The 115,343-nt window shown below is 38.3% G+C and carries 115 protein-coding genes, 2 tRNA genes and 1 pseudogene (2 of these 118 cut by a window edge); 61 read left to right on the forward strand and 57 right to left on the reverse strand.

What is annotated here, in order from left to right; all coding sequences use genetic code 11:
• Together ttcA and MKX14_RS00225 are read left to right on the forward strand one after the other, a co-directional pair.
• Window positions 1–621, forward strand: the 3' portion of a protein-coding gene (ttcA, locus tag MKX14_RS00220) for a tRNA 2-thiocytidine(32) synthetase TtcA (RefSeq protein WP_002118895.1). It extends 285 nt beyond the left edge of the window; the window shows 621 of its 906 coding nt (coding positions 286–906); the start codon falls outside the window, past its left edge; it ends in the stop codon at window positions 619–621.
• 204 nt (window positions 622–825) lie between these two features.
• Entirely contained in the window at window positions 826–1,209 is a 384-nt protein-coding gene (locus MKX14_RS00225) for an SCP2 sterol-binding domain-containing protein (RefSeq protein ID WP_002118641.1), read from the forward strand.
• A 90-nt stretch (window positions 1,210–1,299) separates the two neighbouring features.
• Here MKX14_RS00225 and yfhD read toward each other — a convergent pair whose 3' ends face one another.
• Window positions 1,300–2,412: a transglycosylase SLT domain-containing protein gene (gene yfhD, locus MKX14_RS00230; protein ID WP_240281486.1), complete on the reverse strand. Its 1,113-nt coding sequence runs from the start codon at window positions 2,410–2,412 to the stop codon at window positions 1,300–1,302.
• A 371-nt stretch (window positions 2,413–2,783) separates the two neighbouring features.
• On the opposite strand from yfhD, the gene greB reads away from it, so the two are divergent.
• The 3 genes from greB to plpA all read left to right on the forward strand — a co-directional run bounded on the left by greB (window position 2,784) and on the right by plpA (window position 4,766).
• Window positions 2,784–3,278 (forward strand): transcription elongation factor GreB, encoded by a 495-nt coding sequence (gene greB, locus MKX14_RS00235; RefSeq protein ID WP_002118865.1) that lies wholly within the window; start codon window positions 2,784–2,786, stop codon window positions 3,276–3,278.
• An 89-nt stretch (window positions 3,279–3,367) separates the two neighbouring features.
• Window positions 3,368–3,457, forward strand: a tRNA-Ser gene (locus tag MKX14_RS00240).
• A 436-nt stretch (window positions 3,458–3,893) separates the two neighbouring features.
• A complete protein-coding gene (plpA, locus tag MKX14_RS00245; RefSeq protein ID WP_046813551.1) occupies window positions 3,894–4,766 on the forward strand; it encodes a MetQ/NlpA family ABC transporter substrate-binding protein in 873 nt (290 codons plus the stop codon).
• 78 nt (window positions 4,767–4,844) lie between these two features.
• On the opposite strand, the gene MKX14_RS00250 is transcribed toward plpA, so the two are convergent.
• From MKX14_RS00250 to MKX14_RS00265, 4 genes are all read right to left on the reverse strand, one after another.
• Complete coding sequence (locus MKX14_RS00250) at window positions 4,845–5,975, reverse strand: DUF389 domain-containing protein (RefSeq protein ID WP_108011565.1); 1,131 nt, start codon at window positions 5,973–5,975, stop codon at window positions 4,845–4,847.
• 184 nt (window positions 5,976–6,159) lie between these two features.
• Entirely contained in the window at window positions 6,160–6,903 is a 744-nt protein-coding gene (locus MKX14_RS00255) for a TSUP family transporter (RefSeq protein ID WP_046813553.1), read from the reverse strand.
• Window positions 6,904–6,946: 43 nt separating this feature from the next.
• A complete protein-coding gene (locus MKX14_RS00260; protein ID WP_108011562.1) occupies window positions 6,947–8,011 on the reverse strand; it encodes a hypothetical protein in 1,065 nt (354 codons plus the stop codon).
• Between the two features lie 67 nt (window positions 8,012–8,078).
• Window positions 8,079–8,897: an alpha/beta fold hydrolase gene (locus MKX14_RS00265; RefSeq protein WP_240281487.1), complete on the reverse strand. Its 819-nt coding sequence runs from the start codon at window positions 8,895–8,897 to the stop codon at window positions 8,079–8,081.
• 330 nt (window positions 8,898–9,227) lie between these two features.
• Here MKX14_RS00265 and MKX14_RS00270 point away from each other — a divergent pair, with 330 nt between their 5' ends.
• Complete coding sequence (locus MKX14_RS00270; RefSeq protein WP_240282002.1) at window positions 9,228–9,971, forward strand: hypothetical protein; 744 nt, start codon at window positions 9,228–9,230, stop codon at window positions 9,969–9,971.
• A 165-nt stretch (window positions 9,972–10,136) separates the two neighbouring features.
• A complete protein-coding gene (locus MKX14_RS00275) occupies window positions 10,137–10,562 on the forward strand; it encodes a hypothetical protein (RefSeq protein ID WP_046813556.1) in 426 nt (141 codons plus the stop codon).
• Between the two features lie 191 nt (window positions 10,563–10,753).
• On the opposite strand, the gene MKX14_RS00280 is transcribed toward MKX14_RS00275, so the two are convergent.
• Together MKX14_RS00280 and MKX14_RS00285 are read right to left on the reverse strand one after the other, a co-directional pair.
• The gene (locus MKX14_RS00280; protein WP_052942555.1) at window positions 10,754–10,897 is read right to left on the reverse strand and encodes a phosphoglycerate mutase family protein; all 144 of its coding nucleotides are present in this window, start codon (window positions 10,895–10,897) and stop codon (window positions 10,754–10,756) included.
• A gap of 6 nt (window positions 10,898–10,903) precedes the next feature.
• Window positions 10,904–11,725: an ROK family protein gene (locus tag MKX14_RS00285; RefSeq protein ID WP_240281488.1), complete on the reverse strand. Its 822-nt coding sequence runs from the start codon at window positions 11,723–11,725 to the stop codon at window positions 10,904–10,906.
• Window positions 11,726–12,494: 769 nt separating this feature from the next.
• Between MKX14_RS00285 and MKX14_RS00290 the strand changes: the two genes are divergently transcribed.
• Window positions 12,495–13,055 carry a TetR/AcrR family transcriptional regulator gene (locus tag MKX14_RS00290; RefSeq protein ID WP_240281489.1) on the forward strand — a complete coding sequence of 187 codons (561 nt, stop codon included), beginning with the start codon at window positions 12,495–12,497 and terminating at the stop codon, window positions 13,053–13,055.
• 222 nt (window positions 13,056–13,277) lie between these two features.
• Here the strand turns inward: MKX14_RS00290 and MKX14_RS00295 are convergent, their stop codons facing one another.
• From MKX14_RS00295 to glxK, 4 genes are all read right to left on the reverse strand, one after another.
• Window positions 13,278–13,889: a hypothetical protein gene (locus MKX14_RS00295; RefSeq protein ID WP_240281490.1), complete on the reverse strand. Its 612-nt coding sequence runs from the start codon at window positions 13,887–13,889 to the stop codon at window positions 13,278–13,280.
• A gap of 2 nt (window positions 13,890–13,891) precedes the next feature.
• Window positions 13,892–14,227 carry a hypothetical protein gene (locus MKX14_RS00300; RefSeq protein WP_146162157.1) on the reverse strand — a complete coding sequence of 112 codons (336 nt, stop codon included), beginning with the start codon at window positions 14,225–14,227 and terminating at the stop codon, window positions 13,892–13,894.
• A gap of 178 nt (window positions 14,228–14,405) precedes the next feature.
• The gene (gene drgA / locus MKX14_RS00305; RefSeq protein WP_108011548.1) at window positions 14,406–15,011 is read right to left on the reverse strand and encodes a nitroreductase family protein; all 606 of its coding nucleotides are present in this window, start codon (window positions 15,009–15,011) and stop codon (window positions 14,406–14,408) included.
• A gap of 51 nt (window positions 15,012–15,062) precedes the next feature.
• Window positions 15,063–16,205: a glycerate kinase gene (glxK, locus tag MKX14_RS00310; protein ID WP_240281491.1), complete on the reverse strand. Its 1,143-nt coding sequence runs from the start codon at window positions 16,203–16,205 to the stop codon at window positions 15,063–15,065.
• Between the two features lie 399 nt (window positions 16,206–16,604).
• Here glxK and ydeP point away from each other — a divergent pair, with 399 nt between their 5' ends.
• From ydeP to epmA, 5 genes are all read left to right on the forward strand, one after another.
• Window positions 16,605–19,013, forward strand: a complete 2,409-nt coding sequence (ydeP, locus tag MKX14_RS00315; protein WP_240281492.1) for an FdhF/YdeP family oxidoreductase — start codon at window positions 16,605–16,607, stop codon at window positions 19,011–19,013.
• A 78-nt stretch (window positions 19,014–19,091) separates the two neighbouring features.
• On the forward strand, window positions 19,092–19,883 hold the full coding sequence (gene fdhD / locus MKX14_RS00320; protein ID WP_240281493.1) for a formate dehydrogenase accessory sulfurtransferase FdhD: 792 nt from the start codon (window positions 19,092–19,094) through the stop codon (window positions 19,881–19,883).
• A gap of 119 nt (window positions 19,884–20,002) precedes the next feature.
• A complete protein-coding gene (locus tag MKX14_RS00325; protein WP_240281494.1) occupies window positions 20,003–20,395 on the forward strand; it encodes a YkvA family protein in 393 nt (130 codons plus the stop codon).
• A 104-nt stretch (window positions 20,396–20,499) separates the two neighbouring features.
• Complete coding sequence (gene pdxB, locus MKX14_RS00330; RefSeq protein ID WP_240281495.1) at window positions 20,500–21,567, forward strand: 4-phosphoerythronate dehydrogenase; 1,068 nt, start codon at window positions 20,500–20,502, stop codon at window positions 21,565–21,567.
• Window positions 21,564–22,538, forward strand: a complete 975-nt coding sequence (gene epmA, locus MKX14_RS00335) for an EF-P lysine aminoacylase EpmA (protein ID WP_039759715.1) — start codon at window positions 21,564–21,566, stop codon at window positions 22,536–22,538. Before pdxB ends, epmA begins: the two co-directional genes overlap by 4 nt.
• Before the next feature lie 59 nt (window positions 22,539–22,597).
• Here the strand turns inward: epmA and MKX14_RS00340 are convergent, their stop codons facing one another.
• Window positions 22,598–23,569 carry a Tim44 domain-containing protein gene (locus MKX14_RS00340; protein ID WP_002118912.1) on the reverse strand — a complete coding sequence of 324 codons (972 nt, stop codon included), beginning with the start codon at window positions 23,567–23,569 and terminating at the stop codon, window positions 22,598–22,600.
• 82 nt (window positions 23,570–23,651) lie between these two features.
• Window positions 23,652–25,040, reverse strand: a complete 1,389-nt coding sequence (gene radA / locus MKX14_RS00345) for a DNA repair protein RadA (RefSeq protein WP_005073053.1) — start codon at window positions 25,038–25,040, stop codon at window positions 23,652–23,654.
• Window positions 25,041–25,381: 341 nt separating this feature from the next.
• Here radA and MKX14_RS00350 point away from each other — a divergent pair, with 341 nt between their 5' ends.
• The 6 genes from MKX14_RS00350 to MKX14_RS00375 all read left to right on the forward strand — a co-directional run bounded on the left by MKX14_RS00350 (window position 25,382) and on the right by MKX14_RS00375 (window position 31,786).
• A complete protein-coding gene (locus tag MKX14_RS00350) occupies window positions 25,382–26,875 on the forward strand; it encodes an alanine/glycine:cation symporter family protein (RefSeq protein ID WP_108011524.1) in 1,494 nt (497 codons plus the stop codon).
• Window positions 26,876–27,186: 311 nt separating this feature from the next.
• Entirely contained in the window at window positions 27,187–28,593 is a 1,407-nt protein-coding gene (locus tag MKX14_RS00355; RefSeq protein ID WP_240281496.1) for an amino acid permease, read from the forward strand.
• A gap of 140 nt (window positions 28,594–28,733) precedes the next feature.
• Window positions 28,734–28,955: an LPS translocon maturation chaperone LptM gene (gene lptM, locus MKX14_RS00360; RefSeq protein WP_016140224.1), complete on the forward strand. Its 222-nt coding sequence runs from the start codon at window positions 28,734–28,736 to the stop codon at window positions 28,953–28,955.
• A gap of 22 nt (window positions 28,956–28,977) precedes the next feature.
• The gene (gene lysA / locus MKX14_RS00365) at window positions 28,978–30,228 is read left to right on the forward strand and encodes a diaminopimelate decarboxylase (protein WP_240281497.1); all 1,251 of its coding nucleotides are present in this window, start codon (window positions 28,978–28,980) and stop codon (window positions 30,226–30,228) included.
• A gap of 5 nt (window positions 30,229–30,233) precedes the next feature.
• Window positions 30,234–31,079 carry a diaminopimelate epimerase gene (gene dapF / locus MKX14_RS00370; protein ID WP_002118553.1) on the forward strand — a complete coding sequence of 282 codons (846 nt, stop codon included), beginning with the start codon at window positions 30,234–30,236 and terminating at the stop codon, window positions 31,077–31,079.
• Window positions 31,080–31,180: 101 nt separating this feature from the next.
• Window positions 31,181–31,786, forward strand: a complete 606-nt coding sequence (locus tag MKX14_RS00375; RefSeq protein WP_080947823.1) for an alpha/beta fold hydrolase — start codon at window positions 31,181–31,183, stop codon at window positions 31,784–31,786.
• A 43-nt stretch (window positions 31,787–31,829) separates the two neighbouring features.
• Here MKX14_RS00375 and yrhP read toward each other — a convergent pair whose 3' ends face one another.
• Window positions 31,830–32,453 (reverse strand): LysE family translocator, encoded by a 624-nt coding sequence (gene yrhP / locus MKX14_RS00380; protein WP_046813164.1) that lies wholly within the window; start codon window positions 32,451–32,453, stop codon window positions 31,830–31,832.
• 164 nt (window positions 32,454–32,617) lie between these two features.
• Between yrhP and xerA the strand changes: the two genes are divergently transcribed.
• From xerA to gyrA, 4 genes are all read left to right on the forward strand, one after another.
• Entirely contained in the window at window positions 32,618–33,505 is an 888-nt protein-coding gene (gene xerA / locus MKX14_RS00385) for a site-specific tyrosine recombinase/integron integrase (RefSeq protein ID WP_133481139.1), read from the forward strand.
• Window positions 33,506–33,966: 461 nt separating this feature from the next.
• Window positions 33,967–34,716, forward strand: a complete 750-nt coding sequence (etfB, locus tag MKX14_RS00390) for an electron transfer flavoprotein subunit beta/FixA family protein (RefSeq protein WP_002118903.1) — start codon at window positions 33,967–33,969, stop codon at window positions 34,714–34,716.
• A gap of 17 nt (window positions 34,717–34,733) precedes the next feature.
• The gene (locus MKX14_RS00395; protein ID WP_002118921.1) at window positions 34,734–35,666 is read left to right on the forward strand and encodes an electron transfer flavoprotein subunit alpha/FixB family protein; all 933 of its coding nucleotides are present in this window, start codon (window positions 34,734–34,736) and stop codon (window positions 35,664–35,666) included.
• Between the two features lie 365 nt (window positions 35,667–36,031).
• On the forward strand, window positions 36,032–38,746 hold the full coding sequence (gyrA, locus tag MKX14_RS00400) for a DNA gyrase subunit A (RefSeq protein ID WP_086376987.1): 2,715 nt from the start codon (window positions 36,032–36,034) through the stop codon (window positions 38,744–38,746).
• Window positions 38,747–38,790: 44 nt separating this feature from the next.
• Here the strand turns inward: gyrA and MKX14_RS00405 are convergent, their stop codons facing one another.
• The 4 genes from MKX14_RS00405 to MKX14_RS00420 are packed head-to-tail and all read right to left on the reverse strand — an operon-like array spanning window position 38,791 to window position 43,640.
• Entirely contained in the window at window positions 38,791–39,888 is a 1,098-nt protein-coding gene (locus tag MKX14_RS00405) for an A1S_2622 family ABC transporter permease subunit (protein ID WP_032007058.1), read from the reverse strand.
• Window positions 39,885–41,015 carry an ABC transporter permease gene (locus tag MKX14_RS00410; protein WP_240281498.1) on the reverse strand — a complete coding sequence of 377 codons (1,131 nt, stop codon included), beginning with the start codon at window positions 41,013–41,015 and terminating at the stop codon, window positions 39,885–39,887. Before MKX14_RS00410 ends, MKX14_RS00405 begins: the two co-directional genes overlap by 4 nt.
• A 3-nt stretch (window positions 41,016–41,018) precedes the next feature.
• Window positions 41,019–42,140 (reverse strand): HlyD family secretion protein, encoded by a 1,122-nt coding sequence (locus MKX14_RS00415; RefSeq protein WP_199992104.1) that lies wholly within the window; start codon window positions 42,138–42,140, stop codon window positions 41,019–41,021.
• Window positions 42,141–42,152: 12 nt separating this feature from the next.
• Window positions 42,153–43,640, reverse strand: coding sequence for a TolC family protein (locus tag MKX14_RS00420; RefSeq protein ID WP_240281499.1), 1,488 nt, complete (start codon window positions 43,638–43,640; stop codon window positions 42,153–42,155).
• A 385-nt stretch (window positions 43,641–44,025) separates the two neighbouring features.
• Between MKX14_RS00420 and serC the strand changes: the two genes are divergently transcribed.
• Window positions 44,026–45,105, forward strand: coding sequence for a 3-phosphoserine/phosphohydroxythreonine transaminase (serC, locus tag MKX14_RS00425; protein WP_240281500.1), 1,080 nt, complete (start codon window positions 44,026–44,028; stop codon window positions 45,103–45,105).
• A 238-nt stretch (window positions 45,106–45,343) separates the two neighbouring features.
• On the opposite strand, the gene MKX14_RS00430 is transcribed toward serC, so the two are convergent.
• The gene (locus MKX14_RS00430; RefSeq protein ID WP_002118998.1) at window positions 45,344–46,285 is read right to left on the reverse strand and encodes a hypothetical protein; all 942 of its coding nucleotides are present in this window, start codon (window positions 46,283–46,285) and stop codon (window positions 45,344–45,346) included.
• Between the two features lie 245 nt (window positions 46,286–46,530).
• Here MKX14_RS00430 and MKX14_RS00435 point away from each other — a divergent pair, with 245 nt between their 5' ends.
• Window positions 46,531–47,019: a YaiI/YqxD family protein gene (locus tag MKX14_RS00435; protein WP_080649425.1), complete on the forward strand. Its 489-nt coding sequence runs from the start codon at window positions 46,531–46,533 to the stop codon at window positions 47,017–47,019.
• A 7-nt stretch (window positions 47,020–47,026) separates the two neighbouring features.
• Window positions 47,027–47,935: a DMT family transporter gene (gene pagO, locus MKX14_RS00440; RefSeq protein ID WP_046811749.1), complete on the forward strand. Its 909-nt coding sequence runs from the start codon at window positions 47,027–47,029 to the stop codon at window positions 47,933–47,935.
• Between the two features lie 29 nt (window positions 47,936–47,964).
• On the opposite strand, the pseudogene MKX14_RS18295 reads toward pagO, so the two are convergent.
• A pseudogene (locus MKX14_RS18295) lies at window positions 47,965–48,066 on the reverse strand (PilZ domain-containing protein); the annotation flags it as partial.
• A gap of 128 nt (window positions 48,067–48,194) precedes the next feature.
• On the opposite strand from MKX14_RS18295, the gene lolC reads away from it, so the two are divergent.
• From lolC to comEC, 3 genes are all read left to right on the forward strand, one after another.
• Window positions 48,195–49,430, forward strand: coding sequence for a lipoprotein-releasing ABC transporter permease subunit (gene lolC / locus MKX14_RS00445; protein ID WP_004790618.1), 1,236 nt, complete (start codon window positions 48,195–48,197; stop codon window positions 49,428–49,430).
• Complete coding sequence (gene lolD / locus MKX14_RS00450; RefSeq protein WP_002118798.1) at window positions 49,423–50,109, forward strand: lipoprotein-releasing ABC transporter ATP-binding protein LolD; 687 nt, start codon at window positions 49,423–49,425, stop codon at window positions 50,107–50,109. The genes lolC and lolD overlap by 8 nt, the downstream gene beginning before the upstream one ends.
• An 83-nt stretch (window positions 50,110–50,192) precedes the next feature.
• Window positions 50,193–52,625, forward strand: a complete 2,433-nt coding sequence (gene comEC, locus MKX14_RS00455; protein WP_133481048.1) for a DNA internalization-related competence protein ComEC/Rec2 — start codon at window positions 50,193–50,195, stop codon at window positions 52,623–52,625.
• On the opposite strand, the gene MKX14_RS00460 is transcribed toward comEC, so the two are convergent.
• Window positions 52,578–53,561, reverse strand: a complete 984-nt coding sequence (locus tag MKX14_RS00460; RefSeq protein ID WP_108011492.1) for a lysophospholipid acyltransferase family protein — start codon at window positions 53,559–53,561, stop codon at window positions 52,578–52,580. The two genes, comEC and MKX14_RS00460, sit on opposite strands and share 48 nt — an antisense overlap.
• A gap of 133 nt (window positions 53,562–53,694) precedes the next feature.
• On the opposite strand from MKX14_RS00460, the gene sppA reads away from it, so the two are divergent.
• Window positions 53,695–54,711 carry a signal peptide peptidase SppA gene (sppA, locus tag MKX14_RS00465; protein WP_046811746.1) on the forward strand — a complete coding sequence of 339 codons (1,017 nt, stop codon included), beginning with the start codon at window positions 53,695–53,697 and terminating at the stop codon, window positions 54,709–54,711.
• A 23-nt stretch (window positions 54,712–54,734) separates the two neighbouring features.
• Entirely contained in the window at window positions 54,735–55,535 is an 801-nt protein-coding gene (locus MKX14_RS00470; RefSeq protein ID WP_046811745.1) for an alpha/beta fold hydrolase, read from the forward strand.
• Between the two features lie 75 nt (window positions 55,536–55,610).
• On the opposite strand, the gene purN is transcribed toward MKX14_RS00470, so the two are convergent.
• Both purN and purM read right to left on the reverse strand, forming a co-directional pair.
• Entirely contained in the window at window positions 55,611–56,240 is a 630-nt protein-coding gene (gene purN / locus MKX14_RS00475) for a phosphoribosylglycinamide formyltransferase (protein WP_016140245.1), read from the reverse strand.
• A complete protein-coding gene (gene purM, locus MKX14_RS00480) occupies window positions 56,237–57,307 on the reverse strand; it encodes a phosphoribosylformylglycinamidine cyclo-ligase (protein WP_017385817.1) in 1,071 nt (356 codons plus the stop codon). The genes purN and purM overlap by 4 nt, the downstream gene beginning before the upstream one ends.
• Window positions 57,308–57,442: 135 nt before the next feature.
• Here purM and cxpE point away from each other — a divergent pair, with 135 nt between their 5' ends.
• The 4 genes from cxpE to MKX14_RS00500 all read left to right on the forward strand — a co-directional run bounded on the left by cxpE (window position 57,443) and on the right by MKX14_RS00500 (window position 63,999).
• Complete coding sequence (gene cxpE / locus MKX14_RS00485; RefSeq protein WP_240281501.1) at window positions 57,443–58,636, forward strand: chloramphenicol efflux transporter CxpE; 1,194 nt, start codon at window positions 57,443–57,445, stop codon at window positions 58,634–58,636.
• A gap of 20 nt (window positions 58,637–58,656) precedes the next feature.
• The gene (gene hda, locus MKX14_RS00490; protein ID WP_002118656.1) at window positions 58,657–59,355 is read left to right on the forward strand and encodes a DnaA regulatory inactivator Hda; all 699 of its coding nucleotides are present in this window, start codon (window positions 58,657–58,659) and stop codon (window positions 59,353–59,355) included.
• A gap of 330 nt (window positions 59,356–59,685) precedes the next feature.
• The gene (gene rbtA, locus MKX14_RS00495) at window positions 59,686–61,545 is read left to right on the forward strand and encodes a rhombotarget A (RefSeq protein WP_240281502.1); all 1,860 of its coding nucleotides are present in this window, start codon (window positions 59,686–59,688) and stop codon (window positions 61,543–61,545) included.
• An 18-nt stretch (window positions 61,546–61,563) separates the two neighbouring features.
• The gene (locus MKX14_RS00500; protein WP_046811742.1) at window positions 61,564–63,999 is read left to right on the forward strand and encodes a CSLREA domain-containing protein; all 2,436 of its coding nucleotides are present in this window, start codon (window positions 61,564–61,566) and stop codon (window positions 63,997–63,999) included.
• Between the two features lie 104 nt (window positions 64,000–64,103).
• Here MKX14_RS00500 and MKX14_RS00505 read toward each other — a convergent pair whose 3' ends face one another.
• The 5 genes from MKX14_RS00505 to MKX14_RS00525 all read right to left on the reverse strand — a co-directional run bounded on the left by MKX14_RS00505 (window position 64,104) and on the right by MKX14_RS00525 (window position 67,374).
• Window positions 64,104–64,493: a DUF3106 domain-containing protein gene (locus MKX14_RS00505; RefSeq protein WP_086265468.1), complete on the reverse strand. Its 390-nt coding sequence runs from the start codon at window positions 64,491–64,493 to the stop codon at window positions 64,104–64,106.
• Window positions 64,483–64,803, reverse strand: coding sequence for a hypothetical protein (locus MKX14_RS00510; protein ID WP_240281503.1), 321 nt, complete (start codon window positions 64,801–64,803; stop codon window positions 64,483–64,485). Before MKX14_RS00510 ends, MKX14_RS00505 begins: the two co-directional genes overlap by 11 nt.
• Entirely contained in the window at window positions 64,793–65,407 is a 615-nt protein-coding gene (locus MKX14_RS00515) for an RNA polymerase sigma factor (protein WP_086265467.1), read from the reverse strand. Before MKX14_RS00515 ends, MKX14_RS00510 begins: the two co-directional genes overlap by 11 nt.
• A gap of 159 nt (window positions 65,408–65,566) precedes the next feature.
• The gene (locus MKX14_RS00520) at window positions 65,567–66,343 is read right to left on the reverse strand and encodes a TrmH family RNA methyltransferase (protein WP_240281504.1); all 777 of its coding nucleotides are present in this window, start codon (window positions 66,341–66,343) and stop codon (window positions 65,567–65,569) included.
• A gap of 59 nt (window positions 66,344–66,402) precedes the next feature.
• The gene (locus MKX14_RS00525; protein WP_046811738.1) at window positions 66,403–67,374 is read right to left on the reverse strand and encodes a class 1 fructose-bisphosphatase; all 972 of its coding nucleotides are present in this window, start codon (window positions 67,372–67,374) and stop codon (window positions 66,403–66,405) included.
• Between the two features lie 184 nt (window positions 67,375–67,558).
• Between MKX14_RS00525 and MKX14_RS00530 the strand changes: the two genes are divergently transcribed.
• Window positions 67,559–67,744 carry an NF038105 family protein gene (locus MKX14_RS00530; protein WP_002118730.1) on the forward strand — a complete coding sequence of 62 codons (186 nt, stop codon included), beginning with the start codon at window positions 67,559–67,561 and terminating at the stop codon, window positions 67,742–67,744.
• Between the two features lie 51 nt (window positions 67,745–67,795).
• On the opposite strand, the gene pal is transcribed toward MKX14_RS00530, so the two are convergent.
• The 10 genes from pal to dgt all read right to left on the reverse strand — a co-directional run bounded on the left by pal (window position 67,796) and on the right by dgt (window position 77,536).
• Window positions 67,796–68,356 carry a peptidoglycan-associated lipoprotein Pal gene (pal, locus tag MKX14_RS00535; RefSeq protein ID WP_002118513.1) on the reverse strand — a complete coding sequence of 187 codons (561 nt, stop codon included), beginning with the start codon at window positions 68,354–68,356 and terminating at the stop codon, window positions 67,796–67,798.
• Between the two features lie 27 nt (window positions 68,357–68,383).
• The gene (gene tolB, locus MKX14_RS00540) at window positions 68,384–69,664 is read right to left on the reverse strand and encodes a Tol-Pal system beta propeller repeat protein TolB (RefSeq protein WP_108011480.1); all 1,281 of its coding nucleotides are present in this window, start codon (window positions 69,662–69,664) and stop codon (window positions 68,384–68,386) included.
• A 93-nt stretch (window positions 69,665–69,757) separates the two neighbouring features.
• On the reverse strand, window positions 69,758–71,152 hold the full coding sequence (gene tolA, locus MKX14_RS00545) for a cell envelope integrity protein TolA (protein WP_240281505.1): 1,395 nt from the start codon (window positions 71,150–71,152) through the stop codon (window positions 69,758–69,760).
• A gap of 3 nt (window positions 71,153–71,155) precedes the next feature.
• Entirely contained in the window at window positions 71,156–71,608 is a 453-nt protein-coding gene (tolR, locus tag MKX14_RS00550) for a protein TolR (protein WP_005067772.1), read from the reverse strand.
• On the reverse strand, window positions 71,608–72,306 hold the full coding sequence (gene tolQ, locus MKX14_RS00555) for a protein TolQ (RefSeq protein ID WP_240281506.1): 699 nt from the start codon (window positions 72,304–72,306) through the stop codon (window positions 71,608–71,610). Before tolQ ends, tolR begins: the two co-directional genes overlap by 1 nt.
• 24 nt (window positions 72,307–72,330) lie before the next feature.
• The gene (gene ybgC, locus MKX14_RS00560) at window positions 72,331–72,738 is read right to left on the reverse strand and encodes a tol-pal system-associated acyl-CoA thioesterase (protein WP_004699892.1); all 408 of its coding nucleotides are present in this window, start codon (window positions 72,736–72,738) and stop codon (window positions 72,331–72,333) included.
• A 213-nt stretch (window positions 72,739–72,951) separates the two neighbouring features.
• Window positions 72,952–74,286 (reverse strand): M20 family metallopeptidase, encoded by a 1,335-nt coding sequence (locus MKX14_RS00565; RefSeq protein ID WP_240281507.1) that lies wholly within the window; start codon window positions 74,284–74,286, stop codon window positions 72,952–72,954.
• A gap of 204 nt (window positions 74,287–74,490) precedes the next feature.
• Window positions 74,491–75,495, reverse strand: a complete 1,005-nt coding sequence (ruvB, locus tag MKX14_RS00570; RefSeq protein WP_002052424.1) for a Holliday junction branch migration DNA helicase RuvB — start codon at window positions 75,493–75,495, stop codon at window positions 74,491–74,493.
• A 7-nt stretch (window positions 75,496–75,502) separates the two neighbouring features.
• Window positions 75,503–76,102 carry a Holliday junction branch migration protein RuvA gene (gene ruvA / locus MKX14_RS00575; RefSeq protein WP_002118762.1) on the reverse strand — a complete coding sequence of 200 codons (600 nt, stop codon included), beginning with the start codon at window positions 76,100–76,102 and terminating at the stop codon, window positions 75,503–75,505.
• Between the two features lie 93 nt (window positions 76,103–76,195).
• Entirely contained in the window at window positions 76,196–77,536 is a 1,341-nt protein-coding gene (dgt, locus tag MKX14_RS00580) for a deoxyguanosinetriphosphate triphosphohydrolase (protein ID WP_005067780.1), read from the reverse strand.
• A gap of 309 nt (window positions 77,537–77,845) precedes the next feature.
• On the opposite strand from dgt, the gene purL reads away from it, so the two are divergent.
• The 4 genes from purL (at window position 77,846) to MKX14_RS00595 (ending at window position 83,677) form a co-directional block, all read left to right on the forward strand.
• On the forward strand, window positions 77,846–81,679 hold the full coding sequence (purL, locus tag MKX14_RS00585; RefSeq protein WP_240281508.1) for a phosphoribosylformylglycinamidine synthase: 3,834 nt from the start codon (window positions 77,846–77,848) through the stop codon (window positions 81,677–81,679).
• 77 nt (window positions 81,680–81,756) lie between these two features.
• Window positions 81,757–82,962, forward strand: a complete 1,206-nt coding sequence (locus MKX14_RS00590) for a multidrug effflux MFS transporter (RefSeq protein ID WP_240281509.1) — start codon at window positions 81,757–81,759, stop codon at window positions 82,960–82,962.
• 200 nt (window positions 82,963–83,162) lie between these two features.
• Window positions 83,163–83,288 carry a KGW motif small protein gene (locus MKX14_RS18230; RefSeq protein ID WP_031944991.1) on the forward strand — a complete coding sequence of 42 codons (126 nt, stop codon included), beginning with the start codon at window positions 83,163–83,165 and terminating at the stop codon, window positions 83,286–83,288.
• Between the two features lie 68 nt (window positions 83,289–83,356).
• Entirely contained in the window at window positions 83,357–83,677 is a 321-nt protein-coding gene (locus tag MKX14_RS00595; RefSeq protein WP_017480563.1) for an NIF3 1, read from the forward strand.
• Here MKX14_RS00595 and MKX14_RS00600 read toward each other — a convergent pair.
• On the reverse strand, window positions 83,670–84,470 hold the full coding sequence (locus tag MKX14_RS00600; protein ID WP_240281510.1) for an enoyl-CoA hydratase: 801 nt from the start codon (window positions 84,468–84,470) through the stop codon (window positions 83,670–83,672). The two genes, MKX14_RS00595 and MKX14_RS00600, sit on opposite strands and share 8 nt — an antisense overlap.
• Before the next feature lie 109 nt (window positions 84,471–84,579).
• Between MKX14_RS00600 and MKX14_RS00605 the strand changes: the two genes are divergently transcribed.
• Entirely contained in the window at window positions 84,580–85,155 is a 576-nt protein-coding gene (locus tag MKX14_RS00605; protein WP_002119001.1) for a nicotinate-nicotinamide nucleotide adenylyltransferase, read from the forward strand.
• Between the two features lie 11 nt (window positions 85,156–85,166).
• Here MKX14_RS00605 and MKX14_RS00610 read toward each other — a convergent pair whose 3' ends face one another.
• From MKX14_RS00610 to dapD, 8 genes are all read right to left on the reverse strand, one after another.
• The gene (locus MKX14_RS00610) at window positions 85,167–85,529 is read right to left on the reverse strand and encodes a glyoxalase superfamily protein (RefSeq protein ID WP_002118499.1); all 363 of its coding nucleotides are present in this window, start codon (window positions 85,527–85,529) and stop codon (window positions 85,167–85,169) included.
• An 11-nt stretch (window positions 85,530–85,540) separates the two neighbouring features.
• Window positions 85,541–86,110 carry a CAP domain-containing protein gene (locus MKX14_RS00615; RefSeq protein WP_240281511.1) on the reverse strand — a complete coding sequence of 190 codons (570 nt, stop codon included), beginning with the start codon at window positions 86,108–86,110 and terminating at the stop codon, window positions 85,541–85,543.
• A 118-nt stretch (window positions 86,111–86,228) separates the two neighbouring features.
• Window positions 86,229–86,690 carry a peroxiredoxin gene (gene bcp / locus MKX14_RS00620; protein WP_002118936.1) on the reverse strand — a complete coding sequence of 154 codons (462 nt, stop codon included), beginning with the start codon at window positions 86,688–86,690 and terminating at the stop codon, window positions 86,229–86,231.
• Between the two features lie 17 nt (window positions 86,691–86,707).
• A complete protein-coding gene (locus tag MKX14_RS00625; RefSeq protein WP_240281512.1) occupies window positions 86,708–87,394 on the reverse strand; it encodes a diphthine--ammonia ligase in 687 nt (228 codons plus the stop codon).
• Window positions 87,395–87,491: 97 nt separating this feature from the next.
• Window positions 87,492–87,908, reverse strand: coding sequence for a hypothetical protein (locus MKX14_RS00630; protein WP_005073124.1), 417 nt, complete (start codon window positions 87,906–87,908; stop codon window positions 87,492–87,494).
• A gap of 16 nt (window positions 87,909–87,924) precedes the next feature.
• Entirely contained in the window at window positions 87,925–88,593 is a 669-nt protein-coding gene (queC, locus tag MKX14_RS00635; protein WP_002118843.1) for a 7-cyano-7-deazaguanine synthase QueC, read from the reverse strand.
• 40 nt (window positions 88,594–88,633) lie between these two features.
• Entirely contained in the window at window positions 88,634–89,344 is a 711-nt protein-coding gene (gene queE / locus MKX14_RS00640) for a 7-carboxy-7-deazaguanine synthase QueE (RefSeq protein WP_057077218.1), read from the reverse strand.
• A gap of 98 nt (window positions 89,345–89,442) precedes the next feature.
• Window positions 89,443–90,264, reverse strand: a complete 822-nt coding sequence (dapD, locus tag MKX14_RS00645) for a 2,3,4,5-tetrahydropyridine-2,6-dicarboxylate N-succinyltransferase (protein ID WP_002118664.1) — start codon at window positions 90,262–90,264, stop codon at window positions 89,443–89,445.
• Window positions 90,265–90,559: 295 nt separating this feature from the next.
• Between dapD and carO the strand changes: the two genes are divergently transcribed.
• A complete protein-coding gene (carO, locus tag MKX14_RS00650; RefSeq protein ID WP_240281513.1) occupies window positions 90,560–91,300 on the forward strand; it encodes an ornithine uptake porin CarO type 3 in 741 nt (246 codons plus the stop codon).
• 92 nt (window positions 91,301–91,392) lie between these two features.
• On the opposite strand, the gene gltC is transcribed toward carO, so the two are convergent.
• The 6 genes from gltC to cysP all read right to left on the reverse strand — a co-directional run bounded on the left by gltC (window position 91,393) and on the right by cysP (window position 96,902).
• Window positions 91,393–92,316, reverse strand: a complete 924-nt coding sequence (gene gltC, locus MKX14_RS00655; RefSeq protein WP_046811722.1) for a CysB family HTH-type transcriptional regulator — start codon at window positions 92,314–92,316, stop codon at window positions 91,393–91,395.
• A gap of 71 nt (window positions 92,317–92,387) precedes the next feature.
• On the reverse strand, window positions 92,388–93,449 hold the full coding sequence (gene cysA / locus MKX14_RS00660) for a sulfate/molybdate ABC transporter ATP-binding protein (protein WP_002118816.1): 1,062 nt from the start codon (window positions 93,447–93,449) through the stop codon (window positions 92,388–92,390).
• A gap of 11 nt (window positions 93,450–93,460) precedes the next feature.
• The gene (cysW, locus tag MKX14_RS00665) at window positions 93,461–94,345 is read right to left on the reverse strand and encodes a sulfate ABC transporter permease subunit CysW (RefSeq protein WP_240281514.1); all 885 of its coding nucleotides are present in this window, start codon (window positions 94,343–94,345) and stop codon (window positions 93,461–93,463) included.
• Window positions 94,342–95,175 (reverse strand): sulfate ABC transporter permease subunit CysT, encoded by an 834-nt coding sequence (gene cysT, locus MKX14_RS00670; RefSeq protein WP_240281515.1) that lies wholly within the window; start codon window positions 95,173–95,175, stop codon window positions 94,342–94,344. Before cysT ends, cysW begins: the two co-directional genes overlap by 4 nt.
• A gap of 80 nt (window positions 95,176–95,255) precedes the next feature.
• Entirely contained in the window at window positions 95,256–95,864 is a 609-nt protein-coding gene (locus MKX14_RS00675) for an RBBP9/YdeN family alpha/beta hydrolase (RefSeq protein ID WP_240281516.1), read from the reverse strand.
• A gap of 30 nt (window positions 95,865–95,894) precedes the next feature.
• Window positions 95,895–96,902: a sulfate ABC transporter substrate-binding protein gene (gene cysP / locus MKX14_RS00680; RefSeq protein WP_001212602.1), complete on the reverse strand. Its 1,008-nt coding sequence runs from the start codon at window positions 96,900–96,902 to the stop codon at window positions 95,895–95,897.
• Window positions 96,903–97,165: 263 nt separating this feature from the next.
• Here cysP and pabC point away from each other — a divergent pair, with 263 nt between their 5' ends.
• From pabC to MKX14_RS00700, 4 genes are all read left to right on the forward strand, one after another.
• Complete coding sequence (gene pabC, locus MKX14_RS00685; RefSeq protein WP_002118496.1) at window positions 97,166–97,978, forward strand: aminodeoxychorismate lyase; 813 nt, start codon at window positions 97,166–97,168, stop codon at window positions 97,976–97,978.
• 1 nt (window position 97,979) lies between these two features.
• A complete protein-coding gene (gene mltG, locus MKX14_RS00690; protein WP_130119020.1) occupies window positions 97,980–99,050 on the forward strand; it encodes an endolytic transglycosylase MltG in 1,071 nt (356 codons plus the stop codon).
• A gap of 9 nt (window positions 99,051–99,059) precedes the next feature.
• The gene (gene tmk, locus MKX14_RS00695) at window positions 99,060–99,659 is read left to right on the forward strand and encodes a dTMP kinase (protein WP_108011431.1); all 600 of its coding nucleotides are present in this window, start codon (window positions 99,060–99,062) and stop codon (window positions 99,657–99,659) included.
• Window positions 99,660–99,795: 136 nt separating this feature from the next.
• Window positions 99,796–100,212, forward strand: coding sequence for a PaaI family thioesterase (locus MKX14_RS00700; protein ID WP_240281517.1), 417 nt, complete (start codon window positions 99,796–99,798; stop codon window positions 100,210–100,212).
• A gap of 56 nt (window positions 100,213–100,268) precedes the next feature.
• Here the strand turns inward: MKX14_RS00700 and nadB are convergent, their stop codons facing one another.
• Window positions 100,269–101,912: an L-aspartate oxidase gene (gene nadB, locus MKX14_RS00705; RefSeq protein ID WP_031945281.1), complete on the reverse strand. Its 1,644-nt coding sequence runs from the start codon at window positions 101,910–101,912 to the stop codon at window positions 100,269–100,271.
• Between the two features lie 230 nt (window positions 101,913–102,142).
• Between nadB and degP the strand changes: the two genes are divergently transcribed.
• The 12 genes from degP (at window position 102,143) to MKX14_RS00765 (ending at window position 112,453) form a co-directional block, all read left to right on the forward strand.
• On the forward strand, window positions 102,143–103,519 hold the full coding sequence (gene degP / locus MKX14_RS00710; RefSeq protein WP_046811714.1) for a Do family serine endopeptidase: 1,377 nt from the start codon (window positions 102,143–102,145) through the stop codon (window positions 103,517–103,519).
• A 122-nt stretch (window positions 103,520–103,641) separates the two neighbouring features.
• Window positions 103,642–104,094: an acyl-CoA thioesterase gene (locus tag MKX14_RS00715; protein ID WP_240281518.1), complete on the forward strand. Its 453-nt coding sequence runs from the start codon at window positions 103,642–103,644 to the stop codon at window positions 104,092–104,094.
• A gap of 175 nt (window positions 104,095–104,269) precedes the next feature.
• Window positions 104,270–106,087: a translation elongation factor 4 gene (gene lepA / locus MKX14_RS00720; RefSeq protein WP_240281519.1), complete on the forward strand. Its 1,818-nt coding sequence runs from the start codon at window positions 104,270–104,272 to the stop codon at window positions 106,085–106,087.
• Window positions 106,088–106,162: 75 nt separating this feature from the next.
• On the forward strand, window positions 106,163–106,990 hold the full coding sequence (gene lepB / locus MKX14_RS00725; RefSeq protein WP_046811712.1) for a signal peptidase I: 828 nt from the start codon (window positions 106,163–106,165) through the stop codon (window positions 106,988–106,990).
• Between the two features lie 24 nt (window positions 106,991–107,014).
• Window positions 107,015–107,389, forward strand: a complete 375-nt coding sequence (locus tag MKX14_RS00730) for a DUF4845 domain-containing protein (RefSeq protein ID WP_005067828.1) — start codon at window positions 107,015–107,017, stop codon at window positions 107,387–107,389.
• Window positions 107,361–108,053, forward strand: a complete 693-nt coding sequence (gene rnc, locus MKX14_RS00735; protein ID WP_005067830.1) for a ribonuclease III — start codon at window positions 107,361–107,363, stop codon at window positions 108,051–108,053. Before MKX14_RS00730 ends, rnc begins: the two co-directional genes overlap by 29 nt.
• 11 nt (window positions 108,054–108,064) lie before the next feature.
• Window positions 108,065–109,087, forward strand: coding sequence for a GTPase Era (era, locus tag MKX14_RS00740; protein ID WP_079381034.1), 1,023 nt, complete (start codon window positions 108,065–108,067; stop codon window positions 109,085–109,087).
• 17 nt (window positions 109,088–109,104) lie between these two features.
• Complete coding sequence (locus MKX14_RS00745) at window positions 109,105–109,308, forward strand: NF038104 family lipoprotein (protein WP_240281520.1); 204 nt, start codon at window positions 109,105–109,107, stop codon at window positions 109,306–109,308.
• Window positions 109,309–109,317: 9 nt separating this feature from the next.
• Window positions 109,318–110,031 carry a DNA repair protein RecO gene (recO, locus tag MKX14_RS00750; protein WP_016140294.1) on the forward strand — a complete coding sequence of 238 codons (714 nt, stop codon included), beginning with the start codon at window positions 109,318–109,320 and terminating at the stop codon, window positions 110,029–110,031.
• A 13-nt stretch (window positions 110,032–110,044) separates the two neighbouring features.
• Window positions 110,045–110,770: a pyridoxine 5'-phosphate synthase gene (pdxJ, locus tag MKX14_RS00755; RefSeq protein ID WP_069123844.1), complete on the forward strand. Its 726-nt coding sequence runs from the start codon at window positions 110,045–110,047 to the stop codon at window positions 110,768–110,770.
• Window positions 110,771–110,776: 6 nt separating this feature from the next.
• Window positions 110,777–111,421: a tRNA-(ms[2]io[6]A)-hydroxylase gene (gene miaE, locus MKX14_RS00760; protein WP_014207364.1), complete on the forward strand. Its 645-nt coding sequence runs from the start codon at window positions 110,777–110,779 to the stop codon at window positions 111,419–111,421.
• A gap of 273 nt (window positions 111,422–111,694) precedes the next feature.
• The gene (locus tag MKX14_RS00765; RefSeq protein ID WP_240281521.1) at window positions 111,695–112,453 is read left to right on the forward strand and encodes an SDR family oxidoreductase; all 759 of its coding nucleotides are present in this window, start codon (window positions 111,695–111,697) and stop codon (window positions 112,451–112,453) included.
• Window positions 112,454–112,602: 149 nt separating this feature from the next.
• On the opposite strand, the gene MKX14_RS00770 is transcribed toward MKX14_RS00765, so the two are convergent.
• Window positions 112,603–112,678, reverse strand: a tRNA-Asn gene (locus MKX14_RS00770).
• 46 nt (window positions 112,679–112,724) lie between these two features.
• On the opposite strand from MKX14_RS00770, the gene MKX14_RS00775 reads away from it, so the two are divergent.
• Together MKX14_RS00775 and MKX14_RS00780 are read left to right on the forward strand one after the other, a co-directional pair.
• Window positions 112,725–112,871, forward strand: coding sequence for a hypothetical protein (locus tag MKX14_RS00775; protein WP_079381033.1), 147 nt, complete (start codon window positions 112,725–112,727; stop codon window positions 112,869–112,871).
• A gap of 41 nt (window positions 112,872–112,912) precedes the next feature.
• Window positions 112,913–113,344, forward strand: coding sequence for a hypothetical protein (locus MKX14_RS00780; RefSeq protein ID WP_240281522.1), 432 nt, complete (start codon window positions 112,913–112,915; stop codon window positions 113,342–113,344).
• Window positions 113,345–113,359: 15 nt separating this feature from the next.
• On the opposite strand, the gene MKX14_RS00785 is transcribed toward MKX14_RS00780, so the two are convergent.
• Window positions 113,360–113,797, reverse strand: coding sequence for a PaaI family thioesterase (locus tag MKX14_RS00785; RefSeq protein WP_240281523.1), 438 nt, complete (start codon window positions 113,795–113,797; stop codon window positions 113,360–113,362).
• 239 nt (window positions 113,798–114,036) lie between these two features.
• On the opposite strand from MKX14_RS00785, the gene MKX14_RS00790 reads away from it, so the two are divergent.
• Window positions 114,037–114,879, forward strand: coding sequence for a DMT family transporter (locus MKX14_RS00790; protein WP_240281524.1), 843 nt, complete (start codon window positions 114,037–114,039; stop codon window positions 114,877–114,879).
• Between the two features lie 53 nt (window positions 114,880–114,932).
• Here MKX14_RS00790 and aspC read toward each other — a convergent pair whose 3' ends face one another.
• Window positions 114,933–115,343, reverse strand: partial view of a pyridoxal phosphate-dependent aminotransferase gene (aspC, locus tag MKX14_RS00795; protein ID WP_002118408.1) — the final stretch only. 825 nt of this gene lie beyond the right edge of the window; only the last 411 of its 1,236 coding nucleotides appear in the window; its start codon lies beyond the right edge, outside the window — the gene reads right to left on this strand; it ends in the stop codon at window positions 114,933–114,935.

Raw genomic sequence — 115,343 nt, forward strand, 5'->3', positions numbered from 1 at the left:
GTTTTGCCTCGTTATATGGAAGAGAACAACATTCCATATTACATTTTAGAAAAAGATACCTATACCATTACTAAACGCTTAACACCTGAAGGTAAAACCTACTGTGCAGTGTGTTCACGTTTACGCCGTGGTTCTTTATATGGCTTTGCACAAGAGATTGGTGCGACTAAAGTTGCGTTAGGTCACCACCGTGATGACATCATTGCAACATTCTTCTTGAATTTGTTCCATGGCGGTAGCTTGAAGGCGATGCCTCCAAAGCTTTTATCGTCAGATAAAAAGAACATTTTGATTCGTCCTTTGGCATATGTTGAAGAAAAAGACATTATTAAATATGCCGAGATTCGTCAGTTCCCAATCATTCCATGTAACCTTTGTGGTTCGCAGGAAAACCTACAGCGTGCCATGCTTAATGAAATGCTACGTGAATGGGATAAACAATATCCGAAGCGCTTACACAGCATTTTCGGTGCGTTGCAGAACGTATCTCCATCTCAGTTAGCGGACCGTGAGCTGTTCGATTTCGAGGCTCTAGACTCTCAACGCGAGTTGGATATTAAAGATCCGGAAGAGCTTAAGAACCGTTTAGATGTCGTGAACTTAAGCTTTGCTGCTGAATAAACGCTAGCATAAAGAATGTTAAAGGCACTTTATAAATAAGTGCCTTTAATGTATCAAAATACTAAAAAATGAATGTTCCGTACAAAAAGTCATAGCCCAAAATTTAAATTACATGCTATAACAAGCCACAAGCAGAATTGCTTCACATGATGTTGTCTGGATAGACAACCAGAGAAATTGAACAAATAAATTTGAGGAAGAATCATGCCTGCATTTTTAACTGAAGATTGGTTTGCGACTGTCGAAAAATTAACTGCTGAAGCAGGTGATCTTAATTTGCCGCCCGCTCTTGCGAACTTGGCAATTAATTTAGTGGTTACAGATGCTTCTGGAAATACCGAGTTAGCTTTAGATGGGGGTAAAATCCAAAAAGGTTTGTCTTCAAATGCCAAAACAACTTTAAATATGGATGCTGAAACTTTACGTAAAGTATTCTTAGAGTTTGATATGGCTGCTGCTATGCAGGCATTCATGACTGGTAAAATTAAAGTTCAAGGCGACATGTCTCAATTAATGGCTTTACAAACAGCTAAGCCAAGCCAAGAACAAAAAGATTTGTTTAAGAAAGTATTAGAGCATACTGCTTAAATCTAAAAGAATTCAAATAAAAAGCTTACCCAAAGAGGTAAGCTTTTTATTTGTACAAACAAAGAATTTATCAACTTTTAAAAATAAAAATTAGATATTGATTCGTGTTTGCGCCGTTTTGATATGTTCAAGATAAGCACGGATACGAGTGACATATTGAACTGCTTGCTTATATCGACCATTTCGCGTTTTATTGCTTTGCAAATAGTCATAGAGATTGACCCATTTATTCGGATCCTTCCCTTGAGATTTCAAACGCTTCTGAATCTGACCGACCGCGCCTGGTCCCATGTTATAGGCTACAAGTGCATACCAGTTCCGATCAGGGAACGGAATATTATCAAATTCGGTTAGCATCAGATCGTAATACTTCGCGCCGCCCTGAATACTCTGAGCAGGATCGCTACGATTACTTACACCCATTGCTCGAGCAGTGCTATTGGTTAACATCATTAAGCCGCGAACACCTGTAGGAGAAACAGATTCTGGCTTTAAATATGATTCTTGATAACCAATTGCGGCAAGTAAATGCCAATCTAGATCATACTTCGCTGCGCTTTGCTTAAAGCTCGCTTTGTAAATCGGTAAACGTGTGCTTAAGTCACGTTGAATGGTTGACCATGCTTCTGGTTTCACCACATTGCGGTTATAAAAAGAGGCAAGCTGTTGGGTCACACCATTTTGCTTACTTTGGCATACAAAGCCGCTGGCGGTCTGTGTGAGTGGGTCATCAGCCTGTTTAAATACCCAACTTAACTCAGGATTTAAGCCATTTTTTTGCAAATTTGCTGTGTCACCACAACTTGCAGAAAACGACATTAAACCTTTGTTTTCGATTGTGCTTAAACCCGCTGTAGTCATCGCAAAGTTTGCTTTACCTTGCTGAACCCATCTAAGTGCAGTGGCATTGTCTGCCACGATTTTAAAGTCCAGCTTTACATTTAGGTTCTGTGCATAGTTACGTGCTAAGTCGTAACCAAAACCGTGTAAAAACTGATCTTCTTTGAAAACGGTTGTCGGACTTTCTACCGCAACAACAGTTAAAGTGTTTGTGTTAACTACAGTATTGTACTGTAGGGTTTTTCCTGCATTAAGACTATGAAATGGAAAAAACATAGTACTGAGTGCAAGAGCTTTTAACGGGAGAGAAGAAAATAAAGAGTTAAGGCAAAGCCTCGACCCAGAACTTGAATTACTGTGCATGTTGTCTCCGCTACAGATAATTTATGCCCTAAAAGTCAGACAAAAAGCTGCCATAACTTCTAAAAGTTGATAAATTCAATAAGGGGTGGGCAGTCATGACGTCATTCAAAATGACATGAAATGAAAAAACAAACTGTGTAGAAAATCTACATAGTTTTCGAATGGGTTAAAAAATGCTCAACATTTAAACTGCGCGCATCATAATATTGAAAAAAAGTAATGTCAAATTTTGTACAATTAAAACTTCGATATATCATCATAAACACATGAATTTCTTAAGGAAGAAAATTTATACACTTCTGATGTGAGAAAATAGGGTATAAAATGCTACATCTTGTAAGCGATATGTTGTTGAACAGTGGTTTTTTATCATGAAATCTAACTTAATCACTCGGTCAGGGCATGACAAATTAGTTGCTGAATTAAAACAACTTTGGCATGAAGAACGACCGGAAATCACCAAAAAAGTAAACTGGGCTGCAAGCTTAGGTGACCGCAGTGAAAACGCGGATTATCAATATAATAAGCAGCTCCTCAGAAAAATTGATCGACGTGTACGTTATTTAGGAAAACGCTTAGAAGAATTAAAAATCGTTGATTACTCACCTGAGCAAGACGGCAAAGTTTACTTTGGTGCTTGGGTCGAGATTGAAAACGAAGAAGGTGAGCAAAAAACTTTACGTATTGTTGGAATTGATGAAATTTATGATCATCACCCTCAACATATCTCTATTGAGTCACCTATGGCTCGCGCATTGCTAGGCAAAGAAGTCGATGATGAGATTGAAGTACACACGCCATCTGGAAAAAAGCTATGGTATATCAATACAATTCGCTATGAAAAGACGGAAAACTCAGAAATTTAAATAGATTTGTGTTTATTTTGAGCGGTTGAATTAAAAATTAAATAAAAGATTTGCCAACTTCAAATTTTATTTATATTATAGCGCTCGTTGGAAGCGTGGCAGAGCGGTTTAATGCACCGGTCTTGAAAACCGACGAGGGTGTGAGTCCTCCGTGAGTTCGAATCTCACCGCTTCCGCCAAATTCTTTAAAAGCCCTTGTTTATGACAAGGGCTTTTTTTATATCTAATAATTTAAAATACTATATTATTTTGCTTAAATCCTGCTATCAAATTCTTAAAATTTCATATAAATCAAATAAGTATACATTTTAATTGAAATTAATATTTTTTTTATTTTCAATGCCTTATCAATTAATTCACTATATATCAGAATCGAACAAGTTATTTGTAGAATATTCACTTATTGATATATGATGATCCAATATTTAGAAACTGATTCAAAACGTGATTCTATTGTTCAGCGAGCAAGATCAAGGAAGAAATAAGGCTGAATTCAGGCTTCTAAACCCTTATATATCTGGAAATTACTTCCAGCCAAATATTGTATTTTGACCCAATGGTTAGGAATGTCTCTCTATTTTGTAGAGTAAGCATTTCCTATTTTAGGATGTATTTATGAAAAAATTATTTAGTGTCCTGTTCGGCGCATCTGTTCTCACACTGTCGGCATGTAGCAAACAACCTGCGCAAACTGAAAATACAGCTGAAAACAAAACTGAGTCAGTTCGAACAATTAAACTAGTTTCAACAGGTTCGGATACTGATGTGTGGAAATATGTTGCGACGCTTCCTGAAACTAAAGAAGCTGGTATTAAACTTGAAGTGACCAATCTGACTGACTATGTTGTGCTTAATACATCAGTTGCAAATGGTGAACAAGATGTAAATGCATTCCAGTCATTTAACTATTTGGCAGCTTATAATGCTTCAAATAAGGCTAAAGTTGCTGCTGTTGCCACAACTTACTTAGAACCAATGGGTATTTATGCAAATAAAGTTAAATCTGTTGAAGAGTTCCCACAAGGCGCGACCATTGCGATTCCAAACGATACTGCCAATGAAGCTCGTGCATTAACTTTATTGCAGTCTGCGAATCTGATTAAACTTAAGCCGAACTTTGATCCTGTAAAAGGGACGACTAATGACATTGCTGAAAACCCTAAAAATTTGCAATTAAAACCAATTCAAATGACTACAGCAGTCCGTGTTAAAGATGATGTAGATGCAATTGTATTGGGTAATACATTGGCACTTGAGGGTGGCTTAAATGTAATGAAGGATTCTATCTTCCGTGAACCTATTGATCAGTCTACAAAGCTTTATGTGAATTTGTTAGGTGTGGCTGAAGCGAAGAAAAATGACCCGATCTATACCAAACTTGGTGAACTTTACCACTTACCTAAAGTTCAAAAGTTTGTGAGCGATAAATTCGGTGGAACAAAAGTTGAAGTAAACAAACCTGTTTCTGAATTTGAGGATGTTAAGTAAGTAATTATTTGATTTTAAACTATTTTTTTAAAGCTAAGTCCTAGTTGTCGGGCTTAGCTTTTTTCCTATTGGGATATTTTATTTAACTAAACGTTCTGCTTCTTTATATTGAATCACTGTATTATTTGGACTGTTTGGTGCTTCAATTATCTCTACTGGAATAAATCTAATTTGAGCAATAGTAGATTTTTTATTTGAATCTTTTGGTAACAATTGATTAAGTCTTTTAATATCAGATGCTGTTGGAGGAGTATCTCCTCGAATTACTATACGAACGAGAGTAAAAGTATTCCGTTTATCGAACTGAATTGTATCGACAACATTATTGTTAATATTAAAAAATGCATTAACATTTGATTTTACTTTATTTTCATAAAATTGTTTATTTAGCATATGTGTAAAATTGAATGTTAAATAAACCGCTAAACCCACTAAAAAGAATAAGCTAACTATATTTCTTTTTATAAATTCGAAGACATTACTTTTCACTTCAGTATCAGAACCTCGGCGAAAACCGGCAATCCACAACACCAGTGAAGAACTAACTTGAATGGCAATAATATTTGTTATAGCTAAAATCAGTGCATTTGCAGCACTTTTCCATTCTAAATGAGCAACTAAGATACCACTTGCAACTAACGGTGGAACTAAAGCGGTTGCCACAGCCACACCTACAACAGCAACAGAAAGTCGTGGTGATATAGAGGCGAAAGCGCCTGCTGCTCCACCTGCAAGAGCAATCATGAGGTCCATTATAGTAGGTTGTGTTCTAGCTAAAATTTCGCCAGTAATTGGTATATTTATATTAATGAGTCCCAAAATAATACCAATCGAATAAATCATTACTAAGCCTAAAATAAGAGTTAAGAATGATGTTCTAAATAAAATCCATCTATTATCAATGAATGACAGAGCTATTCCTGAAATGGGGCCAAGCATCATTGCGACTAGCATTGCACCAATAACTACAGCGGATGAATCTGCGAGAAGACCATATCCTGCTATGATCGCTGCAAGCGCATTCATTATAAAAAATGTCTTACTGGGTAAAGCATCTGCTTGAATATTTAAGCGGACATTTTTGTGATCAATTTTTTTTGTATTTGCTCTAAGCGCCTGTTTATACCTCAGTTTTTCTTTTAGAACTTCGTATTTTTGGTGACCGGATTTTTCTTCTACAATGATTGTAGCATCATCTTTTTTTTCCATATCTAAATTCTATTTGGTAGTTTATTTATTAAACTTTATTATTAAAAAAATAGAGAGAAATCAAGTTTTTCTAAATTTAATAAGGTCTATTTATTTATTGTGTTTCATAATAAAAGGCTCTTAACAGACGTAAGAGCCTTCTAAAAAAGCACACTATTGAGATACAATTAATGTAATGGATAGATTAAAAGAAATGACTAAAATATATGAAAATCGGGTTCTTATGATCTAATAATAATTTTAAAGCCATACATAAACTTATCAATATTAACAAAGGCTTAATCACTCTTGATCCAAATCTTACAGCAAATTTTGCGCCAATCGAAGCACCTATAAAAGCTCCACCAGCCATCACTAAAGCGATTGGAAAAATGACGTATCCTTTAATAATGAAAATAGATAAAGAACCTAAGTTACAGGCCACATTTGCTAACTTGGTATAAGATAAGGCACTCACTAACTTAAAACCTAATAATAGTACAAATGCAACTATAAAAAATGAACCGACTCCAGGGCCAAACACTCCATCATAAAATCCTAGTAATGGGGCGACTAGAAGTGCAAATAGAAAATAAGGAACCAGCGGTTTTTTGTCTACATCACTTAGTTTTGGTGAAAAAATAAAATATAAGGCTACTAGAATTAAAAGTATTGGAACAATAGTTAAAAGTACATTTTTAGGCATGAGGGTAACTGAAAGTGCCCCTAATGTTCCTCCTAAAAAAGACATACAAGCTATAGGCATCGCTTTACGCCATTCGATTAGCCCTTTTCTTGCGAAACTAATAGTTGCTGAAAGTGTTGCAGAGGCCGCTTGTAATTTATTGGTTGCTATTGCAGATACAGGAGGGACGCCTGATAAGAGCAATGCAGGTAGAGTGATTAAGCCACCCCCACCTGCAATAGCATCAATAAATCCAGCTACCATAGCCACTAAGCCTAAGATGAGTAGGATTTCAAAATTCAATTTATTAGCCTTTAACAATAAGAGGATTTTTTTGCACTAGAATATAATCAAGATTTTTTCTATAACCAAATAAACGAACTAATGTTCTTCGATTATCTTTAATAATATCTCTACAATGTAAGCATAAACTATTATTAATAATTAAAACTGTATGAGGATCCAAATGAATAGGATCAACAATACTAGCTTGTCGAATAATAGATTCAAACTTATAAAAAGCATTTTTAATTTTTAAAGAGGCATTCTCATTTGGAGTGAATCTATATGAATTATATTTCATGGCTATATAACCATATTTATCTACTTCTAAGATAGAAACATTTTCTCCACCTGATCCTTGACCCTCATTAAATGTTTCACTTCTGGTAAAGTTAAAACTTTCAGTAGTTAAAGCCATTGTCTCTTCAAGAGTTAATTGACTTAATATTCTTGATATAGGAATTAAGCTGGTAGGTTCGTTTAAGGGATTCCACCTTGCTGTTAAAATTAAAGAAGAAGGAGCCGGTGAATGATTATCAACGACTTTAGTAACGGTGTGATAAGGAGCTTCGGTATGTGCAGTTAATTCTATACCTGAATGTGAACTCTTATCTGGTTTCTCATTTTCAATTTTTGTAACTCCACCACCTTTTAAGTTTGCAACAATTCTAACGATTTTACCTAAGTTATCTATATCAAATGCGAAAGCATCTTCCTCTAGAAGAGCCAATATTATTTGTTCAGAAGAAGCTAGCGTTAGTATATCTATATCTTTTTCGAGTATTTCGAGTGAAGGGAGTTGTGTTGATTGAGTAATATCAATTTTACTACGATCTAATTTTTTAATATTTAGCCCTTCAAGAACTAGATAAGGTATTTCTCTATGAATATATTTGTCTAAAATACTTTTTTCATATGAATTTAATTTTGCGATTAGTATTTCCTTAAACGCCAGAATCTTTTCTTGAGTATGTAACGAATCAGGACCTCCTAATAGTGCCAATTCATAAGACATTTCACTAATTAGATTGGAAACCTCGGAAGAAAGATGAAGATGATAAGTTTCTAAGTTCTTAACTATTTGATTCATGGCTAGTTTATTGTGATTAAAATTCTGCTAAAGACTAGATTGTCTTCTTTTTAAAATCAATATTTTTTTAAATATTATATTTTTTTATATTTTTTATGAGATAATGATCTTTATTTTTCTCAATTATTAAATTAAAATTAGCTTTTCGCACAGAAATTTTTTTAAATGCTTGGACTATCTCATAGGGGATTGGGGAGTACTTAGTGGCACCATTAATTTCATAAAGTCCTTTCGACTTTCCATTATTAGTTTTTACTCCATCCAATTCACCATAAACGATTAATACATCTTTTCTATAATTCATTAAGAAATGCCAAGTTGTTGAGGAATAAAAACTATATGGTTTAGATATTTCATTCTTAAATTCATTTCCATATGCTTTATTTACTGCTTGATCTGAGTATATAGCAGGGCATAATAGAACCAATTTCTCTATTTCAAATTCTTTCGCTAAATTAATTGCAATATAACCACCTAAACTATATCCAATAACAATATCTACCTTTTTTAAAAGACTATAAAAAGTCATACTTTCATTTATATTTTGAGATAATGATGATTTTGTTTTACTTGTAGTATTTAAACCACTTAAATTAAATGAAAGAGTTGCAATATTTTTCTTTCTAAGCAGATCTTCTAATGGGCTTAAAGAGCTTAAATCAGAGTTGCCTCCATGTATAAGTAGAGCTACTTTTTGGGGATAGCCATCGCAGTAATTAAATTTAGCTTCTAATTCATAAGTATCGAAATTATGAATAAAAAAGAAACAATTCTCATTTTTCGTAGATTTATAATTTTTTAGCTCATGTGTGGGCTGGCTTGTTACTTTAGAAATGGTATTTTTAAGATATCTATGAGCAATTGATATCTTATCTTGTTTTTCCATGATTGATTATTCCTGATAGAAGTGTTAAGGATTTTATTGTTTATAAAATAAAATTTAAATAAATTAAAATAAAAGGATTAACAACTCTATTAAATTTAATTTTTTGCACGTTTATACAAGCTTTCAATTGTATATTTTATATATATCTTTGATATCAGAAAGGTGTATCTTTTTCGTATTGTAATAAATTAATTTATTGACTAACCATTTCTATTTTTTAAATATAGGTATATACAATTTTCTTATCATTCCTCCCTAGAAAAATATGAAGTTACAGATTTAAAAATTATGATACCAGTACAGCCATTCTCTTTTTTTGCAATTTTTCTGTTGTTTATTATTCCATTGATTGGTGTTGTACTAACACTAGGCTTGTTGGTGAAATTAATATTCTTGTGGCGAAATAGGGCTCAAAAGCCCGTTAGTTTTTTTTCTCGAAAGACATTATTCATTACGCTGTTGGCATTGATATGTGATCTGTGGGCTGTTTATCTATTTTATATGATTGCATCGGTAAAGTATGAGTTCGCACTTGAGCAGCATTATAAAGAAAGTCGCAGCCATTTCGTTTTATCTCAAAATGCCCAATATGGAGAACTGCTGATTCCCAAAGGGAGTTTAATTAGTCGTTACGATGCTTTTGACAACGGTGAGCCTCAATTACCCTTGAGTTTACGAGGATTACAGGCGGTACGTTTCCCTCATCCTGTAAAAGTCGCAGGAATGTGGGTAACTGCGATGGAACCTCCTCGAATGGAATTGGCATGGGATCAGCAAATAGGGCCCGTCATGCGCTTTGACCCTAATGGGGAAAATGGTTATGGTAAATGGGTTTACGACACAAAGCGTCCTACAATTGCCTGTTCTCGTGGAGACATCGTGTTACTTGAAATTCCATCGATTCATTATGATATTGCAAAAGAATTTGGTAAACCTGAACCCGATGGACCTAATGCGCGTTTTCGCCCGAGTGAGTGGGGTGTTCAACAATGCGAAAAAGGTCAGGGACCAATTAAAGTTAGTCCTGCATATACGGGGACTGCACCAAAGAAACCTTGGTTTCAACCTTACTGAAAAGCTCTATTCGACCTCTTTAGAGATTAAGTCGGTAGTCTTATGCATTGTTGGATTAATTAATAAAGAGAGTTCTATGTTTTTAGAAAAAAACAGTTGGTGTGCTGGTTGCAGCGAAAAGCTTCTAATATCTCCTTATAAAATTCTAGTAATTTGAGTAAATTTATGTGGGATACGGTCATTTCTATTTCTATTTTTGATCATTGGCTTTCAGAAGTAGAAGCTGATCAATCAAATATCATTTGCTACGACATCTCATTGAAAAATAATAGTTTAGATGACTATTTAAATGGAGAAGAAAAATTCTTAAACTTTTACTACCAACTTTTTGATGAATATTCTTTTAAAGATAATAAAAAAATAGATTTTGATGAATATAAAGCCACTGTTATAAAAAGTCTAAGAGAACAACAGTTAATGGATATTTATGTTCAAAATGGAAGAATAAGGCTACAAGGTGGATTTGATAGGACTGATCAGCTCTTTTTAGCTAATAGATCTTTGATTCCAGATATTATGAAAAAACTAGAAATAAGTAAATTACATGTTTTAGAGACAATGAGTTATGAAGATTATTTAAAATTAAAGTAATACACCTTATACGAAATTTATCAGTTCAATAAGTAAAAATCTGAGTGTTCCCAATAGGCTGATTTATCAAGTTGAATCTAAATTGCCGCATCAACTCTTTGGATAACGGCTGAGGCTGCTGTATTTGCATCATCAAAAGTTGTAAAAACTGTCCATGGCTAAACACAGCCAAATTCTTTTGATCATAATTTTCAGTTAATGCCTTTAGGTAATTGTGAACAGAGTGCTTGAGCTTGTTTATGTCCATGTTCACTTAAAGCAATCAAAGCATGCGAAAGGGTTTTTCCATTAATATTGGCTTCACTCTCAGCATGTCGAATCAGAAAAATACTCATATTATTTTATTGTTCAATTGCACGTATAGCACCTAAAGCAGTTACTTTTCTTCCCGCTTTTACTTTTGATATGTCGCAATCTTGCCAAAGCTCAGGAAGGCAGTTTTCTTTAGCAGACTTTAAAGCCGCGTCTAAATAACCGGGTAATTCTATCGTTCCTCCTCCTATTACTAATTGCGATGGGTTTAAAAGATTAATAACAGTTGCTATTCCAAGCCCTAAAGCTGTGCCTGCCTCTTTTATAACAGTTAAAGTTGCTTGATCTCCATTGTTAGCCATTAATGCTAGATTAGATGGGCTGAGTGCACATTGCTTGGCAATTGCTGAGCCACTTGCAACTTCATCTAAACGCTTAATTCCTTCATTACTTTTTACTGGTAAGTAACCTAGCTCACCAGCCCAACCACTAGCTCCCAGTAAGGGTTTTCCATTTATTATGAATGCAGCCCCAATACCTGTCCCAATCATAATAATGCCGCTTGCAGCATGAGCCGAGGAATCATTTAGTTCCGCATGCATGGCAGCTTTTACATCATTTAAGATAATTGTTTTACTACATAATAATTTTAATGCTTCATTTCCCTGCCAACCTATAAATGCAGGGAGGACATCACAATTAACAATGTGCCCATATTCGTTAACTAGACCCGGCACTGCTAGGCTTATGCTTTCGGGTTTAACTCCATGTTTTAAAATAAAAGATTGTAGGTGTGATATTAATTCTTCTGGGGTGAATGAAATTCCTGTACTAAATATCTCCTCAATTTCATCACATAATATTAATAATTTAGTACCTCCAAGGTCTACGCCAATTTTCTGTCTGTTCATCCGATACCTTATGTAAAAATCATTTTTTAAAATTCTATCGCGTCTAGAGGATAGTGTTTTTATAATTATCAGTGTTTGTGTAATAACTTTTAAATTTAATTCAAATGAAGATCTATCATTTTCCTTATGCTGAATATTCGCGTAAACATAACAAATAGTTGTTTACTAATTTTTCTGTTTTTATGCCTTTATAAACTCCCATTTAACAATAATCATCTCATTATTTATCCTTACTTTTTAATGATCTAAATTAAAACAAATGTCATTTTGTGTGCTTGACTGTAAAAGGACAGGGCACTATTCTTTGCCTGCTGGCCACATTGCCAGCCGGTTTTAGCAGACCGTGCTCAAGAACATTGAAAAAATTCATTTTTTTGATGTAGATCCGTTCGTCTCCCTTTTTGTAGCGGTAGGACGGAAGGGGGACACCTTAGGGTGTGCTGGGTCTTGAGCCAGTCTGCTAACCCCCTTTCGTTCTGCCACCATAATTCTATAAATGTCTGGCAGAACTCCAAATAAAAAGGAGTTGGCTTTGCACATCCATTATTTCTTGGCAGCCTTTGCCAAAGTCTATATCGACACCACTTAAATTTATAAGTAGCTTGATAGCCATTAGCACTTTCAGGCTTTAATTCGTCGCGACCAAAAACTTAATCAACAATAAAACTTGAGATGTGCAAAACACAGTCTTAACGGCTTTGCTATGCCTTTTTTTCTCCCAAAAAAGTATCTCACTTATCTACAACAATAATTTTATAACGGTAAAACTATGCCACATTTAGTGATCTCCCCACGTGCCATACAAGTCGTAAATAAATCAATTGATCTGTTTCACCATCACGGATTTCATACGGTTGGAGTCGACAGAATTGTGAAAGAGTCTCAAATTCCAAAAGCGACTTTTTATCATTACTTTCACTCTAAAGAGCGTTTTATCGAAATCTGCATGATCGTGCAAAAAGAACGTTTAAAAGAAAAAGTAGTTTCAATGGTTGAGTACACCAGTCAAACAAGTGTGGTGGATAAACTTAAGAAACTTTATGTCTTACATACCGATTTGGAGGGGCTTTACTATCTATTATTTAAAGCAATTTTTGAAACCAAACCGACCTATCCAAAAGCCTATATAACCACAATGAGATATAGAACATGGTTGCTTAATGAAATCTATAGTCAGTTAATAAAACTAAAAAGAGATGATTCCTTTCAGGACGCCAAATTATTTTTATATATGATTGAGGGGACTATTATTCAGCTTTTAAGCTCGGGTCAAGTAGGGGATAGAGAGATGATATTAGAATGTTTTTTGAAGCAGTTTAAAGAGACATAATATATGTAATTTATAATTTTAGAATATTTAATGTGCTTATTTTGAGATAAGTTTTTAAAAGAAGCAAAATAATATTACTAATAAAAGATTTAAAACATCTTCATTAAATCAGTTTTGAAGTGGATTGATAAATATTATTCTAAAATAAAAGTCCTTGTATGAAAGGACTTTTAATAGGGTGCCTATTTAAAATTATAAGAAGCTATCCCTTAAAGTTTGTTATTAAGACATCTCAGTTATTTTGTAAACCTCTGTGATATACATATAGAAAAAGAGATAAGTTACGATTAATGTTAATAGCCCTATAAATGGAGTAGTTACTTTTAAACTTTGTGGTGACAATTCAAATTGACTATTTTCTATTTGATTAGTGGTATCATTTTGATCGTTTTCAGTTTGAGTAGGGTTATTATTTGGACTATTTCTCATCTGATTAATCATGTCATTTTGTTTTTTATACTCTTTTGCCCAAATGAATAGTTGGATGAAAACAAAAGAAATACTGCTTACCACTAAAAATAAAACTAAATAAAAAATCATAATATTCTGTTTTTGTTGGTTTTTAAAAGTATCGCCTCGTATTTGATAAATATTATTATTTGAAGCTATTAACATTTCTGTTTCTTTATCTTCAAGGTGAAGTTTTTTTATTTCCGATTCTAGTCTTTCTATTCTTAATTTATTTTCAGTTTTTTTAACATCTGCATCTGTGAATGCTGTATTTTTTAATAAGTTAGTATTTTGAGGGGGCGTGGAAGTATCTGTTGTAGAGTAAACATTTATTGATAGTAATAATATTGTTTCAAAAACAATAATTTTAATAATTGAGTTCATTTTTAATTCTCCTTTTGGGGGTAACAGGGAGATCGAGAGGGGGACGTAGCACGAGTGGGGGTGGGTATTAATTGCATACAATATGGGCAATCATTTTTAGATTTAGTACTTGGGTTATCTCGTATATTGTTAGTAGAGTATTTTAAAGGAATACCTATTTCTTTATTTTTTTGATTTTTAGAATTGATATCTTCTACTTTTTTTAAGAGGATATCGCTATTTAATTGTTTATTATTTGGATACTCTGTTTGGAGAGAATTATTTGAAAATTCTTTTGAAAAAACAGAAGTACTTAGCAGGCAAATAATAACACTAGATAGGAATAATAATTTATTCATATTCTGCCTCACTATATTAACCTTATTATTCTAATTAATATTTTTTGCGCTTTTTTTGATCAAGTCAAGATATTTTTTTTGATAATATTTATTTATGTATATTGTTTTTAATTAATTTGAGAATTTCATACTATTTTATATTTATAAAATAGTATGAAATTTTAATAATTTTAAAAACTTAGAATGTATTTTGAATAATGACATCGTCGTAAGGAAGTTTGCCCACGCGTGGGTAAGGCTCGGAAGCCGACTTACCAACAGCAATCATTAAACACACCACATGGTCTTCAGGTAAGTTAATGAGCTTTGCCATTGCGTCAAAGTCAAAACCATCCATTGGGCAACTGTCTAAACCATGCTCTTGAGCAAGTAACATTAAAGTTTGAGCAAAAATACCTGCACTACGCATCACTTCGTCACGTTGGGTTTGTGGACGGTCACGGTAATATTGGTCAATTGCACCAGCCATAATATTTTGTACTTCTGGAGTCGCGCCATCCCACACACGCTTAGCATCAACTTCCCATGTATTTACTTTTGCACACAACACAATCAGTAATGATGATTCTGTAACTTGTGGTTGATCCCAAGCAATGGTGCGAATTTTTTGTCTTAACTCAGTATCTTCAATGATGACTGGACGCCAATGTTGTAAGTTAAAAGCGCTTGGCGCATTGGCTAAAACTTCTTGTAATAACTGCTTTTTGTTATCGTCAGAGAGTTGAAAAGTAGGGTCGAAGCGTTTAACTGCGCGGCGGTTACGGATGGCATCAATAACATTCATAAGATTTTCCTATCTCTTGGTTTGATCGTTTTTAAAATAACAAAGTAATATTTAAGCTTGGTTCATATTAAACTGAATTAACCTCGCAATATCGACTGTTCTTTCATAAATGAGTTCTGCTGCATGTTCGCAGGCTTGTTCTAATGTGATGGGGCCATTAGTTAGCGAAAATGCAGCTGTAACGCCGTGCTCATAAAGCGCTTGGTAGCCTTCGCCTAATGTCCCTGCAATCACAATGACTGGAACATTGTGTGTTTTGGCAATTTGACTCACCCCAAAAACGGTTTTACCGCTTAAGGTTTGCTGGTCAAATTTACCTTCGCCTGTAATGACCCAATCCGCGTTAGAGATTTTATGCTCAAGCTGATTCAGTTCAGCCACGACTTTAACCCCAGCCTTAAAGTCTGCATCTAAATAACTTTTGGCTGCAAAGCCCAAACCACCAGCAGCGCCAGAACCTGCTTCCTCTCGTTTGTCGAAACCTAAAAGCTCAGCAGAGACATCGGCAAAATGAGCGAGCGCTTCATCGAGTGACTTTACTTGAGTAGGGGAAGCACCTTTTTGTGGGCCAAAAACATGAGATGCACCATTTGGACCGCAAAGCGGATTGGTCACATCGGCAGCCAGTAAAAACCGTGTGTGCTCAATACGTGAGTCGAAATGTGTTAAATCAATTTCTGATAAGTTGCTTAGAGCGAGGCCACCTGCGGGTAAAACCTTTTGGTTGGCATCGAGCAAAAGAGCACCTAAAGCACTCAGTAATCCTGTGCCGCCATCATTAGTAGCACTACCGCCTACAGTTAAAATAATATCTTTTGCGCCTGCATCTAAAGCATCCAGAATGAGCTGGCCTGTTCCAAACGTTGTGCTGTGGCAAGCATCACGCTCTGACGGTGGGACTAACTGTATGCCGCTCGCTTGAGCCATTTCAATGATGGCGATTTTTTGTTTTTCTAACCATCCCCATTTGGCCTGAACAGGCTGACCTAATGGCCCGACTACAGTTTTTTCACGCCATTCACCTTCACAGACCTCTAACACTGCTTCAATAGTTCCTTCGCCGCCATCGGCCATCGGGCATAAAATCGTTTCTGCATGAGGAAAAACTTCTTGCCATCCTTTGGCAATGGCCTGAGCTACGTTTAAAGCAGGTAAGCTGTCTTTAAATGAATCAGGGGCGATTACAACCTTCATAAATGCTCTAATGCAGATAAATTTTTAATTGTTTTATACTGCTTAATGCGAAAAAAACATAGATAAAGTCGTGTAAGTGTCAATTTTAAAAAGCTTTCAATCGGTTAAAAATGAAACCTAATAATGTTTTTATCTGTAAAAGATAGAATTAATATCTATTTAAATCATTGTTTTGTATGTTTTTATGCAAATAACGTGGTTGGCTTGAATTATTGTAATTGTAAAGAATATGGCACATATTATAAGAACGGTTGAGCCAGCTTTTTAAAATATGGTGAATAACATACCAAGCGGACTCTACCCACAAGCTAGACAGCAGCGATTCTTGATATAAGCATAATTAAATTGTGGTTTTATTGGATCTGTTGAATGCCTAAGAAGAAATAAGAGGATGAAAAAGTGGATAATTCAGAAGAACAAAAGCACATACAGGAAAATAATAGTTTTGCGCGAATTGAGCCATATACTCATCCTGCTGGCGGGTGGGGCGCACTGCTGAGTGTTGCTCGAAACCTAAAGCGACAAGATATTTTAGGCAAAGGCTCAATTACCTTACTCAACATTAACCAGCCGACAGGTTTTGATTGTCCCGGCTGTGCATGGCCAGAAAAGAAAGACGCTCACGCATTTAACTTCTGTGAAAATGGTGCCAAAGCGGTTGCCTTTGAAGCAACCAGTAAAACCGTTACTCCTGAATATTTCGCAGGGCATACCGTCAGTTGGCTGTCAGAACAAAGCGATTTTTTCCTAGAAGACCTAGGCCGCTTAACCGACCCAGTTCGTTATGATGCTGCAACCGATAAATATGTTCCTATTTCGTGGGATGATGCATTTAAGCTCATTGCTCAACATTTACATGCACTAGATAACCCAGACCAAGCAGCGTTTTACACATCGGGACGTGCCAGTAACGAAGCCGCATTTTTATATCAATTGTTTGTGCGAAGCTTCGGTACAAATAACTTTCCAGACTGTTCCAACATGTGCCATGAAACCACAAGTGTTGGCTTGCTTGACTCGATTGGTTTAGGAAAGGGCACAGTCACCCTAGACGACTTTGATATAGCCGATGCAATTTTTAGTTTTGGGCATAACCCCGGCACGAACCATCCACGTATGTTAGGTACTTTGCGTGAAGTGTCTAAACGCGGCGGTAACATTATTGCGATTAACCCTATTAAAGAGCGAGGCCTCGAACGTTTCCAAGACCCGCAAGCACCGCTTGAAATGATGACTAACGGCAGTACGCCAATTAGTCGTTATTACTTCCAACCTAAAATTGGCGGTGACTATGCACTCATGTTAGGGATGTTAAAGCACTTAAATGAGTGGGATAAAAAAGCACTTGCCTCAGGTAAACCAAGCGTTTTTGACCGAAACTTTATTGCGGTTAATACCGTTGGTTTTGATGAAATGATTGCTGAGGTTGAAAGAACTGAATGGGCAGATATTTATAAACACTCAGGGTTGTCGCCTGAACATTTAGAAAAACTCTCCAAACTCTTTTTAGAATCAGAGCGTTCAATTTTTTGTTGGGGAATGGGTATTACTCAACACCGCCACGGAACAGCCAATGTACACATGCTGGCAAATTTATTGTTAGCACGTGGCCAAATTGGTAGGCCAGGTGCAGGGCTATGTCCAGTTCGTGGACACAGTAACGTGCAAGGCGACCGAACCATGGGCATTAATGAACTACCTAGCTCTAAATTACTCGACAACATTGATCGCGTATTTGGAATTAAATCACCGAGAAAAAATGGGCATGGTGTGGTCGAAACCATTAAAGCTATGGCTGAGGGCGAGGTCAAAGTCTTTATTGGTTTGGGCGGAAACTTTGCGGTTGCAACGCCAGATACGCCGTATACCCAAGAAGCGCTTAGAAAATGTAATTTAACCGTTCATGTCGCCACTAAGTTAAATCGTAGCCATTTGGTGTGTGGTAAAGATGCATTAATTTTGCCATGTTTGGGCCGTACCGAAATTGATGAACAGCTTCACGGCCCACAAGCAATTTCAGTTGAAGATTCAATGAGTAATGTCCACTTGTCGGCAGGGCGTAACACGCCAATTTCTGACAATATTTTGTCTGAACCAGATATCGTCGCCCGAATGGCCGAAGCAGTGCTTCCAGACAGTCAGATTAAATGGAAATGGTACATTGAAAGCTATGACCGTATCCGTGACTCAATTGCCGATGTCTTTGATGAGTTCCATGACTTTAATTTACGTGTCTATAAACCGGGTGGCTTCCACCTCGAACATCCAGCCAATCAGCACATCTGGAATACAAAAAGTGGTAAAGCGCAGTTTATGATTACACCGCTGAGTGAAGTCTATGCCGATAAAGAAAATCAGTACGCTGCCGCATATACCGAAAGTAAAGTTTATACATTAATGACCACGCGTTCTCATGACCAATACAACACTACTCTATATGGTCTAGATGACCGTTATCGTGGGGTTTTCGGTCAGCGCCGTGTGTTGTTTATGAATCAAGCTGATATTGATGAAGCTGGATTTGAAGCAAATCAGTGGGTCGATATTGAAAGTGTTTTCTCGGACGGTGTGAAACGTATCGTGCATAGTTTCCGTATTGTGCCGTACAACATTCCGCGAGGTAGTTTAGCCGCTTACTATCCGGAAACTAATCCTTTGGTGGCATTAAGCAGTCATGATAAATATGCCAAGATTCCTGCTTCAAAAAGTGTTCCTGTGATTTTGCATCCCGGAAATGCGCCAGAGCATTTTAACTTGGCAACAGCAGTTGCGCCTGAAGACGCTGATAAGAAAGTAAGCAACCTTTAATCAAAGGCAATATTAAAAAATGTCATCCAAACAAATGGCGCTCTAAACAAGCGCCATTTTGAAATAAAGGAAATAATTTTGACACCACATTCCTATGGGGTTGAAACATTACCAGTACAGCGGTTTAACAAAAACGACTCTGAAAATGTTTTAGATCATATTGTGCAAGAGTACCCAATTGCCTTGGTGTATAACGACATTTCGCATGCGGTGATGATGGCGACACCAACAGATGTCGAATTATTTGCCAAAGGTTTTAGTCTCTCAGAAGGCATTTTAACCAGCTTAAAAGAGCTATATGCGCTTGATCTACATCAAAATGAATTGGGCATTACGGTGGAAATGACTATTTCATCGAGAGCATTTGCTGCCTTAAAGGAACATCGCCGTATGATGGTCGGTCGTACAGGGTGTGGTTTGTGTGGAATTGAGAGTTTAGAGCAGTTTCAGTTAGACGTTCCTAAAATTACAACGCATGCATCAAAAATATGGCTTGAGCAAATTCCGAGTGCTATTTCCCATTTAAAAGCCCAACAGGAAATTACCGCTTTAACGGGTGGCGCACATGCCGCAGCGTGGGTGGTTGATGGTCACATTGTCGCTTTATTTGAAGATGTTGGCCGCCATAATGCCCTAGACAAATTAATCGGTTATTTAGCGCAACAAAACTACGACACCAGTTTAGGTTTTGTGGTGATGACCAGTCGGGCAAGTTATGAACTGATACGAAAATGTGCCCAGCTGAACATCAGCCTATTGGCGTCAATTTCAGCACCTACCAGCATGGCTATTCAATTAGCCAAACAATCTGGCCTGACTTTGGCAAGTTTTTGTAGGGGAGATAGATTTGTTTTATATACAGAAATTTAAAATATATTGTTCAAGGTGATGAACCTAAAATAGAGCTCATCTGACATTTCTTTGGCTTTTAAGCTAAGGATAGGTTTTATGGATTATTATAAAACTCTAAAGGTTCAGAGTCTGTCCAAATGTCTTGGTTACAATCACTAAAAGAATGGGCAAAACGTCTAAAAAAACAAATTATTATGCTTTGGTTTGCATCAAAGCATCCTCAAATGCCATGGTTCCCAAAAGTTATTGCTGTGGTGGCTGTGGCTTATGCCTTTAGTCCAATCGATTTAATTCCAGATTTTATTCCTATTTTAGGCCTTTTAGATGAGGCCATCATTCTACCGATGCTGATTTGGTTAGCTGTTCGTTTTACACCTCAACAAGTCATTTTAGATGCGGAACAACAAGCTAATGAATGGCTAGAAGAACATGAAAAAGGGCCACGAAATTATTTGGTTGCTGTACTTATTATTTTAATGTGGCTCACTCTTGCGGTCATGACTTACTTTTATTTTGGTGGTGGGTTGTAATTAAACTGAGTCTTGAAACCCTGTACTAATTTAATAGCCTTAACATTGTACTTTGCCACAACTCAAAGGATAATAACGTTTTTATAAGCTATGGGTTGCAGACAATGAAAATCGTCGCAGATGAAAATTTGGCATTTACCGATTACTTTTTTTCTGAGTTTGGCGATATTCAACACAAAGCAGGGCGTACTTTAACCCATGCAGATGTAAAAGATGCTCAAGCTTTACTGGTCCGCTCGGTTACTGCGGTTAACGCAAGTTTAATTGAAAACACAGCATTAAAATATGTGGGCAGTGCCACAATTGGGACCGATCATTTAGATATTGCAGCGTTAGAAAAACAAGGAATTACTTGGGCAAATGCGGCTGGTTGTAATGCGCAAGCGGTTGCTGAATATGTCATTACTGCTTTACTTCATTTAGATGCAAACCTTTTAGAACAACAAGAAAAATTTACCCTAGGCATTGTTGGCCTTGGCAACGTCGGTAAGCGTTTGGTCTATATGGCTCAGTTACTTGGTTGGAATGTAATTGGCTTTGACCCATATGTGAAACTAGACACAATTGAAAATGTAAGCTTAGAAACTTTGTTGCAACAAGCCAATGCCATTTCAATTCATGTGCCGCTTACAAAAAACGGTCAACATCCGACATATCATTTGTTTGATGAAAAAGCTTTTGCAGCACTTCAACCTGACACGATTTTAATTAATAGTGCACGTGGTCCAGTCGTGAAAGAAGTCGCTTTAATGGAGGATATTCATCGGACCCAGCGTAAAGTGGTGCTTGATGTATTTGAGCATGAACCAATCATATCAGAAGAACTTATAGACATGTTGGCTTTAGCAACACCGCATATTGCTGGTTATAGCCTTGAAGGAAAAGCCCGCGGTACACAAATGATTTATGAAGTGTTTTGCCAAAAGTTTGGATATGACATGAATAAGCGTTTTGAAACTCAGCTCCCTACATGCGAAGACTATTTTTCAGGACATGATTTAAAAGCAGTGTTAAAGCAAAAGTTAGCTCAGATTTATGATATTGCTCAAGATGATGCCAACATTCGTGCTTGCATTAAAGACGGAAAAGTAGAGCAAAAAGCATTTGATTTATTACGCAAGAATTATCCGCTGCGCCGTGAATGGGCAGCACATGGGGGACCACAGGCATGAGTTTAAGCTATCAACCTACTTGTTCAATTGATGCCTTAAAAGCACGTGCCAAGCTCTATACCCAAATTCGTCAGTTTTTTGCTGAACGTGGTGTCATGGAAGTCGAAACACCAATCGTTTCACAGGCAGGTGTCACCGATGTGCATTTAGCTTCAGTTCAGGCTTTGCGTCATATTAACGGCAAATTGCAAACTCAATATTTACAGACTTCACCAGAGTTTGCCATGAAGCGTTTATTGGCGAGCGGTAGTGGGCCGATTTATCAAATCTGTAAAGTTTTTCGAGACGATGAGCACGGGCGTAAACACAATAGTGAATTTACCATGCTTGAATGGTACCGTCCGGGTCTAGACTTAAAAGCGTTAATGCATGAAACAGCCGATTTATTGCAAACCTGTTTGCAGCATCGTTTTGGTGAAGTTCGTCCGTTTATTTTAAGTTATAAACATGCCTTTCAAGATCGTCTTGATATCAACCCTTTGCAGGCAACCTTGAAACAACTCAAAGATACGGCAAATCGTGTGGGGTTAAATCTCGACTTGGGCGATGATCGCCTAGCTTATATGGATTTGTTGTTTTCTCATTTTGTTGAACCAAGTTTAGGATTTGATGCTCCAGTTTTTTTAACTGACTTTCCACCAGAAATGGCCTCTTTGGCAAAAGTGAAAGTAGATGAAGATGGGGAAGAGGTCGCGGCGCGTTTTGAGGTTTATATTGAAGGCTTAGAGCTAGCCAATGCCTACGATGAATTGCTTGATGCAGACGTGTTACGTTCACGCTTTGAAGCAGATAATGCAGAGCGGGCTAAGCAAGGGCTTCATGTTATGCCTTTAGATGAGCATCTGTTAGCAGCATTGCCTCATATGCCGGAATGCTCAGGTATTGCTTTAGGTGTAGACCGTTTACTCATGGTTGCAATGGATCAGGTCAAAATTGAAAAAGTAGTGACCTTTCCAGCAGAAATTGCTTAAACGCTGACAAATAAAAAAAGCCACAATATTGTGGCTTTTTTATTTAGGATTTATTTAGCTTAAGCTTGTTGAATACCTGCAACAACCCAGTCTTGCTGAGAGCCAGCAGGCTTAACAAAGTGCCAGATTTCGGTAAACGGTTGTGGCAAGCTGTTTAGGTCTTCACTTACTGTACCAGTGAAACGTACGCTTACTACGTATTGACCATTTTCAGTTGCACTGTCTACAACCATCGCATTCAAGTTGCTAAATTCAGCAACGTCCTGATCTTGGTTTTCCATGATATCGTTATACATAGAACTATAAAGTTCTGGTGTTAAGTAACGGCGAATTTCTTCAATGTTACTTGCAGTATTCATCGATTGGATGTGATTAAAACGTTGACGTGCAATACGTAAAAACGCAGCTGGTTCACTACCATCTGGAAGTTGATTGCCATTGCTCGTGGTTACACCACCAAAAGGTGCTTGCGTTGCTGCACCGCCACCCACAGATTGACCAAAGATATTTGTATTATCGCCAGCATTACGTGGAGCTGCTTGTGGCGCAGCAGAACGGCCAAATGGGTTTTGACCGTTGCTATTTGGTGCGTAAGGGTTGTTACCCGCTAATTTTTTTTTTGATCCCAATTTACGGAATACAAAGAAAGCAAGAGCTGCGGCAAGCAATACCCAAATCCAACCTGGGATTCCACCTTTTTTCTCTTCTTGAGCTTGAGCCTGAGTAGCTTGTTGTTCAGTTGATGTCGGTTTGTCATCAGCTAAAGCATTTGCTGCTACAGCACCTACGGCAGCACCAGCCACACCAGCTGCAACCATTGAACCAACGCCTGGACCAGATTTCTGAGGCGCTGTAGTGGTTTGTTGAACTGGAGTCACTTGACGAGGTTGTTGATAAGATTGGCTTGAAGTAGTAGAACGTGCCATACCATGGCTTTTACCACCACCTGCACGTTTAGCTTCAGCAAGAGGAGAAATTGCTAAAGCAGCCATTAAAATACCGGTAATCAAGCCACGCTGGTGTACTTCCATAGGAAATTCCTGTTTAAAGTTAATTTGTAATAGTATTTATGCAGACTTTTACTCTAAATTTCAACCTTAAAAGTATATTTTTTTATGTCAATTCATCACTAAGTTGCATCGCCTCAGTCAAGGCTTCATGCAGGCGGGCAACAGCAATGACTTGTACACCTGGAATTGCCTTTTGGGGAGCGTTGCCTCTTGGTAAAATGACATATTTAAAGCCATGTTTTGCTGCTTCTTTTAAGCGCTCCTGACCGTTAGGAACAGGGCGAATTTCACCAGAAAGACCAACTTCACCAAAAACTGCAAGTTGTTGGGGCAACGCTTTAGTACGTAAACTTGAAGCACATGCGAGTAAAACAGCTAAATCAGAACCTGTTTCGGTAATTTTTAAACCACCTACAATGTTAACGTATACATCTTGCCCAGTAGTTTGCACACCACCATGACGATGCATTACAGCAAGCAGCATATTTAAACGGTTTTGTTCAAGACCAAGTGCAACGCGTCGTGGTTGTCCTTGAGCATCATCAACTAAAGCTTGTACTTCAACCAAAAGAGGGCGAGTTCCTTCACGGCTAATCATGACAATTGAGCCGGGAATCGCTTCATCATAACGACTTAAGAAAATAGCAGAAGGGTTAGCAACTTCACGTAAGCCTTTATCCGTCATGCCAAATACGCCAAGCTCATTCACTGCACCAAAACGATTTTTAACAGCACGAATCATTCGATAGCGAGAGTCTGATTGACCTTCAAAGTAGAGTACGCAGTCCACCATATGCTCTAAAACACGCGGACCTGCCAGTGCACCTTCTTTGGTCACATGGCCAACAATAAATAGCGCGGTGCCACTATTTTTTGCATAACGGGTTAATAAAGCAGCAGATTCACGAATTTGAGAAACACCACCTGGAGCAGATTGGAGGGTTTCTGTGTAAAGTGTTTGAATCGAATCTAGAATAGCGACTACGGGTTTTTCTTGTTCTAAAACTTCACAAATTCGCTCGACACAGGTTTCAGCCATGACTTTTAATTGATCAGTTGGTAAGTCAAGACGCTGTGCACGCAAGGCGACCTGAGATAAAGATTCTTCACCTGTAATATAAAGTGCAGAACTTTTTGCGCTTGCCATGTGGGTTGCCGTTTGTAAAAGAATGGTTGATTTACCAATACCAGGGTCACCACCAATCAGCACCACAGAACCTGTCACCAAACCGCCGCCAAGCACTCGGTCAAATTCACTAATGCCTGTAGGTAAGCGGGTTTCATGAGAAACTGAAACTTTATTTAGCGTTGTAATGTTAGCAACTTGACCCGCATAGCCTCCAATTTTAGGGCGTGCACGGTGAGCAGTGGTTGGCTCAAGTTTAACTTCAGTCAGAGAATTCCATTCACCACACTCTGAGCATTGACCAGCCCATTTAAGATGATCGGCGCCACATTGTTCGCAACGGTAAACAGTTTTGACTTTGCTCATAAAAAATTGAAATTTTGCTCAATATTATATAAATATAGTTCTATAGAGAGTCCTTAACTTTTTCTCCTACGTTTTTCATGTAGAACATTAGGAATTAGAAAAGGATCTTTTTTAGGAACTAAAAGGGAAAGACGTCAAAAATAACACGATATAGGATTTTTACAAGTCAGATAGAGTTTGTTTTAAGTGGATATAGAAAATCTAATCTATCCCCAAGGAAGGTGTTTTTACTGATGTATGTATCTAACTGTTTATTATAGAGATGGCATGGATATTGCTGAAGTAAAAAACGAACAAAATAATATGAGTATTGTATTTTTAAATACAAAAGGTTGAAATGTATGAGTGCAGCAGAAATTGTTGATTGGGTAAATAGCATAATTTGGAGTAAGGGACTTATTTACCTGTGCTTAGGCGCGGGTTTATTTTTTTCTATTTTGACAAGATTTGTTCAAGTACGTCAAATGAAGGAAATGGCCAGACTACTAATAAAAGGTACTTCTTCAGAACAGGGGATTTCATCATTTCAAGCCTTAGCTGTTTCATTATCGGGACGAGTAGGTGTAGGTAATATTGCGGGTGTAGCGGCAGCAATTGGCTTTGGTGGGCCCGGTGCTGTCTTTTGGATGTGGTTAGTTGCCTTTTTAGGGGCAGGTACTGCATATGTAGAGTCAACTCTAGGACAAATCTATAAAGTTGAGTACCAAGGACAATATCGCGGTGGGCCAGCTTTTTATTTTGATAGAGGTTTAGGTCAGCGCTGGTTAGGGATTGTATTTGCTATCGCGGCGATTGTTTCTTGCGGTTTATTTTTACCTGGCATTCAAGCAAATGCCGTAGGGAAGGCATTTACCCAGATTACTGGTGAAGGAACAATTATTTTTGGTGATATTGGTTTATTTAAACTTGTTGCGCTTGTGGTGATTGTTGGTTTACTTGCCATCATTATTTTTGGCGGAATCAAACGTATTGCGCGATTTGCTGAGTTTGTTGTTCCTTTTATGGCTGCTGGATATATTCTAATGGCTGTAGTGATTGTAATTGCGAATATTCAAGAGTTACCAGGAGTCGTTAAATTAATCTTTGAAGATGCTTTTTCTCCTATGGCGGGTCTCGGTGCAGCGATCGGTTGGGGAGTAAAACGTGGTGTTTACTCAAATGAAGCAGGGCAAGGAACAGGTCCTCATGCAGCATCAGCAGCCGAAGTACAGCACCCAGCTCAACAAGGTTTTGTGCAGGCATTTTCAGTTTATGTTGATACCTTATTTGTATGTTCTGCAACAGCTTTCATGATTTTAATTACTGGCAAATACAATGTCCAAGGAACTTTAGAAGCTGGTCAATTTATTGTGCAACATGTGGGAGCGACTGTTGAAATCGGTTCCCCTGCATTTACACAGATGGCAGTTAGCACAATGTTTGGTGATTTTGGGCAAATCTTTGTTGCTTTAGCTGTGTTCTTCTTCGCTTTTACAACAATTGTTGCATATTACTATATTGCTGAAACTAACATTACTTATCTAAGCTACATTACTAAATCTCCATCATTATTATTTGTGACCAAGTGCTTTATTATTCTATCTGTGTCTTATGGGGTACTAAGTGCAACTGGTTATATATGGGGAATTGGTGATATCGGTGTGGGCTTAATGGCGTGGATTAATATCGTTGGTATTATCGTGACATATTTTGTATGGAAGCCAACAATTAAAGCACTAAAAGATTATGAAACACAGCAAAAAGCTGGAGTAACAGAGTACACATTTGATCCTGTTAAATTAGGAATTAAAAATGCGACTTTCTGGGAGGAGAGATTAAAAAATAAGCAGAAATAAATTTAATTTACTTTTCCAATAATATCTCTCAAAAAAAGTAGCCGTAAGGCTACTTTTTTTATTTGTATAGAGCGTTTGAAGTTATTAGACAAAAGTTGACTTAAGAGTCCGTTGTATTGCAATAGGCTTGTGCGTATTATCGCCAATAATTGTATGTAGCTTGAAATCATCAGCAATACAGACAAAAATTGGTTAGTTGAAAAGTTGTCAAAAAATATACATTTAAAAGATGCCTGCAAATGGTGCGATATCGTCTTTTTGATTTGCGTTTAGCTAACTGACTAAAAAAATTACTGGAGTGCGTTCATAAAATGTCGAATCAAAATCTGAGTGAATCTCATGAACAAGGTGAGCTCCATCGAAGTCTTTCTAATCGACATTTACAGTTGATTGCGATTGGTGGTGCAATTGGTACCGGATTATTTATGGGATCAGGTAAAACAATTAGTCTTGCTGGACCATCGATCTTATTCATTTATCTGATTATTGGTACGATGGTTTTTTTTGTCATGCGTGCGCTTGGCGAATTACTTCTTTCAAATCTTGCCTATAAATCATTTATTGATTTCACAACAGATTTAATCGGTCCATGGGCGGGTTACTTTGTTGGATGGACATACTGGTTATGTTGGATCACGATAGGTATCGCTGACCTTTCTGCAATTATCTACTACTTGCAGTTCTTCAATAATGGTCTACCTTTCTCGCCTGTCGAAGGGGCAATGATCAGTGTTGCCGCGATTGTATTTATTATGGGTTTAAACCTGTTAACAGTTCGCTTGTTTGGTGAGTTAGAGTTCTGGTTTGCGCTCATTAAGATTCTTGCGATTATTATTTTAATCGCTGTTGGCCTATGGATGATCTTTACAGGCTTTACCTCAAGTACAGGTGAAGTTGCATCATTTACTCATCTTTGGGCTAACGGTGGTTTCTTCCCAACAGGTGTACATGGTTTCTTGGCAGGCTTCCAGATTGCAATCTTTGCTTTTGTTGGTGTGGAACTTGTGGGAACAACGGCTGCCGAAACCAAAGACCCAGCACGTAACTTACCAAAAGCAATTAACTCAATTCCAATCCGTATCATTATTTTCTATGTATTGGCATTGTTGATTGTGATGTCTGTAACACCTTGGAATAAAATTGATCCAGCGATCAGTCCATTTGTAAACTTGTTCAGCCAAGCTGGTGTGGCAGCAGCAGCGATCTTGATGAACTTGGTGGTATTGTCATCAGTGATGTCATCAATGAACAGTGGTGTCTTCTCAACAAGCCGTATGTTATTTGGTTTATCTCGTGAAGATCAGGGTCCAAAAGCTTTTGGTAAATTGAACAGACGTGCGGTACCGGCAAATGCATTGTATTTCTCTGCTGCGTGTTTATTGTTAGGTGCGGCATTACAGTATTTTGTTCCAAATACAGTTGAGGCATTTACGCTTGCAACGACGCTTTCAACGATTTTGTTCATTTGCGTGTGGTTACTCATTATCTGGAGTTATATCCGTTATTACACTACGCGCCCTGAGCTACATGCAAAATCAACATTTAAATTACCGGGCGGTCTATTTACATGTTGGATCACGATTATTTTCTTTATTGGCATGATTTATGTGCTGTCTTTAGAACCGGATACGTTCAAAGCGCTGAAAGTCAGCCCAATTTGGTTTATTATCTTGATCATTGGTTATTTCTTCTTCTATAAACCGCGTCATAAAAAGTAATTAAATTTATTTAGTTATGATCAAACGCCAGCTGAAAAGCTGGCGTTTTTTATGCATATTGTTTTTCTCTTTAAGTTTACTCTTTAGCCGCCTGCATGATCACGGTATACTGCATCGAATTGTTTAAATCAGGTGCTCAGATGCGTCGTGTCATTTGCCTCATCAGTTTATTGAGCAGCAGTATTTTGCTTAGCGCTTGTGGTCAGTCAGGAGCATTACAGCTACCTTCTGATCCGAATTATGACAAACGTGCGAAATACTTGCTCTATCGTAATAAAGAACAGAAACAAGTTGTGCAACAGGATGAACAAGCTGAACAGTCAGTTGAAGCATCAGCCCCAACCCAAACAACTTCACCTTAAGCTTTGAAATAAGGACACATTCATGAGTTTCACTCGCATTAATGGAGTATTGCACGCAGAGCAATGTTCTATGGAGCAGCTTGCGCAGCAATTTGGCACACCTTTGTATGTTTATTCAAAAGCAGCTTTTGAAAAACATTACTTAGATATGGACCGTGCTTTTGATTTTATTGATCATCAAATCTGTTTTGCGGTGAAATCTAACTCAAATATAGCTGTTCTTAATGTCTTGGCAAAACTTGGTGCTGGTTTTGATATCGTATCAGGTGGTGAACTTGCACGCGTTTTAAAAGCGGGTGGAGATGCATCTAAAGTTGTTTTTTCTGGTTTAGGTAAAACCGAAGCCGATATCGAAACATCGTTAAATGTGGGTATTGCTTGTTTTAACGTTGAGTCTTATGCAGAACTAGATCGTCTTCAAAAAGTTGCAGCTCGTCTAGGCAAAAAAGCGCCGATTTCTTTACGTGTAAATCCAGACGTCGATGCAAAAACGCATCCTTATATTTCAACAGGTTTAAAAGAAAATAAATTTGGTATTCCAAGTGATACCGTTTATGAAACTTATCAATACGCCGCTTCTTTACCTAATCTTGAAATTGTAGGTATTGATTGTCACATTGGTTCACAGCTCACTGAAACTAAACCGTTTGTTGACGCTTTAGATCGTGTCATGTTGATGATCGAAGAATTGAAAAAACTTGGTATTATTCTTAAACACATTGATATCGGTGGCGGTTTGGGTGTTTGTTATAAAGATGAAACACCACCAAGTGTTGAAGAATATGCCAACTCAATGAAACCTGCTTTAGAAAAGTTAGGTCTCAAGGTTTATATGGAACCGGGTCGTAGCATTAGTGCAAATGCAGGTGTGCTTTTAACAAAAGTTGATTTGCTCAAGCCAACGAGCCACCGTAACTTTGCCATTATTGATGCAGCAATGAATGATTTAATTCGCCCTGCATTATATGAAGCTTGGATGGATATACAACCTGTAGTGTCAAGTTCAGATACTGAAGAAAAAACTTGGGATCTCGTTGGAGCAATCTGTGAAACAGGTGACTTCATTGGTAAAGATCGTTCATTGGCTTTAAAAGAAAATGACTTGTTAGCTGTTCTCGGCGCTGGCGCTTATGGTTTTGTAATGAGTTCAAATTACAATACACGTGGACGTGCCGCGGAAGTGATGGTGTCAGGCGATAAGGCCCATTTGATTCGTGAGCGTGAAACGGTTGAATCCCTTTGGGAAAATGAACGCTTATTGCCTGAGGAGTAAATGAAATGTTGTTAGAATTTACTAAAATGCATGGCCTAGGCAACGACTTCATGGTGGTTGATCTGATCAGCCAACGTGCTTATTTGGATACAGAAACAATTCAACGCTTAGCCGATCGTCATTTTGGCATCGGTTTTGATCAGCTTTTAATTGTTGAACCACCTGATTTACCGGAAGCAGATTTTAAATATCGTATTTTTAATGCAGATGGTTCTGAAGTTGAACAATGTGGTAATGGTGTACGCTGTTTTGCTCGTTTTGTACATGAGCGCCATTTAACAACCAAAACAAGTATTACTGTCCAAACCAAAGCAGGTATTGTAAAACCTGAATTGGGGCAAAATGGTTGGGTTCGCGTCAATATGGGCTACCCGAAGTTCTTGCCGAATGAAATTCCATTCATTGCTGAACAACCAGAAGCTTTATATACACTTGAGTTAGCTAACGACCAGAACATTAATATTGATGTGGTCAATATGGGCAATCCTCATGCTGTCACTATTGTTCCAGACGTACTAACTGCTGATGTAGCAGGTATTGGCCCACAAGTTGAATCACATAAACGTTTCCCTGAGCGTGTTAATGCTGGCTTTATGCAAGTAATTGATGAAAAACATGTTCGCTTACGTGTATTTGAACGTGGCGTAGGTGAAACACTTGCATGTGGTACAGGTGCTTGTGCTGCTGCGGTAAGTGGTATGCGCCGTGGCTTACTTGCGAACTCAGTTGAAGTTGAGCTTGCTGGTGGTAAGTTACAAATTGAATGGCAAGAGGGTGATGTGGTTTGGATGACGGGTCCAACAACTCATGTATATGATGGGCGTTTGGATTTACGTTATTTCCAAGGTTAATCGCATGACCTAAATAGAAGCCTCTTTTATTATCTAAAATGATAAAAGAGGTTTTCTTTTATATGTACAATAAATTTTTAATTTTATTACTTTATAAAAATATGAATAATTTAATTTTCTTACCCGGCGCATCAGGCAGTACGACATTTTGGCATCCCTTAATTGAAAAATTACCTCAGCATTACCAGACGAAAATTATTGGTTACCCCGGTTTTGGAGATATACCAGAATCTCCTCAGGTTAAAAATTTTGAAGAATTAACTAACTATGTTCTTGATCAAATTAATGAAGAATCTGTAATTGTCGCGCAATCTATGGGTGGCATTTTTGCTGTTGCGGCAACGTTGCAAAAACCTCAGCTGGTGAAAGGGCTGGTTTTGATTGCAACTTCAGGTGGAATCAACCTTAAACGATTTAATGTTCAAGACTGGCGTGAAGCATACCGCCAAGCATTTTTAAAATATCCTGATTGGTTTATTACTACCAATGTTAACTACGAAGAGTTTTTATTAGATATAAACATTGAAACTTTATTAATCTGGGGCGATAACGATCCAGTGAGCCCCGTTCAGGTGGGTCAATATTTAAATCAAAAATTTGAAAATTCGACGTTATATGTTGTGAAAAATGGCGACCATCAATTAGCAGAAAAAAATGCCGATGAAGTGGCCGCAAAAATTAAAGATTATTTAAAAAAGATGAGGTAAGTCTTTTAAAAAGCGTGCTATGTGTTAGCACGCTTTTTAAAATTTACTTTTTACTCAAAGCTAATTTCAAAGCAAACAACACAAAAATACTGCCAGTAATCCGATCCATATATTTCACAAATTTGGGTTGCTTAAGATAACGTGACAGTGGCTGCATAGCCAAAATTAATAAAGTTGACCATAGCATTCCAATCACCACATGAATCATTACCAGTCCCATCACCCAAGTAACTGCCGATGCTTGTGGTGGAATAAACTGTGGAAGAAATGAAATATAAAAAATACCAACTTTGGGATTAAGTAAATTACCCAAAAAACCCTTAATAAACCAATTTTGTGAAGGAGAGGTATTTGAACTATTCTCTTGAATATCTGAAAGTTGGCTACGTGGTTTTAAAATCATATTTAAACCTAACCATGCTAGATAAGCTGCTCCCATCCCTTTTAGAATATTAAAAGCGAGATCAGATGCCATGAGCAAAGCACCTAGACCACAGGCAACCACAATTCCCCATACAATACAGCCAAGGCTAATGCCGACAGCTGCTTGAAACGCTTTCGATTTACCTTCAAGTGTTGCTGTACGAATAATTAAAGTCGTATCTAAACCTGGGGTAAGTGTAAGTAATGTAATGGCAATTAAATAAGGGATGAGTATGGTGGTCATGGCAGCAAGGTCCAATGAATACTTGGTTTAAATTGTAATATATAAATTAGATCAGCATTAGGTTGTGCGGTACCAAATTTTCATGATCACTTAGTTTTTGGTACACTAAAAAAATGAGCAAATAAATGGAGAGCAATTTGGATTTTGCATTACAACTGCTCTCAATGTGGTTAAAAGAAAGAAAAATACAGAATCAATCTGAGCACACGATTACTGCTTATGAACGAGATGTTAAAAGCTTTCTTGAGTTCTGCGAGCACAAACAACTAGATTTGAGAAATATTGAAGCTTCAGATTTAAGAGAGTACTTAGCGCAGCGTGTCGAACAGGACCAGTTAAGTTCAAGTAGCATGCAACGTCATCTCACCTCAATTCGTCAATTTATGAAGTGGGCTGAACAAGGTAAATATCTAGAAATTAATCCTACCGACGATTTTAAGTTAAAACGCCAACCTAGACCTTTGCCTGGCATGATCGACATAGAAACGGTTAATCAAATTTTGGATCAACCTATGCCAGAAAAACTGGTTGATCAGCAATTGTGGTTAAGAGATAAAGCGATGCTCGAGTTACTTTACTCAAGTGGTTTACGTTTGGCTGAATTGCAGGGGTTAACAGTTAAAGATGTAGATTTTAATCGCCAACTTGTTCGTATTACAGGTAAAGGAAATAAAACCCGTATAGTACCATTTGGGAAAAAAGCAAAAGAAAGCCTATTGAATTGGTTGAAAGTTTACAAAATTTGGAAAGGACATTTCGATCAAAACGATTCTGTCTTTATTTCCTTGCGAGGAGGAGCGCTCACTCCAAGGCAAATTGAAAAACGAGTGAAGCTTCAAGCACAACGAGCAGGTGTAAATGTCGATTTACATCCGCATTTACTTAGACATTGTTTTGCTAGCCATATGCTATCGAGTAGCGGTGATTTGCGTTCAGTACAAGAAATGCTAGGCCATAGTAATTTGTCTACGACACAAATTTATACGCATATTGATTTCGATCATTTGGCACAAGTGTATGATCAAGCTCATCCAAGGGCACATAAAAACTAAAATTTAAAAATAGGCTCAATAAATAGATTATTAAATTGAGAAGTTTTAAGTGAATGTAGAGATCATTTGTATTTTTTTACAAATTTGTTTAAGAGAAATAGTCAAAACAGCCAAATTGACAATTTTGATCTTTGAGTATTTTGTGGACGACTGGGTCTAAAAAACCTCAGATTTAAGATTTTTAAAAGTAATGTTATGTTTCTAGCTAATATGCTAAATAAGATAAAAAGATAATAAAAATCAATGTATAAAATAGAGTTCAAAAAGAATAAAATAGGCCCTCATAGAAGTCTAAAATTTTTTTATGAACTGATGATTTCATTTTTTTTGTACTGTTCCAGAAAATTGTGACTTGACCGAAATGCCAAACACATTGCAAGATAGGGTACCTAAAAAATTTTAATTGAAGAGTTAATATACTTTTCTCAACATTTACTTTTGCTAGAACAGCCGAGGATTACATGAAGGCTCTTGTTGCTGTAAAACGCGTGGTTGATGCCAACGTTAAAGTTCGTGTTAAGCCGGACAATAGTGGGGTTGACCTTACCAACGTAAAAATGTCAATTAACCCATTTTGTGAAATCGCAGTGGAAGAAGCGGTTCGCTTAAAAGAAAAAGGAACAGTATCAGAAATCGTTGTTGTTTCTGTTGGTCCTAAAGAAGCTCAAGAACAAATCCGTTCTGCAATGGCTCTAGGCGCAGACCGTGGTATTTTGGTTGAAACTACTGATGAAATTGGCGCTTTAGAAGTTGCTAAAATTTTGAAAGGTGTTGTTGAAGCTGAAAAACCAGAACTTATCCTTCTTGGTAAACAAGCAATTGATGATGACTCTAACCAAGTAGGTCAAATGCTTGGTGCATTATTAGGTGCTGGTCAAGGTACATTCGCTTCTGAAGTGAAAGTTGATGGCGGTAAAGTACAAGTGACTCGTGAAGTTGACGGTGGTTTACAAACTGTTGAACTTACACTTCCTGCAATCATCACGACTGACTTGCGTTTGAACGAGCCACGTTATGCAGCATTGCCTAACATCATGAAAGCTCGTAAGAAGCCACTTGATACTAAATCTCCTGCGGATTATGGCGTTACAGCTGGTACTAAGCTTAAAACTGTTAAAGTTGAAGCTCCAGCAGAACGTAAAGCTGGCGTACAAGTGAAATCTGTAGATGAGCTTGTTGAAAAATTGAAAAATGAAGCGAAAGTGATCTAATACGGAAGGATAAAATCATGAGTATTTTAGTTATCGCTGACCACAACAACCAAGTACTTAACGGTGCTACTTTAAACGTTGTTGCTGCAGCACAAAAAATCGGTGGTGATATTACTGTATTAGTTGCTGGTTCTGGTGCTCAAGCAGTTGCTGATGCGGCTGCTAAAGTTGCTGGTGTAAGCAAAGTTTTACTTGCTGACAACGCTGCTTACGCAAACCAATTAGCTGAAAACGTAGCTGGCTTAGTTGCTGACTTGGCTAAAGGTTACAAATACGTTTTAGCTGCTTCTACAACGACTGGTAAGAACATTCTTCCACGTGTTGCTGCTCTTCTTGATGTAAGCATGATTACAGATATCATTTCTGTTGAATCTGCGAACACATTCAAGCGTCCTATCTATGCAGGTAACGCGATTGCAACTGTTCAATCTGACGAAGCAATCATTGTTGGTACTGTTCGTGGTACAGCTTTTGATCCAGTTGCTGCGGAAGGCGGTTCAGCTGCTGTTGAAACAGTTGGCGAAGTAAAAGATGCGGGTATTTCTCACTTCGTATCTGAAGAAATCGTTAAGCTTGATCGTCCAGAATTAACTGCGGCTCGCATCGTAGTTTCTGGTGGTCGTGGTGTAGGTTCTGGTGAGAACTACCATAAAGTACTTGATCCATTAGCTGACAAGCTTGGTGCAGCACAAGGTGCTTCACGTGCAGCAGTTGATGCGGGCTTTGTACCTAACGATTTCCAAGTTGGTCAAACTGGTAAAATCGTTGCGCCTGAGCTTTATGTTGCTGTAGGTATTTCTGGTGCGATCCAGCATTTAGCTGGTATGAAAGATTCTAAAGTTATTGTTGCAATCAACAAAGACGAAGAAGCGCCAATCAACAGTGTTGCTGACTACTGGTTAGTTGGTGATTTGAACACTGTAGTACCAGAATTGGTATCTAAACTTTAATCTTTACCGATTAAAGCTAAAAAACCCTTAGTTTTTACTAGGGGTTTTTTATTATGGATAGTGTCCTGAAATGTATAACTGAAACTTTTATCTCATTTGAGGTTTGATTTTTATAGAATAAAAATCACATAGTTTTATTAAGAATAGAACGTGCTCGTTATAGCGATATGATAAGAATAATATGCAATTAAATTATACAAATATCACCAGATTGGCGGTGTAGATTCCGCACATTACACAGTGCTTTTATGCTATAGTATACAGCTATATTTTTTTCGATTTTAGTTCAGTTTCCGGAACTAAATTTTTTGCAAGATCAAGACATATAAGCAGATGGAAATTTCTATCTGTAAGAAGGAGTATGCATGAGCGTATCGGAAATCCGACCGATTGCCATTGAGGACGAACTCAAGCATTCATATTTAGATTACGCGATGAGTGTAATCGTATCTCGTGCATTGCCGGATGTGAGAGACGGTCTTAAACCTGTTCACCGTCGTGTGCTTTATGCCATGCACGAATTGGGCAATGACTATAACAAAGCCTACAAGAAATCTGCGCGTGTTGTTGGGGACGTAATCGGTAAATATCACCCTCATGGTGACTCAGCTGTTTATGAAACCATTGTACGTATGGCTCAGGACTTTAGCTTACGTTATTTATTGGTAGATGGTCAGGGTAACTTCGGTTCGATTGATGGTGATAGCGCAGCTGCAATGCGTTATACCGAAGTCCGTATGACCAAGCTTGCACATGAGCTTCTTGCAGATCTAGAAAAAGACACGGTTGACTGGGAAGATAACTACGACGGATCTGAGCGTATTCCTGAAGTACTTCCGACACGTGTTCCTAACCTGTTAATTAATGGTGCTGCTGGTATTGCCGTAGGTATGGCAACCAACATGGCACCGCATAACATGACAGAAGTTGTAAATGCGTGCTTAGCCTATGCTGACAATCCAAATATCTCGATTGAAGGATTGATGGAATATATTACTGGTCCTGACTTCCCTACAGGCGGTATTATTTACGGTAAATCAGGTATTGTTGATGCTTACCGTACAGGTAAGGGCCGCTTACATATTCGTGGTAAGTACCATTTCGAAGAAGATGAAAAGACAGGCCGTACAACGATTGTCTTTACTGAAATTCCATATCAAGTAAACAAAGCAAGAGTTATTGAACGTATTGCCGAGTTAGTGAAAGAGAAAAAACTTGAAGGTATTTCAGAACTTCGTGATGAGTCTGACAAAGAAGGTATGCGTATTGCAATTGACTTAAAGCGTGGTGAAAACGCGGAAGTCGTTGTAAATAACTTATTCTTAAATACCCAGCTTGAGAACTCATTCAGCATCAACATGGTTTGTCTTGATAACGGACAACCAAAATTGATGAATTTGAAAGATATTATTGCGGCATTTATCCGTCACCGCCAAGAAGTTGTGACACGCCGTACTATGTTCGAACTGCGTAAAGCACGTGAACGTGGTCATATCTTAGAAGGGTTAACCGTTGCTTTAGCCAATATCGATGAAATTATCGAGACTATTAAAACTTCTGCTAACCCTGCTGAAGCGCGTGAGCGTTTACTTGCAGGTGAGTGGGCAGGTGGTGGTGTCGTTTCATTGCTTGAAAAAGCTGGCGCAATTTCTGTTCGTCCAGATGAAATCGAAGGTGAAGATCCAAATCGTCCATTTGGTCTAACCGATTCAATTTACCGTTTATCACCAACACAAGTAGGCGCAATTTTAGAATTACGTTTACATCGTTTAACTGGTCTTGAACAAGACAAATTACATGCAGAATATACTGAGATCTTAGGTCAAATCGCTGAACTTACTGCGATTTTGAATGATTTCAATTTATTGATGGCTGTAATTCGCGAAGAGTTAGCACTAGTACTACAACAGTATGGTGATGGACGTCGCACTGAAATTATTGAATCACGTATTGATTTTAGCCGTGAAGATTTAATTCCTGAAGAGCAAGTTGTATTAACAGTTTCACAAACAGGTTACGCAAAAACTCAACCACTTTCAGACTACCAGGCTCAGCGCCGTGGTGGACGTGGTAAGTCTGCAACTTCAATGAAAGATGATGACTTTATTCAACATCTCATTGTAGCTTCAAACCATGCGACTGTGCTGTGCTTTACCAACGTAGGTAAAGTATATCGTCTTCGTGTGTTTGAAGTGCCTCAAGCATCACGTGGTGCCAAAGGTCGTCCGATTGTGAACTTGTTACCTTTAGATGCGAATGAAACAGTAACAGCTATCTTGCCGTTGACTGAGTTCCCAGAAAACCATTACGTATTTATGGCGACAGCATCAGGTACGGTTAAACGTGTTGATTTAGAGCAATTCGCTAATATCCGTTCAAATGGTTTACGCGCAATTGAACTCAATGAAGAAGATACCTTAATTGGTGTTGCGATTACTGATGGTAATCAGCAAATCATGTTGTTCTCGAACGAAGGTAAGGCAATCCGTTTTGCCGAGACTGACGTACGTGCAATGGGTCGTACTGCGAAAGGTGTTCGTGGTATGCGCGTGAGCTTTGCAAGCAGTACTTTAAGTGAAGAAGATGCAGATGTTGAAAATGATGAATCAGATGACAATGACGATTCAGCAGATTCAAATTTAGTAAGCCGTATCGTATCGCTTGTAGTTGTACCTGAAACAGGTGAAGTACTGTGTGCAAGTGCCAATGGTTACGGTAAGCGTACTCCAGTAAATGACTTCCCGACCAAGAAACGTGGCGGTAAGGGTGTCATTGCGATTAAGACAAGCGAACGTAACGGTGAGCTTGTTGGTGCAGTGTCTATTGATGAAACCAAAGAATTGTTACTTATTTCTGATGGCGGTACATTAGTTCGTACTCGTGCAGCAGAAGTTGCAATGACTGGTCGTAATGCACAAGGTGTACGTCTAATTCGCTTAAGCGAAGAGGAAACTCTAGTAGGCGTTGTGTCTATTGAGGCTGTCGAAGATGAAGAAGAGTTTCTCGAAGGCGAAGTAGATACTACTGAAACTGATAGCGAAGAAGCTGTATCAAATAATGAAGATGCTTCTGAAGACTAAGTAAAACTTAAATAAAAAAGGAAGCATAAGCTTCCTTTTTTATTTTATGAAGAAGATTTTTTAACAAGCCGATAATAAGATAAACCCACCAATATTAATCCAAGGGTTCCAAGAAAAATCAGTTTTGGTACAACCGTGGCTAATGGAACACCCATCTGATTAAGTTGCACAAACATTTGTACCGCATGTGTTGAGGGTAAACACCACGCAAACCATTGTAGCCATTCAGGCATTGCTTGATGAGGCCAAGCAGCTCCAGTTAGTAAGAATAAAGGTACAGAGCTAAACACAATAATATGTCCGGCACGTTCCGGCATATCCAAAAGTGATCCGATCAACATACCTAATCCAATCACACAACTAATAAAAATAGGAACAGCAACTAGTAAACCAGTGAAGTTTCCACCGTGTGGGTAGTCATTGAACCACAAGGTAAAACCGAAAAGATAAAAACATCCTAAACAGCCAATGGTAAATATACTTGCGAAGATTCCAGCAAAACGAACAGCTGTAATTTTTTCATGTTGCTCCCGATAGCTAGCTATTAACATTGCCAAACCTAGCACAATCGTTTGATGAATAATTAAAGATGCAACAGCCGGAAAAATATAACTTCCATATCCTGAAAGGGGATTAAATAACGGCACTTGATGAATAGAAAGCGCTGGCTGGAAGTGTGTGCGTTGTCCAAATTTTTCAATATATTCTTTTAATGTAGCTTCTATCGAGGTTGCCAGACCTAAACCAATTTCTTTAGTTTTTAAAAAGTTGGTTGTGCTTAAGTATAAGCCGATTCCACCTGTTTCTCCGCGGCGTAGGCTTTGGGTTAAGTTATTTGGTAAAAGTAAAATACCATCAGCTTTTTGCTCACGTACCATTTGTTCAGCTTGTAAAAAATTGCTGGTAACGGTAACGATATGAACATGGGGGCTATTTGCACTTTGGCCAATCAATTGAGAAGTTAAGAGGCTTTGCTCTTCATCGACAATCACGATTGGAATAGATTCTGCACGCTCAGCTTTATAGGCGGTAGGATAAAAAAAGCTATAAAGAATGACCGATAAAATTAGCGTTGTGAAAACTGAGCTATTACTTACAATGTCTTTAAATGTTTGCCCATAAGCCTTAAAGAATTCTTTCATTGCGTTGCCCCTCGAACTAATTTTTTAAGCAATAGACAACTTAAAAAGAAGTAAATCAGGCAATAACCGATGAGTATTAAAAAAGGAATCATTGAAATGAAAACTGGACTGCCGATCACCCATTGTTCGGTTTGAAGCTTGGCATAAGGAGTATAAGGAATAATGAGTGACCAAAACTTGGTGAAAATAGGGGCATTATTTAAAGGTAACGTAACGCCTGCGAAACTTAAAGAAGAGCCGCCATATACTGCGATAAAGCCAAAAGTCTTACTTAAATTTTTGGTTGCAAGAATGACGGTGCTACTAATTAAAGCATAGGCAAAATAAAGTAAAAACTGTGCACATAACAATAAGCTAATAGAACCTGCGATGAACCAGCCACGGATTTCGACTAGCCAAAACATCCATACCCATGTCCATGCACAAAATATAAGGCTATAAAGCAGATTTTTGGCCAATAAGCCTTGAATAAAACTTTCTCGGTTTACCCATGCTGTTAATGTGCCACGTTTAAGTTCTTGTCCAATAGCAAAGGCAACACAGCAACATAACAATAAGTGCAATACAGCAGGAACCATGAAAGGTTCTAAGTAAAATTCATAGCTCATACTTGGATTATAAAGCGTTGAGATTTTTACATGAGCCGTAGGAACATCTAAATAGGGAATACTATTTACAAGATAACTTTGACCAGCATAGTCTGCTAAAGCATTGAGGGTACTGACCAGCATTGCTGAAGAAATGGTGTTTCCGACACTAAAAAAAGACTGATTAAATGCAATGCTGATTTGAGCATCTTGTGCTTTAACGAAGCGCTTTTCAGCACCGTCTGGAATAAAAACATACCCCCATATTTTGGTTTCATTGAGTAGTTGTTCAGCCTCAGCAGAACTTGCCGTAATTGTTTTAATGTCTACTGTATGATTCAACGAAAGATACTTTTCAATATTACGGCTGAGTTCACTTTGGTCCTGATCAATAATTGCAATTGGTAAGTGTTCAGCTTTACCTGCGTAAAACATGCTGCTAAACATGAAAATGATAAAAGCAGGGATAAGTGTCACCATACACAAATCCCATTTATTGCTTTTTAGATAGTTTAGTTCCCGTAATATACTGGCAAACATGCTTTATTTTTCTTCTTTAATTTTAAATAGAACACTCATACCAACCTTTAAGTCTTTGACAGGATTTTCAGGTACCAGATGTAATTTAAAGCTACGAATATCATAACCTCCAGTTTGGCGAGTCGTTTTAATGGTAGCAAATTCACCTTCAGCATCAATATTCTTGATTTTAAAATTCACATTCTGATTAAGAGCAGGTATGAATCCTTCAAGGGTTTTATTTTTATAAACAGAGGCATATTGATTTTCACCCACGTTTAAACTCACCCATAAATCATCATCTTCTAAAATGCTGACAACAGGCACGCCCATAGCGACTAATTCAGAAGGTTTACCATAAGTTTTTGAAACTGTGCCTGAAATCGGAGAGAGTAAGCGTGTCTCTTCCTCTAAAGCTTTTGCTTCAGCTACTGCAGCTTTTGCAATTTCAACCTGTGCATCTGCTGTAGATTTCTGCTGGCTGGTACTGCCACGTTTTGCACGAGCATATTGCTGATAAGAGGCTTCACTTAATTCTTGAGCAGAAGTTTGTGCAGCAAGCATTTCATCTCGTCTTTGACGTGAAATGACGCCTTGTCTATATAAATTTTCACCGCGTTGGTAAGTGGTCTTTGCAAGGTTTGCTTGTGCTTTTGTACTTTGCCAGTTGGCATAAAGAGTATCGATATTTTCTTGTTGAGAACCTCGATCTACCGTAGATTGAAATGCTAAAGCCGATTGTAAGGTAGCCAAGGCTTGTTGCTTTTTAGCTTCTATTTCTGGGCTAACCAAACGAACAAGGGGCTGGCCTTTGGAAATTTTCTGGCCTTCTTGTACATAAATTTCTTCAATACGACTTGGAACTTTTGTACTTACGTGAATAGTTTCAGCTTCAACTCGGCCTTGAAGTTCAATAGGTTTCGGCTGATAGCTTTTCCACAAACCAAAAATAATTAAACCTAATAGGGCAATAATAATTACACCAATAATCAGTTTAATTTTAGAGTTTTTAGGTGGTTTTGAATCATCTTTATTTGTGTTTGATTCTTGATGGTCACTAACTTGATCATCTTTTTGAACTTGGGTGGTTTCTGCCGTATCCGCAACAGGAGAATCTTGTTCTGAATGAGCTGAGTCTTGATTCATTTTATACTCCCATTAACGAATATAGTCGGTATGTGGTTGATTGACATAAGCTTTAAACTGGTCAATTGAGCCGTGACTTTGCAATAAAGTCGCGAGTGACATGACATATTTATAAGCATTTAAAGCCATTTCAGTTTTTAACGCACTTAATGCATTTTGCGCATCAATCACTTGGGTTGCTGTACCCATTCCTTCGCGGAAAGAAAGTTCTTGAATACGTAGGTTTTCTTGAGCGGCATTTACGTTTCTTTGTAAAAGCTGATGACTTTGTTGAGCAGAGTTGAGCTCGTTATATGATTTATTCAAAAGTGCTTCAATCTCTTGTTTAGTTCGTTCAGTCATGAGTTCAGAAGCGTAGCGCTTTAATTCAGCGGCATGAATATTCTTATTTTTATCTACCCCAGAAAATAGGTTGTATTTTGCCATTACACCGACAATCCAGTTTTCATTTTCATCAAGAGCATATTCACCAAATGCAAATAGACTTGGTTTTTTTGCTGCTTGTTGAGCTTGAATATTTACGTTAGCCAGTTGAGTATCCATCTGCATTTTTTGTACAAGGCTAGACTTTTGTGAATAACTGGTTAAAAGTGATTCTAGAGACTGGCTGGGAGTGTTGTTTACAAATAAAGGTGTACTTAAATCGACATTATTTTGTTGATGTAAAAGATTATTAAGACTAAAGCGGCTGGCGTTTAAGTTAGCTTGAGCATTTTGTAAAGTACGTTCTGCATTATTACGAGCGACTTCAAACTGCATGCGTTGCCCTTTACTAATAAATCCTTGTTGTTCGAGCTTTAGGGCATTGCTGTAATGTTTTTGCATTGCATTAAAGTTAAATAAGCTACTTGCAACCAGCTGCTGCTGTAACTGCACATTAAAGTAACTTTGTACTACTTCAAATCGCTGTATATCTTGTTGTTGTTGGCTTGAAAGTTCAGAGCGCTGTGCTTGTATATTTGCTATTTTTTTAGCACTGCTGGTTAAGCCGCCTGTATAGAGTGGCATTACGACTGAAATAGAAGGGCGTACCACCTGATCTTTTATGGTCAGATTCGCATAATCTGGAAATCGGTTAATACCATCATGTATGGTTTGGTTTGCGCCTTCTTGAACTTGTCCCAGCACATCTGATGGAATGACATTGTTCCACTGTGAAAGTTTATCGTTTAGTCCTTGGCTTAAATCATTCTCAAGTTTTTGTTTAAAAGCCCCAAGAGGTACATCTGTTTCACTATGAAAAGCATATGCTCTGACATTCAAATCAACTCTAGGTAATCCCAGACCCTTTACTGCTTCAGCTTCTAATTGAGATGCTTGCTGTAATGCTTGGTTGGCTTGAGTACTATATGAACTTTTCAAAGCTTGTTGTTCTGCTTCAGCATAACTTAAGCTTCCAGCGTATAAATGATTAGTGAAAAAAAAGCCTAAAGCCAAAGCAAGATGTTTTGGTTTAAATGAAAATGGAAAAATAGACTGTCTATATCGATGTGTTGGCATTTTAAATAACAATTTTTGGCATCCCGAATAGTTTAAATTTCTTGTTATTAAATTCAATTATCATCTTGTTTATTATACATTTGTATAAAAACATGGTGGTTTTTAGCTCCTTTAATTATTGAATTTACTAAGCCAATATTTTTGTAATAGCTATCAAGGTATGTGAAATGATAATCACAAGTCAAGTTGATCTTTTTGCTTAAAAATTTTTTTAAATGAGGAAGCTGATTATTAAAATTAAAGAAATAACGACAACAATAATTGAAAAAATAAAGCTAAATACAGTCCAGCATTGAAATATTTACTTGAGAAGCTGCTGCAAGCTTAAGCAATCTGTGGTTAAATGCCATTTTTATTGTGTTTGACTTTATACAAGGGAAAAATCATGCGCGCGTACAATTTCTGTGCTGGTCCTGCTGCATTACCTACTGTCGTTTTAGAAAAAGCTCAACAAGAATTGTTGGATTGGCAGGGTAAAGGTCTATCCATCATGGAAATGAGTCACCGTAGTGCTGACTATGTTGCTGTGGCTGAAAAAGCTGAAGCAGATTTACGCAAGTTAATGAATATTCCAGAAAACTATAAAGTACTGTTTTTACAAGGCGGTGCGTCATTACAATTTTCTGCTATTCCTTTAAACCTTCTAGGTAAGAACAGTAAAGCCGATTATATTCACACTGGCATCTGGTCTGAAAAAGCGTTAAAAGAAGCAAAACGTTATGGTGATATTAATGTTGTAGAAGCTGGCATTAAAGTAGATGGCAAGTTCGCAATTTCTGAACAAAGCGAATGGAATTTATCTGACAATGCAGCATACGTACATTATGCGGATAATGAAACGATTGGTGGCTTACAGTTCGCAGGAATTCCTGATGTAAAAGCTCCACTTGTTTGTGACTATTCATCAAGTATCTTATCTGCTCCATTAGATGTGACCAAGTTTGGTTTAATCTATGCTGGCGCACAAAAAAATATTGGTCCTGCTGGTTTAACAATTGTCATTATTCGTGATGACTTACTTGATCAGGCTAAACCAGAAATTCCAAGCATTTTAAAATATGGCGACCAAGCCAAAAATGGTTCTATGGTAAATACACCATCGACTTACGCTTGGTACTTGTCGGGTTTAGTATTTGAATGGTTGCTAGAGCAGGGTGGGGTAGAGGCTATTCATAAAGTGAACCTTGAAAAAGCTCAGTTGTTATATGGTTATATCGACTCAAGCGATTTCTACAATAATCCGATCGCAATTCCAAACCGTTCAATTATGAATGTACCTTTTACCTTGGCAGACGAAGCTTTAGAAAAGCAATTCTTAAAAGAAGCGGAAGCTAATCACTTGTTGAATTTAGCTGGACACCGTTCTGTAGGTGGTATGCGTGCAAGTATTTATAATGCCGTACCATTAGAAGGCGTACAGGCTTTAATCAACTTTATGGATGATTTTGCAAAGCGTAATGGTTAAGCAAATCAAATAAATAAAGCCCTCAAATGAGGGCTTTATTTATTGAATAAGTTATAAATTAAAAAGGCACTAAACCAAACTGGTGCATGAATATGGCAGCTAAGAACATACCCAAGACAAAAAAGCAAAACGCACCAGTATCGACCTTTACGCGCAGGCTACTGGATTGAATGAGGCTGGTAGTTTGTTCGGGTATAATCTTCATTCAATAACCTAATTATTAAAATATTAGTGAAATTCAATTAGTTTCACCCTTTTTAGCACAAATAGTCGCCTGAATCCAGATATTACCGCGAATATATTCGCCAATATTAAAGTTTTTATACAAATCGTTTTTGGTCGCAATGCGCACTAATATGGCAGGAAGATCATCTTCTAAAACCAAAGTAACATCATAAAGGGTATATTCTGCCCCCATAAATGTCATAGAAGTTTTCCCAACAATATTACCTTGGAACCATGCTTCATCTTCTTGACCAAGATTTTCGCCATATAAATAAGCGACCATTTTAGAAAAATCAACGGTTACAGGTTCTTGATCTTCTGGAGTTTTTGGTTGCCATTCATTAATGAGTTCCTGTAAGTTTTCAGGAGCAACACCATTATGTTCAGTTAAAATTGCATTTAATGCACGGTGATGTTTAATAGAAGCTGGGTCATCAACAATAATTTTTTCACCTGCTGGAACAGGTTCTAATTCATAAGCCCATGCATTAAATTGGACTTGATAGTTTTGATTTTTATCATATTGACAGTAGTTAACACTAAATAAATTATCAAATGCATAAACAGTTGTATTTTTATTTAGTCTTAAACTTAACACGGCTTGTGTAGCAGAGTCGCAAGTAATGATGCGTTCAATTTTCGCATTATATTGATATGGACTTTCAAAACTTGGGAAGGCTGTTTTAAGCGCGCGAGGTTTTTGGTTTTCAACAGCAATAATTTGGTTGATCGTAACTTTTTGGTCTTGTGGACCTTGAATGAGCCAAAAAGATTGGTCCATGTCTTCTTCATGTTCACACAAACCCATTGGCATTACAGGTGCATCAAGTGCCAGTCCTAACCATTTTGGTACATCTGTTTCGGGATGGGACGTCAATAGATTCCAATGTTCTCCATGACTACCAAAATTTTGGTCATTTACTTTAATAACTTCTGGACTGTTTTGATTTTTCATAAGCACGATGCTGTTGGGTTCACATTACTTGTTATATTAAATCGAGGGTGTTTGCTATTTTTCAAGTCATCATATGTAAATTCTCTTGTAAAAGCGCGTATTTAGTTATTTAAAAAGAAGCGCCGTTTCTATTTATAAGATAAAAGTACGCTTAACTTATAAAAATTTAAATGTTGAAATTAAAAATCACTTTAATCGTTATTTTTACTCTCCTTAGAAAAGCATCTGTTAGACTAATATTTTTAGTGGAAATAGAGAATAACGTGCTGCCATTTAAGCTATGGGTAGACGCAGACGCCTTACCGAAAATTTTACGTGAAGTGATTTTACGCGCATCAGATCGTTATCAATTAGAAGTTATTTTTGTAGCCAATCAAAATGTTGGGATTACGCCTTCTGTTCGTATTAAATCAATACAGGTTTTAAGTGGTGCTGATCAGGCAGATAAAGAAATAGTCGAGCGTATGGTTGAAAATGACATTGTCATTACGCAGGATATTCCACTGGCAGCTCAGGTGATCGAGAAAGGTGGGGTTGCTATTCATCCCCGTGGTGAAGTCTATACAACGGCGAATGTTAAGGCGCGTTTACATCTACGTGATTTCATGGATACGCTTCGTGGTGCAGGTGTGCAAACTGGTGGGCCGCCGCCTATTTCCGAACGAGATAAACGTGAATTTTCAAGTTCATTAGATCAAACGATTTTAAAGCAAAAACGTAAAACAGCTAAGTGAGCATCACATGCCAACGCAAACCAATTTGGCTCTAACCTATGCCTTGTTAGTGTTTATCTGGGCAACAACTCCGTTGGCAATTGTCTGGAGTGTGTCTGATTTACATCTGATGTGGGCATTGTTATTACGCTTTTTTATTGCATTGCCTTTGGCTGTCATCATATTACTAATTTTGAAAACACCTTTTCCAACGCATCGACAAGCAGTTCATAGCTACATTGCCGGATCTTTTAGCTTAATTGGTTCTCAAATTTTTACTTATGCCGCGACCCAATATTTAAGTTCAGGCATGATTGCGCTTATGTTTGGTTTAGCACCGATTATGGCGGGGCTTATTGGTCGGTTTGCTTTTGGCCAACAACTTTATAAGCTGCAATGGTTAGGTATGGCAATTGCGGTCAGTGGGTTAGCTATTATTTGTTTGAGCGGTGCGAATCAGCATGTACACCCGTTTGGTATTGTTCTTATGCTGATCAGTGTATTTGTCTATTCATTTTCAATTTTCTGGGTTAAGAAAGTTAATGCACAGATTCAGCCAATGGCTCAGGCAACAGGCTCTATTTTAGTGTCTTCTATTTTTGCTAGTTGTTTTATTCCATTTATTTGGCAATATGCACCGACACATTTGCCAGAAGCTAAATCTTTATTTGCCCTAATTTATACGGTACTCATGGCTTCACTCGTTGCCATGTTCTGTTATTTCAAACTTATACAAAATATTCAGGCAACGACTTTATCTTTAACGACAGTTATTACCCCTATGTTAGCGATGATGATTGGGGCTGCTTTAAACCATGAACAACTTTCAATTATGGTTTTTGTAGGCGCTTTGATCATCTTGTCTGGACTCTTTCTATATTTCTATAAAGACATTCAGGCAAACCGGAACTTTGCTCAACATATGAAGTCTAAATAGGAGAAGATTTGGGTAATTTGTTGAGCTTATTCATTAAATTGTTCTAATTCGTAGCGAAATGCACGATCAAATTGATCTCCCAACTCAACTAGTAGAAAATAGCGCAGCAATATAATATTAGGATTATTAAGGATAAGTCAGAACTTACTGATTTTTAAACCTTAATACAGCATCTAACGGTATGGCCAAATAGTAGATGTGGGTGCAATTTGCTATCAACATCTTATATTTTCCATCAATGACCTTGGATTTAGAAGGTATGTTTAAACCAATCTCACTGTATATAGGGTTGAGATATACTCGCGCAAGACGCAGTAATCATTTTATTTCTTTTATTGCATTGGTTTCGATGGTCGGTTTGACACTAGGTGTCGCTGTGCTGATTACAGTACTTTCTGTCATGAACGGTTTCGATCGCGAATTGAAAAACCGTGTGTTAGGAATGGTGCCACAAGCAACAGTTTCATCTACACAAATCCTCACGGATTGGCCTGAACTCGTGAAGCGAGTTGAACATCATCCACATGTAACAGGGGTTGCACCTTTTACGCAATTGCAAGGTATGTTAACTGCGCAAGGGCAAGTCGCTGGTATTATGGTGACGGGTATTGACCCAAAATATGAAAAGAATGTCTCTATTATTCAAAATCATATTGTTGCCGGGAGTTTAGATTCACTTAAAAAAGGTGAATTTGGTATTGTGCTTGGTAAAGATATGGCTGATTCATTGGGCTTACGTCTAAATGATAGCGTGACATTGGTTTTACCTGAAGCAACGCCATCTCCAGCAGGTGTTGTACCTCGTTTCAAGCGTTTTAAAGTGGTTGGTATTTTTAGTGTAGGCGCTGAAGTCGACTCTATGGTGGGTTATATCGCCCTATACGATGCTTCAACCTTATTACGCTTACCAGATGGTGCCCAAGGTGTCCGTTTAAAACTAGATGATATTTTTGCAGCGCCACAAGTTGCTGACGACTTAGTAAAAAGTTTACCAAGCAATTTCTACGCGACGAACTGGACCTATACGCATGGTAATTTATTTAATGCCATTCAAATGGAAAAAACTCTAGTCGGTTTATTGCTTGTCCTTATTATTGTGGTTGCGGCATTTAATATTGTTTCATCGTTAGTTATGGTGGTGACTGATAAAAAATCTGATATCGCAATTTTGCGTACATTAGGCGCTTCGCCGTCGATGATCACTAAAATCTTTATGGTTCAAGGTACCGTGATTGGGGTGATTGGTACAGTTGCAGGTACGGTTTTAGGTGTAATTTTAGCTTTAACCATTAGCGATATCATTTCATGGTTTAACAATGTGTTGGGCTTAAACCTATTTGATGCTTACTTTGTACATTACCTTCCTTCTTATTTGAGATGGCAAGATGTGACGATTATCGTGATTGTTTCTTTACTTTTAAGCTTCTTGGCGACTATTTATCCGGCGCTTCGTGCTGCCAAAGTTCAACCTGCCGAGGCACTGCGCTATGAGTAAAATTGTTTTAGAAGCGAAAGAAATATATAAACATTTTGATGACGGAAAATCTAAAGTTGAAGTCATTAAAGGTCTTTCTTTACAAGTTGAAGCAGGGCAGTTTGTTTCGATTGTCGGTGCGAGTGGTTCAGGTAAAAGTACTTTGCTTCATGTGCTAGGTGGTTTAGAGCAGCCAACTCAAGGGCAAGTATTTTTAAATGGTCAGCGTTTTGATAATTTAGGTGAAGCTGAACGTGGTTTTCAGCGTAACCAATACCTCGGTTTTGTTTATCAATTTCACCATTTATTACCTGAGTTTTCTGCGCTTGAAAATGTCGCGATGCCTTTAATGCTTCGTGCAGATAGCCAATTTAAATCTGTAAAAGCGCAAGCTGAATATTTACTTGATCGAGTTGGGTTATCTCATCGTATGGATCATAAGCCAGGTGAGCTTTCGGGTGGTGAGCGCCAACGTGTGGCTTTAGCGCGTGCTTTAGTCACTAAACCTGCGGTTGTTCTGGCTGATGAACCTACAGGTAATTTAGATCGTAAAACAGCTCTAGGTATTTTTGAATTACTGACCGATCTTAAGAAAGAACTCAACATGGCAATGTTAATTGTGACCCATGATGAGCATTTAGCTCAGGCTGCTGATTCTATTTTGCACATGCAAGATGGACTCTGGGTGAGTGGTTCTTAAAAAATTGTCATTAAATCACATTGTTAAAGCCCACTTAGTTGGGCTTTAATTTTGCCCCTAAAAAGATAATGATATGACTTTGCATGTTAAAACTTATTTTAATGGGGTGGATTGGGGGTATTGCATTTATGGGGATAGATATCCCTTTAATAATGCAATATGGGTGGTTAGGTAAAGTCTTGCTTGTTATGGGCTTTATTTTTTATATTTTTAAGAGAAATATTTTCTTAAATCGCCCCATATTAAAAACCATTTACTGTTTAGTCTGCGCTATTAGTTTTTTTACTATAGGACATCAATATGCTCAGCAGGCCTTAAATCACAGATTAGAACTGCGACAAATGCAGCCTAAATCTTTAGATATTGTTGTGTATGTCGACCGTATAAGTGAAGAAAAAGAAGATAAGACACAACAACCCGTTCAGGTACTAGGGCAGTCCTTACATCCCGTTAATTGGCTATTATATTTAAAAAATCAAAAAGTAAACTCAGCGTTAGATGAATCAAAATTACAATTAGGCCATTATTATCGAATTTCTGGCAAAACCAAACCTGCTCATAGTTACGCAGTGGCCGGTGTTTTCGACCAAGAACAATGGTTCATTCAACGAAATATAATGTCTGGTTTTAGTGTTCAGCATATTGAGCCTTTAAGCTCTGATGAAGTTTATCAGTTGGGTTATCAACAGCATTTAAAAGAGCAACAAAAATTCTTTAACAGACAAAAATTAAATATAGAAAAATTGCGTCTGAAATTTAGATTAATGTTAAAACAATCTCCTTTGCAAAATAAAGGACTGTTATTAGCTTTATTAACAGGGGACGAAAGTCTCTTAAATGATGAAATTAAAAATCAATTTAAGGAATTAGGAATCTCTCATTTGTTGGCCATTTCAGGGCCTCATGTACTCATTTTTGCCATCATGTTGGCTTGGGGATTACATCAATTAGTACGACGATATTATCCGCAGCTTTATTTGCATCAACCTAAACAAATTTGGGCTATGATTCCATTATGTTTCGGTGTTTTGATTTATACGGCATTTGTTGGTTTTGAAATTCCCGCCTTAAGAACTTTACTCTCAGTATTTTTATTTGCTTCTTTGTTATTGATTAAAGTGCCTGTTAAGCCATTTTCACTCTTGGTTTATAGTGCAAGTCTACTTTTACTTTTCGATCCCTTCAGTGTTTTATCCGCAGGCTTTTGGCTGTCTTATGGTTCTTGCTTTATTTTATTACGGATTTATCAAACTATAGAGCGGGCTCCAAATGTTGTTTCAACTAGTCTGTTATCTAGAATCATTCTTTTCAGTAAAATTTTAATTGAATCTCAAGGCAAAATATTTATTGCCTTATGTCCCTTAATGCTGATTTTCTTTCAACAAATTTCATGGGTTGCTCCTTTTACAAATATTATTGCTGTCCCTTTACTCGGAGGAGTAATTGTTCCTTTAAACATTTTTGCAGCTTGTGTATGGCTTATTTTTAAATCATTCGGAAATTTACTTTTTCAGATTAATGATGTCCTGATTAGTATAGTACTGACATGTTTTGATCTTTTAGAAAAGCTAGCATTACCATTACAAGGCTTTAGCTTGACACCACTTGATTTAGTTTGCCTTAGCTTCGTTATTATTATCTTATTTTTACCGCGTGGGGTTTTACCAAAATCTTGGGGGCTAATATGCTGTCTACCCTTGGTCATTCCAGATAAGTCGTCCCAGCAAGTTCAATTAAATATTATAGACGTGGGGCAGGGGCAATCTATATTCTTACAGCACCCGCAGCAGACATGGCTCATCGATACGGGTGGGTCTTATGATGAGAAAGCTTTTAGTATTGGTCAAAATGTGGTGATTCCATATTTACGCCAAAAGGGAATTAAACAACTGGATCACGTCGTACTATCTCATCTTGATCAAGATCATAGCGGAGCATTTCCCTCTATCGCTCAGGCTTTTCCAATTAAACAAGTCATATCAAATGAATTATGGGCAGAGCAGGTGACACAACCATTTACTTATTGTCATCAAGGTCAAAAATGGCAATATCCACAATTAGATATTGAAATCCTTTGGCCTAAAGAAAAAGATTTAAACTTAGTTTCTTCAAATCAAAATCAATATTCTTGTGTGGTTTATATTCATTTAAAACAGATAAATGGTTATCAAAATTATTTAATTATGGGGGATGCTGGATGGGAAGCAGAATATCAACTCATGAAAGAATATCCTGATTTAAAGGTAGATGTTTTGGTATTAGGACATCATGGGAGTAAGCATAGTTCGGCTTATGACTTTTTAGCGACTCTAAAACCAAAGCTTGTTGTTGCCTCTACTGGTTTTAATAATCGTTATGGTCATCCAAGTAAAGAAGTTTTAGCGAGAGTACAAGCATTTAATATTCCGTTTAAAAGTACAGTTGAACAAGGAACATTAAGCTTTGTATCTCGCAATCAAGAGATGGTTTTATATACCCGACGTTTCGAGCGTACTTGGCTTCACAGGAATTTGTGAAGCTTCTGCTTTAAGTCTATCTACAATTTGAAGTGCTTCATTCGGATCTATATTATAAATATTATCTAAAGCAGGATTTGCTTTAAAACGTTTATAACTCCAGTGATAGTGTTCTGGATAGTGCTGGATCAGTTGTTCAATGGCTTGATGAATAACAAAGGTTCCATCATCGGCACTACCTTCGTAAATCTTCTCATCCATAGGCTCAATATGCATCGTAAAACCGTCGTGTTCATTACGAATCGCATAAAGAAATAATGCTTTGGCTTTTGTTTTCTGGATAAGCTTGGCACTTAAATTACTTGAGGCAAGTGGTACACCAAAATAATTGATCATATCCCCACCAACATTAGGCGTATGGTCGGGTAAAATTACAGTGGTTTCGCCTTGTTTTAGCGCTTTAAAAATTTGTCGAACACCAGTCTCATCGGTAGGTACCAAGTTGGCTTGTTCACGACTACGTGCTTCTCGAACAAAACGGTCTGCATCTTCATTTTTTACAGGTTTGTATAAAATAGTCATGGAGGTGAACTGGGCACACCACGCATTCATGATTTCCCATGTACCAAAATGTGGAACAATCAAAACCACACCTTTTTTTGCTGCCAATGCTTCATGAAAGTAATGTTCACCTTCTATATGGTGAATTCTTGAAATATTCTTACTATTTGATGAGCCCCAAATACTTAAAAACTCGAAGTATGAGGTTAACTCGTTACGAATAGCTTGTTGTGTAATATCTATTCGTTGCTGTGGTGTTAAGTGTGGAAGTGCAATTTGTAAGTTAAGTTCTATACTTTTTGATGTTTTAGTAATTTTTAAAGTATTGACTAACCCTGCCAACATACGGGCAATAAAACGTCCAAATTGAATGGGTTGACGGCTAAAAGTTTTGAGTAAGTAATAGTTCATGCTTTTTACATCTAGTTTGGTCATCTATCGCGGTAAAAAGGAGGCAACAAGTAAAAAAAGATAAAAATATTATAAATGAAATCATATTATTTAGACAGTTTTTATCAAATCAACGTATATAATGACATCATTTTAGATTGATTTGGATTGGAATTTTATGTCCGATTGGCCACCAAAACCACAAAATGAACCTATAATCCCTAAACAAAATGGACCGGAATGGCAAATTCTCGAGAAGGCTGTACTTGCTTCAGTAGAAGAGCAACGCCGTAGTCGTCGTTGGGGTATCTTCTTTAAAACATTAACTTTTATTTATCTTCTATTCATTATTGTACTCATGGGTAAAGGCTGTTCAACCAGCAAAGAAGGCTCCACTGTAAGTAGTAGTAGTGCTCATTTGGCAGTGGTGGATATTATTGGAACGATTGATGCTTCGAGTAATCAAGCGGTAAATAGTGAAGATACGAATAAAGCGCTTAAACGTGCTTTTGAAGCCTCAAATAGTAAGGCTGTTGCACTTAACATTAACTCACCTGGTGGTTCTCCAGTTCAGTCTGATGAAATCTGGCAGGAAATTCGTTATTTGAAAAAACAGCACCCTGATAAGAAAGTTTATGCCGTTATTGGTGATATGGGGGCATCGGGTGCGTACTATATCGCTTCTGCTGCGGATGAGATTATTGTCAACCCATCAAGTTTAGTGGGCTCAATTGGTGTAATCATGCCTAACTATGGCATTACTGGTTTAGCTCAGAAGCTCGGTATTGAAGACCGCACTTTAACTGCTGGAACGAATAAAGACATTTTAAGTATGACAAAACCGATTGATCCTGCTCAAAAGCAACATATTCAATCTGTTCTTGATAATGTTCATACTCACTTTATTACCGCAGTGAAAGAAGGCCGTGGTAAGCGTTTGAAATCGAATGATCCAGCTATTTTTTCTGGCTTATTCTGGACGGGTGAACAAGCTATTCAATTAGGTGTTGCTGACCGTTCGGGTAATATTACGAGCTTGATGCGTGAACTAAACCTTGATAATAAAGTTGACTATACAATTGAGCGTAACCCACTAGAATCTATTTTAGGTCGTATGGGGGCACAAATAGGGCAAGGTGTAAGTGAATCTATTGCTCAAGAGGTGCAGACTCGTCAAAGCGCAAAATTACAATAAATCTGTATTTTTAGGATAACGGTATGTCAGTAAAACCGGTTATACACTTTGCGCATGCCAATGGTGTGCCATCTATGGTGTATCAAAAATTGTTTGATCAATTAAAAGATGAGTATGACGTAATTTATGTTCCACTCATTGGTCCTGACAAACGTTATCCTGTGACTAACCATTGGCCTGCTTTGGTTGATCAAGTTATTGATAGTATTGTGCGTCAGGCGAAAGGACGTAAAGTCATCGGATTAGGCCATTCTCTTGGTTCTGTTTTAACATTAATGGCATCTTTTCGACGTCCTGAACTGTTTTCTCAAGTCATTATGTTAGATCCGCCTCTTATTTTAGGGCGATATTCATTTGCTTTTCATATGGCAAAATTATTTCGCCCTAAATTGGTTGATGCGATGACACCAGCAGGTTTATCTGCACGTCGTCGTGAACATTGGGAATCGAGAGAGCAAGCGGCTGAATTACTTCGTCCTAAAGGATTTTATAAAGATTTTGATGAAGATTGTTTTCAGGCTTACATTGATTATGCTTTGAAAGAAGATTCGATTCGCGGTGGAGTAACTTTAACGATTTCTCGTGAAGATGAAGTTGCAATTTTCCGTAAAAACCCTTCTTGGTGGTGGCTGCCTATGCCAAAACCTAAGATGCCTGTGCATTTAGTGGTGGGTAAAGGAAGTGATTTCTTAAAAAGAGGCTTTCCTCAAATGGCAAAGCGAAAAATGGGAATCCCATTTACTGTGGTTGAAGGGGGCCATATGTTCCCTCTAGAGCATCCTACTGATACAGTAAATTCTATAAAGAAATTGATTCATCATTAATTAAATTAATTTAAAGCTTATAAAAAAGGACATGCCAGCATGTCCTTTTTTATTTTTGTTTGTTAGTAAAATACTTTACCAACTTGCAAAACGAATAGGGTCTTTTAGAACTTGATTACGGAAATAGGCTTGTCCATCTTTCCATGTAAGTTGACCGTTACACAGCCACTCTGCAACTTGTGGGTAGATAAAGTGCTCAAGTGTGTGCACTCGATCTGCTAATGAAGCGGCAGTATCATGTTCTTTAACTGATATAGCTGATTGGGCAATAGATTGACCGGAATCCAGTTCAGCAGTTACAAAGTGTACGGTACAACCATGCAAACGATCACCTGTGTTTAAAACACGTTGATGGGTATTCACACCTTTATAAGCTGGAAGAAGCGAGGGATGTATATTCAGCATTTTCCCTTGCCATTTGTTGACAAAGGTTGGTGTTAAGATACGCATGAAGCCAGCTAAAATAACTACATCTACTTCCCAAGCTAAGAGCTGCTGATGCATTGCTTCATCAAACACTTCGCGCGTTGGAAAGTCTTTATGGGAGATAACAGCGGTAGCAATATTAGCTTTTTGAGCACGCTCTAGAGCATAAGCATCTGCTTTATTAGACAGTACACCTACAATTTGCCCTGATAGATTTGCATCTATCAAGGCCTGTAAATTACTGCCATTCCCAGAGACTAGAACAGCAATTTTTATCATGCAAAGATCACACGAATTTTTTCGTCTGCACCTTCCACTGACTCAGCATTTTCTTGGATGTGTCCGATTTTCCAAGCTTTTTCACCTTGAGCATTAAGTACTTCAATTGTTTTTTCAGCATCATTTGCATCAACAGCAATAACCATACCTACGCCACAGTTAAATGTACGGTACATTTCAAAGCGTTCTACATTGCCTTCGCGTTGTAGAAGTTGGAACAATTCAGGCCATTCCCAAGAAGATTCATCAATAACTGCTTGTGCACCATTTGGTAATACACGAGGTAAGTTCCCTGGTAAACCACCACCAGTAATGTGCGCCATAGCATGAACATCAACTTGTTTGCAGAGTTCAAGAACTGGTTTTACATAAATACGAGTTGGTTCCATTGCTACATCAGCAAGAGGACGGCCATCAATCGTTTGAGTTAAATCAACGTTTTTAACGTCTAAAATTTTACGTAGTAATGAGTAACCATTCGAGTGAGCACCACTTGATGCAACACCAATAAGTACGTCACCAGACTTTACTTTAGAGCCATCAATAATTTTGCTTTGCTCAACAACACCAACAGCAAAACCAGCGAGGTCGTAATCTTCGCCTTCATACATGCCTGGCATTTCTGCGGTTTCACCACCTACAAGTGCGCAACCTGCAAGCTCACAGCCTTTACCAATACCAGTAACAACATTTGCAGCAACGTCAACATTTAAGTGACCAGTCGCATAGTAATCTAGGAAGAATAATGGTTCTGCACCACAAACTAAAAGGTCATTTACACACATAGCCACAAGGTCTTGGCCGATTGTGTCATGACGATTGAGATTAAGGGCCAAACGTAATTTAGTTCCTACACCATCGGTTCCAGAAACTAAAACAGGCTCTTCATAACCTTTAGGAATTTTGCATAGTGCACCAAAGCCACCAAGCCCGCCCATTACTTCAGGACGACTTGTACGTTTAGCGACTGACTTGATACGATCGACCAGTGCGTCGCCCGCTTCAATGTCGACACCCGCATCTTTGTAGCTTAAACCGGTATTTGGGGTAGAAGTTGAGTTGCTCATAAATGAAGTCTCCGCATTGGCGGCAGATTATAACCTGAATATACGAAACTCTTATGTTATTTATGCTCGAAAATGCTATCTTTAATAAAAATATTTTTTCATTTATAACGATTAAATCAAAAAAGGCTAGATTTTATGCAAGATCGTATACTGCGCCGTATTTTTTTACTCGCAGGTATTGTATTGCTGGTATGGGTGTTGTACTTACTCAAGCCTGTAGTCATTCCTTTTATCGGTGCTTTTTTCCTGGCTTATTTATTCAGTCCACTTGTTGATGTGCTGGTAAAAATGAAATTGCCTCGCTGGTTAGCAATTAGCGTGGTATTCGTCGGGATAGGTGTAACTTTAACTATTGCACTCTGGTATTTGGTTCCACTGATTTGGAAACAATTAGTTTATGCCCGAGATAGTATTCCAGCAGGTATTCACTGGATTAACGCTACCTTTTTACCTTGGGTGTCTTCGACATTTAATGTCCAGCAAATGGAAATTGACACAGAGCAATTGTCTAAAGCTGTCATGGAATATGTCCAAACAAACTATAGCGCAGACAGCATTCAGGCGGTGTTATTAAAACTGGCTCAGTCTGGTTTGAATTTTATTCAGATTGGTGGAACAGTTGTTTTAATTCCAATTATTGCTTTCTATTTCTTGCTTGATTGGGAGCGTATGTTACAAAACTTACGCCGTCTCATTCCGCGTCCATATGAAGCAACTACTTTACAGATCGTTGGGGAATGTCATAGCGTTTTAGGGGCATTTGTTAAAGGTCAGTTTTTGGTCATGCTATTGCTTGGCGTAGTGTATGCGGTTGGTTTGCAGCTTATTGGTCTGGAAGTTGGTCTTATTATTGGTATGGTGGCAGGGCTTGCTAGTATTATTCCTTATTTAGGTTTTGCTGTAGGTATTATTGCTGCGGTTATTGCTAGCCTATTCCAATTTGGCTTGGATTGGATGCATCTATTACTGGTTGGTGTCGTTTTCATGATTGGTCAAGCGGTAGAAGGCTATATCCTACAGCCATTCCTACTGGGAGATAAAATTGGTTTATCTCCTGTAGCAGTTGTTTTTGCAGTATTGGCAGGTGCACAGCTTGCAGGTTTCTTGGGAATGTTAATTGCATTGCCTGTTGCTGCGGTTATTGTAGTGTTGTTGAAGCATTTAAGAGAGAATTACGAAAGAAGCTCACTTTATGCTCCATCATCTACATTAGTGATCCAACATGGTGATATTGAGCAAATTCATGTAAAAACTGAAAGTACTAAGCTTGATCTTGAAGTTAAAACACAGCAAGATACAGATGAACTAAAATCTCCTAACCAGAAATAATTTCAAGGTTAATTCAATATATGCGTCAACTCCAACTGGATATAGAACCTCAACTTGATGCCCGAATCAGTGATTTTTCGGGACCAGGTTGGGGGCATGTAGTCGATGCCGTGCGTCAACTACATGCTGGTCTGGTGAGTAGGTTCTATATTTATGGTGGAGCGGGGACAGGGAAGAGCCATTTACTTTCTGCAATTTGTGATTCTTATTTAGAAATAGGCAAATCTGCTATTAAAGTATCTTTGCTCGAACTGCTTGATGCACCTATTGAGGCAATTACCTCTTTAGAACATTATGATCTTGTTGCTTTGGATGATATTGAATCGATTAGCGGTGTGCCTCACTGGCAAAAAGCTGTTTTTCATTTAATGAATAATCACGAAGGACAACTGGTGTTTTCTTCGCGTGTAGCACCGATTGAATTGAAACTGGAATTACCAGATTTACAATCACGACTTACACAAGCCGTTAGTGTAAAAGTGCCGAGTGGAAGTTTATATGCAGACCGCTATGCCTTGGTGACATCTGTAATGGCTAGACGGGGTATCCATTTTGATCAACAAATTGTTGACTACTTATTATTACATGGTCCTCATCAAGCGTCGCTTTTACTGCAAACTGTTGCTCAGTTAGAAAAACTGCTCAAAGGCGAAAAAACAAAACTTTCTAATGCGACTTTAAGACAAATTTACGCTTTGATTGATGAGTATCAACAATAGTTTCTTGAACTTAAGTTTGCTGTTTTGCTCAAATTAAACTCATACGATTTAAAAAATGGCTTTCCCTACATAAGTTTTTTCATTTCATAATAGCTATATTTATAACTTCTAAATTTTCTTTTAATTTTTTAATACGCCTCTTTTTTGTATTTAAAAAACTTTTTTAGGTCTACGAAGCTTTTTGCAATCTAGCTCAAAAAAGACTCTACAGACCGACCAAAATGTCTTGAGAAATTCTACTTCCTGTGACAAAGTACGCACAAAGGATGCGATTGCAAAAGCGGAAATTTTGCAATATTGACAAAGAAAAATGAAAAAAGATGTAAGGAGATGGGTATGCTCAAACGGAGCATTGCTTTTGCTTTATTGGCTGCTGCTGGACACGCTTATTCTGCCGATATTCAAGTTACAACTACAACTGATGAAGACGTCGACAACACGGTCTGTTCATTACGTGAAGCAATACAATTTCTAAAATATCGTGCTTCTTCTAATGCTGCTGAAGTTGAAAAATATGCAAACGGTTATAACGGTTGCGGAAATAAAGATGCTTCTTCAAATATTATTTTGCAGCGTGATAAAGAATATACTTTAAATAAAAGTATAGTAATTACCGTTCCTGTAGCTATTAGTACAGCAAAAAATGATTCTACTCTGGTTGAGGAAGGCGCACCCAATTCGCATAATGCAACAATTAAAATGGCAGGTACGGATCAACTATTCCGTATAGATGATGGTAGTGTTGAAAAAGCCTCTTTTACAGTTTCATTTATTGATGTCAATTTAAAAGGTGCGGGTTTAAAGACTACTGCACCAAATGGGAATGGTGGTTTGATCTATAATCATGAACAGTTGGTTATTCAAAATTCTCGTTTAATGGATGGGTATGCAACAAATGGTGGAGCAATTTATAACGCTGGTAATTTATCAAATACTGCAAATACAGCAGGTTCCGTAACAATTACTAATAGCCTGATTCAGAATAATAAAGCAATTCAGGGCGGTGTTTTATATAGTGATATGCCACTTTATTATATCAGTCGCTCTGTAGTACGTGATAATGAAGTGACTGCAGCAGATGGTGCATTATTCCATGCACAAACTAAGTTTGCTGATGAGAGTACAGGAGGCTATTTAAGCTCTCGTATTATTGGTTTGAGTAATAGTACAATTTTTCATAATAAAGGTAGTTTTATTGCCAATGTCCGTGATGGAATGGTAATTAATAATATTACTCTGATTAAAAATGTGGGGGGCTTATACTTTGATGCGCCACAAGGAAATGCGTCTGTTTCTAATAGTATTTTAGTGGCTAACACGTCAAACTGTAAGATATCTGCAACTGATAAAACGATTGTTCAGAGTAATTTAGTAACAACGGAATGTAACCGTAATGCTTCAGCAGAGTTACCAAATATTATATATCCAGCCAGTGAAAAACTAATTGCTGGCAATGCAGATGAAGGAACCTGTGATGTACCACCAGCAGATGGATTGCTATGCCCATATTCAACCCCGAGTGATAGTTTCCTAGGGTTCTTTAAACCTCGAGTTTTAGATAAATATACTAATCTTTCACAATCCCTGTTAATTAACAAAGGTCGTTTATATAGCGATGGGACTTCTGTCGGTTTGGCGAGCTGTGAAAAGCAAGATCAACGTGGAAAGAATCGAAGTGGTTATGATGAGCTATGCGATTTAGGCTCAATTGAATTAACAATTAACCGAGATGATATTGGGATACATGGCCAAGATATTAAATATGGCGAAATTGCCAAATTTAATATTGCCGATGTGGTTGGTGATGGTGAGTTAGTTTCTCCACAAACATGTGAAAAAATGTTTGGAAAAAGAACAGATGGTCAAGCTTGGCAATCTGGGTGTATGAAGATTGTTCAGACCAGCACACCATCTAAAGGGTCTTTATCCATTGATACTCAAGGAAATTTAACTTATGTTCCAAATGGGAACTGGCATGGAGCAGATGTATTTAATCTATTAGTCGTTACTACTACCACACGTTTTAATGATGCTGCAGATGTTTATATAACAATTCCAGTTCAAATTGCCCAAGATCCACCATCAGGTATTGAAGATAAATCTGTAAGCACAGGTGGCGGGGGAAGTGTAGGTGGGGGTTTAGTTTTAGGTCTATTTGGCTTAATTGCTTTAAGACGTTTAAAGTCATAATCAAGGACGATGAAGGCTATGAAAAATTATAAAAAGGCTTTTTTAGCATTAGCTGTGATTGCTGCAATGCCATTATTTGCAGATACAACGACTGGAAGAATTGACGTTACAACTTTTGACGATGAAGATGGTGAAAATACCAATGCCTGCTCATTGCGTGAAGCGATAAAAACAGCTGAGTTGCGTAAATCGTATGGTGGATGTACTGTTATTGATACACGCGAAACTACTCAAAAATCGATTCAGCTTAAAGCAGGAATGTACACTCTAAATAAGGAATTAGTTCCAAATGCTAATATTGCTATTTTTGGTGCTGATCCCGTAGATTGGCAGAAAAAAAGCGTATTAACCAATGATTATCCTGCACAACTTGACTTACAAACGCGTATTAATGCTCAAGGTAAATCACGCATTTTCAATACGACTACCTATAAACAGCCCTTGACCTTAAATAATGTAATTCTTGAAAATGGCGTTACAACTGGCCAGGGTGGCGCGATTTATGCCGGTGCTGATGTTGCTTTGCAAAATAGTCAAATTTTATTATCTCAAGCAACAAACGGTGGAGCAATTTATTTAGCTTCACCTAATATTACTTTGTCAGTAAATCATTCATTACTTAAAGGTAATAACGCAACACAAGGTAGTGTTTTATCAATGGGGTGTTTTAGCGACACTGTCTATGCACCACGTACCATTACCCTTACATCAAATAGTATTGTGAATAATGGTAATACAACTTCAACAAGTACATTTGAGTTTTGTGGTAAACCTAGTGCGTCACTATCGGTTAATACTATTGCAAAAAATATAGCGAATAGTACTAATGGCAGTATTATTAAGTTTACTGGTGATACCAATAATCCAGCCAATACATCAAGCATTTTAAGTTCAAGCAGTAGTTTAGTACTCTTAAATAATACAATTGTTGAAAACAATGCGAACAGTATTTTCATCTACGACAAATTGGGTACAAAAAAACTAAGCTTTAATGTATTGGCTTATAATACAGGAAGTTATGCTTGTAAATATCTTTTAGGAGCAGCAGCAGAGCAAAAGAGTGTAGGTTTAACACTGAGTTTTAATGCGCTTGACTGGACATCAGCGACAGCAAAGTGTGATGTGCCAAAGGAATCTCTTCCAGATGGTCACACGAATATTAATATTCGTGGACAATCATTTAGTAGTGTACTAAGTCCGCAAACTGTATCGGCCTATACAGGCTGGTTACCTATTTATTATCCAAAAGAGATTATCGATACTAATCAAGTAGATTTAGTTAATGTTGATCAAGATGGTAAAGGAAGTTGTGCCGCAATTGACCAACGTGGTTTAAATCGTTTGACAGACAGTACCTCATATTATCAGCCAGAAAGTCGTAATAGTTGTGATATTGGTTCAGTGGAGTTAATGAAGCTCACTTCAGGTGATTTAGAGGATGTGAGTAACATTTCATTAACAACTTTAATTGATACTTATCAACAAAATTATGATTTATTTGATAATTATATTAAGGATCCTAAAACGCCTTCTAAATTTATTACTTATTACAAAGTACGTTTAGCTGAGTTTAAAAACCTAATTGATTCAACTAAAGCAAATCTTAAATATCGCGCAATTTATCTTGATCTAAAAAATTATGATTTACCATTACCTACTGAAGATACTAATCATGTGTTGAAGTTCTTCAACACAACTGACTATCGTATTACAACAGAACCATTAGGTATTGGATCACTTGATGACATATATGATGCACAACAAGTTAAAGATCTATCTGATCAGGACAAGGTATTTTGTGAGTGGAATAGTGCTTTACAGCAAATTGTTTTTTATCGCAAAGACGATACGGTGACTCAAGCTGGTACCTATGCTTATTGTAAATATACAATTACAACAGCTGATAATCAATTAAGCTCAAGCGGTCTGATAAAAGCTCGTTTTAATAATATAGAACCAGTTTCTGGCGATGGAACAATCACCTTTAAATATCTTGCAAATGAAACTATTCCATTGAATTTACTAAAATATGCTAACGATGATGGTGACGGTCCTATAAATACGCTTTTAAAGCCTAAATCACAATTTTGGGTAAATGAAAACGGTATGGAGTTACCGATTTATTTACCAAGCAAAACATCGAAAGATGGTATTTTTAAAGTAGTTAAAGCTGATCGAGAAGGGCCGTGTCCTGGTCAAGATAAAGATAACATTTGTTATGGTGGAAATATCTATATTCAGGCAAATAACGTATTTAATACTTTTAATGATTCGTTAAGTTATAACGTTTATGATGCTGATGGAAAAATCTCACCTAAAGCTGGCACAATTAACCTTGTAAGTACCGCTACTACTACAGATGATACACGTGGTGGAGGCGGCGGTGGTAGCTTAGGAATTTTGTCTTTAGCCTCTTTACTTGGTTTAGCAGCTTATAGACGCTACCGTAAATAAACATAAAGAATAAAAAAGGCCTCCAATTGGAGGCTTTTTTATAAGAAATAAAATCAAAATAATTGAGTGATTAGATGTCTTATCTTTTAAAGCTAAATAAGAAGTTAGTGTTCTAAATACTTGTTCATATACTCTTCGCGAATTGCTGTTCTTTCTTCACCATTCGCTTTAAGCATCCGCTGACGTAAGTCTTTTCGCTCTTGCGTACTCATTTTTTGCCATGCTTCACGCATTTTTTGTTTTTCAGCTTCAGGAAGTTGAGTAAACCAGTCCATACGTTGCTGTAAGTTGGTGCTTTGATTCGCTGGTAGCTCTTTTAAACTCTGGTAACGTTTAATGACTGCACGTTGCTCTTCTTCGGAAAGGGCATCCCATGTGTCATCGACTTGTGCATTGGCATCTTTAGAAAAAATCCAAAAGCGTTCAAAACCTGCAAAGCTTGTTTGCAAGAAACTTAATGAACACAGGATAAGCGCTAATTTTTTAGCTGCCATGTTGTACTTTATCCTCACCCAACACCATTAACATCTCTAAATCTTCCACCATTTGTGGAGATAATTTAGGATTTACGATCACTTGATTTTGTGGCTTATCCACAATCTCGACTGAGTTAGGCAGAATCACAAAACCTGTAATTGCTGCGGCAAGTGCGAAACCAGTCATTTTCCAGACACTATAATAAGAGGCTGGTTTTTGTTGAATATGGTCAAGCACATGATTCATGACCACTGTTTTATTTTTATGGTAATCTGCCAAACTATCAAGTTTGGATGTCACCTTTTTAGTGAAATCATCATGATTCATCAGAACCTCCCAAGGGATTTAAATGTGCCAAGTATTCTCTAAGTCCCTGAATTGCTCGGTGATAATGGGTTTTCACACTACCTTCGGTACAGTTCATGATCTGAGCTGTTGTATGGGTGTCAAACCCTTCCCACGCACGTAACATAAATGCCTGTTGTTGACGAACAGGTAGTTTTTCAATCGCTTCCCGAATTTCCTCTATGGTTACCGCTTGATCGAGAAAATCTGCAGGATTAATGGCTTTTTCATCAACTACATCGATAACTTCGTCGTCGTCATTATCCAGACTAACTTTTTTGAAGAATGAAAATGGGTTTGCTCTACGAGATTCTTTGCGGCGCCAATCCTGAAGTTTGTTATTCAAAATAGTGTAAAACAGGGGATACCATTCTTCAGTACTTTTATCGGCATAAGATTTGTGTAAAGCAATAAATGCTTCTTGAACCAAATCCATCGCAATACCTTGTTGACCTTGGGTAGCACTCTCCATCATTACCAAAGCACGACCAGTGACATCTTGCATGAAAACTTTCAGGCGTTGCTCAGCCGTGCTGGCATGAGCACTAGATGTTTCCGATCGAGACTTTTTCGGTGCTAAATCCATGGAGATGGAAAATCCTGTCATTGGACATACCCACCTTATCTTCAATATATCTCTTATATAACGTTGAAAAGAGGTGGGAGGTTGACAACAATCGGTTATTTTTTACTAGTGTAATTGATTTTTTTCACAAATATGTGAGATGTAAAATAAATTAACGTTTTATTGGCGCTGGCGGACCATCTCAAAAAAACAAATAGATCCTGCAATTGCCACGTTTAATGACTCTTGTCCACCTGGTTGAGGAATAGTCACTGATTGTGCGTGATCTAATGCATAATCACTAGCACCTTGTCCTTCATTTCCTAAAATCCACACACACGGTTTAGAAAGGTCTTTTGAGTAAAGACTCGTTGAGCGATGAGAGCTAGTAACAAAAACCGGGATTTGAAATTTTGGAAGGATATCTGTCAGCTGGAAGTTTTCAAAACAATGTAAGCTAAAATGAGCGCCCATACCTGCTCTTAAAACTCGTGGTGACCAAAGTGATGCAGAGCCTTGTGTGCAAATGATTTGTTTAATATTTGCTGCTGCTGCTGAACGTAGCAAAGTACCTACATTACCCGGATCTTGAATATTTTCTAGAATTAAGGTGTCTACATTGTAGTCGATAGTTGATGCAGTTTTAGGTAGATCAATAATCGCTAAACAAGGTAAGCTTGTACCTAATGTGCTCAAATCTCTATATAAAACTTCACTAATAACAAAAATATGGCCTTGATGTAGCTCTGTTATTTTCTTTAAATCTTCATGTTCTAATGCTTGTTCTGTCGTAAATAAAGAAAAAATCTTCTTTTGCTGTTGTAACCACGCCAAACAAAGATGGGTGCCTTCAAGAACGGTTTGTTGGTGCTTTTTTCGGGCGCTACTGAGTTCGATTAATCCACGCAAATGTTTAATTTTTGCATTGTCTTTTGATTCTAAAAAAATAACCGCCATAAGAAAATATCCAACAAAAGGGCACCATCATACTATGATGCCCTAAGTAATTAAAATTATTAGTGGTAGCTTGTTACGCGTTCAACTTCATTTTTAGAACCGATAATCACAGGTACACGTTGGTGAAGTTCTGTAGGTTCAATCTCTAGAATGCGTACACGGCCAGTAGTTGATGCACCGCCTGCTTGTTCAATGAGCATACTCATTGGGTTCGCTTCATACATTAAACGTAAACGACCAGCTTTTTTCGGATCTTTTAAGTCATATGGGTAAAGGAAAATACCACTACGACATAAAATACGGTGAATATCACCCACCATACATGCTACCCAACGCATATTGAAATCTTTTTCACGAACAGAGGTTTTACCTGCGAGTAATTCATCAATATATTGTTTTACTGGTTGTTCCCAATGACGTTGGTTAGATGCGTTAATAGCGAATTCTTGAGTATCTTCTGCAACCTGTACATTCTCATTCGTCAGTAAGAAGGTTTGAGTTTCTGGATCTAAGGTAAAGAATGCTACGCCATTTCCAACCGTTAAAGCCATCATAGTTGATGGACCATAAAGCACATAACCAGCAGCAACTTGCTGTGTACCAGCTTGCATGAAATCGTTTGCTTGTGTTACTGCATTTTTTGCAGGCAAAATAGAGAAAATCGTACCTACACACATATTGATATCAATATTGCTTGAGCCATCTAATGGATCAAATAAAACGAGGTATTTACCATTTTCTTGTGCAGGTGTGAACTCATCAAGCTCTTCAGAAGCGAGACCACCTACATGCGGGTGTACTTTTAAAGCGTCAATTAAGTAGTCATTAGAAATCACATCAAGTTTTTTCTGTGTTTCACCCTGAACATTTTCATTACCAGCACTACCTAAAATACCAGCCAGAGCACCTTTTTGTAATGCTTGGTCGATTGTTTTACAGGTCGTGGCAATAGTATCGATGACTTGAGCCAACTCAGGTGTTAGATTCCCTTTTTGTTGTTGTAAAAATTGGGACAAAGTGAGGTTGGACATAAAAAACGCTCCTGTGCTTCAAGCATCAAAATGAGTCAGATAAATACGTGGCATATTCTAGATGAGAATGTCACAAAATAAAAATTATCTTACTTTATTTGTGTTGGATTTATGCTTACAAGCCCCAATTAAAATGGTATGTTGATTGCATTACAAAGGATTGTATATTTTTAGGAGAATCGAAATGACAACAAAGAAGTTTGATGCGACCCCCACGGCAGGTGAACCAATCAATCTGGATGAAATTTCGAAAGAAAATGTTCAGGAAGCTTGGAAAGATTATGAGGCAAAACCTGAATATAAAGATTTTAATAAGCACGATTTGATTGAGTCCATGCAACATCCTGAAGAAGAAAAGAAATCTTCTTAAGTAATAAAAAAACGCTCATATTATTATGAGCGTTTTTTTTATGCATATCCCTTATTTTAATAAAGGAGGGACTGCTTCGTAATTAATCTCAACGCGGCGATTTTCTTTCCACGCTGATTCATCATGTCCCGCATTAACAGGAGCTTCTTTACCATAACTTACAGCTTCAAGTTGCTGCGGATTTACACCATTGGTAATTAAATAGCTTTGCACAGCTTTAGCACGACGCTCACCTAAAGCCATGTTGTATTCACGTGTACCACGTTCATCTGTATGACCTGTTAATGCAACTTTTGAATTTGCATTTGCGATAAGGAACTGAGCATGAGCTTGAAGTGTTTGGTAGTCTTCAGTAGATAAATCGCTGCTGTCATAATCAAAGTGAACAACGCGTTTAGCCAAAGCCGCTTTATTTGCTTCAGTTACACCTTTAGATGAAGCACCTGCCAAATTTTGAGCATTTAATGCAGCATCTTCACTTAAACCAGAAGTGTTTACCGTACTTGGATTTGTACCAGTCGTGGTCGTCGCTGCAGGTTTACGGCTAGCACAGCCTGTCATTACGAGTGCTACGCTAAGAAAGGGTAGAGCTAAATATTTGATTGATTTCATGATCATCTCCGTCAATGGAATTAAAAGTTATTTTGGTGCCCAGGCTGGTTCACGTACTTCACCTTGTTCGCTTGGTAAATTCATACGGAAACGTCCATCAGTAGACATAATAGACAACAAGCCACGGTTGCCTTCACGAGTTGCGTAGACCACCATTTGCCCATTTGGTGAGAAACTTGGTGATTCATCTAAACTAGTTGGGGTAAGAATATTGGTGATGCCAGTATTAATGTCTTGAATTGCAACTTTATAACTGCTGCCACTTGGGCGATGAACAAGTGCAATCTTTTTGCCATCTGCACTTAGAGTTCCACGTGCATTAAATGACCCTTTAAATGTTAAACGCTTTACTGAGCCATCAGCAAAGGTATAACGATAAATTTGGGCAGAGCCACCACGGTCAGAAGTGAAAATAAAGGATTTTCCATCTGGTGTATAACGTGCTTCGGTATCAATTGCCGAGTCATTTGTCATACGTTTGACTTGGCGAGTTGATAAATCCATTTGATAGATTTCAGGGTTGCCATTCATAGATGCTGTAAATAGCATTGATTGGCCATCTGGTGAGAAACTTGGTGCGCCGTTTAGTCCTCTGAAACTGGTAAGAACTTCACGTGTTCCCGTTGATAAATCCTGTAAATAAATTGCTGGACGTTTAGTTTCAAAAGAAACATAAGCAATTTTTTTGGCATCCGGTGTCCATGCTGGAGACAAAATCGGGTCACGAGAAGATAAAACGGTCTTTGGTTGCTCCCCATCCGTATCTGCAATTTGCAACGTATAACGCTCTGCAGGTGTTGCAGGGTTTCTTAGGACATAAGCAATACGACCGCTAAAGTCGCCAGGAATACCAGTAAGCGCTTGGAAAATAGCATCACTTACCATATGGCCAGCCTGACGTATGCGTGTAGCTGGTACATTTAAAAGTTCATTTAGAATGTATTGTTGCTTTTGTACATCATAAAGTTGGTAGTGAACTTCAAAACCTGTCGCTGTTTGTTTAATTTGACCAGTAACTACATATGGGATACCTGCAGTTTGCCAGTCAGAAGCCTGAATCTGATTAATTGCAGCAGTGGCAGGTAAATTTTTAGATGAGCTTGTAAAGCGCCCAGAACGGTTTAAATCTGTTTCAACAATGGGATAGAGCCCATTGTCGTTGGTAAACGGGACAATAGCAATTTTGGGTGCCTGATCTGGTGCTTTGGCAATTTCCAGATATAACTGGGCAAAAGCAGTGGTAGAAGCAATAGGGCTTAAGGCAGTGATCAGTGCTAAAGATAGCAGGTGTTTGCGGCTCGTATTCATAAGTTTAAAGTCATAGCAGGTATTTTTGTGACTGTTGATTTTGTAGCATAGTTACATGCCTTAAACTATTTAAAGCATGTAACTCTTTCAAAATTATTGCGCTCTAAATGTAGAGCTAACACTTCTTGCTTCACGTCTTGCATCTGGATCGGATGGCATAGGATAGGGTGCTGCGGCTTGAATTGCAGCTTTAATACTTGCGTCTAAAGCATCGTCACCACTTGAACGCGTGATCACAATAGAATTAACGCTTCCCGAATCGGAGAGGGTAAAACGAACACCAACTGTTTTACCGCTACTGCCAGTTGGGACATCCCAAGAGCGTCGAATTTTTTGTTCAAAATCGCGTCTAGCTGAAGAAGCAACTTTTTTAGCTTCAGCTTTCTTTTGAGCTGCTTCTTCTTGTGCTTTTTGAGCAGATGCAGCTTTGGCTTCTGCCTCTGCTTTACGCTTAGCATCGTCAGCAGCTTTTTGCTTGGCTTTAGCATCAGCCTCAGCTTTGCGTTTAGCATCGTCAGCAGCCTTTTGCTGTTTGGCTTTCGCATCGGCCTCAGCTTTACGTTTAGCATCGTCAGCAGCCTTTTGCTGTTTAGCTTTTGCATCGGCATCAGCTTTACGTTTAGCCTCGTCATTGGCTTTTTGTTGCTTAGCTTTTGCATCGGCCTCAGCTTTGCGTTTAGCTTCCTCAGCTTTTTGTTGCTTAGCTTTAGCATCTGCTTCAGCTTTACGTTTAGCCTCGTCATTAGCTTTTTGCTGTTTAGCTTTAGCAGCAGCTTCAGCTTTTCGTTTAGCGTCATCGGCAGCTTTTTGCTGCTTGGCTTTCGCATCGGCCTCAGCTTTTCGCTTAGCTTCTTGTTGTGCTTGAAGCTTAGCGTTTTCGGCCTTTTGAGCTTCACGTTTTAATTTTGCATCAGCCTCAGCTTTACGTTTAGCGTCTTCAGCAGCTTTACGAGCTTCACTTTGCTCTTGTTTAGCTTTGGCATCTGCTTGAGCTTTTGCCGTTTGTTCAGCCTTACGCTTTTGTTCGGCTTCTGATTTTGCTTTAGCTTCAGCCTGCTGTTTTTGTATTTCCTCTTTACGTTGTTGTTCCGCTGCTTGTTTCATTTTTGCAGCTTCTTCAGCTTTACGTTTTTGCTCAGCTAACTTAGCTTGTTGTGCCTGTTCGGCCTTTTGCTGTTGGACAGCAAGTTGTTGAGCTGTTGGAGGAGGAGGCGTAGTCGGAAGATTTTGAGGAAGCGTTTCATCCACAATAGGGGCTAATACCTCTTTTGCTTCATTGGTAGCTGTAGTCTCTTGTTCAACTTCTTTTGCTAAAGGAGGAGGCAAATCTTCTGGCTTAACTAAAATAGTTGTTAGCTTTTTTGGCTGTTCAGGTGGTTTACTCAAGCCTAAAAAAAGCAAGCCAACAATGGCAATTGCATGAACTCCGAGTGTAAAGCTCAATGCAATCGCATTTTGTTTAAAGGGCGGCTTTTGATTTTTGTTCATAGCTTATTTTAAAGGCTCTGTCAGAAGGCCAACTTGAGTTAAACCTGCTTCTTGTAAACTCGCCATTAATGATACGACTTCTCCATAAGGACGAGACTTATCACCATTGACTAAAACTGTGAGTTGTTTGTTTTCTTGTTCAGCTTGTTTTTGAGCATCGCTTAAAACTTCTTCAAGTTTTTCACGAGATAATGGTTCATTATCTTTGTAATCTTCATACTGAAGATAAATATTGCCATCTTTGCCAATTGTTACCATGGCTGGCATATCTTTTGATTCGATAGGATGGTTATTTGCTTGAGGTAAATCAACCTTGATACCACTGGTAATCATAGGGGCAGTTACCATAAAAATAACCAAAAGCACGAGCATAACGTCAATATAAGGTACGACGTTCATATCACTTTTTAATGGTTTTTTTATGCGCTCAAAGCGCCCTGAACGCTGAATTGCCATTATGCATCTTCCTGTGATGAACCCACAGATTGACGTTGCAATAAAGCAATCATCTCTTCAGCAAATAAAGCGCGATCAGAATAAACACTCTCGCTTTTAGCAGTGAAATGGTTAAAAGCTAATACAGCAGGAATTGCGGCAAACAAACCAATTGCAGTTGCAATAAGTGCTTCGGCAATACCCGGTGCAACAGTTGCTAGAGTTACCTGATCAACCGCAGCTAAACCGATAAACGCATTCATAATACCCCAAACAGTACCGAATAGACCGATGTACGGTGCTACAGAACCGATACTTGCTAAAGTACCTAAGCCGTATTCTAAATGGCTCTGATCACGACTCAAACCTACGCGCAAAATCCGTTCAGTGCCTTCAATTGTTTGTGAAACAGGAGCCTGACGCTTTTTGAGTTTAAAAAATTCGCTCAACCCTTGATAAAAAATATCTTCAAGCCCAGAGCGCTTTGAGTTGAGTTGAGCATTGTTATAAAGCGTATTGAGTTCAGCACCAGACCAGAACATTTTTTGGAAATGTTCATCGTCTTGATGTGCTTTTTTATAACTCATATGTAACTTGGCAATCATATACCAACTAAAGATCGATGCTAACAATAAAATTAGCATGACCAACTGAACGACTGGACTTGCTTGTAAAATAAGGTCAGAAATATGCAGGGTTGATTCAATGTTTGTTGCCATAGGTTACATATGCCGGTTGTTTTTTTAGTCTTGTTCCAATTCTTTACGAATAAGATCACGTATTTCTTCTGGAAGACGACGAGCTACAAGTTCTTTACTTAAACATGCCAACTCAACCTCGCCAGAAGCAAGCAAGATTTCACCACGATAAATATTTTGTTGCAACACAAATGACGCAGCTTTACATGAAACTACACGTGCTGTAACAGTAATTAAATCATCCATTAAAATAGGACGCATGTATTTTACGTCAATTTTGTGTACGACAAAGTTGTAGTCTTTTTGATGCCAGTAATGATCAACGCCAGAAGCACGGAGCCATTCAGTACGGGTACGTTCCATATAGCGAATATGGTTGGCATGGTAAACAATACCACCTGCGTCCGTATCTTCAATATAAACACGAATGTTGAATTCAAAATGATTCGCCATGAGAGTATTCCGTTTTTAGTTCACTATAGAGCTTTATATTTAAAATATGGCTTTGAATAAAACATCAGCTCTATTCAACAGCCATACATCTGCTTTTAAATACGGGGCAGTTTAGCAGATTGCATACTAAGTCCTATGGCACAACCTTTCAATTGCGGTTGCTGTATTTCTAATCTAAAAACGCTACATCTTATGGCTAGCAAGCTTTTAAAGTTAAGAGGGCTTCCATGAAGTTTGAACTTGTTTTGATATATTCGGATAATCTAATACGAATCTTACATGTAGCTCGGTCCCAGTTTTTAAAGCCTTGTTATCTACAATAAAATAAGGGCTATGATTTGGTGCCGCCTGAGTTAAGTCCTGATTTTCTGGTGTTGCACCCAAGAAAACAAAAAATGAGGGCATTAATTTGCCATAATAGGCAAAATCTTCACTTGCGCTTGCATTATGATCTAAAACATGGAGTTTTGAATCGCCAACAACTTTGGCTAGGGTTGGCTGAATAAACTGAGTGAGCGCTTTATCATTCATGGTTACTGGAGCGTAAGGAGCGATTTCAACTTTGGCGGTCACGTCATTGGCTTGAGCGTTATGCTCTATCATAGTTGGTAAAATTTTTAAGATATTTGCCCGTATCTGTTCGTTGTTAGAGCGAATAGTCCCAATCATATTGACTTGTTCCGGAATTACATTGCCTGCTGTACCACCTTGAATGTTACCGATACTGACGACGCCCATGCCTTGGGTGAGGTCAGTTCTTCGACTAATAAGGCTCTGTAAATTATTAATCATTTGTGCCGATGCATAAATCGGATCTCTACCTAACCAAGGGGTTGAGCCGTGAACCTGCTTACCGTTGACCTGAATACGCAAATGATCTGCACTATTTAAAATGGCACCATCTTTATAATAAAGGTGCCCACTTTGCATACCAGATATGACATGCATTCCAAAAATAGCCTCGGGTTTATAATCTCTAAATGCACCGTCTGCGATCATTTTTCTTGAGCCTATTTGATCACCCTGCGTAAAGTTGTCTATATCTGCTCCACCTTCTTCAGCGGGTTGAAAAACAAAGACAACAGTGCCCGATATTTTATCTTTATTGGCAGACAGAATTTTTGCTGCGCCTAATAACATTGCAGTGTGCGCGTCATGTCCACAAGCATGCATTACGTAAGTTTCTTTTCCTTGATAAATTGCTTTTTGTTTACTCGCAAAGGGAACACCACTTTTTTCTTCCATAGGTAGCGCATCCATGTCGGCTCTAAGCGCAATAATAGGGCCGGGTTTATTCCCTTTTAAAATGCCAATAACGCCTGTTTTCGCATAACCTGTTTTGACTTGAATACCATAGGACTTCAATTCTTTTTGAACTAGTGCAGATGTTTTAAATTCCATATTGCCAAGTTCAGGATGCTCATGAATATGTTGTCTTAATTGAATAACCTGATTTTCATTTTGTTGTGCAGCATCTTTTACCCAATCTGCTAGGCTCAGCTGACTTATTAGGGCAAGTGGAAAAATTAAAGCGGCTTTTTTGTACATGTCCTTATCCTAAAAATATTATTGTTCATAAGATTTGCTATCTACATTTCTTATAATGTAGTTTTAAAAAAATTAAAAAATCAATAAGGTATAAATAAAGACTTAAAAGGTATAGAGTGGCTAATTTATTGATAAAACAATTATTATTTTAATTGAATAGAGAGATTAAATTAAAAAAAGGAAGAGAAAATTCTCTTCCTTTGGTTAGTTTTTAGGCTCAGGCGGTGTCATTCCAAACTGTAAATAAGATTGATTAGTTGCGATGCGACCTCGTGCAGTACGCATGACATAACCTTGTTGAATTAAATAAGGTTCAATCACATCTTCAAGCGTACCGCTGTCTTCAGCCATCGCTGCTGCAAGTGCCTCAACTCCAGCAGGACCGCCATCAAAACGCTCGAGTAACATGCTCAAATAACGACGGTCTAGGGTATCTAAGCCAGCTTTATCAACATTGAGCATATCAAGCGCGCGTTGTGCCATTTCATGGGTCACTTCACCTGTGCCTTTCACTTGAGCATAGTCACGAACACGTCGTAATAAACGGTTAGCGATACGAGGTGTTCCGCGTGATCGACGAGCTACTTCTTCTGCGCCTTCAACTGTAATGGGTACATCCATTAGGTTTGCAGAGCGTGACACGATGTGAGTTAAGTCTTCTACAGAGTAAAACTCAAGACGTTGCACAATACCGAAGCGGTCACGTAGTGGTGAGGTCAGTAAGCCCGCACGTGTGGTGGCAGCGACGAGTGTAAAAGGTGGTAAATCGAGTTTAATTGAACGAGCAGCAGGGCCTTCACCAATCATGATATCTAATTGGTAATCTTCCATAGCCGGATACAGAATTTCTTCAATCACTGGTGAAAGACGATGAATCTCATCAATAAACAAAACATCGCCTTCTTCAAGGTTAGTCAGCATTGCTGCTAAATCACCCGCACGCTCTAATACTGGCCCTGAAGTAGATTTGAGGTTACCACCCATTTCACGGGCAATAATATTAGCAAGTGTGGTTTTACCTAAACCCGGTGGACCAAAAATCAGCGTATGGTCGAGTGCTTCGCCACGGCCACGAGCAGCACCAATAAAAATTTCCATTTGCTCGCGTACGACTGGTTGTCCAATATAGTCGGCAAGAGAAGTTGGTCGAATAGCCCGATCAAAATGATCTTCTGGTTTTTCTGTTCCACTGATTAGACGGTCTTGCATAAGTGTTTTACTTCATCATGGATTTAAGAGCAGCACGAATAATATCGGCTGATTCTGTGTAATCGGCTTTAACCGCAGCAACGGCTTTTTGTGCTTCAAGTGGCTTATAACCTAAAGATTGCAATGCAGCTTCTGCTTCTGCAACAGGAGAGTTTGCAGCAAATTGAATTTGAGGCATGGTCGCCACAGTTGAAGTGCCTTGAGCTAATGTTTTGAAACGGTCACGAAGTTCAATCATTAAACGTTCAGCTGTTTTTTTGCCAACCCCTGGAACTTTGACCAGCGTATTAATATCATCATGTTCAATGGTGTGAACCAATAACTCAACACTTAGCGTCGATAAAATACCCAAGGCCATTTTCGGACCGACACCGTTTACTTTTAATAAGGTGCGGAAAATTGTTTTCTCTTGAGCATCACTAAAACCGTAGAGTTGTTGAGCATCTTCACGAACAACCAAATGCGTCCATAACGTAACTTTCTGGCCTTTTTGTAATTGGCAAAATGTTGAAAGTGGCGTATCAATTTCATAACCCACACCGTTTACATTTAGTAAGACAGTAGGGGCTTCTAGGGCAAACACTTCGCCAATTAAACATCCGATCATAGCGTAATTTCACTTATTCATAACTGTAAATCTGGTCGTTCTAAAATGAATTGAAAACGACACTAGTTTTATTTCTTTCTATATCAAGCCAGCTTAAAACAAACCTATTTTATTGCCTTGTAGCTCTTGCGCCAAGCTATAAGCCTGATGATCTGAGAACTTACTGATAATATCGAGGACTTGCATGATATTGCTGTAGTGATTATTGCTAAAGTTAGCACCATATAGATTAAGGATAGACATTAAACGTTGTTCCTTAAAGCTTAAAGATTTATGCGGAGTTGTGAGTGGTACAAATGCATCTAAAATCGTTTGTAAACTTTGGTGCGCAATAATTTCTAAACCAGACTTCTGCGGGTGCTCAAAAATTTTATCACGTGCCAGATTTTTGGCAGTTTCGATACCAATTGCAATATCTGGCGAACAATATTGCAAAAGATTTCCTTTAAGCTGACCTGTAATGATTTCGTAGTGATTTTTGGCAAAAGCCGTAGTGACTTCATCAACAAGACGTTTCATGACTCGACCACGTAATGCTGAGATCTTTTGTTGCCATGTACTGTTTGGATGAGACAACTCTTCAGGTTGACCATAGTCGGCAATAAGATTTAGGAATATTGGTTCAACTTCTTGGTAACTCAGCATATTTAAGACAATGCCATCTTCTAAATCAATGAGGGCATAGCAAATGTCATCAGCAGCTTCTAGCAGGTAAGTGAGTGGATGACGGCAATAATGATATTCGCCGAGTTGAATCAATCCAAGTTGTTCCGCAATCTGTTTTAAAATTTCTTTTTCAGACTGATAACAACCAAACTTTGCTCTTTGATGGGAAGGGCGGTCACCCTGCGAAGCAATTGTTTTTGAAAGCCATGGATATTTTAGATAAGCACCTAAAGTTGCATAAGTTAAGCGCATACCGCCATCATTTGGATGATAGTCAATGCGACTTAATAAACGTAATCCTTGAGCATTACCTTCAAACTGACGTACATCGGCTTCTTCTTCGGGACTTAGTTTCTTTAAAAAATCATCATGTGAAGCATCATCGAACCATTCGCGAATTGCGTATTCACCCGCATGTCCGAAAGGGGGATTACCTATATCGTGGGCCAGACAAGCTGCCTGAATAATTGCCCCGACATCGGCAGGTGAAATCCAGACGGGTAATTCATCTTTTATTTTTTCTGCGGCAAGCATACCCATTGAGCGACCAATGCAGGAAACTTCAAGGGAGTGTGTTAAGCGGGTATGAATGCCATCATGCTGTGCTAAAGGGTGAACTTGCGTCTTACGGTTTAACTGACGAAAACTTTGAGAAAATATAATGCGGTCATAATCTTTATGGAATGGGCTACGAGCCAGTTCTGTACTACTTTTCTTGCTACCTAAACGAACTGCGGAAAGCAGCTCTAACCAACGCATTTGTTCCATTTATCATTATTCAAAACTATAAAACCTGATCATGCCAAAAAAAACTTAAAAGCACTAGCTTGGTGCGACATAGTTTGTCTTAGTTCGGGTTTTATTATGTTATTGAATAAACATGCAACAATTTATTTTTAGCAAGAATGACTAAAAAAATGATTTTGAACAAAAAACAAATCACTTCTTGCAGAATTAGGTTACAGAATACTGATTCTACATCTAGCTGATTTTACCAAGAAGCAGTAGAATATGCGCTCTCTCTAAAGTCACATTGCGGTAAGGTTCACAAGACCTGCCCGTGGAGCCAAAATCAACATGTTTATCGTGGCCGGTGCAGCAGCACATTCTTCTTTTAAGAAAGCTCAACTATTAACACGTTTATCGTCAATTAGTTCTGTTCAATCTTTTGACAGCCAATGGGTCTATTTGTTTGATCAAGCGCTCAACGAGCAGCAACATCAATCTGCTTTGCAATTATTGAATGACGGTGAGTCTTTTGAACTTCGTCAATCTGCAAGTGATGAGATTCAGATTTTAGTTACACCACGTGTGGGTACTATTTCACCTTGGTCTTCTAAAGCAACTGATATTTTCAAAAACTGTAATACACCAGTACACCGTCTAGAACGTGGTCTTTTATTCACGTTAAAAGGCGTTACTGAAATTACTCATGAAGTTAAACAAGTACTTCATGACCGTATGACAGAAACAGTTTTTGCCCAAATTGAAGATGCAAAAGCATTATTTTCAGAAACAGCTCCAAAACCATTAAATTCAATTGATATCTTGGGCCAAGGCAAAGAAGCTTTGGTTAAAGCTAACAATGAGTTCGGTTTTGCGTTATCTGAACAAGAAATTGATTATTTAACAGAAGCATTCGGTAAGCTTGGTCGTAATCCAAATGATATCGAATTGATGATGTTTGCACAGGCGAACTCTGAACACTGTCGTCATAAAATCTTCGGTTCTGAATGGACAATTGATGGTGAAAAACAACCATTATCATTGTTCCAGATGATTAAAAACACTTATAAAGAATCTCCAACTGATGTTTTATCTGCATATAAAGATAACGCGTCTGTAATTGTTGGTTATGACACGATGCGTTTTTATCCAAAAGCGGATGAAAATGGTCACTTTGTTTATAAATATAAGAGCCAAGCAGCTCATATTTTAATGAAGGTTGAAACTCATAACCACCCAACAGCAATTTCTCCATTTGCTGGTGCTGCTACTGGTTCAGGCGGTGAAATCCGTGATGAAGGTGCAACTGGTCGTGGTGGTAAACCAAAAGCTGGTTTAACAGGCTTTACAGTTTCTAACTTAAATATTCCTGGTTTTGAACAACCTTGGGAAGAAAACTACGGTAAACCTTCACGTATGGCATCGCCATTACAAATCATGATTGAAGGTCCATTAGGTGGCGCGGCATTTAACAACGAATTCGGTCGTCCTGCATTAAATGGTTATTTCCGTACTTTCGAACAAAATGTAAATGGTGAAGTGAAGGGCTTCCATAAGCCAATCATGATCGCTGGTGGTTACGGTAACATTCGTCCTGACCATGTAGAAAAAGATGCGATTCAACCTGGTGACTTGCTCATTGTATTGGGTGGCCCTGCAATGTTAATCGGTCTTGGTGGTGGTGCAGCATCTTCTGTAGATAGCGGTACAATGGGTGAAAGTCTTGATTTCGCATCTGTACAACGTGAAAACCCAGAAATGGAACGCCGTTGTCAAGAAGTGATCGATACGTGCTGGCGCTTAGAAGACTTCAACCCTATCGTTTCTGTACACGACGTTGGTGCGGGTGGTTTATCAAATGCTATGCCTGAACTTGTGAATGATCATGAGTTAGGTGCAGTTCTTAACCTTCGTAAGATTCCTTCATTAGAACCGGGCATGAGCCCAATGGAAATCTGGTCAAATGAAGCACAAGAGCGTTATGTTCTTGCAATTCGTCCAGAATCATTAGAACAGTTCGAATCAATCTGTGCTCGTGAACGTTGTCCATTTGCCGTGTTGGGTGAAGCAACTGAAGCTCGTCATTTAACTGTTGAAGATCCATTGTTCCAGAACAATGCTGTTGATATCCCAATGCAAGTGATGCTTGGTGGTACACCGCGTATGCAACGTTCTTATGAAACAATTGAGCGTAAAGGTAACGAGTTTGACGCTTCAAAAGTTGATTTGAAAGATGCGATTTTCCGTGTATTGAAAAATCCTACAGTTGCTTCTAAATCATTCTTGATCACCATTGGTGACCGCTCAATTACAGGTATGGTTGCGCGTGACCAAATGGTTGGTCGTTGGCAGATTCCTGTTGCGGATGCAGCAGTAACGACTACAAGCTTACAAGGTTTCACTGGTGAAGCAATGGCGATGGGTGAACGTCCACCAGTTGCATTGTTAAATCCAGCAGCATCTGCTCGTTTGGCAGTTGCTGAAGCAATTACTAATATTGCATGTGCAAACATTGAACAAATTAGCGATATCAAACTTTCTGCAAACTGGATGGCTGCTGCTGGTCAAAAAGGTGAAGACCAAGCATTGTTTGAAGGCGTGAAAGCGATTGGTATGGAAATGTGTCCTGCTTTAGGAATTGCGATTCCTGTAGGTAAAGACTCGCTTTCAATGCGTACAACTTGGAACGAAAACGGGGAAGATAAAGCTGTAACATCTCCAATGACAGGTGTAATTACAGCATTTGCTCCAGTAACAGATGTTCGTAAAACTTTAACACCTGAACTTAAGAATTCAGAAGATTCAGTACTTGTACGTATTGATTTATCTAAAGGCCAGTTCCGTTTAGGTGGTTCGATTCTTGCGCAAGTATATAAAGCAATCGGTTCAATCACTCCAGACGTTGATAGTTTTGATGATTTCAAAGCGTTCTTTGCTTTAATTCAAGATTGGAACAACCGTGGCTTGATTCAAGCTTACCATGACATCGGTGATGGTGGTTTACTCGCAACTGTTGCTGAAATGATGTTCGCTGCACGTTTAGGTGTTGCATTAGAAGACCAAACTCCAGCAAGTTTATTTGCTGAAGAAATTGGTGCAGTTCTTCAAATTAAGGCAACTGATTGGGACGCTTTACAAGCAGAAGTTGCTGCATCTAGCTTGAAAGATGCAATTGCTGTAGTTGGTCGTGTAAACAACACAGATCAATTATCTGTAAATGGTTTGACTTTAGAGCGTGCAGAATTGCAACAAGCTTGGTCTGAGGTATCTCATCAGATCCAACGTTTACGTGATAACGTAGAAACTGCTGACCAAGAATTTGCTTTAATTGCAGATAAATCACATCAAGGCTTAATTGCTAAACCAACATTTGACTTGAATGAACCTATTGAAGCACCGTTCATTAACACACGTCGTCCTAATATGGCGATCTTGCGTGAGCAAGGTGTAAACGGTCATATTGAAATGGCAGCAGCCTTTGATAAGGTTGGTTTCAATACCGTTGACGTGCACATGAGTGATTTACTTGCTGGTCGCGTTAGTCTAAGTGATTTTGAAGGTTTAGTAACTTGTGGTGGTTTCTCTTACGGTGACGTAATGGGTGCTGGCGGTGGTTGGGCAAAATCTGTATTGTTCAATGCGAAATTACGTGATCAGTTTGAACAGTTCTTCCATCGTGAAGATACGTTCAGCTTAGGTATCTGTAATGGTTGCCAAATGTTGTCACAATTAGCGCCACTTATTCCAGGTGCTGAGCACTGGCCACGTTTCCACCGCAATATGTCAGAAGTTTTTGAAGCTCGTAGTGTAAACGTTCGTGTTGAAAAATCTGTTTCTGTATTGCTTAATGGAATGGAAGGTTCGATTTTACCGATTGCTGTAGCACACGGTGAGGGTCGTGCAGTTGCAAGTGAAGCTGATATTGCAGGCTTGAATGCAGCTAACCAAGTTGCTTTGCGTTATGTTGACAGCCATGGTAACCCGACTCAACATTATCCATTGAACCCGAATGGTTCGCCGGAAGCGATTACTGGTGTAACATCTAAAGATGGTCGTGCAACGATTATGATGCCGCATCCAGAGCGTACTTTCCGCGCAATTCAACACTCTTGGAGTCCAGAAGAGTGGACTGAAGATGGTGCATGGTTACGTATGTTCCGTAACGCACGTAAGTTTATTGGTTAATAGAAAAATTGAAATAAGCCACCGTAAGGTGGCTTATTTGTATGTAGTACAATATTAATAAATAGTAGAGAAGAAAAATGAAATCAAAAATCCATTTCCGCGAGTTCGCATTACTAATGGCATTGCTCATGTCTATTGTTTCTTTTTCAATAGATGCAGTCCTACCTGCTTTAGGTGAGATTGGACGAGTTTTTGACTTAAAAAATAATAATCAAACCCAGTGGGTCATTATTGGTATCTTCTCTGGTATGACAATTGGTCAATTGATTGCTGGCCCTCTATCCGATGCGATTGGTCGTAAACGCATTTTATTTACCGGTATTATCATCTACTTTTTAGGAAGTTTACTGTGCTTTACCACACAAAGTTTTGAATGGTTTTTAGTGGGCCGTTTCATTCAAGGTATTGGGGTTTCTGGGCCTTATGTTGCTTCTGTTTCAATTGTTAGAGATAAATACAGCGGTGCTCAAATGGCCCGTATCATGTCTTTAATTATGATGGTGTTTATGGTTGCGCCAGCGATTGCACCAAGTCTGGGACAACTCATTATCCATTTCTTTGGTTGGCGTGAGATCTTTGTTTTATATATGGTCTATGCCACAGTTGTCGGGGCATGGGTCGCTTTACGTTTGGAAGAGACGTTACTTCCCGAAAATCGTTTACCTATGCGCCTGCAAGCATTTCAAGAAGGCTTTAAAGAAGTGGTGAGTAACAAAACCACCATGAGCTATTTGCTATGTGCAGGTTTCTGTTTTGGTGGATTTATTGGTTACTTAGGTACTTCTCAGCAAATTTTTATGCAGCAGTTTGGTAAAACAGGGCAAGAGTTTAGCGCTTATTTTGCTGTGCTTGCAGGTGTGATGGGAATCGCTTCATTTACAAACTCTAAAATTGTTATGAAGTTTGGTATGCGTCCAATCTGTATTTATGGCTTTCTAGGTTTGTGCCTAATTTCTTTGATTTTCTTAGGAATTCAACTTTTAGGTGTGGCTGTTTCATTTTGGCTGTTTATGCTTTATGCCTGCATTTTATTTTTATTATTTGGAACTTTATTTGGTAATTTAAACGCGATTGCAATGGAACCAATGGGGCATGTTGCTGGTATGGCTTCGGCTATTATTGGTGCAGCATCCTCTGTTTTGTCACTTATTCTTGCATCTATTATTGGGCAATTATATGACGGTACATTAATACCAATGACTGGCGGTTTCGTTATTTTATGTGGTTTAGCATTTATGATGACAATATATGAAAACAGATATTTAAAGAAATCGAATGCTTAAAATTATAAAGATGCAGTTAGCACACTGAATTTTAAAATTTTGTTCAGAATAAGAACTACATATAAATGAGTGTAGCTGTTTTAAGCATTTTATAAAAATTATAAGCCTATAGACATGCGCCTATTTAACACTTTATAGTTTGTTCAAGATTGGATCAATTTTTGCTTTCTCTGTAACAACGATAAAAATCGGAGATCAAAATGATGAAAAATAAGTATCACATAAGAACAATGTATACCAAAGATAAGGGCTGGCGCTTGTTTGGCTTGGCGCTTGCCATTCAAATCCTCTTTATTGGAGTAAATTATTTGGTAATGATGAGCTGACTTTGATTTAGAAGCTTTTTTAAAGGTATGATTTAAAGCTAGTTCACTAGTTTCGAGCCATTCTACTTATGTTAAAGCTGATTTATTACGTACCTGAGTCACATCTTGAGTCGACAAAACAAGCTATTTTTTCTGCTGGTGCGGGTGGTATCGGTAATTATGAACACTGTGCATGGCAGGTGAAAGGAACAGGACAATTTAAACCAGTCAAAGGTGCAGATCCTTATATCGGAGAGCTGGGTGAACTCGAACAAGTTGATGAGTGGCGTGTAGAAACAATTGTAATTGAAGAAAATGCAAAGGCTGTAGCAAAAGCATTAAAGGCAAGCCATCCTTATGAAGAGCCTGCCTTTGAGTTTATTCAAATCATAGAAATTGATTTTAATTAAACTGTGAGAAATCTGGTTTACGTTTTTGCATAAATGCTTGTACAGCTTCTAGCATTTCTGGAGATTGAACGCGCTGCATAAAGATTTCAGCTTCATGATCAATACATCCAATAATTTGATCTAAATCATGTTTCATCAATGCTTTGGTTTGTTTTAATGAGGCAAGTGGTAAAGCTGCTAAATGTTGAGCAGTTGCCTGAGCAGATGCATAAGCATCTTCAACAACTTCATTCACTAAACCTGCTTGGACGGCAGTTTCTGCATTAAATTTTTTCGCTGTAAATAGAAGTTCAGCTGCTTTGTGATAACCCGCTTGTTTAACCAATAGTTGGCTTGCACCACCTTCTGGTGAAAGACCAAGACTAACAAATGGAATTTGGAAAAGAGCAGTGTTGTCAGCAAAAACTAAATCTGCGTGTAATAAAATCGTAACACCAATACCAATTGCCACACCTTTTACTGCAATAATAAGCGGCTTCGATAATCTAGCAGCAGATTTAAGGAGTACAAATGGAGGAACTTGACCTGCCGGACCAGCATTAGGATTTTGTACAAAACCCATAAAATCTTTCATGTCATTCCCAGCGGTAAAATCTTGCTCTACGCCACGAAGAACGATTACTCGTACATCTTTGTCTTGGTTAGCTTCATCAAGTGCTTTAGCAATCCATAAATAAAGTTCGCCATACAGCGCATTTTTTGCTTCTGGACGATTTATGGCTAAGGTGAGTACGCCACCTTCTAAATTTGCGTGTAAATGTTGATGAGGTTGTTGAATACAGCTAAGTGTCATCGTACTATCCTTGCTTTAAACCACGTTGTTAATTTTTAGGTTCTCATTATGGCGCATATTCTTTCTAATGCGAGTAACTGGTGAGTTCATAAAAAGTGAAAATCTAATTATGTATAAATTTGACTATCTCGTTTTTATAGGGCGTTTTCAACCATTTCATTTGGCTCATATGCAGACAATTGAAATTGCCTTACAACAAAGCCACTATGTCGTTTTGGCATTAGGCTCTGCTCAAATGGAACGTAATATTAAAAATCCGTTCTTAGCAGTAGAGCGTGAGCAAATGATCTTGTCAAATTTCTCATTAGAAGAACAAAAACGCATTCGTTTTGTACATGTAGTAGATGTTTATAATGACGAAAAATGGGTAAAACAAGTCAAATCTTTAGTGAATGGCGTAATTGAACCGAACTCAAAAGTTGGTTTGATTGGACACTTTAAGGATGAGTCTTCCTATTATTTGCGACTATTTCCTGAGTGGATTATGGTTGAACTTGATAGTTTAAAGGACTCTATTTCGGCAACACCAATGCGTGAAGCTTATTATCGTGGTGAAATCCAAACGGAATTTTTCCCTGTAGGTACTATTCAATTTTTGGATGAATTTAAAAAAACACGCACTTATCAACAGTTGCAACAACGCTTTGAAGAAGATGATCGCTCTAATTTAGATGATTTTGAGTAAGTGCATATAAATTAAGCATCTGCCCAAAAGATAATTCGGTTGGAAAAAGGATCGGTGATGCTGAGTTCAAGTGTTTCCCAATCTGTTTTTTCAACTTGAGGCTTAGAAAATTTATAATCTTTTTTGCTTAGTTCACTGTGCAACTCATAGATATGTTCCCAATAGATACGGATCGCACTATGTGGACTTGCATCACCAAAATGCTCGGATAAATGAATAACACAATCATCTTTAGAAATTTGTAAATATAACGGGAAGTTATCTTCAAATTGATGTTGCCAATCAAGCTGAAAACCTAAGAACTCAAGATAAAATGATTGAGCTAACTCGACATCAAAAATTCTTAAAATAGGGGTGATCGAACCTGATTGCATCTTTTTTCCTTTTAACGTGTACCAAATTGTTGAGTCCAATAGCTCTTTTGTTTTACAGATTGATCAGAAGCACAAGCAATTGCATAGGTTGTAAATTTAGGGTTCATTAGGTTACTACAATGTAAGGGGCTCGATAGCCATCTAGACATCACTTCATCTAATGTTTTCTGTCCACTCGCGACATTTTCACCATTGGCTTTACCGAGTGTATTATAAATTTTTAAACGTGATTTTAAATCTAGCCCCGTGGAGCCAACATGTCCGAGAAAGTTGTGTGTTGCCATATCTTCACTATGAGAAAGTGCACCTTTATATAAATTATTACTCCAACTCAGTGGTCTGGTTGCAGAGAAATGTTGTTGTCCACATTGGCGTGATTGCTGGCGAATCTGATTAATTATTTTAAGTACAGCTTGTTGATAGGCGGGGTTTTGTAAATCTTGGCAACTTATTTTTATAGGTGGAGTTTCAACTTGTGTGGTAGATGGTGTAATTGAGGGCGGCATACTGGAAGAACTAAAAGAGCATGCAGAAATAACAAGACCACTAGACAGTAAATTACAAACTTTGAGCAGACTCATGTAAATACCTTAGCGTGAATTATTCTAATGTCTTTATCATACGCCAAAGTAAAGGAGTAAGTAATTTGTTCATATACAAAAAACGAGCATTATGCCCGCTTTTTGTTTCTTAAGTTTATTAAGCTGTTTGTAGAGCTTTTAAGTCTTCTAGAACTTGCTCTGCATGCCCAGCTGCTTTAACTTTGCGATAGCTTTTAACTAAAGTTTTGTTATGGAAAATAAAAGTAGAACGTTCAATACCCATGACTTTTTTACCATACATATTCTTTTCTTTAATCACATCAAAGTGATTACAAAGAATTTCTTCTTTATCACTGATCAGATCAATAGTAAGTGCTTGCTTCTCTGTAAAATTTTGATGGGCTTTTACCGAGTCACGTGAAATACCGAAAATACGGGCACCTAAAGCATCAAACTGATCTTTCAAACAAGAAAAACCCACTGCTTGTGTTGTACACCCTGGTGTTGAATCTTTAGGATAGAAGTAAATAATTAGCCATTCATTTTCGACTTCAGTCAAGTTCACTTCGCCGTGTGTAGTAGGGAACACCTGATTTGGCAGTTGAATATTCTCAGACATTTCTTATCCTTTAAAAGTTAAATTTGATCTAATTCAAGTGGTAAAAAAGCGTATTCCTCATGATAAACAATATTGAGTTTTCTTACAGGGATTGCTTTGTTAAAAATTGGCCCATCAATCACGGTCGTATGAAATTCACCGCCCTCACCACATGGATCAATGCCACGGTTCTCAAGCTCTTGGATATATTCTAAAGTTAAGGTTTTACCTAAATCTTCTATATTCATCCCGAGTTTAAGGTTTACGGTCACCACTATGCTCTGGAATCCAAGTTGAATAAATTCTTCAACAACTTCACGGTGCGGACGTAGCCAAAGAGGCATTGCTAATTGAAGACCTACTTGTTGCGTTACTCGATCATGCCAACAGCCGTGTTCAGGCATATCAAGGTCACCTGTAACCAGTACCTCGGCTCCTTGTTGCTTTGCTTGATTGAGTAATTCAATAAACTTTACTTCATAGTCATTCCAACTTGATGAAGCCATAAACACGGGCAAGCTGATTGCTTTAGCTTGCGCTTGAATAATATCAAGAGGCATGGCATGTGAGCGAGAACGTTGGCCTTGTTCTTCTAGCATTACGATCAACCCAATCACTTCGCCTGTCTGCATTGCATGGTAGAGTGCTAGAGAACTATCTTTGCCTCCACTAAATGAGACAATAGACCTTTTATGGTTAGCATTAGTTTTCCATTGTTCTTGCATGGCTTACATCAAATGAATTGGTCAAAAGTGCTGTTATTTTAACAGAGCTATAAAAAAAGCCTGCATAAATGCAGGCTTAATTTAGAACATCAAAATCTTATTTTTTAGGAGCTTGTTGTTGAGCTGCCTTCATTGCATCTTCAGTTAACTTTTCAAGCTTAGTTGTTAACTGAGGACCAAAACATGCTTTAAGATCACGGTTTTGTTGTTGTACAAATCCTAGAGAACTTGGGCTTTTCTTCGCATTGATTGCGCTTTGGATTTCCCATTTTTGTGCTTCAGTCACTTTACCTTGTGCTTCAACTTGGCAGCTACAAAATTTGCTAACTTCAGATGAACTTAACTTGCCGCCTTTAGCAGTTTGTTCTTTACAAACGTTAACTAATGCACCTTTAACGTTAGTGCTTTTATATGCAGCTTGAACTGGGTTTTCAGCTGCTTGAGCTGAACCAGCCATAAGTGCAGCTGCTGAGAATAAAGATGAAAGAATAAGATTTGATTTTAACAACTTCATAAATTTTACCTACTTATTACGGTATATAGCGTGTTGGATCGGTAACACCAGCATCGATAAAGCCTTCTTTACGCAAACGGCAACTGTCACATTTACCACACGCACGTCCTTGAGCATCTGCTTGGTAGCAAGATACCGTTTGACTATAGTCTACGCCATGTTCAATCCCTAAACGTATGATATTCGCTTTGGATAAATGTAACAGGGGTGTTTCAAATTTAAGTGGTTTTCCTTCTACGCCAGCTTTAGTTGCTAAACGGGCCATATTCGCAAAAGCATCAATAAATTCAGGGCGACAATCAGGATATCCTGAATAATCAACAGCATTGATACCAATAACAATAGCTTCAGCATTAAATACTTCAGCTGCTGCTAGAGCATATGAGAGGAAAATAGTGTTACGCGCTGGTACATAAGTTACAGGAATACCTTCTTGTAACTGTTCTGGTACTGCAATGTTGTGATCTGTAAGTGCTGATCCACCTAAATTTGCTAGATCAATATTAATTACACGATGTTCAACACCTGAACGCTGAGCTAATGCTTTTGCAGCATCAAGTTCAGTGGTTGAGCGTTGACCATACATAAAACTAATAGCAATACATTCATAGCGCGCTTGTGCCCAAGCTAGGCAAGTGGTTGAGTCTAAGCCGCCTGAAAGTAAAACAATGGCACGAGAGCGCATATTTTTCTCCATATTCGGAATGATTTATTTTATTGAGTGATTAACGACCTGATTCATCGTTCCAAAGCAGTTTATGTAACTGAAGTTGGAAACGAACAGGTAATTTATCATCAAGTATCCACTGTGCCAGATCACGTGCTAGACGTGGCAGGCCTACAGCACCTTTTTCAACCGCAAAAGCAGGGGAGAACCAAACGGTACTGACTTTGGTTTGCAGTTGATATTTTTCAACTTGTTGCTTTGACCATTCATAGTCTTTGCGATTACAAATCACAAATTTGATTTGGTCACGTGTTGTTAAATGGTCAAGATTACTGATGAGATTACGATGTTCTTCACCAGAAGTTGGAGTCTTTAAATCGAGGACTTTTGAAACACGGGGATCCACTCTTGATACATCAAGAGCGCCACTGGTTTCTAAAGAGACGTCAAAACCTGCCTCACATAAACGTTGTAATAAAATCAAACAGTTTGGCTGAGCAAGAGGTTCACCACCTGTCACACAAATATAAGGTGTTTGAAATTGTGTAGCTGTTTCAATGATATGTTCAAGTGAAAAACGTTCGCCACCCTCAAAGGAATAGGTGGTATCGCAATAGCTACAACGTAATGGACAGCCTGTTAGACGAATAAATACAGTCGGTAGGCCAGAGGCATTTGCTTCACCCTGCAACGAGTAAAAAATCTCGGTAATGCGTAAACCGGACGCAGGGTCTGAGACAGGAATTGCAGAGGAACGTAAGGAAGCCATTCTAGAAATACCACACTATATAAAAAATAAAATCTCTACGATCAGTTTGATCGTAGAGATGAGGAGCGATTAAAGCTCCGCAACAGAGTTATAACAAATTAGTCAGCGCGTAACAAATCGTTCAAGCTTGTTTTTGAGCGTGTTTGCGCATCAACTTTTTTCACGATAATTGCAGCATATAAGCTGTAAGTACCACATTTAGATGGCAAGCTGCCTGAAACTACAACTGAACCTGCTGGTACACGACCATAATGGATTTCGCCAGTTTCACGGTCATAAATTTTAGTTGATTGACCAATGAAAACGCCCATTGAAATGACTGAGCCTTCTTCAACGATTACGCCTTCAACGATTTCTGAACGTGCACCGATAAAGCAGTTGTCTTCAATAATGGTTGGGTTAGCTTGTAATGGTTCTAAAACACCACCAATACCTACACCACCAGACAAGTGAACATTTTTACCGATTTGAGCACATGAGCCTACAGTTGCCCATGTATCAACCATTGTGCCTTCATCTACATAAGCGCCAATGTTGACATAAGATGGCATTAACACCACGTTTTTAGCTTGGAAGCTACCACGACGTGCTACAGCAGGAGGAACAACACGAACACCTGCAGCTTTAAATTGCTCTTCAGTCCAACCAGAGAATTTAGTTTCAACTTTGTCATAGAAACGAAGATCACATGACTCGATTGGTTTATTGTCATTCAGTTTAAATGATAATAAAACAGCTTTTTTTAACCATTGATGAACAACCCATTCACCATTGATTTTTTCAGCAACTCGAAGTGTACCGTTATCTAAACCAGCAATTGCTTCTTCAACAGCTTGGCGAATTTCGCTTGAACAATCTGCTGCAGTAAAATTTGCGCGGTCTTCAAATGCTTGCTCAATGATCGTAGAAAGCTGAGACATGATCTTCCTTCCATAAAAAATTTTAAAGATTTTACACTAATTTGTGACAAGAATCTTTCAAAAAACGTGTTACGTTTGATTGATGATATAAATGAGGTAAATCAAAATAAGCTTATTAGATAATCAAGTGTTTTTTACACAAAAATGATTTGAAAATAAAAATTTAACTCAATTTGTATCAAAAAATAACAGAAATCTAGCATTTTTTGTATAAAAAAGAATCTAAGCTGTCATTATTATGATTTCAGTCACAAGATGAATAAATTAAAAACAGAGCCTTTTTGAGGAGAAAACTATGAAAGCATTACGTGTATTAGTCACTACAACAGCTTTATTTGCTGCTGGCGCTGCTATGGCAGATGAAGCCGTTGTTCATGACAGCTACGCATTTGACAAAAACCAATTAATTCCTGTGGGGGCACGTGCTGAGGTCGGTACAACTGGTTACGGTGGTGCTTTATTATGGCAAGCAAACCCATATGTAGGTTTGGCTCTTGGTTATAATGGTGGTGACATTTCTTGGTCTGATGACGTAAAAGTAAACGGCTCAACTTATGACCTAGATATGGACAATAACAATGTCTATTTAAATGCTGAGATTCGTCCATGGGGTGCAAGTACTAACCGTTGGGCTCAAGGCTTATATGTAGCTGCTGGTGCAGCATATCTTGATAATGATTATGATTTAACTCGTAACGTTGATGCAACTCGTTCATTCCGCGTAAATAACCAAGACTTTATTGCGGGTGCAGACGGTGTGAAAATTAATGGTCAAATGTCTTACAAAAATGACATCGCTCCATACTTAGGTTTTGGTTTTGCACCTAAAATCAATAAAAACTGGGGTGTATTCGGTGAAGTAGGTGCTTATTACACTGGTAACCCAACAGTTAAACTTGTTTCAACAGGTTCAGCAGTTACAACTGGTGATCAATCACTTGAAGAAGCAGTAAATGCGGAAGCTCGTAAAATCGCGAATGACGATAAATACCAATGGTTACCAGTTGGTAAAGTTGGTGTGAACTTCTACTGGTAAGATCACAAAGAAAAAACGAGCTACGGCTCGTTTTTTTTGTACCTAATAAAATAAATAAAAGAGCTAAAAAGCTCTTTTATTTATTTTAATTTTTATTCATCTGGGTAAGCAATTTTCTTAAGTGCTTTAATATCCGCATCAGGTGAGCATAAAGAAATAAATTCGTAACCATAGCCGCGTAATAGATGACCTTTGCGAACGGCAATCCATGTCGTATTAACACCAAAAATATCAGTTTTGGTTTGCTTTAAACGATAATCACGTTCTGTATCATAAGCCACGTCATTGACAATCCCGACACCCATACCAAGTTCTACATAAGTCTTAATAACATCTGCATCAAGAGCTGACATTACGATATCTGCATCTAAGTGAGCTTCTTCAAACGCTTTGTCAATTTTAGATCGACCTGTAAAACCACCATGATAAGTAATGAGTGGATATTCTGCTAAAAGTTCTAGAGTGATCTTATCTGTCTGTACTAAAGGATGATTTTGCGGGGTAATAATACTGTGCTGCCATTGATAGTAAGGAATGCTAGCCAGATTTTCTTCAGTCGTTAAAGACTCGGTTGCAATACCAATATCCGCTTCGCCTTGTAAAAGCATTTCTGAAATTTCGACTGGGCTAGCTTGTTGTAAAATTAAATGAACTTTTGGAAATAATTTTTTAAATTGATTAACAATGGGTGGGAGTACATAACGTGCTTGAGTATGAGTTGTTGCAATTGTTAAAGTACCTTCATCTACTTTATTAAAGTCATCGGCAAGACGTTTAATATTTTCAGCATCCACTAACATGCGTTCAACAATGCTAAGAAGTGATTGTCCGGGTTCAGTTAAACCTAAAAGGCGTTTACCTTTACGAACGAAAAGTTGAACACCTAATTCATCTTCTAAATCTTTGATGTGTTTACTTACACCTGATTGAGATGTGTAGAGTGCAGCCGATGCTTCGGTTAAGTTAAAGTTTTGGCGTACTGTTTCTCGGATAATTCTTAATTGTTGAAAGTTCATTTACACTTTTCCTCAAAAGAGGTGAGGAGCGTCTAAAGATCCGCAAGATATTTCCTCACCAAATATATTTCTTAAGCAACTTGGTCTGCAAATAAGTGCAATTGAGATGCGCTCACCCAAACAGTTTGATTAGGCTTAAATGCATGTAATTTTGCAGCTTCACTGCTCAGAGCAATTTCAATTAAACGTCCATTACGGTCTTGTAACTCGGCCACTACTTTTCCAGCAATCCAGATTTCACGTACAAAAGTCGCTTCAATGGTATTCGCTTGCGGTTGCGAGTGAATATGTAACTCATCTGGACGGGCAAAAGCAATCACTTTTCCTTGAGGTGCCTCAACGGCTGTTGGTAATTGAATACGGTCATTACCGATACGGATAATACCTTCAGTATGTTCACCTTCAAATCGATTTGCCTGACCTAAGAAATCAAACACAAATGGCGTTGCAGGTTTTTCATAAACTTCACGAGGTGAGCCGATCTGCTCAACATTACCTTTATTCATGACAATAATCTGGTCTGCAACCTCAAGCGCTTCTTCTTGATCGTGAGTTACGAAAATTGAAGTGATATGCAATTCATCATGTAAGTTGCGCAACCAGCGACGTAATTCTTTGCGGACTTTGGCATCTAGGGCACCAAATGGCTCATCCAGTAATAACACACGCGGTTCTACTGCCAAAGCACGGGCTAAAGCAATACGCTGACGTTGTCCGCCAGAAAGTTGGGCAGGGTAGCGGTCTGCCAAAAAGCCAAGTTGTACTAGGTCAAGTAAACGAGTGACACGTTTTTTAATTTCAGCTTCCGAAGGACGTGTTGCACGAGGACGAACACGTAAACCAAAGGCAATATTGTCAAATACAGTCATGTGACGGAATAAAGCATAATGCTGGAATACGAAACCAACTTGACGCTCACGCACATGTACATTGGTCGCATCTTCGCCTTCAAGTAACACCTGACCGCCATCGGCTGATTCTAGACCTGCAATAATACGGAGTAGCGTCGTTTTACCACAACCAGATGGGCCGAGTAGGGCAACCAGTTCACCCTCTGGAAAGTCTAGGGAAATATTTTTAAGCGCATGGAATGCACCAAAGTGTTTTTCAATATTTTTAACTTGAATACTCATGATTTCATTCCTTACGAATCAGTTGAATGCGGTTCTGGTTTATCTTGATGTAGCTCTAACCAAGTTTTTAAAATCAGTGTTAAAAGAGCTAAGAAGGCAAGCAGTGAGGACACGGCAAAGGCTGCGCTAAAGGTGTATTCGTTATATAAAATTTCGACATGCAGTGGCAGGGTATTGGTTTCACCACGGATATGACCAGAAACCACTGATACTGCACCAAACTCACCCATTGCACGGGCATTACACAAAATCACGCCATAAATCAGACCCCATTTAATGTTAGGAAGGGTGACCTTCCAAAAAGTTTGCCAACCTGATGCACCGAGTACAATTGCTGCTTCTTCTTCCTCTGTTCCCTGAGCTTCCATGAGTGGAATTAACTCACGCGCCACAAATGGAACTGTAATAAAAATAGTTGCTAAAACAATTGCAGGTACGGCATATAAAATCTTGATGTCATGATCCATTAACCAGCCGCCGAACCAACCTTGAGCACCAAAAATAAGAACAATCATTAAACCGGCAATAACGGGTGAAACCGAAAAAGGCATATCAATGATGGTGGTTAAAATTGCCTTGCCTCTAAATTGGAATTTAGAAACAGCCCAAGCTGCAGCAACACCAAATATCACATTAATTGGAACTGCAATTGCTGCAGTGAGTAATGTTAATTTCACTGCTGATAAGGTATCTGGGTCAATCAAAGCCTGAACATAGACTTCAAGTCCCTGTTTAAATGCTTCTACGAAAACCAAAATGAGTGGCAACATGAGGCAACTGAGGAAAAAAATCAGTGCGATTGTAATAAGGGTATAACGTACCCAAGTTGGCTCACGTGTCGCATCACGAGACTGTAACTTCAAAGCAAGTGCGTTGCTGTCGGTATGTAAATTCATGTGATGTTTCTCCCTGTACGACGGTTTGCCCATGCTTGAAGTAAGTTAATGACAAATAGAATGATAAAAGAGAGAACTAACATGACTGCTGCAATGGTCGTTGCACCTGCATAATCATATTCTTCAAGACGAGAAATGATCATCAGCGGTGCGATTTCTGTTTTAAACGGCTGGTTACCTGCAATAAAAATAACAGAGCCATACTCACCCACGCCGCGAGCAAACGCTAAAGCAAAGCCTGTAAATAGAGCAGGTAGTAAGATCGGTAAAATAATTTTAGTAATGGTCTGCCAACGATTTGCACCAAGTGCTGAAGCTGCTTCCTCAAGTTCGGTTTCAATATCGCTGAGTACCGGCTGAACGGTTCGAACAATAAAAGGAATACCAATAAAGACCAATGCTAGCGTAATCCCGATAGGTGTATAGGCAACCTGAATACCAAGTGGTTCCAGATATTGACCTAACCAACCAGTAGGTGCATAGAGCGAAGTCAGTGCAATACCTGCAACTGCAGTTGGAAGCGCAAAAGGTAAGTCAACTAGAGCATCAACTAGACGTTTTCCGGGAAAGTTATAGCGGACAAGACACCAAGCCACAAGCAGACCAAACACAACATTAATAAATGCTGCGATTAAAGCTGAACTAAAGCTGAGTTGAAGCGATTTCAAAATACGCTCTGAGGTTAAAATTTCCCATAGCCCGTCCCATCCGATTCCAAATGATTTGATAAAGACTGCGGCTAATGGAATAAGCACAATAAAAGACACATAGGCGAGGGTGAAGCCCAAAGATAGACCAAACCCAGGCAGCACTCGGGATCGCTGCGACATGATATTTCCTCAAAGAGAAAAGCCTTCTGAAACCAGTAAGCGAATAAATAAAGATAAACAGTGCGGTATAAAGATTGGTATTAAGCAAATTTCAAAGAGAAATGTGTTTTTACCGGGTTGATAGATGAGTGACTACACATCGAATCTTCTGGGATCAAATAGTTCAGCAAATCTGGAAATGGCCCAAAACCTGAGGCAACATTAATATGGCCCACTTCACCAAGATTGACGGGATTTAACTTCCATGATTTTGCAAGTTGTAAAGCATCAAAAAAGCCGAGCCATGGATCATTTTCACTAATGAGTAGCGTTGCAGGCACATCAATTTTTAATTGATGAAAATAATCTTTGTAGTCGGTCAAGCTATGGCGAGCAAACCCTGCCTCCCCAAAGCGTGCTGGATTCGCTGGAGCGACTAAAATTAGTTTCTTAACTTGGCTTCTTAATTCTGGATGCTCAGCCAAAGCAGCTACACTCGTTAAGCATCCAAAACTATGTGCAACAATTTGAACAGGAGCTTGAACTGCTTGAACTGTTTTAACGAATTGCTCAACCCATTCGCTTAATACAGGTCTATCCCAGTTTTTTTGCTCAACACGAGAACTAGACACGAGTTGACGCTGCAACCAAGATTGCCAATGCTGATGTTCACTGCCACCTACACCCGGAACAATTACAGTGTGAATCATGTCTGTTCTCCTTACCTTTAGCGTAAAGAATTACTTCTCTGCACTATTGATTTTCACGATTTGATCGAAAACACCACCATTATCGAAGTGTTGTTTTTGTACTTTTGTCCAACCACCAAACTCTTTATCGATTGTTACAAGCTTCAATGGCTTAAATACATTGCTGTATTTTTTAAGAACAGCTGCGTTACGAGGACGGTAGAAGTTACGTGCTGCAATTTCTTGACCAGCAGGTGAGTACAAATAGTTGAGATAACCTTTAGCAATGGTTAAGTTGCCTTTTTTAGCTGCATTTTTCTCCACAATTGCAACTGGAGGCTCAGCTAAGATCGAAAGAGACGGAGTAATAATTTCAAATTTACCCGGCTGTTCACGAATAGCTAAATGAGCTTCATTTTCCCAAGCCAGTAATACATCACCAATGCCACGCTCAGCGAAAGTAGTCGTCGCACCGCGAGCACCAGAATCTAGAACTTTAGTATGTTTATAAATTTGGCGAACGTATTCTTGTGCTTTCGCATCATTGCCGCCTGGTTGATGTTTTGCCCAAGCCCAAGCTGCAAGATAGTTCCAACGAGCACCACCAGAGGTTTTTGGGTTTGGTGTAATGATTTCTACACCTGGTTTGATTAAATCAGCCCAGTCTTTAATTTGCTTTGGGTTGCCTTTACGCACCAAAAATACAATAGTTGATGTATATGGCGTTGAGTTTTGTGGCAGTTTTTTCTGCCAGTTGGTTGGAAGTAATTTTGCTTTTTCAGCAATTTCATCAATATCTGCTGCAAGTGCTAATGTCACCACATCTGCATTTAAGCCATCGATAACCGCACGAGCCTGTTTACCAGAGCCGCCGTGTGATTGCTTAAACTCAATATCTTGACCAGTACGTTGTTTCCAGTAAGTACCGAACTGTTTGTTGAAATCTGTATATAGCTCACGAGTAGGATCGTAAGAAACGTTTAAAAATTCTTGGGCTGCAAATGACGAAACAGAAAGAAGTGCAGCGATAACCCCGACTTTTAATTGAGAAAAACGCATGAGATAAGTCCTCAAAAAATATGAAATGTTCAAAACATGAACGCAGAATAGCGCTAGTCTTTATTCTAAAAAAATAATAAAAAACGAATTTAATATGAAAAAAATAGAAATAATAAAAAGAGATAAATTATTCTTAAATCTTGATATATAACAAGTTTCAAAAGCAGATACGAAATCGGTATAATTTTTTAAAATCAATCATTTATTATTTAAATGAAAGGTGTTGTATTGTTGTGCGGCTTTTAGCAAAGGATGGAGCAAACATGTGGTGTTTTAAAAATGGGCAACCCGTTGAGACTATTCCTTTATTAGATCGAGCCTTTCATTATGGAGATGGGTGCTTTACCACAATTCGTGTTTTTCAAAACCAAATTGAGCTTAAAGAAAGACACTGGCAACGTCTAAAACTTGCATGTCAAAAACTGTCTTTAACTGTAAATTTTGAATTAATCGAACTGAGTTTACAGCAACTGCAAAAGCAGAACCTCGTACTCAATGGCACTTTAAAAATTGTGATTAGTCGTGGGGAAGGCGACCGCGGTTATAGTTTGCCGAAACATGAAGCTGATATTTATATCTGGTTTTATCCAAAAGCTTTAGAGCCGTTTGTGCCTGACTCTATCCAGTGTGGTGTTTTAAATCAGGCCCTAGGTTTAACCATGCCGAGCTTAGTTGGGCTTAAATCTTTAAACCGTCTTGAGCAAGTATTGCTAAAAAAAGAAGCAGATCAACTCGGGTGGGCTGAAGCATTAGTTACTGATGTACAAGGTTATATTGTTGAAGGGGTCAGTAGTAATTGTTTTATTCGTTTAAATGATAGATGGATTACTCCTGAACTTCGCTATAATGGCGTCCACGGTGTAATGCGGGCAGAAATTCTGGCGCGTATGCAGCACCATGGTATTGCCTGTGAAGTACGTGTGATTGAATTAGATGAAGTATCTGAAATACAAAGTCTATTCTTTTGTAATGCTTTAAACCCTATGCGAGTGGTCACTCATTTAGGCGAAAAAACGCTAGATACACAGGCATGCATAGATTTATTTCATATCCTTAACTTAAATCAGATTCATTAATATGCCGAAGCCACCTGTGAATGCGAAAGCAAAAAACGCCAAGAAAAATAACAAAAAACAAGCTCCAAAATTTTCTAAGCGATTGGTTCTAATTGGCCTTTTTATTGTTTTAATCTTTACGTTTGCCATTTTATGGTCAAGTTTGTTTAAGGCTTATCCTATCGAAGGAAAAAAACAGATGTTATCGATTACATCTGGGGAAACTTATTCTGGTTTTATTGATCGTTTGGCGAAAGAAGATAAAGTTAGCTTTCCTATTATATTGAAGCTTTATCAAAAGTTTATGATTCATGACAGCATGAAAGCTGGTGTATATGAAATTGAACAAGGGATGAGCGTAAGACAAGTGTTAGAGATGTTATCCGATGCTGATAATGCTCAGATGAACCGTGTTTTGGTGATTGAAGGTACAACTTTTAAGCAGCTTATTACTGCACTCAAAAATGATAAAAATGTAAAAAATACAATCTTGGATTTACCTAACGATCAGCTTATGAAAGCGCTTGGGATTCCTTACGATCATCCAGAGGGCTTGTTTGCGCCGAATACTTATTTCTTTGCCAAAGGCGAGACTGACAAGAAAATTCTTACCGATTTATATCATCGCCAAATAAAAGCTTTAGATACAGCTTGGGCAAATCGCGCTCCGAATTTACCTTATAAAGATAAATATGAAGCATTAATTATGGCTTCTATTGTTGAGAAAGAAACAAGTTTAGACAGTGAACTTACACAAGTTTCTGGCGTTTTTGTCCGCCGTTTAAAACTTGGTATGCGTTTACAAACAGATCCAACTGTTATTTACGGAATGGGTAATAACTATAAAGGCAACATTACCCGAGAAGACCTGCGTACTCCAACACCATATAATACTTATACCATTAATGGTTTACCGCCGACACCAATTGCTTTGCCAAGCCAAAAAGCAATTGAAGCAGCGTTACATCCAGATGATTCAAATAACATCTATTTCGTAGCGACTGGTAATGGTGGACATAAATTTACGGCAGACTTGCAAGCACATAATCAAGCTGTGCAGGATTATTTATCCGTGTTGAGATCGAAGAAATAAGGAAAAGAGATGTTTATCAGCTTTGAAGGCACGGAAGGGGTAGGTAAAACTACACTCATTCGAAAAATTCATCAGCATTTTGAAGAGCAAGGCAAACAAGTTATTTTAACTCGAGAGCCGGGGGGCACACCGTTAGCTGAGCAAATTCGTTCGATGCTTTTGGCGGTGAATCATGATGAAAATATGAGTCATGATACTGAGCTATTGCTTATTTATGCGGCACGCGCTCAACACTTACAACAGGTTATTTTGCCTGCTTTAGAAGCTAACAAAATTGTATTAAGTGATCGCTTTACCGATGCGAGTTTTGCTTATCAATGTTCTGGTCGTGGTTTAAGCCAAGATAAATTACAGCTTTTAAATCAGAACTTTGTTTCGCGCATGCCGGAGGTGACTTTCTGGTTAGATGCACCGATTGAACTTGGTATGAACCGTGCACGTGAGCGCGGAGCTTTAGATCGTTTTGAACAAGAAAAGTTAAGCTTCTTTACTAAGGTTCGTGAAGGCTATGAAACCTTATGGAAAGCTGAGCCTGAGCGTATTAAACGTTTAGATGCAACCCAAAGTCCTGATCAGGTATTCGAACAGGCATTGCAATATTTAGGATAAGCAATGGGATGAGCCACTCTTATAAAAATGGGAGTGGTGAAAAATGACAAGAAATCTGGTTTTAAACGTCATAGAAAATATTGGGCAGTATTCTATGCTATTTTGAATACTGTTCTGAAATCGAAGAAAAACAAGGATGAAAAGCTCAAAAGAAGAAATCGTGGCATTTCTTGAAAACGAATTTCCACCAAGTCTTGAACACTGCACGATTGAATCAGTCACGCCTAAAGCAGCGGTTGTTTATTATCATGTTGATCAAAGGCATCAACGTCCTGGTGGTACCATATCTGGTCCAACCATGATGACATTAGCTGATTTTGCCTTATATATTGCGATATTAGGTGAGATCGGTATTGTTGGTTTAGCCGTAACCACCAACTTTAATATTAATTTTTTAAGAAAACCCGCGGGTGATCAAGACTTACGTAGTGAATGTAAACTCATGAAAGTAGGAAAGAGTTTAGTGGTGGGTGAGGTTTGGATTTATTCAGTTGGTCTGGATGAACCAGTTGCGCATGTGACCGCGACTTATTCAATCCCACCTAAAACATAAATATCAAAGCAAATAAAAAGCACAGCCAGAGCTGTGCTTTTTTGTAGAAGAACAGCTTAAATATCAGTATTAACCAATGGCTGTTCTACTGCAAAATTTGGAGGAGTCAAAACAGTTTTACGAATCTCGTTCGAAGTTTCCGGATAATCAAGTGTGTAATGTAAACCACGTGATTCTTTACGTTGCATAGCACAGCGAACAATCATTTCAGATACTAAAACAAGGTTACGCAGCTCAATCAGGTTTTTACTAACACGATAGTCTTGATAATATTCGGTGATTTCACGTTTTAACATTTCAATACGGTGTAAAGCACGTTCTAAACGTTTAGTAGTCCTTACAATACCAACGTAGTTCCACATGGTCGAACGTAACTCATCCCAGTTTTGTAAAATCACCACATCTTCATCAGGGTTGGTTACTTGTGAGTCATCCCAAGTTGGTACTTCAGGTAATTTGAAGTTTTCATCAAATTTATTTTCGATATCTTTTGCCGCACTCATACCGTAAACGAAGCACTCAAGTAATGAGTTACTTGCCATACGGTTTGCACCATGTAAGCCTGTATAAGACGTTTCACCAATCGCATAGAGACCTTCAATATCCGTCTGACTATTTGAGTCAACCACAACACCACCACATGTATAGTGGGCTGCTGGCACCACTGGAATCATGTCTTTGGTAATGTCGATGCCTAACTCAAGCAATCTTGCATAAAGTGTAGGGAAATGCTCTTTAATAAACTCAGGTGATTTATGGGTAATATCTAACCATACATGGCGAATACCGAGACGCTTGATTTCATGGTCAATGGTACGTGCCACAATATCGCGAGGAGCCAGTTCTGCACGATCATCAAAACGCAGCATAAAACGTTCGCCATCAGGTAAGCGCAAATAAGCACCTTCACCACGCATAGCTTCGGTAATTAAAAATGATCGTGCTTGAGGGTGATAGAGACATGTTGGATGAAACTGATTAAATTCCATATTGGCTACACGGCAACCTGCACGATAAGCCATTGCAATACCATCACCCGTAGCAATATCTGGATTAGATGTATACAGATAAGCTTTCATCGCACCGCCGCAAGCCAGCGCAGTGAATGGTGCTAGGAAGGTATGAACCTTTTCAGTATTTTCATCTAATGCATATAAACCAATAGCGCGATTCGCTTGGTCGGTATGGCCTAATTTATGTGAGGTGATTAAATCAATCGCAATATAGTTTTCAAAAATAGTAATATTTTTACGTTCTTTGGCACGCTCAACTAACGTGGTTGAAATGGCTTTGCCTGTTGCATCAGCAGAATGGATAATGCGACGTTGCGAGTGACCACCTTCGCGAGTTAAGTGAAGTTGCTCATCTTCATCTAAGGTAAATTGCACGCCTTGTTTTAAAAGAAAATCAACAGAAGGGCGGCCGCCTTCTACGGTATGTTGTACCGCGTCCATTTCACATAAATGAGCGCCTGCAATCATAGTGTCATTAATATGCTGTTGAATAGAGTCAGTCTCATCAAGAACAGCAGCAACGCCACCTTGAGCATAAAAGGTACTTGCTTCGGTTAGAGCAGCTTTGGCTAAAACTGCAATATTAAAATGATTTGGTAACGATAAAGCCAGACTTAAACCAGCGCCGCCGCTGCCCACAATAATCACGTCAAAGTGGTGAATTGTCTGTAAATTAGGCATGTCCATTCGCATCAATTTAAAACGTCCGCTAATGACACCCCTTTTTACCTAAAAAGGCAAGAGCTTAAGCGCTCTAACTCAGAGAAAAATTGCAATTGGCTTAAAAAGTTGCAATGCGTAAAATAATCCTTGTGATGACGTATTACAAATAAACATATTGTTACGCACAACCTCAAAGCGTTGTGATACAAAAGTTTTATCCTTATTCTCGTAGACCAATTGTGGGTGAGCACCGAATGAAATCTCGCTATTTACAACAAGGAATGTATGCAGCGGTATTTACAGTTGCTGCTGTTCAAGCAAATGCTGCTGTTGATTTTTCAAATCTTGTTGAACAAGTTAGTCCAGCAGTCGTGAGTGTAAATGTCGTAAAAAAAATGACTCAGGATGAACTGTTGCAGCAGCAAGTTCCTGAAATTTTAAAACGTTTCTTTGGCAATCAGGTCATCATTCCACAGCAACGAGGTCCACAAGAAAAGACAGCTTACGGAAGTGCATTTTTCATTAGTAAAGATGGTTACTTACTCACAAACCACCATGTGATTGAAAATGCCTCTCGTATCAGTATTACTTTAAATGACCGTCGTGAAATTGATGCAACCGTGGTGGGTAGTGATGAGCGTACAGACGTTGCTTTGTTAAAGGTAAATGGAACTAACTATCCAGCTTTACGAGTAGGAAATGTTGACCGTTTACGTGTCGGAGAACCTGTTTTAGCTATTGGTTCGCCGTTTGGCTTTGACTACTCTGCGTCGGCCGGTATTGTGAGTGCAAAATCACGAAACATGAGCGGTGAAACTTCGGTGCCATTTATTCAAACAGATGTGGCTTTAAACCCGGGTAATTCTGGTGGTCCATTATTTAATCAAAATGGTGAAGTGGTCGGGGTAAATTCTCGAATATTTAGTGGTACTGGCGGCTATATGGGCTTGTCTTTCTCTATTCCGATTGATGTAGCTATGGATGTTGCCGACCAGCTCAAAACAAAAGGTAAAGTCACACGCTCTTATCTAGGGGTGATGATGCAAGATATTGATCGAAACCTTGCTGATGCCTACAAATTACCAAAACCTGAAGGTGCTTTAATTACTCAAATTTCTCCGAATTCACCTGCACAAAAAGCAGGGTTAAGAGCGGGTGATGTGATTTTAAAACTAAATGGTGCACCTGTACTCCGTACGAGTGATTTACTGTATGCATTAAACAAAGTACAGCCAAATCAAACCGTTCAGTTTGAAGTATTACGTGATGATAAAACACGTAATATTTCAGCAACCTTAACGACTGCACCAGATGAAACGCCTGCTACTGGTGCACAAGGTGCTGCATCTAAAGGGCCAGTTTTAGGCATGAGTATTCGTGATCTAGCTGAGCCGGAAAAAAATGCGTTGAGCGTGAAAGGAGGTATTTATGTACAAGATGTTCGCCGTGGCGGTTTAGCATCACTATCAAATATCATTCCGGGTGATGTGATTACCCAAGTCAATAATAGCCAAATTTTAAATAGTCAGGATTTTGCAAAAGTTGTTTCTAACTTGCCGAAAAATACCGTAGCACGTGTTGCTATTATTCGTCAGGGACAGCGCGCGATGCTTGGTTTACGTATTCAATAATCCTCAACCCAATCAATAAACCACCCTGAAAATGGGTGGTTTTTGTTATTTATCTTGAGCGTTTAGCGATATCTACCTACACTTATTTCAGTTTTAAGGTTAATAAATAAGAGTGTTCATTTGTGAGTAGTATTTTTGATTTACATATTGAGGTGCAGTCACATCACATTGATGCGTTAGGGCATGTAAATAACGTAATGTATGTTCAATGGATGCAGGATGTAGCTGCTGCTCATGTTGAAACTTTGGGAGTAGGGGTAACTAAATATCTTGAGTTAAAACATGCAATGGTCGCGGTTGAGCATCATGTGCAATATCGTAAAGCTGCGTTTGAAGGCGAACAAATTGTATTACGTACATGGTTAGATGACATTAATGCACTTTATTCATTTCGCCAGTATGTGTTTTTTCGTCCATCAGATCAGGCCGTATTATTTGTTGGAAATACCAAATGGGCATGTATTGAAATTGCTACTGGACGTCCAAAACGAATGTCGCCAACTTTTACCCATGCATACAAGCCGCTTGACTCAAGCATAAATCCTTACGATTTTGCCGTTTCGTATGCTCGATAATTTGAAGTAAGACGCTTACTTTGACTGTCCTTTTTTAAAACATAAGTACAAAGCTCATGATTATTTTGGATACTTTAAAATATGCATCTGTTATAATCTCACGCAATTTATTTAACCGCTTTGGCTGTGTATTAAAACAAGCTACATAGCACTCTATATTTTCTCAAGGTAACCCATGGCGCAAGCTAAAAAATCCGTCGATATCAAAAATATACGAAATTTCTCGATTATTGCCCACATTGACCATGGTAAGTCTACATTGGCTGACCGTTTTATTCAGATGTGTGGCGGTCTACAAGATCGTGAAATGCAAGCCCAAGTCTTAGACTCAATGGAGCTTGAGCGTGAACGTGGGATTACCATTAAAGCCGCTTCTGTCACGCTGTATTACACCCATCCAAATGGTCAGGAATACCAACTTAACTTTATTGATACGCCTGGGCACGTTGACTTCTCATATGAGGTTTCTCGTTCATTAGCTGCATGTGAAGGTGCACTATTGGTTGTAGATGCAGCACAAGGTGTTGAAGCTCAATCAGTTGCAAACTGTTATACAGCAATTGAACAAGGTCTAGAAGTTCTTCCTATTCTAAATAAAATTGATTTACCACAGGCTGAACCTGAACGTGTAATTCATGAAATTGAAGAAATTATCGGGATTGAAGCGACAGATGCACCAACTTGTTCAGCAAAAACTGGTTTAGGTGTTGAAGGTGTACTCGAGCGTTTAGTTGATGTTATTCCGGCACCAGAAGGTGATCGTGAGGCACCATTACAAGCATTAATTATCGACTCATGGTTTGATAACTACTTAGGCGTAGTTTCTCTTGTTCGTATTAAACAAGGTCGTATCCGCAAGGGCGACAAAATGTTGGTTAAATCGACAGGACAAACTCATCCAGTCACTTCTGTAGGTGTGTTTAATCCTAAGCATACTGAAACAGATATTCTTGAAGCTGGTGAAGTAGGTTTTGTTATTGCGGGTATTAAAGATATTTTTGGTGCACCAGTAGGTGACACGATTACTCTTGCTTCTACACCAGATGTTGCAACTTTACCTGGTTTCAAAAAGGTTAAACCGCAAGTATATGCTGGTCTTTTCCCGATTGACGCGAGTGACTTTGAACCGTTCCGTGAAGCATTGCAAAAATTACAGATTAATGACTCGGCTTTATTCTTTGAACCAGAAAGTTCAGATGCTTTAGGCTTTGGTTTCCGGTGTGGCTTCTTAGGTATGCTGCACATGGAAATTGTACAAGAGCGTTTAGAGCGTGAGTACGATCTTGACCTCATCAGTTCTGCACCTACCGTAATTTATGAAGCATTAACCAAGAAAGGCGAAACGATTTACATCGATAGTCCATCAAAAATGCCAGATGGATCGACTGTAGAAGATTTGCGTGAACCAATTGCTGAATGTCATATCCTTGTTCCTCAAGAATACTTAGGGAGCGTAATGACGCTCTGTATCGAACGTCGTGGTGTACAAAAAGATATGAAATTCTTGGGTAACCAAGTTTCTATTACTTTTGAAATCCCGATGGCTGAAGTCGTTATGGATTTCTTTGACAGATTAAAGTCATGCTCTCGTGGCTTTGCATCTTTAGACTATAACTTTGTACGTTTTGAAAGTTCAGCTTTAGTTAAGGTTGATGTGTTAATTAATAGCGAAAAGGTTGATGCCTTGGCTATGATTTGTCACCGTAATGATGCACGCCATCGTGGTATTGCATTGGTTGAGAAAATGAAAGACTTAATTCCTCGCCAAATGTTCGATGTTGCTATTCAGGCAGCAATCGGTGCGCAAATTATTGCCCGTTCTACTGTAAAAGCGATGCGTAAAAACGTATTGGCAAAATGTTATGGTGGTGACGTTTCGCGTAAGAAAAAACTACTTTCTAAACAAAAAGAAGGTAAGAAACGTATGAAACAAGTGGGAAGTGTTGAAATTCCACAAGAAGCGTTCTTGGCTGTATTGAAAGTAGAAAGATAAGAAATGAGGGTGGGGGAAGTGAACAATTTCTTTTCCCCACTGTAATACAAGCAGCGAGGCTGCGAGTGAGGTCATGTGGATTTTGATTTTAATTTAATTCTTGTTCCAGTTACGCTGATTCTATTTGCAGTGTGGTTGTTAGATAAACTTGTATTAAAACAGCGTGCAAATAAAGGACGCGGGAACGAAAATTTTGTCATTACATGGGCCTATGACTTTTGGCCGGTTTTAGCTGTAGTACTTATACTCCGTTCATTTCTTTATGAACCATTTAATATTCCATCGGACTCTATGGTGCCAACTTTAGAAACTGGTGATTTTATTCTGGTGAATAAATTTGATTATGGTGTACGTTTACCTATCGTTAATAAGAAGATTATTGATGTAGGTGAACCGAAGCGTGGTGATGTAATTGTATTCCGTTATCCACCTCAACCGACTATTAGCTATATTAAACGTGTAATCGGTTTACCTGGCGATCATATTGTTTATGACCATGGGCAATTGATTATTAACGGGAAAAAAGTACCGAAAGTATTAACACAGTTCAGTCGTGAAAAAGATGTGATGGATACGCCAACGTCTATTTATCATAAAGAGACGATTGGTGAGCATACCTTTACGATGCGTGAGCTTGAAGGCGTAAATGTGGCGCGTCAAGCACCGTTTATCAACTATGTTGAAAATGGTAAATATGCGAACCAAGACGGTTTATATTGGGAAGTGACTGTACCAAAAGGACATTACTTTGCAATGGGGGATAACCGCGATCAAAGTGCAGACAGTCGTTTCTGGGGGTTCGTTCCTGAAGAAAACTTAACAGGACGAGCATTCTACGTGTGGATGCATAAAGAACCGGGTTTACACCTTCCTAACTTTAGCCGAAATGGAAAAATAGATTAAAAACAACCATTAGGAAAAAAAGAAATGCGTAAGGCACAACAGGGTACTTCGTATTTAGCAATTTTATTTGGGGTGGTTATATTTGCGATTGCAGTAAAAGCTGTACTTGCAGTTTGGCCAGCATATTGGGATGATCGGCTGATTAATAATCAGATAGAAGAGCTTTTACAAGAAAGCTCTTCTGAGATCACACCACAAAAGTTTGTAACACAAATGGATCAGCGACTCGAAATGAACAATATTCGTGATCTCCACTTTAAAGAGATCGCTCAAGTGTTTAATCAGTCAGGTCTAACGGTCAAAAAGAAATATGAAGTAAGAAAACCTTTCTTATTCAATATTGATTTAGTTTTAACATTTGAGAAGAGTTTTGATAAAACATCAGTTCAAACTAAGTGATCCTCGCTTACTGAGTCGAATCGGATATCAATTTAAGCAGCTTGAATTGTTACAGTTAGCTTTGACTCATCGTTCGGTGAGTCACAAATACAATTACGAGCGCTTAGAGTTTCTCGGTGATTCATTATTAGGCATGATAATCGCCAATTATCTATATCATGCCTATCCAAATGAAAATGAAGGTCGTCTCACGCGTATGCGTGCGACCTTAGTTCGCCAAGAAGCATTAGGTAAGATTGCAACCGATTTGCAACTTAGTCGGTGTTTAATATTAAGTACAGGCGAGTTGAAATCTGGTGGTCATCATCGTGAGTCAATATTAGCAGATACGGTAGAAGCGATTATTGGTGCAATTTATCTTGATAGTGGTGATCTCAACTTACTTAAAGATATTGTGCTAAAATGGTACATACCCTATTTAGACCATATAGAACCTACGGATCAACTCAAAGATCCGAAATCACGTTTACAAGAGTATCTACAAGCACGTAAAAAACCTCTCCCTGTTTACGAGGTTGTAGATATTCAGGGTGATGCACCTCATCAGCACTTTAAAGTGGAATGTGTGGTAGATGGTTTACCGAAGATTTATGGTGAGGGTTCAAGTCGTCGTTTTGCCGAGCAGGCAGCAGCGGCGGAAATTTTAAAGTTATTGGAGCAATAACCTGCATGTCGATGCATTCTGATCAAATCAATCCAGATTCAAATGAAAACCAAGATCCTAATAATCTGATTGATCAATTTTTTAGTTCCAAAGGCGTAACAATCCCTTCGGATTTTAAGAGCGGATTTGTGGCGATTGTGGGGCGTCCAAATGTGGGTAAATCTACCCTCATGAACCATTTATTGGGTCAAAAACTTTCTATTACTTCGCGTAAACCTCAAACAACACGTCATAAAATTATTGGTATTGATTCACGTGAAAAAATGCAGGCGGTATATGTAGATACCCCAGGTATGCATAAAAAAGAAGTGCGTGCTATTAATAAAATGATGAACCGTGCTGCTCATTCTGCATTACGTGACGTTAACTTAGTTTTATTCGTTATCGATGCTTATAAGTGGACTCAAAATGACGATTTAGTGCTTGAAAAACTCAAGAACGCTGAAATGCCGGTTATTTTGGTCATTAATAAGGCGGACACTTTTGAAGATAAAAGAGAGATTCTTCCTCTCATTCAAGAACGTGCCAAACTTATGAATTTTGCTGAGATTGTTCCTGTTTCTGCTTTGCGTGGTGCAAACTTAGAACACTTGAGTGAAACGATTGAGAAATACCTTCCTTATCAACCACCATTGTATTCATTTGATCAGATTACTGACCGCTCTGAACGCTTCTTGGCAAGTGAAATTATTCGCGAAAAAATCATGCGTCAGTTGGGTGAAGAGCTTCCTTATGATTTAACAGTACAAATTGAATCTTTCAAAACAGAAGAAGCAACTGTTAATGAAAAAACTGGTCGTTTAAAACCAGCTTGTACCTATATCGATGCAACGATTTTTGTAGACCGCGCTGGTCAAAAAGCCATTGTGATTGGTGAAAAAGGTGCCAAGCTTAAAACGATTGGTATGGATGCTCGTAAAGACATGGAAAAAATGTTTGAGCAAAAAATTATGCTCACACTTTGGGTGAAAGTGAAGGGTGGCTGGTCTGATGATGAGCGTGCTCTCAAAAGCTTAGGATACAGTGATATCTAAAGGATAAGGATGCTGGTATGAAAACAATTACATCATTAATTGCTATAGTTGGATGTACATTGATGTTACAAGGTTGTGTATATAAGCTTGTAACCGTACCAGTAGGTATCGCCTATAAAACTACTAAAGGTGTAGTTAAAGGTACAGCAGCTGTTGTAGGTGCTATTATTCCTGACGGTGATGATGAGGATGATAAAAAAGAAAAAGAATCTGAGGAATAGATTCTTTTTATGATGCGCAATGAAGTCCTCCATGGATATATGATTCATCACCGTAAGTACCGTGAAAAAAGTCATATTGTGCATCTTTTTACTCAGGAATATGGGCGAGTCGATGGTATTTTAAGACAGACTCCGCCCCCTCAATATCAACCTATTCGACTGCAAGCCACAGGTAAAAGTGAACTCAAAAATTTTACTAAGCTGGAAATATTAAATCAGCCTGTTTTCTTTTTTGGTGATGCTTTTTTTGCTGGTTTTTATCTAAATGAAATTGTTCTTAGACTTTGCCCATTAGAAGAGGCAATGCCACAAACTTTTGAGCAATATCAATTAACTTTGCTTCAATTACAGCAATTATCTTCCCACGAAAATCCTGATCTTTTTCTGAGACAGATTTTGCGCCAGTTCGAACATGTTTTGCTTCCTGAGCTGGGTTACGCGATTGATTTCTCAATTGATACTCAACAACAGCCAATACAGGCTCACCAGTTTTATCAATTTCAGGTGACGGAAGGTTTTGCGCCCGTTGTTCAGGCAAGTCGTTCTTCATTGTCAGGTAAAGCAATTTTATCTATGTTGGATTATGAGCAAGGCCAGGATTTTTCTCACGAACAATTGCAATTATTAGGTAAACTATACCGTCAAATGATTACATCGCTTTTAGGAGATCGTCCCCTAAAAAGTCGACAATTGTGGATTCAAAATACTCAAACTCAATCGTAATTAGGATTTATTTATGGCTGCATTGCTTGGTGTAAACATAGACCATGTTGCTACTTTGAGACAGGCGCGCGGTACTACTTATCCAGACCCTGTAGAAGCTGCTCTTATTTGTGAAGAAGCGGGTGCAGAGGGGATTACTTTGCATTTGCGTGAAGACCGTCGCCATATTCAAGATGATGATGTACGTCGCATGCGTCCATTATTAAAAACGCGTATGAACCTAGAGTTGGCTGTTACTGATGAAATGGTCGAGTTTGCGAAAGAAATTCAGCCACAGCACGTGTGTTTTGTGCCAGAAAGACGCCAAGAAGTAACAACTGAAGGTGGTTTGGACGTAGTGGGTAACTTTGAAAAAGTTAAAGCAGCAACTCAAACTTTAGCGGCTATTGGTTGTGACGTATCATTATTTATTGATGCTGATTTAGCTCAAATTGATGCAGCAGTTGCGTGTGGCGCACCTACGATTGAGTTGCACACGGGTGCATATGCGGATGCGGAAACGGAGCAAGATCAACAAGCCGAGTTAGAGCGTATTATCAAAGGGGTTGAATATGCAGATTCAAAAGGTTTGGTTGTAAATGCAGGTCATGGCCTTAACCTTAAAAATATTGCGCCAATTGCAGCTATTCCACAAATTCATGAATTAAACATTGGTCATTCAATTATTGCTGAAAGTGTTTTTGTAGGTCTGGTTCAAGCTGTTAAAGATATGAAAACAGCGATTCAGGCAGCAGGATAGTTGGTTATGTCGAGTATCAATTACGATGAATTAATGCAACCTGTGGTGGCCTTTTTAGGTTGTCAAACACCAAAAGCATGGTTGGATGAAGCAATCAATAATTTAGATATCTTGATGCAAGATCATGCTAATTGTGAAAAGAAAGCTGCTAGTACAGCAATGAACTTAATGTTCCGCTATAGCTTCTTTCCTGACTTACAAGTAAAACTTGCTCAACTTGTACGAGAAGAAATGCTTCACTACGAACAAGTGCTTGAGCTTATGGCTAAGCGTGGTCAAGAGTGGACTGGTTTAAGTGCCGGACGTTATGCAGGTGGGTTGCGTAAAGAAATTCGTACATATGAGCCTGAAGCTTTAATTGATGTGCTGGTGATTGGTGCATTCGTAGAGGCTCGTTCATGTGAGCGTTTTTATGCACTTGCACCGCGTGTAGATGATGAGTTAGGACGTTATTATCGATACTTGCTTAAGTCAGAGTCTCGTCATTTTGAAGACTATCTAGCTCTTGCGCTTGATGTGGCAACCACTGCAAAAATGAAAGATCCTAAAGAGGATATTCAACAGCGAATTGATCATATCCGTGAAGTTGAGAAGAATCTGATTTTAACACCAGATGATACTTTCCGTTTTCATAGTGGTATTCCTGCTTAGTCTTGGATGTCTCAAATAAAAAAGTTTACCTTTCACGGTAAACTTTTTTATTTGGTGAGTATTATCTCTTTGGCGGTAAGCATGTTCTGCTTTTAGTTTTTTAATACATATAATTATTTAATAAATATATTTTTTACAGATTTTAATTTCTCTTAAAATTTTTAAAAAAACTTTTATTTTTTTAGGCTAATAATAAATATTGTGTAAATATAAAGGTTGATATGTTCATCATGAGTTCAACAGAAATAGTTACTCATTTCTAAGGATATAAGAATGTTAGCATTAGTTACAGGCGCATCGGCAGGTTTTGGTTATAGCATTTCAAAAAAGCTGATTGAGTTAGGATATAACGTTATTGGTTGTGGAAGACGAGCAGAAAAACTAGAAGAGCTAAAACAAGAACTTGGTGAAAAATTCTACCCATTAGTATTTGACATGACGGATACGGCAGAAAATATAAATAAGGCATTGGTTGATTTACCAGCTGAATTTCAAATCAATCAAATTGATTTATTGGTGAATAATGCTGGATTGGCATTAGGATTGGAACCCGCAGATAAAGCAGAATTAGATGATTGGTACACGATGATTGATACCAATATTAAGGGGCTTGTTACGATTACCCGATTAATTTTGCCAAGTATGGTAAAGAAAAAATCAGGTTTGATTATTAATATGGGGTCTATCGCAGGTACATATCCATACCCGGGTGGTAACGTGTATGGGGCAACCAAAGCTTTCGTGGAGCAATTTAGTCTAAATCTTCGTGCTGATTTGGCTGGTACTGGTGTGCGCGTAACTAACATTGAACCAGGCTTGTGTGGAGGTACTGAATTTTCTCTTGTGCGTTTTAAAGGTGATGAGGATAAAGTAAACAGCCTATATGATAAAAAGAATCCACTCTTGCCTGAAGATATTGCAAATACAGTAGCTTGGATTGCTTCACAACCGCCACACATTAATATTAATCGTATTGAAATGATGCCGACTACTCAATCTTTTAATCCTTTAAAAGTGGTTGAAGTGGAATAATAATTTGAGAAGAAAATAGATTCTTTCGAGTGAGGTTAGAGCGTTAAACCTAATTAAATCCTCTATCTGCTGATAGAGGATTTTTTATAGTTATTGATAAATTTATGGCAAAAAAAAGCCCGCTTTAATGCTGCGGGCTTTTTAGTATTTGGCTCTCCCACCTGGGCTCGAACCAGGGACCTGCGGATTAACAGTCCGTCGCTCTACCGACTGAGCTATGGGAGAATCTGCATGCGATTATAAGGAGATTTTGAGAAGGGTCAAGTCTAAATTGTCATGTTTACTTCATTTTTGTGTCGTATGCTTTTTATTTGATCAGTTGAGTGATGAGTTAAGAAATTACTTGCACTTTAAAAAATCAATTGCTAGATTCAAAAAAGAACAAGCGTTTGGAGAAATTCAAACAGTGTGGATTTAAACCAACTTGCCAGCACTAAAATGGCTAAATCGGAGATAAGTATGAAAACGCTTACGATCGCTTCTATTTTTTCTAATTTTGATTTCTATCAACGTAATTATCTCAATATCTTAAATCAATCACAATCTTATTACACACCTGTAGAAGGTGCATGGATTAATGCTTATCCTTTCAAAAAGCAGGATTTATATTTAGGCGATTTATTGCAGCTTTGGTTTAGCGCTAAATGGAATGTGCATAATTCACTTAAGATTTTAAAAAGCTCGAAACTACTAAACTCTTCTGAATCTTTATATATTTTTCAATTAGAAGGGGAGTTATTGTTGGGTAAAAATAAAGTTTTAGCTTGGTCTGTAGAGCATCAAGAAATTATAGAACTCCAACTTAAAAATATTTGGGCGCCGTATGTGATTGCACAAACTTGTGAACGTCCAGATAATTCAGATGACTTAATAAAAAAGGCAGCGGTTTAAGGCTGCCTTTAATAATTATGAACGAATAATCATGCAGGTTGCTGTTGCATAGGCATACAGTTTACCTTCATCATCAATAATCTTTCCTTCAGAAATACCTAAATTTTTACTTAAATTAATAACTTTGCCTGTTGCAATTAAAGTCTGATTTTGGGGAATAGGGCGGCACATTTTTACGTTAAGGTCGATTGTGCCGTAACCTACACCCGCAGGTAACATCGTATGTACTGCACAACCGGTCACTGAATCTAGGACGGTGGCAGCAAAACCACCATGTACGCCACCGAGTGGATTTAAATGGTTATGATCTGCTTGGGCTTTAAAGGTAACAGATCCTTCTGAAATTTCAGTAGGTTGCATAGGTATTGTTTTACTAATGCTGGCAGGTGGAATATGGCCTTCAATCATTGCTTGTAAAAATTCAAGCCCAGTCATTTCCATCGGATTTTTCATTTTTTGGGTCCTTTAATTCTTTAAGTTCTAAAATGGAACTTGATATTAGCCTATTATTAAGTCATCGATAAGTCAATTCTAGAGTTAGAGATTGAACTGATAAGTTGAATCTTAAAAACTTGTCCATTTAATATAAAATTCCTTTATTATAAAAATTGAATTAAATGAGTTGCATAATGAATTAGATAGATAAGAAAGTCTTCTTTTACACTATAAGAAATAACAGGAGCATAAGGACAATGCTTTTTAAAATTGCACTCATAATGGCGGGTTTTGCAGCAAATTCTGTATTGTGTCGTTTGGCTTTGGTTGGCCGACATATTGACCCAATGACTTTTAGTCTAATACGAGTGGGAAGTGGTGCGGTTGTTTTATTTGGACTGTTTTTATATTCAAAATCGTCTCAAACCAAAGTCCAATGGAGTTTAAAAAACGCATTTTTTCTAGCGGTTTATATTTTGACATTTTCGTATGCTTATATTCAGATCGACGCTGGTATTGGTGCTCTGTTATTGTTTGGGGTTGTACAGCTGACTATGGTGCTTTATGGCTATTGGCAGGGTGAACAGATTGGCATGTACCGTGGTATAGGCTTATGTATTGCTTTAGCTGGAATCAGTGTTTTGTTATTACCCGGTACTCATGCGCCTGATTGGGGATATGCTCTAATTATGGTGGTATCTGGTTTGGCATGGGCGGGATACAGTATCGCGGGTCGCAATATGACACAACCGATTGGTAGTACGTTGGCAAATTTTACGCTAGCTGTGCCAATGGTTTTGTTAGCGAATATATTACTTGCCCAAGATCGCTACATTGACATGCAAGGATGGATCTTAGCGATTTTGTCGGGCGGTGTTACTTCAAGCGGGGCTTATATACTCTGGTATGCCATTTTGAAGCATATTGATCGAGTGACAGCGAGTACAGTACAGCTAAGTGTGCCATGTTTGGCGATTATAGGTGGAAGCCTATTTGTAAATGAGACTGTGACAGGGCGAGTGATTTTATCGAGCTTTATGGTTTTATTTGGAATTTTATTAGTTATTTATGTAAGACCTCCAAAAGCCAAAAATGCATAAGTGAATGAAAAAAAGGGTTCTCTCAAGAGAACCCTTTCTGTGCAAAATGCAGATTATTTCGCAGCTTTTTCAGCTTCAATTGAAGCGATAGCAGCGTCTACACCTTCAATTGAGTCAGCAGCTTTTTTGATACGTGCTAACGCATCAACAAGTACTTCATCAGCTGTTGCATATGAAATACGCATAAAACCGCCTAAACCAAATGCATCACCAGGAACAACTGCTACGCCAGTTTCTTCTAGTAACCATTCAGAGAACTCTGTGCAAGATTTTAAGCCTTTTGCACGAATAAGAGGGCGAATGTTTGCATAGGCATAGAAAGCGCCATCAGCAGGTAAGCAAGAGATACCTTTAATATCATTTAAGCCATTTACAACTAAGTCATGACGGCGTTTAAACGCTTCAATCATAGGTTGTAAAACGTCTTGTGGACCATTCAATGCAGCTTCAGCAGCAACTTGCGA

This window comes from Acinetobacter pittii (genome assembly GCF_022449185.1).
Lineage (GTDB): Bacteria > Pseudomonadota > Gammaproteobacteria > Pseudomonadales > Moraxellaceae > Acinetobacter > Acinetobacter pittii_I.

What these genes read in the sequence shown, in the direction of transcription:
- purN (WP_016140245.1), bottom strand. Translation starts at nt 56,240, where the DNA reads ATGATAAAAATTGCTGTTCTAGTCTCTGGGAATGGCAGTAATTTACAG.
- cysW (WP_240281514.1), bottom strand. Translation starts at nt 94,345, where the DNA reads ATGAATTTACATACCGACAGCAACGCACTTGCTTTGAAGTTACAGTCT.
- tolB (WP_108011480.1), bottom strand. Translation starts at nt 69,664, where the DNA reads ATGAATACGAGCCGCAAACACCTGCTATCTTTAGCACTGATCACTGCC.
- MKX14_RS00765 (WP_240281521.1), top strand. Translation starts at nt 111,695, where the DNA reads ATGTTAGCATTAGTTACAGGCGCATCGGCAGGTTTTGGTTATAGCATT.
- MKX14_RS00355 (WP_240281496.1), top strand. Translation starts at nt 27,187, where the DNA reads ATGTCGAATCAAAATCTGAGTGAATCTCATGAACAAGGTGAGCTCCAT.
- MKX14_RS00300 (WP_146162157.1), bottom strand. Translation starts at nt 14,227, where the DNA reads ATGAATAAATTATTATTCCTATCTAGTGTTATTATTTGCCTGCTAAGT.
- MKX14_RS00525 (WP_046811738.1), bottom strand. Translation starts at nt 67,374, where the DNA reads ATGTCCAACCTCACTTTGTCCCAATTTTTACAACAACAAAAAGGGAAT.
- MKX14_RS00405 (WP_032007058.1), bottom strand. Translation starts at nt 39,888, where the DNA reads ATGAAAGAATTCTTTAAGGCTTATGGGCAAACATTTAAAGACATTGTA.
- ruvB (WP_002052424.1), bottom strand. Translation starts at nt 75,495, where the DNA reads ATGCAAGACCGTCTAATCAGTGGAACAGAAAAACCAGAAGATCATTTT.
- cysA (WP_002118816.1), bottom strand. Translation starts at nt 93,449, where the DNA reads ATGAGTATTCAAGTTAAAAATATTGAAAAACACTTTGGTGCATTCCAT.
- MKX14_RS00325 (WP_240281494.1), top strand. Translation starts at nt 20,003, where the DNA reads ATGTCTTGGTTACAATCACTAAAAGAATGGGCAAAACGTCTAAAAAAA.
- MKX14_RS00415 (WP_199992104.1), bottom strand. Translation starts at nt 42,140, where the DNA reads ATGAATCAAGACTCAGCTCATTCAGAACAAGATTCTCCTGTTGCGGAT.
- lolC (WP_004790618.1), top strand. Translation starts at nt 48,195, where the DNA reads ATGTTTAAACCAATCTCACTGTATATAGGGTTGAGATATACTCGCGCA.
- MKX14_RS00505 (WP_086265468.1), bottom strand. Translation starts at nt 64,493, where the DNA reads ATGGCAGCTAAAAAATTAGCGCTTATCCTGTGTTCATTAAGTTTCTTG.
- MKX14_RS00430 (WP_002118998.1), bottom strand. Translation starts at nt 46,285, where the DNA reads ATGAAAAATCAAAACAGTCCAGAAGTTATTAAAGTAAATGACCAAAAT.
- queE (WP_057077218.1), bottom strand. Translation starts at nt 89,344, where the DNA reads ATGGCTTCCTTACGTTCCTCTGCAATTCCTGTCTCAGACCCTGCGTCC.
- tolQ (WP_240281506.1), bottom strand. Translation starts at nt 72,306, where the DNA reads ATGGCAACAAACATTGAATCAACCCTGCATATTTCTGACCTTATTTTA.
- MKX14_RS00395 (WP_002118921.1), top strand. Translation starts at nt 34,734, where the DNA reads ATGAGTATTTTAGTTATCGCTGACCACAACAACCAAGTACTTAACGGT.
- serC (WP_240281500.1), top strand. Translation starts at nt 44,026, where the DNA reads ATGCGCGCGTACAATTTCTGTGCTGGTCCTGCTGCATTACCTACTGTC.
- gltC (WP_046811722.1), bottom strand. Translation starts at nt 92,316, where the DNA reads ATGAACTTTCAACAATTAAGAATTATCCGAGAAACAGTACGCCAAAAC.
- MKX14_RS00595 (WP_017480563.1), top strand. Translation starts at nt 83,357, where the DNA reads ATGTTAAAGCTGATTTATTACGTACCTGAGTCACATCTTGAGTCGACA.
- mltG (WP_130119020.1), top strand. Translation starts at nt 97,980, where the DNA reads ATGCCGAAGCCACCTGTGAATGCGAAAGCAAAAAACGCCAAGAAAAAT.
- dapF (WP_002118553.1), top strand. Translation starts at nt 30,234, where the DNA reads ATGTTGTTAGAATTTACTAAAATGCATGGCCTAGGCAACGACTTCATG.
- MKX14_RS00515 (WP_086265467.1), bottom strand. Translation starts at nt 65,407, where the DNA reads ATGGATTTAGCACCGAAAAAGTCTCGATCGGAAACATCTAGTGCTCAT.
- MKX14_RS00410 (WP_240281498.1), bottom strand. Translation starts at nt 41,015, where the DNA reads ATGTTTGCCAGTATATTACGGGAACTAAACTATCTAAAAAGCAATAAA.
- MKX14_RS00420 (WP_240281499.1), bottom strand. Translation starts at nt 43,640, where the DNA reads ATGCCAACACATCGATATAGACAGTCTATTTTTCCATTTTCATTTAAA.
- queC (WP_002118843.1), bottom strand. Translation starts at nt 88,593, where the DNA reads ATGCGCTCTCGTGCCATTGTTTTACTTTCAGGCGGCTTAGACTCAACC.
- MKX14_RS00280 (WP_052942555.1), bottom strand. Translation starts at nt 10,897, where the DNA reads ATGAGTATTTTTCTGATTCGACATGCTGAGAGTGAAGCCAATATTAAT.
- purL (WP_240281508.1), top strand. Translation starts at nt 77,846, where the DNA reads ATGTTTATCGTGGCCGGTGCAGCAGCACATTCTTCTTTTAAGAAAGCT.
- xerA (WP_133481139.1), top strand. Translation starts at nt 32,618, where the DNA reads ATGTGGTTAAAAGAAAGAAAAATACAGAATCAATCTGAGCACACGATT.
- era (WP_079381034.1), top strand. Translation starts at nt 108,065, where the DNA reads ATGCATTCTGATCAAATCAATCCAGATTCAAATGAAAACCAAGATCCT.
- MKX14_RS00565 (WP_240281507.1), bottom strand. Translation starts at nt 74,286, where the DNA reads ATGTACAAAAAAGCCGCTTTAATTTTTCCACTTGCCCTAATAAGTCAG.
- cysP (WP_001212602.1), bottom strand. Translation starts at nt 96,902, where the DNA reads ATGCGTTTTTCTCAATTAAAAGTCGGGGTTATCGCTGCACTTCTTTCT.
- MKX14_RS18230 (WP_031944991.1), top strand. Translation starts at nt 83,163, where the DNA reads ATGATGAAAAATAAGTATCACATAAGAACAATGTATACCAAAGATAAG.
- bcp (WP_002118936.1), bottom strand. Translation starts at nt 86,690, where the DNA reads ATGTCTGAGAATATTCAACTGCCAAATCAGGTGTTCCCTACTACACAC.
- carO (WP_240281513.1), top strand. Translation starts at nt 90,560, where the DNA reads ATGAAAGCATTACGTGTATTAGTCACTACAACAGCTTTATTTGCTGCT.
- MKX14_RS00790 (WP_240281524.1), top strand. Translation starts at nt 114,037, where the DNA reads ATGCTTTTTAAAATTGCACTCATAATGGCGGGTTTTGCAGCAAATTCT.
- MKX14_RS00520 (WP_240281504.1), bottom strand. Translation starts at nt 66,343, where the DNA reads ATGGCGGTTATTTTTTTAGAATCAAAAGACAATGCAAAAATTAAACAT.
- comEC (WP_133481048.1), top strand. Translation starts at nt 50,193, where the DNA reads ATGTTAAAACTTATTTTAATGGGGTGGATTGGGGGTATTGCATTTATG.
- dapD (WP_002118664.1), bottom strand. Translation starts at nt 90,264, where the DNA reads ATGTCTCAGCTTTCTACGATCATTGAGCAAGCATTTGAAGACCGCGCA.
- MKX14_RS00285 (WP_240281488.1), bottom strand. Translation starts at nt 11,725, where the DNA reads ATGAACAGACAGAAAATTGGCGTAGACCTTGGAGGTACTAAATTATTA.
- MKX14_RS00460 (WP_108011492.1), bottom strand. Translation starts at nt 53,561, where the DNA reads ATGACCAAACTAGATGTAAAAAGCATGAACTATTACTTACTCAAAACT.
- pdxJ (WP_069123844.1), top strand. Translation starts at nt 110,045, where the DNA reads ATGGCTGCATTGCTTGGTGTAAACATAGACCATGTTGCTACTTTGAGA.
- MKX14_RS00470 (WP_046811745.1), top strand. Translation starts at nt 54,735, where the DNA reads ATGTCAGTAAAACCGGTTATACACTTTGCGCATGCCAATGGTGTGCCA.
- MKX14_RS00730 (WP_005067828.1), top strand. Translation starts at nt 107,015, where the DNA reads ATGCGTAAGGCACAACAGGGTACTTCGTATTTAGCAATTTTATTTGGG.
- degP (WP_046811714.1), top strand. Translation starts at nt 102,143, where the DNA reads ATGAAATCTCGCTATTTACAACAAGGAATGTATGCAGCGGTATTTACA.
- etfB (WP_002118903.1), top strand. Translation starts at nt 33,967, where the DNA reads ATGAAGGCTCTTGTTGCTGTAAAACGCGTGGTTGATGCCAACGTTAAA.
- MKX14_RS00780 (WP_240281522.1), top strand. Translation starts at nt 112,913, where the DNA reads ATGAAAACGCTTACGATCGCTTCTATTTTTTCTAATTTTGATTTCTAT.
- nadB (WP_031945281.1), bottom strand. Translation starts at nt 101,912, where the DNA reads ATGGACATGCCTAATTTACAGACAATTCACCACTTTGACGTGATTATT.
- MKX14_RS00745 (WP_240281520.1), top strand. Translation starts at nt 109,105, where the DNA reads ATGAAAACAATTACATCATTAATTGCTATAGTTGGATGTACATTGATG.
- pdxB (WP_240281495.1), top strand. Translation starts at nt 20,500, where the DNA reads ATGAAAATCGTCGCAGATGAAAATTTGGCATTTACCGATTACTTTTTT.
- drgA (WP_108011548.1), bottom strand. Translation starts at nt 15,011, where the DNA reads ATGAATGTTATTGATGCCATCCGTAACCGCCGCGCAGTTAAACGCTTC.
- tolR (WP_005067772.1), bottom strand. Translation starts at nt 71,608, where the DNA reads ATGGCAATTCAGCGTTCAGGGCGCTTTGAGCGCATAAAAAAACCATTA.
- greB (WP_002118865.1), top strand. Translation starts at nt 2,784, where the DNA reads ATGAAATCTAACTTAATCACTCGGTCAGGGCATGACAAATTAGTTGCT.
- MKX14_RS00275 (WP_046813556.1), top strand. Translation starts at nt 10,137, where the DNA reads ATGTGGGATACGGTCATTTCTATTTCTATTTTTGATCATTGGCTTTCA.
- rbtA (WP_240281502.1), top strand. Translation starts at nt 59,686, where the DNA reads ATGGGTATGCTCAAACGGAGCATTGCTTTTGCTTTATTGGCTGCTGCT.
- lepA (WP_240281519.1), top strand. Translation starts at nt 104,270, where the DNA reads ATGGCGCAAGCTAAAAAATCCGTCGATATCAAAAATATACGAAATTTC.
- glxK (WP_240281491.1), bottom strand. Translation starts at nt 16,205, where the DNA reads ATGAAGGTTGTAATCGCCCCTGATTCATTTAAAGACAGCTTACCTGCT.
- MKX14_RS00375 (WP_080947823.1), top strand. Translation starts at nt 31,181, where the DNA reads ATGAATAATTTAATTTTCTTACCCGGCGCATCAGGCAGTACGACATTT.
- MKX14_RS00530 (WP_002118730.1), top strand. Translation starts at nt 67,559, where the DNA reads ATGACAACAAAGAAGTTTGATGCGACCCCCACGGCAGGTGAACCAATC.
- cysT (WP_240281515.1), bottom strand. Translation starts at nt 95,175, where the DNA reads ATGTCGCAGCGATCCCGAGTGCTGCCTGGGTTTGGTCTATCTTTGGGC.
- MKX14_RS00610 (WP_002118499.1), bottom strand. Translation starts at nt 85,529, where the DNA reads ATGCAATCAGGTTCGATCACCCCTATTTTAAGAATTTTTGATGTCGAG.
- yfhD (WP_240281486.1), bottom strand. Translation starts at nt 2,412, where the DNA reads ATGCACAGTAATTCAAGTTCTGGGTCGAGGCTTTGCCTTAACTCTTTA.
- lptM (WP_016140224.1), top strand. Translation starts at nt 28,734, where the DNA reads ATGCGTCGTGTCATTTGCCTCATCAGTTTATTGAGCAGCAGTATTTTG.
- MKX14_RS00700 (WP_240281517.1), top strand. Translation starts at nt 99,796, where the DNA reads ATGAAAAGCTCAAAAGAAGAAATCGTGGCATTTCTTGAAAACGAATTT.
- ybgC (WP_004699892.1), bottom strand. Translation starts at nt 72,738, where the DNA reads ATGGCGAATCATTTTGAATTCAACATTCGTGTTTATATTGAAGATACG.
- hda (WP_002118656.1), top strand. Translation starts at nt 58,657, where the DNA reads ATGCGTCAACTCCAACTGGATATAGAACCTCAACTTGATGCCCGAATC.
- epmA (WP_039759715.1), top strand. Translation starts at nt 21,564, where the DNA reads ATGAGTTTAAGCTATCAACCTACTTGTTCAATTGATGCCTTAAAAGCA.
- sppA (WP_046811746.1), top strand. Translation starts at nt 53,695, where the DNA reads ATGTCCGATTGGCCACCAAAACCACAAAATGAACCTATAATCCCTAAA.
- lolD (WP_002118798.1), top strand. Translation starts at nt 49,423, where the DNA reads ATGAGTAAAATTGTTTTAGAAGCGAAAGAAATATATAAACATTTTGAT.
- MKX14_RS00590 (WP_240281509.1), top strand. Translation starts at nt 81,757, where the DNA reads ATGAAATCAAAAATCCATTTCCGCGAGTTCGCATTACTAATGGCATTG.
- lysA (WP_240281497.1), top strand. Translation starts at nt 28,978, where the DNA reads ATGAGTTTCACTCGCATTAATGGAGTATTGCACGCAGAGCAATGTTCT.
- MKX14_RS00605 (WP_002119001.1), top strand. Translation starts at nt 84,580, where the DNA reads ATGTATAAATTTGACTATCTCGTTTTTATAGGGCGTTTTCAACCATTT.
- tolA (WP_240281505.1), bottom strand. Translation starts at nt 71,152, where the DNA reads ATGAACAAAAATCAAAAGCCGCCCTTTAAACAAAATGCGATTGCATTG.
- purM (WP_017385817.1), bottom strand. Translation starts at nt 57,307, where the DNA reads ATGAGCAACTCAACTTCTACCCCAAATACCGGTTTAAGCTACAAAGAT.
- MKX14_RS00630 (WP_005073124.1), bottom strand. Translation starts at nt 87,908, where the DNA reads ATGAAGTTGTTAAAATCAAATCTTATTCTTTCATCTTTATTCTCAGCA.
- ruvA (WP_002118762.1), bottom strand. Translation starts at nt 76,102, where the DNA reads ATGATCGGATGTTTAATTGGCGAAGTGTTTGCCCTAGAAGCCCCTACT.
- radA (WP_005073053.1), bottom strand. Translation starts at nt 25,040, where the DNA reads ATGAGCAAAGTCAAAACTGTTTACCGTTGCGAACAATGTGGCGCCGAT.
- MKX14_RS00255 (WP_046813553.1), bottom strand. Translation starts at nt 6,903, where the DNA reads ATGGTAGCTGGATTTATTGATGCTATTGCAGGTGGGGGTGGCTTAATC.
- MKX14_RS00265 (WP_240281487.1), bottom strand. Translation starts at nt 8,897, where the DNA reads ATGGAAAAACAAGATAAGATATCAATTGCTCATAGATATCTTAAAAAT.
- miaE (WP_014207364.1), top strand. Translation starts at nt 110,777, where the DNA reads ATGTCGAGTATCAATTACGATGAATTAATGCAACCTGTGGTGGCCTTT.
- MKX14_RS00675 (WP_240281516.1), bottom strand. Translation starts at nt 95,864, where the DNA reads ATGATTCACACTGTAATTGTTCCGGGTGTAGGTGGCAGTGAACATCAG.
- MKX14_RS00625 (WP_240281512.1), bottom strand. Translation starts at nt 87,394, where the DNA reads ATGCAAGAACAATGGAAAACTAATGCTAACCATAAAAGGTCTATTGTC.
- plpA (WP_046813551.1), top strand. Translation starts at nt 3,894, where the DNA reads ATGAAAAAATTATTTAGTGTCCTGTTCGGCGCATCTGTTCTCACACTG.
- MKX14_RS00615 (WP_240281511.1), bottom strand. Translation starts at nt 86,110, where the DNA reads ATGAGTCTGCTCAAAGTTTGTAATTTACTGTCTAGTGGTCTTGTTATT.
- yrhP (WP_046813164.1), bottom strand. Translation starts at nt 32,453, where the DNA reads ATGACCACCATACTCATCCCTTATTTAATTGCCATTACATTACTTACA.
- pagO (WP_046811749.1), top strand. Translation starts at nt 47,027, where the DNA reads ATGCCAACGCAAACCAATTTGGCTCTAACCTATGCCTTGTTAGTGTTT.
- MKX14_RS00350 (WP_108011524.1), top strand. Translation starts at nt 25,382, where the DNA reads ATGAGTGCAGCAGAAATTGTTGATTGGGTAAATAGCATAATTTGGAGT.
- MKX14_RS00340 (WP_002118912.1), bottom strand. Translation starts at nt 23,569, where the DNA reads ATGGAAGTACACCAGCGTGGCTTGATTACCGGTATTTTAATGGCTGCT.
- MKX14_RS00510 (WP_240281503.1), bottom strand. Translation starts at nt 64,803, where the DNA reads ATGAATCATGATGATTTCACTAAAAAGGTGACATCCAAACTTGATAGT.
- MKX14_RS00290 (WP_240281489.1), top strand. Translation starts at nt 12,495, where the DNA reads ATGCCACATTTAGTGATCTCCCCACGTGCCATACAAGTCGTAAATAAA.
- MKX14_RS00600 (WP_240281510.1), bottom strand. Translation starts at nt 84,470, where the DNA reads ATGACACTTAGCTGTATTCAACAACCTCATCAACATTTACACGCAAAT.
- MKX14_RS00260 (WP_108011562.1), bottom strand. Translation starts at nt 8,011, where the DNA reads ATGAATCAAATAGTTAAGAACTTAGAAACTTATCATCTTCATCTTTCT.
- cxpE (WP_240281501.1), top strand. Translation starts at nt 57,443, where the DNA reads ATGCAAGATCGTATACTGCGCCGTATTTTTTTACTCGCAGGTATTGTA.
- MKX14_RS00785 (WP_240281523.1), bottom strand. Translation starts at nt 113,797, where the DNA reads ATGAAAAATCCGATGGAAATGACTGGGCTTGAATTTTTACAAGCAATG.
- gyrA (WP_086376987.1), top strand. Translation starts at nt 36,032, where the DNA reads ATGAGCGTATCGGAAATCCGACCGATTGCCATTGAGGACGAACTCAAG.
- dgt (WP_005067780.1), bottom strand. Translation starts at nt 77,536, where the DNA reads ATGGAACAAATGCGTTGGTTAGAGCTGCTTTCCGCAGTTCGTTTAGGT.
- tmk (WP_108011431.1), top strand. Translation starts at nt 99,060, where the DNA reads ATGTTTATCAGCTTTGAAGGCACGGAAGGGGTAGGTAAAACTACACTC.
- pal (WP_002118513.1), bottom strand. Translation starts at nt 68,356, where the DNA reads ATGAAATCAATCAAATATTTAGCTCTACCCTTTCTTAGCGTAGCACTC.
- recO (WP_016140294.1), top strand. Translation starts at nt 109,318, where the DNA reads ATGATGCGCAATGAAGTCCTCCATGGATATATGATTCATCACCGTAAG.
- MKX14_RS00250 (WP_108011565.1), bottom strand. Translation starts at nt 5,975, where the DNA reads ATGGAAAAAAAAGATGATGCTACAATCATTGTAGAAGAAAAATCCGGT.
- MKX14_RS00500 (WP_046811742.1), top strand. Translation starts at nt 61,564, where the DNA reads ATGAAAAATTATAAAAAGGCTTTTTTAGCATTAGCTGTGATTGCTGCA.
- MKX14_RS00295 (WP_240281490.1), bottom strand. Translation starts at nt 13,889, where the DNA reads ATGAACTCAATTATTAAAATTATTGTTTTTGAAACAATATTATTACTA.
- pabC (WP_002118496.1), top strand. Translation starts at nt 97,166, where the DNA reads ATGTGGTGTTTTAAAAATGGGCAACCCGTTGAGACTATTCCTTTATTA.
- MKX14_RS00225 (WP_002118641.1), top strand. Translation starts at nt 826, where the DNA reads ATGCCTGCATTTTTAACTGAAGATTGGTTTGCGACTGTCGAAAAATTA.